General features: G+C 48.2%; 91 protein-coding genes and 4 pseudogenes (1 of these 95 running past the window's edge). 47 read left to right on the plus strand and 48 right to left on the minus strand.

Annotated elements, in window-relative coordinates; genetic code table 11:
• Positions 1–124: 124 nt before the first annotated feature.
• A pseudogene (locus tag P2G85_RS04005) lies at positions 125–985 on the plus strand (DUF4113 domain-containing protein); the annotation flags it as partial.
• A gap of 425 nt (positions 986–1,410) precedes the next feature.
• Here the strand turns inward: P2G85_RS04005 and cas6f are convergent.
• From cas6f to P2G85_RS04025, 4 genes are read right to left on the minus strand one after another with little or no spacing between them, the layout of a single operon-like run.
• Positions 1,411–2,013, minus strand: a complete 603-nt coding sequence (cas6f, locus tag P2G85_RS04010) for a type I-F CRISPR-associated endoribonuclease Cas6/Csy4 (protein WP_275862834.1) — start codon at positions 2,011–2,013, stop codon at positions 1,411–1,413.
• Positions 2,014–2,023: 10 nt separating this feature from the next.
• Positions 2,024–3,061, minus strand: coding sequence for a type I-F CRISPR-associated protein Csy3 (gene csy3, locus P2G85_RS04015; RefSeq protein WP_275862835.1), 1,038 nt, complete (start codon positions 3,059–3,061; stop codon positions 2,024–2,026).
• On the minus strand, positions 3,039–5,168 hold the full coding sequence (locus P2G85_RS04020) for a type I-F CRISPR-associated protein Csy2 (protein ID WP_275862836.1): 2,130 nt from the start codon (positions 5,166–5,168) through the stop codon (positions 3,039–3,041). Before P2G85_RS04020 ends, csy3 begins: the two co-directional genes overlap by 23 nt.
• Positions 5,169–5,183: 15 nt before the next feature.
• The gene (locus tag P2G85_RS04025) at positions 5,184–6,395 is read right to left on the minus strand and encodes a TniQ family protein (protein ID WP_275862837.1); all 1,212 of its coding nucleotides are present in this window, start codon (positions 6,393–6,395) and stop codon (positions 5,184–5,186) included.
• Positions 6,396–6,991: 596 nt separating this feature from the next.
• On the opposite strand from P2G85_RS04025, the gene P2G85_RS04030 reads away from it, so the two are divergent.
• Positions 6,992–8,101 carry a hypothetical protein gene (locus P2G85_RS04030; RefSeq protein WP_275862838.1) on the plus strand — a complete coding sequence of 370 codons (1,110 nt, stop codon included), beginning with the start codon at positions 6,992–6,994 and terminating at the stop codon, positions 8,099–8,101.
• A gap of 276 nt (positions 8,102–8,377) precedes the next feature.
• On the opposite strand, the gene P2G85_RS04035 is transcribed toward P2G85_RS04030, so the two are convergent.
• From P2G85_RS04035 to P2G85_RS04050, 4 genes and pseudogenes are all read right to left on the minus strand, one after another.
• A complete protein-coding gene (locus tag P2G85_RS04035) occupies positions 8,378–10,546 on the minus strand; it encodes an SEC-C metal-binding domain-containing protein (RefSeq protein WP_275862839.1) in 2,169 nt (722 codons plus the stop codon).
• A gap of 414 nt (positions 10,547–10,960) precedes the next feature.
• A complete protein-coding gene (locus tag P2G85_RS04040) occupies positions 10,961–11,416 on the minus strand; it encodes a hypothetical protein (RefSeq protein ID WP_275862840.1) in 456 nt (151 codons plus the stop codon).
• 452 nt (positions 11,417–11,868) lie between these two features.
• Positions 11,869–13,245 (minus strand): annotated as a pseudogene (locus P2G85_RS04045) (DEAD/DEAH box helicase family protein).
• Positions 13,239–13,778, minus strand: coding sequence for a hypothetical protein (locus P2G85_RS04050; protein ID WP_275862841.1), 540 nt, complete (start codon positions 13,776–13,778; stop codon positions 13,239–13,241). Before P2G85_RS04050 ends, P2G85_RS04045 begins: the two are co-directional and overlap by 7 nt.
• A 101-nt stretch (positions 13,779–13,879) precedes the next feature.
• Here P2G85_RS04050 and P2G85_RS04055 point away from each other — a divergent pair, with 101 nt between their 5' ends.
• Positions 13,880–14,188 carry a helix-turn-helix transcriptional regulator gene (locus P2G85_RS04055; protein ID WP_275862842.1) on the plus strand — a complete coding sequence of 103 codons (309 nt, stop codon included), beginning with the start codon at positions 13,880–13,882 and terminating at the stop codon, positions 14,186–14,188.
• A gap of 1 nt (position 14,189) precedes the next feature.
• On the opposite strand, the gene P2G85_RS04060 is transcribed toward P2G85_RS04055, so the two are convergent.
• The 4 genes from P2G85_RS04060 to P2G85_RS04075 form a co-directional block, all read right to left on the minus strand.
• The gene (locus tag P2G85_RS04060) at positions 14,190–15,167 is read right to left on the minus strand and encodes a TniB family NTP-binding protein (RefSeq protein ID WP_275863067.1); all 978 of its coding nucleotides are present in this window, start codon (positions 15,165–15,167) and stop codon (positions 14,190–14,192) included.
• On the minus strand, positions 15,167–17,092 hold the full coding sequence (locus P2G85_RS04065; protein ID WP_275862843.1) for a Mu transposase C-terminal domain-containing protein: 1,926 nt from the start codon (positions 17,090–17,092) through the stop codon (positions 15,167–15,169). Before P2G85_RS04065 ends, P2G85_RS04060 begins: the two co-directional genes overlap by 1 nt.
• 1 nt (position 17,093) lies before the next feature.
• Positions 17,094–17,720: a TnsA endonuclease N-terminal domain-containing protein gene (locus tag P2G85_RS04070; protein WP_275862844.1), complete on the minus strand. Its 627-nt coding sequence runs from the start codon at positions 17,718–17,720 to the stop codon at positions 17,094–17,096.
• A 122-nt stretch (positions 17,721–17,842) separates the two neighbouring features.
• The gene (locus P2G85_RS04075) at positions 17,843–18,631 is read right to left on the minus strand and encodes a helix-turn-helix transcriptional regulator (protein WP_275862845.1); all 789 of its coding nucleotides are present in this window, start codon (positions 18,629–18,631) and stop codon (positions 17,843–17,845) included.
• A 99-nt stretch (positions 18,632–18,730) separates the two neighbouring features.
• Here P2G85_RS04075 and P2G85_RS04080 point away from each other — a divergent pair, with 99 nt between their 5' ends.
• Entirely contained in the window at positions 18,731–19,639 is a 909-nt protein-coding gene (locus P2G85_RS04080) for a DMT family transporter (RefSeq protein WP_275862846.1), read from the plus strand.
• 50 nt (positions 19,640–19,689) lie between these two features.
• On the opposite strand, the gene P2G85_RS04085 is transcribed toward P2G85_RS04080, so the two are convergent.
• Genes P2G85_RS04085 through P2G85_RS04120 form a run of 8 tightly spaced genes read right to left on the minus strand, consistent with a single transcriptional unit; the run spans position 19,690 to position 27,876 of the window.
• Entirely contained in the window at positions 19,690–20,271 is a 582-nt protein-coding gene (locus P2G85_RS04085; protein WP_275862847.1) for a hypothetical protein, read from the minus strand.
• A 12-nt stretch (positions 20,272–20,283) separates the two neighbouring features.
• A complete protein-coding gene (locus P2G85_RS04090) occupies positions 20,284–21,594 on the minus strand; it encodes a transglycosylase SLT domain-containing protein (protein WP_275862848.1) in 1,311 nt (436 codons plus the stop codon).
• Positions 21,595–21,620: 26 nt separating this feature from the next.
• Positions 21,621–22,385: a hypothetical protein gene (locus P2G85_RS04095; RefSeq protein WP_275862849.1), complete on the minus strand. Its 765-nt coding sequence runs from the start codon at positions 22,383–22,385 to the stop codon at positions 21,621–21,623.
• Positions 22,375–23,676 carry a hypothetical protein gene (locus P2G85_RS04100; protein ID WP_275862850.1) on the minus strand — a complete coding sequence of 434 codons (1,302 nt, stop codon included), beginning with the start codon at positions 23,674–23,676 and terminating at the stop codon, positions 22,375–22,377. Before P2G85_RS04100 ends, P2G85_RS04095 begins: the two co-directional genes overlap by 11 nt.
• A gap of 18 nt (positions 23,677–23,694) precedes the next feature.
• A complete protein-coding gene (locus P2G85_RS04105) occupies positions 23,695–25,092 on the minus strand; it encodes a hypothetical protein (protein ID WP_275862851.1) in 1,398 nt (465 codons plus the stop codon).
• Positions 25,074–26,252 carry a hypothetical protein gene (locus P2G85_RS04110; RefSeq protein ID WP_275862852.1) on the minus strand — a complete coding sequence of 393 codons (1,179 nt, stop codon included), beginning with the start codon at positions 26,250–26,252 and terminating at the stop codon, positions 25,074–25,076. Before P2G85_RS04110 ends, P2G85_RS04105 begins: the two co-directional genes overlap by 19 nt.
• Positions 26,252–26,965 carry a hypothetical protein gene (locus tag P2G85_RS04115; RefSeq protein WP_275862853.1) on the minus strand — a complete coding sequence of 238 codons (714 nt, stop codon included), beginning with the start codon at positions 26,963–26,965 and terminating at the stop codon, positions 26,252–26,254. Before P2G85_RS04115 ends, P2G85_RS04110 begins: the two co-directional genes overlap by 1 nt.
• A gap of 11 nt (positions 26,966–26,976) precedes the next feature.
• Positions 26,977–27,876 carry a hypothetical protein gene (locus P2G85_RS04120; protein WP_275862854.1) on the minus strand — a complete coding sequence of 300 codons (900 nt, stop codon included), beginning with the start codon at positions 27,874–27,876 and terminating at the stop codon, positions 26,977–26,979.
• 464 nt (positions 27,877–28,340) lie between these two features.
• On the opposite strand from P2G85_RS04120, the gene P2G85_RS04125 reads away from it, so the two are divergent.
• Positions 28,341–28,826 (plus strand): acyl-CoA thioesterase, encoded by a 486-nt coding sequence (locus P2G85_RS04125; RefSeq protein ID WP_275862855.1) that lies wholly within the window; start codon positions 28,341–28,343, stop codon positions 28,824–28,826.
• A 157-nt stretch (positions 28,827–28,983) separates the two neighbouring features.
• Complete coding sequence (locus P2G85_RS04130; RefSeq protein WP_275862856.1) at positions 28,984–29,229, plus strand: hypothetical protein; 246 nt, start codon at positions 28,984–28,986, stop codon at positions 29,227–29,229.
• Between the two features lie 377 nt (positions 29,230–29,606).
• Here the strand turns inward: P2G85_RS04130 and malG are convergent, their stop codons facing one another.
• From malG to malE, 3 genes are all read right to left on the minus strand, one after another.
• A complete protein-coding gene (malG, locus tag P2G85_RS04135) occupies positions 29,607–30,497 on the minus strand; it encodes a maltose ABC transporter permease MalG (RefSeq protein ID WP_275862857.1) in 891 nt (296 codons plus the stop codon).
• Positions 30,498–30,509: 12 nt separating this feature from the next.
• On the minus strand, positions 30,510–32,084 hold the full coding sequence (gene malF / locus P2G85_RS04140) for a maltose ABC transporter permease MalF (RefSeq protein WP_275862858.1): 1,575 nt from the start codon (positions 32,082–32,084) through the stop codon (positions 30,510–30,512).
• A 77-nt stretch (positions 32,085–32,161) separates the two neighbouring features.
• Positions 32,162–33,340: a maltose/maltodextrin ABC transporter substrate-binding protein MalE gene (malE, locus tag P2G85_RS04145; RefSeq protein WP_275862859.1), complete on the minus strand. Its 1,179-nt coding sequence runs from the start codon at positions 33,338–33,340 to the stop codon at positions 32,162–32,164.
• A 669-nt stretch (positions 33,341–34,009) separates the two neighbouring features.
• Here malE and malK point away from each other — a divergent pair.
• The 4 genes from malK (at position 34,010) to P2G85_RS04165 (ending at position 37,706) form a co-directional block, all read left to right on the plus strand.
• Positions 34,010–35,128 (plus strand): maltose/maltodextrin ABC transporter ATP-binding protein MalK, encoded by a 1,119-nt coding sequence (gene malK, locus P2G85_RS04150; protein WP_275862860.1) that lies wholly within the window; start codon positions 34,010–34,012, stop codon positions 35,126–35,128.
• 161 nt (positions 35,129–35,289) lie between these two features.
• Complete coding sequence (locus P2G85_RS04155) at positions 35,290–35,898, plus strand: TetR/AcrR family transcriptional regulator (protein ID WP_275862861.1); 609 nt, start codon at positions 35,290–35,292, stop codon at positions 35,896–35,898.
• Between the two features lie 140 nt (positions 35,899–36,038).
• The gene (locus P2G85_RS04160; protein ID WP_275862862.1) at positions 36,039–37,073 is read left to right on the plus strand and encodes an NADP-dependent oxidoreductase; all 1,035 of its coding nucleotides are present in this window, start codon (positions 36,039–36,041) and stop codon (positions 37,071–37,073) included.
• Positions 37,074–37,088: 15 nt separating this feature from the next.
• The gene (locus P2G85_RS04165) at positions 37,089–37,706 is read left to right on the plus strand and encodes a glutathione S-transferase (RefSeq protein ID WP_275862863.1); all 618 of its coding nucleotides are present in this window, start codon (positions 37,089–37,091) and stop codon (positions 37,704–37,706) included.
• Between the two features lie 90 nt (positions 37,707–37,796).
• On the opposite strand, the gene P2G85_RS04170 is transcribed toward P2G85_RS04165, so the two are convergent.
• Positions 37,797–38,675, minus strand: a complete 879-nt coding sequence (locus P2G85_RS04170; protein WP_275862864.1) for an NAD(P)-dependent oxidoreductase — start codon at positions 38,673–38,675, stop codon at positions 37,797–37,799.
• A 300-nt stretch (positions 38,676–38,975) separates the two neighbouring features.
• Here P2G85_RS04170 and P2G85_RS04175 point away from each other — a divergent pair, with 300 nt between their 5' ends.
• Together P2G85_RS04175 and P2G85_RS04180 are read left to right on the plus strand one after the other, a co-directional pair.
• Positions 38,976–39,629, plus strand: a complete 654-nt coding sequence (locus P2G85_RS04175) for an HAD family phosphatase (protein WP_275863068.1) — start codon at positions 38,976–38,978, stop codon at positions 39,627–39,629.
• Positions 39,630–40,153: 524 nt separating this feature from the next.
• On the plus strand, positions 40,154–41,785 hold the full coding sequence (locus P2G85_RS04180) for a methyl-accepting chemotaxis protein (protein WP_275862865.1): 1,632 nt from the start codon (positions 40,154–40,156) through the stop codon (positions 41,783–41,785).
• A 419-nt stretch (positions 41,786–42,204) separates the two neighbouring features.
• Here the strand turns inward: P2G85_RS04180 and P2G85_RS04185 are convergent, their stop codons facing one another.
• Complete coding sequence (locus P2G85_RS04185; protein ID WP_275862866.1) at positions 42,205–43,137, minus strand: endonuclease/exonuclease/phosphatase family protein; 933 nt, start codon at positions 43,135–43,137, stop codon at positions 42,205–42,207.
• A 96-nt stretch (positions 43,138–43,233) separates the two neighbouring features.
• Positions 43,234–47,463 (minus strand): formate dehydrogenase subunit alpha, encoded by a 4,230-nt coding sequence (gene fdhF / locus P2G85_RS04190; RefSeq protein WP_275862867.1) that lies wholly within the window; start codon positions 47,461–47,463, stop codon positions 43,234–43,236.
• A 187-nt stretch (positions 47,464–47,650) separates the two neighbouring features.
• Between fdhF and P2G85_RS04195 the strand changes: the two genes are divergently transcribed.
• The 5 genes from P2G85_RS04195 (at position 47,651) to P2G85_RS04215 (ending at position 55,242) form a co-directional block, all read left to right on the plus strand.
• Complete coding sequence (locus P2G85_RS04195; RefSeq protein ID WP_275862868.1) at positions 47,651–48,070, plus strand: hypothetical protein; 420 nt, start codon at positions 47,651–47,653, stop codon at positions 48,068–48,070.
• A 223-nt stretch (positions 48,071–48,293) separates the two neighbouring features.
• Complete coding sequence (locus P2G85_RS04200; protein WP_275862869.1) at positions 48,294–49,667, plus strand: TolC family protein; 1,374 nt, start codon at positions 48,294–48,296, stop codon at positions 49,665–49,667.
• Between the two features lie 146 nt (positions 49,668–49,813).
• Positions 49,814–51,526 (plus strand): efflux RND transporter periplasmic adaptor subunit, encoded by a 1,713-nt coding sequence (locus P2G85_RS04205; RefSeq protein ID WP_275862870.1) that lies wholly within the window; start codon positions 49,814–49,816, stop codon positions 51,524–51,526.
• Positions 51,523–54,651: an efflux RND transporter permease subunit gene (locus P2G85_RS04210; RefSeq protein ID WP_275862871.1), complete on the plus strand. Its 3,129-nt coding sequence runs from the start codon at positions 51,523–51,525 to the stop codon at positions 54,649–54,651. The genes P2G85_RS04205 and P2G85_RS04210 overlap by 4 nt, the downstream gene beginning before the upstream one ends.
• A 75-nt stretch (positions 54,652–54,726) precedes the next feature.
• On the plus strand, positions 54,727–55,242 hold the full coding sequence (locus tag P2G85_RS04215) for a copper-binding protein (protein ID WP_275862872.1): 516 nt from the start codon (positions 54,727–54,729) through the stop codon (positions 55,240–55,242).
• A gap of 64 nt (positions 55,243–55,306) precedes the next feature.
• Here the strand turns inward: P2G85_RS04215 and P2G85_RS04220 are convergent, their stop codons facing one another.
• Entirely contained in the window at positions 55,307–56,638 is a 1,332-nt protein-coding gene (locus P2G85_RS04220; RefSeq protein ID WP_275862873.1) for a ferric reductase-like transmembrane domain-containing protein, read from the minus strand.
• A gap of 213 nt (positions 56,639–56,851) precedes the next feature.
• Between P2G85_RS04220 and bla the strand changes: the two genes are divergently transcribed.
• The 4 genes from bla (at position 56,852) to P2G85_RS04240 (ending at position 61,552) form a co-directional block, all read left to right on the plus strand.
• On the plus strand, positions 56,852–57,697 hold the full coding sequence (bla, locus tag P2G85_RS04225; RefSeq protein ID WP_275862874.1) for a class A beta-lactamase: 846 nt from the start codon (positions 56,852–56,854) through the stop codon (positions 57,695–57,697).
• A 159-nt stretch (positions 57,698–57,856) separates the two neighbouring features.
• Entirely contained in the window at positions 57,857–59,011 is a 1,155-nt protein-coding gene (locus tag P2G85_RS04230) for a sugar diacid recognition domain-containing protein (RefSeq protein WP_275862875.1), read from the plus strand.
• A 126-nt stretch (positions 59,012–59,137) separates the two neighbouring features.
• Positions 59,138–60,403 carry a GntP family permease gene (locus P2G85_RS04235; protein ID WP_275862876.1) on the plus strand — a complete coding sequence of 422 codons (1,266 nt, stop codon included), beginning with the start codon at positions 59,138–59,140 and terminating at the stop codon, positions 60,401–60,403.
• Between the two features lie 15 nt (positions 60,404–60,418).
• Positions 60,419–61,552, plus strand: a complete 1,134-nt coding sequence (locus P2G85_RS04240; protein WP_275862877.1) for a glycerate kinase — start codon at positions 60,419–60,421, stop codon at positions 61,550–61,552.
• A 156-nt stretch (positions 61,553–61,708) separates the two neighbouring features.
• Here the strand turns inward: P2G85_RS04240 and P2G85_RS04245 are convergent, their stop codons facing one another.
• Entirely contained in the window at positions 61,709–61,861 is a 153-nt protein-coding gene (locus tag P2G85_RS04245; RefSeq protein ID WP_275862878.1) for a hypothetical protein, read from the minus strand.
• Between the two features lie 288 nt (positions 61,862–62,149).
• Here P2G85_RS04245 and P2G85_RS04250 point away from each other — a divergent pair, with 288 nt between their 5' ends.
• The 5 genes and pseudogenes from P2G85_RS04250 (at position 62,150) to speG (ending at position 66,849) form a co-directional block, all read left to right on the plus strand.
• On the plus strand, positions 62,150–62,887 hold the full coding sequence (locus tag P2G85_RS04250; protein WP_275862879.1) for a glycosyltransferase family 2 protein: 738 nt from the start codon (positions 62,150–62,152) through the stop codon (positions 62,885–62,887).
• Positions 62,888–63,541 carry a VTT domain-containing protein gene (locus P2G85_RS04255; RefSeq protein ID WP_275862880.1) on the plus strand — a complete coding sequence of 218 codons (654 nt, stop codon included), beginning with the start codon at positions 62,888–62,890 and terminating at the stop codon, positions 63,539–63,541.
• A gap of 11 nt (positions 63,542–63,552) precedes the next feature.
• Positions 63,553–65,283 (plus strand): glycosyltransferase family 39 protein, encoded by a 1,731-nt coding sequence (locus tag P2G85_RS04260; RefSeq protein ID WP_275862881.1) that lies wholly within the window; start codon positions 63,553–63,555, stop codon positions 65,281–65,283.
• Positions 65,280–66,242: pseudogene (locus P2G85_RS04265) on the plus strand (NAD-dependent epimerase/dehydratase family protein); the annotation flags it as partial. The gene P2G85_RS04260 and the pseudogene P2G85_RS04265, both read left to right, overlap by 4 nt.
• Positions 66,243–66,336: 94 nt before the next feature.
• Complete coding sequence (gene speG, locus P2G85_RS04270) at positions 66,337–66,849, plus strand: spermidine N1-acetyltransferase (RefSeq protein WP_275862883.1); 513 nt, start codon at positions 66,337–66,339, stop codon at positions 66,847–66,849.
• A 69-nt stretch (positions 66,850–66,918) separates the two neighbouring features.
• On the opposite strand, the gene P2G85_RS04275 is transcribed toward speG, so the two are convergent.
• On the minus strand, positions 66,919–69,075 hold the full coding sequence (locus P2G85_RS04275) for a prolyl oligopeptidase family serine peptidase (protein ID WP_275862884.1): 2,157 nt from the start codon (positions 69,073–69,075) through the stop codon (positions 66,919–66,921).
• Positions 69,076–69,463: 388 nt separating this feature from the next.
• On the opposite strand from P2G85_RS04275, the gene P2G85_RS04280 reads away from it, so the two are divergent.
• Complete coding sequence (locus P2G85_RS04280) at positions 69,464–69,901, plus strand: universal stress protein (protein ID WP_275862885.1); 438 nt, start codon at positions 69,464–69,466, stop codon at positions 69,899–69,901.
• Positions 69,902–70,183: 282 nt separating this feature from the next.
• Here P2G85_RS04280 and P2G85_RS04285 read toward each other — a convergent pair whose 3' ends face one another.
• Positions 70,184–71,032, minus strand: a complete 849-nt coding sequence (locus P2G85_RS04285) for a pirin family protein (RefSeq protein WP_275863069.1) — start codon at positions 71,030–71,032, stop codon at positions 70,184–70,186.
• 241 nt (positions 71,033–71,273) lie between these two features.
• On the opposite strand from P2G85_RS04285, the gene P2G85_RS04290 reads away from it, so the two are divergent.
• Positions 71,274–71,747, plus strand: coding sequence for a peroxiredoxin (locus P2G85_RS04290; protein WP_275862886.1), 474 nt, complete (start codon positions 71,274–71,276; stop codon positions 71,745–71,747).
• A gap of 56 nt (positions 71,748–71,803) precedes the next feature.
• On the opposite strand, the gene P2G85_RS04295 is transcribed toward P2G85_RS04290, so the two are convergent.
• The 5 genes from P2G85_RS04295 to fabG all read right to left on the minus strand — a co-directional run bounded on the left by P2G85_RS04295 (position 71,804) and on the right by fabG (position 77,055).
• The gene (locus P2G85_RS04295; RefSeq protein WP_275862887.1) at positions 71,804–73,096 is read right to left on the minus strand and encodes a trypsin-like serine protease; all 1,293 of its coding nucleotides are present in this window, start codon (positions 73,094–73,096) and stop codon (positions 71,804–71,806) included.
• Positions 73,097–73,264: 168 nt separating this feature from the next.
• The gene (locus P2G85_RS04300) at positions 73,265–73,672 is read right to left on the minus strand and encodes an SPOR domain-containing protein (RefSeq protein WP_275862888.1); all 408 of its coding nucleotides are present in this window, start codon (positions 73,670–73,672) and stop codon (positions 73,265–73,267) included.
• 109 nt (positions 73,673–73,781) lie between these two features.
• A complete protein-coding gene (locus P2G85_RS04305; RefSeq protein ID WP_275863070.1) occupies positions 73,782–74,927 on the minus strand; it encodes a D-alanyl-D-alanine carboxypeptidase family protein in 1,146 nt (381 codons plus the stop codon).
• A gap of 224 nt (positions 74,928–75,151) precedes the next feature.
• Entirely contained in the window at positions 75,152–76,012 is an 861-nt protein-coding gene (gene yghU / locus P2G85_RS04310; RefSeq protein WP_275862889.1) for a glutathione-dependent disulfide-bond oxidoreductase, read from the minus strand.
• A 323-nt stretch (positions 76,013–76,335) separates the two neighbouring features.
• A complete protein-coding gene (gene fabG, locus P2G85_RS04315) occupies positions 76,336–77,055 on the minus strand; it encodes a 3-oxoacyl-ACP reductase FabG (RefSeq protein ID WP_275862890.1) in 720 nt (239 codons plus the stop codon).
• A gap of 328 nt (positions 77,056–77,383) precedes the next feature.
• Between fabG and P2G85_RS04320 the strand changes: the two genes are divergently transcribed.
• Positions 77,384–78,043 (plus strand): cupin domain-containing protein, encoded by a 660-nt coding sequence (locus tag P2G85_RS04320; RefSeq protein WP_275862891.1) that lies wholly within the window; start codon positions 77,384–77,386, stop codon positions 78,041–78,043.
• A gap of 97 nt (positions 78,044–78,140) precedes the next feature.
• On the opposite strand, the gene P2G85_RS04325 is transcribed toward P2G85_RS04320, so the two are convergent.
• Together P2G85_RS04325 and P2G85_RS04330 are read right to left on the minus strand one after the other, a co-directional pair.
• On the minus strand, positions 78,141–78,380 hold the full coding sequence (locus tag P2G85_RS04325; RefSeq protein WP_275862892.1) for a YdcH family protein: 240 nt from the start codon (positions 78,378–78,380) through the stop codon (positions 78,141–78,143).
• A 247-nt stretch (positions 78,381–78,627) separates the two neighbouring features.
• On the minus strand, positions 78,628–79,497 hold the full coding sequence (locus P2G85_RS04330) for a helix-turn-helix domain-containing protein (RefSeq protein WP_275862893.1): 870 nt from the start codon (positions 79,495–79,497) through the stop codon (positions 78,628–78,630).
• A 124-nt stretch (positions 79,498–79,621) separates the two neighbouring features.
• On the opposite strand from P2G85_RS04330, the gene P2G85_RS04335 reads away from it, so the two are divergent.
• From P2G85_RS04335 to P2G85_RS04350, 4 genes are all read left to right on the plus strand, one after another.
• Entirely contained in the window at positions 79,622–80,770 is a 1,149-nt protein-coding gene (locus P2G85_RS04335) for a PLP-dependent aminotransferase family protein (protein ID WP_275862894.1), read from the plus strand.
• 373 nt (positions 80,771–81,143) lie between these two features.
• Entirely contained in the window at positions 81,144–82,100 is a 957-nt protein-coding gene (locus tag P2G85_RS04340; RefSeq protein WP_275862895.1) for a hypothetical protein, read from the plus strand.
• A 122-nt stretch (positions 82,101–82,222) separates the two neighbouring features.
• Entirely contained in the window at positions 82,223–82,927 is a 705-nt protein-coding gene (locus P2G85_RS04345) for a lipoate--protein ligase (RefSeq protein ID WP_275862896.1), read from the plus strand.
• 331 nt (positions 82,928–83,258) lie between these two features.
• Positions 83,259–84,758, plus strand: coding sequence for a DEAD/DEAH box helicase (locus P2G85_RS04350; RefSeq protein WP_275862897.1), 1,500 nt, complete (start codon positions 83,259–83,261; stop codon positions 84,756–84,758).
• A gap of 376 nt (positions 84,759–85,134) precedes the next feature.
• Here P2G85_RS04350 and P2G85_RS04355 read toward each other — a convergent pair whose 3' ends face one another.
• Positions 85,135–85,338 (minus strand): hypothetical protein, encoded by a 204-nt coding sequence (locus P2G85_RS04355; protein WP_275862898.1) that lies wholly within the window; start codon positions 85,336–85,338, stop codon positions 85,135–85,137.
• Positions 85,339–86,273: 935 nt separating this feature from the next.
• On the opposite strand from P2G85_RS04355, the gene P2G85_RS04360 reads away from it, so the two are divergent.
• The 3 genes from P2G85_RS04360 to P2G85_RS04370 all read left to right on the plus strand — a co-directional run bounded on the left by P2G85_RS04360 (position 86,274) and on the right by P2G85_RS04370 (position 90,248).
• Positions 86,274–86,486 (plus strand): cold-shock protein, encoded by a 213-nt coding sequence (locus tag P2G85_RS04360; protein ID WP_275862899.1) that lies wholly within the window; start codon positions 86,274–86,276, stop codon positions 86,484–86,486.
• 281 nt (positions 86,487–86,767) lie between these two features.
• A complete protein-coding gene (gene rnr / locus P2G85_RS04365; RefSeq protein WP_275862900.1) occupies positions 86,768–89,005 on the plus strand; it encodes a ribonuclease R in 2,238 nt (745 codons plus the stop codon).
• A gap of 343 nt (positions 89,006–89,348) precedes the next feature.
• The gene (locus P2G85_RS04370) at positions 89,349–90,248 is read left to right on the plus strand and encodes a hypothetical protein (protein ID WP_275862901.1); all 900 of its coding nucleotides are present in this window, start codon (positions 89,349–89,351) and stop codon (positions 90,246–90,248) included.
• Between the two features lie 163 nt (positions 90,249–90,411).
• Here P2G85_RS04370 and P2G85_RS04375 read toward each other — a convergent pair whose 3' ends face one another.
• Positions 90,412–90,804, minus strand: a complete 393-nt coding sequence (locus P2G85_RS04375; RefSeq protein ID WP_275862902.1) for a ribosome recycling factor family protein — start codon at positions 90,802–90,804, stop codon at positions 90,412–90,414.
• Positions 90,805–90,808: 4 nt separating this feature from the next.
• Positions 90,809–91,678 (minus strand): LysR family transcriptional regulator, encoded by an 870-nt coding sequence (locus tag P2G85_RS04380; RefSeq protein ID WP_275862903.1) that lies wholly within the window; start codon positions 91,676–91,678, stop codon positions 90,809–90,811.
• 107 nt (positions 91,679–91,785) lie between these two features.
• On the opposite strand from P2G85_RS04380, the gene P2G85_RS04385 reads away from it, so the two are divergent.
• Positions 91,786–93,042 (plus strand): adenylosuccinate synthase, encoded by a 1,257-nt coding sequence (locus P2G85_RS04385; RefSeq protein WP_275862904.1) that lies wholly within the window; start codon positions 91,786–91,788, stop codon positions 93,040–93,042.
• Between the two features lie 96 nt (positions 93,043–93,138).
• Here P2G85_RS04385 and P2G85_RS04390 read toward each other — a convergent pair whose 3' ends face one another.
• Positions 93,139–93,972 (minus strand): pyruvate, water dikinase regulatory protein, encoded by an 834-nt coding sequence (locus tag P2G85_RS04390; RefSeq protein WP_275862905.1) that lies wholly within the window; start codon positions 93,970–93,972, stop codon positions 93,139–93,141.
• 175 nt (positions 93,973–94,147) lie between these two features.
• Between P2G85_RS04390 and ppsA the strand changes: the two genes are divergently transcribed.
• The 6 genes and pseudogenes from ppsA to P2G85_RS04420 all read left to right on the plus strand — a co-directional run.
• Positions 94,148–96,520 (plus strand): phosphoenolpyruvate synthase, encoded by a 2,373-nt coding sequence (gene ppsA / locus P2G85_RS04395; protein ID WP_275862906.1) that lies wholly within the window; start codon positions 94,148–94,150, stop codon positions 96,518–96,520.
• 150 nt (positions 96,521–96,670) lie between these two features.
• Positions 96,671–97,468 carry a hypothetical protein gene (locus P2G85_RS04400; protein WP_275862907.1) on the plus strand — a complete coding sequence of 266 codons (798 nt, stop codon included), beginning with the start codon at positions 96,671–96,673 and terminating at the stop codon, positions 97,466–97,468.
• Positions 97,469–97,553: 85 nt separating this feature from the next.
• A complete protein-coding gene (locus tag P2G85_RS04405; protein WP_275862908.1) occupies positions 97,554–98,360 on the plus strand; it encodes a helix-turn-helix transcriptional regulator in 807 nt (268 codons plus the stop codon).
• An 81-nt stretch (positions 98,361–98,441) separates the two neighbouring features.
• Positions 98,442–99,704 (plus strand): tyrosine--tRNA ligase, encoded by a 1,263-nt coding sequence (tyrS, locus tag P2G85_RS04410; protein ID WP_275862909.1) that lies wholly within the window; start codon positions 98,442–98,444, stop codon positions 99,702–99,704.
• 112 nt (positions 99,705–99,816) lie between these two features.
• On the plus strand, positions 99,817–100,113 hold the full coding sequence (locus tag P2G85_RS04415) for a Dabb family protein (protein WP_275862910.1): 297 nt from the start codon (positions 99,817–99,819) through the stop codon (positions 100,111–100,113).
• Positions 100,114–100,179: 66 nt separating this feature from the next.
• A pseudogene (locus P2G85_RS04420) lies at positions 100,180–100,389 on the plus strand (acetyl-CoA C-acyltransferase); the annotation flags it as partial.
• Between the two features lie 190 nt (positions 100,390–100,579).
• Here the strand turns inward: P2G85_RS04420 and P2G85_RS04425 are convergent.
• The 3 genes from P2G85_RS04425 to P2G85_RS04435 all read right to left on the minus strand — a co-directional run bounded on the left by P2G85_RS04425 (position 100,580) and on the right by P2G85_RS04435 (position 101,390).
• Positions 100,580–100,720 carry a hypothetical protein gene (locus P2G85_RS04425; protein WP_275862911.1) on the minus strand — a complete coding sequence of 47 codons (141 nt, stop codon included), beginning with the start codon at positions 100,718–100,720 and terminating at the stop codon, positions 100,580–100,582.
• A gap of 50 nt (positions 100,721–100,770) precedes the next feature.
• A complete protein-coding gene (locus P2G85_RS04430) occupies positions 100,771–100,980 on the minus strand; it encodes a hypothetical protein (protein ID WP_275862912.1) in 210 nt (69 codons plus the stop codon).
• A 197-nt stretch (positions 100,981–101,177) separates the two neighbouring features.
• Positions 101,178–101,390 (minus strand): cold-shock protein, encoded by a 213-nt coding sequence (locus P2G85_RS04435; RefSeq protein ID WP_275862913.1) that lies wholly within the window; start codon positions 101,388–101,390, stop codon positions 101,178–101,180.
• Positions 101,391–102,438: 1,048 nt separating this feature from the next.
• On the opposite strand from P2G85_RS04435, the gene P2G85_RS04440 reads away from it, so the two are divergent.
• A complete protein-coding gene (locus tag P2G85_RS04440; RefSeq protein ID WP_275862914.1) occupies positions 102,439–104,022 on the plus strand; it encodes a BCCT family transporter in 1,584 nt (527 codons plus the stop codon).
• Between the two features lie 201 nt (positions 104,023–104,223).
• Here P2G85_RS04440 and P2G85_RS04445 read toward each other — a convergent pair whose 3' ends face one another.
• On the minus strand, positions 104,224–105,912 hold the full coding sequence (locus P2G85_RS04445) for a DUF4105 domain-containing protein (RefSeq protein WP_275862915.1): 1,689 nt from the start codon (positions 105,910–105,912) through the stop codon (positions 104,224–104,226).
• Between the two features lie 260 nt (positions 105,913–106,172).
• Positions 106,173–106,655, minus strand: coding sequence for a DUF3015 family protein (locus tag P2G85_RS04450; RefSeq protein WP_275862916.1), 483 nt, complete (start codon positions 106,653–106,655; stop codon positions 106,173–106,175).
• A 446-nt stretch (positions 106,656–107,101) separates the two neighbouring features.
• On the opposite strand from P2G85_RS04450, the gene P2G85_RS04455 reads away from it, so the two are divergent.
• The 3 genes from P2G85_RS04455 to P2G85_RS04465 are packed head-to-tail and all read left to right on the plus strand — an operon-like array spanning position 107,102 to position 112,171.
• Positions 107,102–107,758: a TetR/AcrR family transcriptional regulator gene (locus tag P2G85_RS04455; RefSeq protein WP_275862917.1), complete on the plus strand. Its 657-nt coding sequence runs from the start codon at positions 107,102–107,104 to the stop codon at positions 107,756–107,758.
• On the plus strand, positions 107,745–109,073 hold the full coding sequence (locus tag P2G85_RS04460) for an HlyD family secretion protein (RefSeq protein ID WP_275862918.1): 1,329 nt from the start codon (positions 107,745–107,747) through the stop codon (positions 109,071–109,073). Before P2G85_RS04455 ends, P2G85_RS04460 begins: the two co-directional genes overlap by 14 nt.
• On the plus strand, positions 109,070–112,171 hold the full coding sequence (locus tag P2G85_RS04465; protein WP_275862919.1) for an efflux RND transporter permease subunit: 3,102 nt from the start codon (positions 109,070–109,072) through the stop codon (positions 112,169–112,171). Before P2G85_RS04460 ends, P2G85_RS04465 begins: the two co-directional genes overlap by 4 nt.
• 533 nt (positions 112,172–112,704) lie before the next feature.
• On the opposite strand, the gene P2G85_RS04470 is transcribed toward P2G85_RS04465, so the two are convergent.
• Together P2G85_RS04470 and P2G85_RS04475 are read right to left on the minus strand one after the other, a co-directional pair.
• Positions 112,705–112,971: a hypothetical protein gene (locus tag P2G85_RS04470; RefSeq protein WP_275862920.1), complete on the minus strand. Its 267-nt coding sequence runs from the start codon at positions 112,969–112,971 to the stop codon at positions 112,705–112,707.
• 449 nt (positions 112,972–113,420) lie between these two features.
• On the minus strand, positions 113,421–115,343 hold the 3' portion of the coding sequence (locus tag P2G85_RS04475; protein ID WP_275862921.1) for an efflux RND transporter permease subunit. It continues 1,230 nt past the right edge of the window; the window shows 1,923 of its 3,153 coding nt (coding positions 1,231–3,153); its start codon lies off the right edge, out of view; the stop codon is at positions 113,421–113,423.

Raw genomic sequence — 115,343 nt, forward strand, 5'->3', positions numbered from 1 at the left:
GAGAATCAATGAGAAAACTGGCGCAATCCGGACAGGTAGGGTAAAAATAGAGTTAGAGAAAAACCAGGGATAAGTGGTGTCCGGTTAAACCGGAGCCGGTGTCCGGAATCGCCGGAATACGCACCTACCCGTCTGTGTCGGATTTGGGCCGACTTTAACACTAGCAAAAGTGGCCAATCATGCAGCAAAGAAACTTGAAGGCTATCAAGGTGTCTGCGTGCTCAAGGCGGAATATGAGCGCAAATATGTTTTGTCTCAACTTAGCGCTGGAGACGTTTGGGGTATTGGTCGAAAGATCGAAAAACGTCTTAAATTTATGGGAGTAAATACTGCACTCGATCTAGCTAACTATTCACCCGCACTAATCCGCAAGGAGTTCAATGTTGAAGTTGAACGCACTGTTCGCGAGCTCAATGGACAAGTTTGTAAAACGTGGGATGAATCAAGAGCGGACAAAAAGCAAATCTATTCCACTCGAAGCGCTGGACAACGTATTACCGATCCTGAGTCATTACGCCAAGCACTGTGTAAGCATGCCAATATTGCTTCACAGAAAGCCCGCCAACAGAATTCTTTATGTAAGGTGATGATTTGCTTCGCCAATAACTCCCCTTTTGACGACAAGCCTGTAACACGCCGCGCAGTCCATCGGTTTGCATACCCAACTTCGGATGTAACACTGATTACTCAAGTGGCCTCTTCTCTTGCTGAGCAATTGTTCTGTGAAGATGTAAGGTTTTATAAGATCGGGGTTGGCCTAATAGATCTAGTGGACGGCAAACATGAGCAGTCTGATTTGTTCAACCCCACTCCAAACAACGCCAAGCTCATGAACGTATACGATGCCCTCAACCAAAAATATGGCACAGATACACTGTTTTTAGGTGCACAAGGCATTGAGTACAAATGGGGGATGCGTAGGGAGATGCTTACACCGCAGTACACGACTAAGTGGCGTGATTTGCCAGAGATAAAATGTAGCTAGTCTACTGAGTTGGTGGCTATTCAGATTGTCGGAAAGCCTTTCTAACCTTTAACGTTTACAGCACATCGCTAACTAGCAAAAATACAACACATGAGCTTATTAATGTAAACCAGCAACAAAAAAGGCAGTACCGCTGTATCTGCCTTTTAAAATGGTAAAAATTAAACTACCTATTCGGTAGGGTTTTTCCTGAGTGTTTCTTAAACATTTTCTTAACTGCCTATGCGGCAGGTCACTGAACCTAGTTGTCAAAAGGGACAACTCTCGTTTTCTTAGCTGCCTATGCGGCAGGTCACTGATAACTATAGACCATAAGTTAATAATTTCCATGCCATAACAGAAAAACTCTCTATATTACCCTTTTCCGACCTCCTGTTGTAACACTCTTTTTTATCGTTAAATAAATGAAGTTCTCAAAAAAAGGGTTAAATATGCAAACCAGGGACTGTCCCTTTTTTTTCTTGATTTGTCGCGAAGCCATAGCTGTTGAACCTAGGTTGTTCTCTTGATTCTGTGAACTCTTTTTGAATATGTAATATGAATTCCTGACCCGATGAACCGCTAGAAATTGGAATTCGGTGAAAATGATCCACAACACGCTCCTCTACCGCGACCGGAATGTGTTCAACATCTAATAATTCAGCTCTTGCCATACTGCGTTTCATCCTTCGCTGTTTAGAAGCAATAAAACTTTTCCCAATGGTTTGATTGCGCACAAACCTCACTTCAGATGAACATTCCGGAACCTCACACACTCTTGAGACTTCAAATACGCCCTCTTGTATCATCATAGAAAAGTAAGGTTGGAAAGATAGCCCTAACAGCGTCTCTTTATCTTCCATAACAAACGCAATCATGTCACCAACATCTGTCGCATTCCAACGAGGAAAGCAAACTCCCACGTGGTTCTTTGCCTGAGGATTATTAACCACAAACATATGCATCTGTTGTATACAGCGACCAGCCAAGAGTCCAAAGTCCGCATATGATGGAGTGTAACGAATCGAAAAGTAATATCTTTTGTTCATCAGTATCACCTCAACGAGATTTGGTTTTCGAGCTGTTGAACAAACCACCTTTGATGAGTACCGACAAAATAAAGTGCACATCATTAGGTATGGATTTAAATTCCTTCATCTCTTTTATCCACTTTTCGGTACCACGAATCAGCTGATAAAAGTCGTTACCCAATAGTGTGTGACGCCTTGCAATTACATATTGCCTGTCAGCCCCATATTCGTTCACTCTTAAAGGCTTATCTGCATTTTCATGCCACCAATCATCTATTGACTGCAGTGCTGCACCAATTTTTTGAGCATGAAACGCAGCCGTCTCTTGTTCATCATTTAAAGGCACCTTAGCTAATTGCTTCGTAGGAAAACCTTCTTGTTTGTCATCTATAAATTCCTGACTTGGATACACCTCATCTCCTCGTCCGACCGATAGGACCGCCTTCACATCCATATAGAAATACTGAGAACTGTCAGACAATGCTCGGGACAAATAACTTGTTAATTTTTCTAAGCTCTGTGTTGATAACTCATCCCAGTGGCCATACCAAGAAAGCTTTGTCGCATCGTTAATTTCGATGGTTTCACCATCACTCGTCATCACTTTGATCGCGACCCCACGACACTCTCTATTTCTCCACAACCAACTCCCTAGCAAAATGTTTTTCGCGTAGCGATAGGCAAGTTCTTGGTAACCATTCAGCTTTTTATAAGTTGTTGCAAGTAATGTTAATTGTTCCCGAACTCCGTCATCACTGCACACATCAGGATGCAACGAGTTAGCTTTAATGCGAAGTGAAAACTCACAGACGATTTCATTAGTCATTGGCGGGACATAGCATTCCTCAATGAATTGAGGGTTAGCATAAGCTAAATCCTGTGGTGCGACATTTCTTTTAGCAAACGAACTACCTTGATACGCTTCCGCATAACCGCCTTTGGGTGCCCGTAGGCGAGTTTTATCAATCGCCAAAGGGCACATATCTCCATTCGGTGCCAAATAGTAAAAATACGCTTTTCCTGGAGAAATAGACCGCACGTAATTAAGTTGACGACACAGCTCCATAATCTATTTGTTCCTTGCATTTTTTTACAAGAATAGTTGTTGAACTGCATTCTAGCGACCAGAAAGCCTCCCCAAAAAAATGGTTGCTTCCGGCAAAACGCATATCTATCGGTATAATCTGCTTGGCTACAGTCAGCGTATTTTCCGCGTAAGTATGTAGCGCAGTGAGGGCATTGCTTCGAGGTGTAGGATGCTCTAAAAAGTGGAATCCATTTAATACTGGAAGATAGCCCTCATCCTTAGCCAGCATCGATTCCATTTCATCAAAACTTTCTGGTTGTTGCTCACTGGGATATAACCAGCGTCCATATGCTGGTAGACCCTTTAAGGAGTAAAACAGGCTAGATCGACTGCTGAACGTTCTCAGCCAATCTATTTTAGATGAGAGTAAAGGCTGATATACAGAACCTCCGGCCAAAGAGAGCGGAAGTGCACATATAAGTTCTGAACAGTGATCCGACAATCTGCCATTGCTTTTTACGCGTATGACTAAATCCATTTCTAAGTCAGCCAATCTATCACTGCGAATCGTTGGGCGCTTCGCCTTTGAGATGGTTCGGGCTGTTGCTAATGAACTGGGCTCCGTCAACTTCGCACCTGCAGTAATACTTTGGCTTCGTATATATATCGAAAAACCACTGAACTCATACAACCCATCACGGTTTGTTATCCGGTTAAGCTCTCTTTGATAATGATGAACAAAACCCCAAATAGCCGTTAGTGATGGAGCGCCACACAAGTACGGACAACTCATTGCTAGGGAGTCTTGCACCCGCAGTGAAGAAAGATAAATATACTGTTCACCCTCACATCTATCTTGATTCTTCTGGGGTTTGCTCAATTTATTAAGCACCCATACGACTTGGGCTTTTACAACTTGGATCAGCTTAGGATGATAAGCAAATTTTCTCGTAAATTTATTCTCTTGAAATACCAAATGTAATCGTTGATTAAACAGACTCGCCAACGTAGGGAGCTCTGATTCAGGTAACGTTAGAAAGCCTTGAACCAAGCTTTCATGTTCCTCAATAGCTCGCTCTCGTTCATCGCTATCGATACGATCGCGTAATTCAATTAACGGAAGCATCCACAAAGCGACCTGTTTTCTCAAAATTTTACTTTGATCATTTCGCGCTTTGATTCTTTGTTTGTGTGTTCTAAGTGGCTCTGCGCCACTTAAACGACTTAGAACTTTGCAAATTCTTTCGTTCGTCATTTGGAAGTTATCAAGATACCTGCCAGTCTCTAGTCTGCTTTCGACCAGTGTCTTTCTTGATGGTCTATTTGTCGATGATGGCACATCTAAAGGGTAATTTAGTGCATGCATGTAACCACCTGAGCTACCGCATAAGTTTCCAATACTCGCTGAGTTAGGCTGTGAAAAGGTTACAAATTTTAGACCGCTCTCTACGTCTCGGTAGCGATGTTCCAATTCCGTTTGCATCGCATGGCTAGCGACGGGAGTAACCGATATATAGTCTCCATTCCAAGGAAATCGCAGCTGTTTGGAGTACGAATTAACGTAGCTAGGAAACGTAAGTGTGCAAAGCTGTAATTCAATTTCGGCTCTAAGACGTTCAAGCGACTTTTCGCTCAAACCAAACTCTCGCAGCAAACCTAACCAAACTGGGTCTTTCTGCTGAATCAAGAAAACAATATTGGTAGATTGAGACTGCCAAGTGAAAGAATTCAGCAACCATATGGTGTAGCGATAAGTAGCCGCATTATGCGCCCAACCTAAGCTTACCTCCAGCTTAGCACTTGAAATGAAATCATCTTCGGCAGGAAGAGGTCTACCAATAATCTTCTGCTCACATACTCGGCAATCTGGATATTTTAAGTTATGGGTATGAAACCACTGTATCTCTGCCAACGAGGTCGTTACGTTGTCTTGCTCTGTTAGATAAATTTTCGCTCGTTCATCATCCAGCCAGTTATTACACTTCGAGTCCTTTCGATGAAAACTCAAGTTAAGCAATACAGTTAGTGCTTCTATTTCGCAGCCATCAATGTCGATATCTTCTGAGTAAGGCATGAACACCTTTTTCAGTGTTGTCTGCTTGACGACATCATCTTCTATTTGCAATACATCGCTTAATTTTGTCATTATTGCTTCCCCAATTTACCACTGCGAAAGATAGACACTAAGACCATTACCCTCTGAACACATCCGAGCCAACTTGGTCTCTACCATCCCTCTCAAAGCAAATACTGGTTCATGACTAGCTATTTTAGTGTGCATTTTCTGTCGAACAGCGGCTTGAATCTCGCCAAAATCATACAACCGATATACTTCATCCGTACTACACGACAGCAACGTAGATGCTTCAAACGGACTTAATAGAACATCTGCGATATTCCCTTTCGCCAATGAGGGATTATTGGCAACTAACCGAGTGAAATAATGTAGAATCTCACCGAGCACAATGTTCTTATCCAACTGGCGACTTGGGGCCTGGCGGCACTCTTGCAACAATGACCCAAAAACTTCTCTGAAAAAGACCTTTCTCCATTGTTTAACTCGAACTAACTCGGCTTTCTCGACGATCTTGTCCAGTTCTTGATGTAACGGTTCTGGCCATACAGAACAATACTTTATAAAGGTATCAAAACTGATCTCTTCAAGATCACCATAGCGATTCACATACCAAAGCAAAAAGCCATAACGCTCTGAGGTTGTCATCTCTTTACTCATAACGCCATCTTCACGAGGTGACTCTCCTCCTAGCCAGCGAGCTACAATTAACTCACTTTCTGACGCAACCTCTGGCTCAGCTTCGGTAAGGTTATAACCGCACTCACAGTATTGAATTCGCTCTGAGTTTTGATACTCAAGCCGGCGGCCACATTCTGGGCAGTGATGGAGCAACTTACATCCGTGCTCCGCACATGCTCGAACAGGTATAAACTGCCAATGCTGTCGAATATATGGTGCATCCGTCAAACACATAGGACAAACTGGTGTAAAGCGCTTGCATAGAAAAGCAAAAGGATAATCCACACCAAAACGATGCACTGCCTTGAATTTTGGCGAGAACTGGGCTTTAGAGTGCGTTAAGGCAAGGCGTAATACACCAAAATTATTAAGTTTGAGTTGACGCTCTAGATGAATGAGGACACACACTCGCATTTGGCTTGTTGTATGGGCGTGATAAATGTTGATTTGATTGAGTTCTAGCGGGAAAGCACCTGACATCGACTCATGTTCATCAAGAGTTTGATACCAAATATCTTCTGCGAAATGAGAAAATCGCTCGTAGCCTTGGTCTTGCGATAGTCGCAATAAAAAGCTTTCGAGCGACTCGTCCAAGTATAATTGAATGTCCGTACTCACATGCCACCACAAAACTTAGATTATCTAAGTTTTAGTGTGGTAAAAAATTTCCTAATGTCAACGTTTGGAAGATGAGTTCAATAGTTTGAACATGGCATTCTCATGATTTTGAATATTCTCGTAACCTTGCCCGTCAGGTCCCCCAATCTTCATAACTCATCATGATGGCTTGCTTTAAGCTCTCTGCGCGGTTGGTCTCACGATAGAAGGACGTTTTATCCACCGGAAAATAGTTGCTTAATCGAGAGTTAGTGTTTGGAGAAATCAAGCAAAGGTTGCCGAAGCTTCTATTCATTTCCCGAATCAAACTTATCCGAACTTATTGGCTTGGAGTGGTAAAACTAGGCCACTACATCCAGAGATGTGCCTGCGTGCTCATTGCTAGCACGCCTATGCCCCAAAGTGAGTTGGCAACCGCTTAAACTTCACGTAGCCAAATCACAATTTGGTCTACTTGGTATCTATCAAGTCGGTGTCTATTCGTCCAGCCATTTGTTTTGCAACGCTATTTCGGAATATTTAATATAATGTGATAGTATCTGTAGATACGAAGACTTATAAATAAAAATTGAATTCAAAGGTAAGTTGAGAAAAATATGGGGATAAGTTACCGCATTAATGGTGATCAGGTTGAAGTCTTGATGGGTGCTGAAGTGATGTTTACTGACGAATCATGTATTGAGGAGTCATCTAACAGCATAGTTATTTATCACTTAGATTTTATTAGCAAACCGAATTTTGAACAGTTCACAAGTTCTAAATTGAAGGATATCGAAGTTCCAACGCCTTTAGAGATTACATATGAAGAACCTTCCATTGAGGATATTCCTTCCATAGATACTGTGCGACTGTGGTTAGATAATGATATCCCAAGAGCCTACTTTGAGACCACTTTCTCCTATTATACTTGGACTGAACCGTTCTCTCCCTCAGTATTTGTAGAAAGGTTCTGCGACACTATGGGTGAGTCGAGATACCCAACCACAGCCTGGTACGATGATGTAAACTATGATTTGGAAGGTTGGGTAGATGGCATACCTCAAATTACACTTCACACGAGTCTAAATCTTCAAGATGATCTTCCTATCAGTGAGCAACTATTAGAAATGAAAGCTTGTTATTTAAAGTGTTATGAATCTACTTTAAAAACACTTAGAAAAGAGCACCAAAATTCATTTTTATTAAAAACATTCAAATTCCCCAAAGAATACCAAAATACCTGCTCTCAATATCTAATTTGGTTTGGGGAGTTCCTAGAAAATTTTGGTATAAATGCTTTGATCTCAGTAAACCATGAAGGGGACGAAACACAAGTTGTCATTTCATCTGAACATACAGAGAAAATGTTCCATGAGATCGAAGCTCTTTTCTCTCAATATATTGCCCTACCATACGCAGAATTCTTGCCAGCACCTACACAATCACTATCCGTTGAGCAACGGGTCATGATTACCACATTGCAATCTCAAGTTAATCATTTCAAGAGCCAACTAGAGATGAAAAGCGCGTCTCTTGAGCTAAAGAATGCAACAATTCAATCACTACAGAACACGGTTGACGTACAAAAAAACCAACTATTGTTGATTGAAAGTATTCAAGGGGATGATGAGCTTGAGCTTTTCGGAGGTGCAATAAAAATTGGCGATGTTGAATGGGGGCCAATAAAGATTAGCCCTAAGGCCCTGCTCGATAAAGCTAAAAGGTAGCAAAACCACTGAAATACTTTCATCCTTACTCAATCCCGCCGATCAGTTCTGCCACATATGCCCCATTATTTGGTAGACCTCTTACTCATTCACATCCTGTTCAAGGGCTTTTCCCCTACTAAAATTTATCCATTCTTCTAGTGGTGTTCGTTTGTAAATCCCCGTGTTGTATCATGGGGGTATATTCCACGTAACCTCATGCCGTTAACGGGGCTCAGATAAAAGAAAACCGCCCTTTCGGGCGGTTAGTTTAATGCAAGTATATTTAGATGCCTTTTATCTACCGCAGCATCTCTTATACTTATTCCCACTACCACAGGGACACTTATCATTTCTCCCAATTTTAAATTTCATTTTCTTTTGAATATCTGACGGAGAGATTTTCTTTGTGTTATTTTTTATCTCTTTAGGTATTGCTTCTTCCATATCCTCATCATATGCCCATGGGAAATCTACTCCTCCCATGAATACTGGATATTTAGTAATAGCATCAAAAAGAACACCAAACCACTTATCAAATTTACATGAGTATTTCTTCATGTTCATGTGAGCCAACATTCGATTAGCTTCGTGCTCTAAGTCGATTTTATTCTTACATAAATCCACATGTACCGTTACACCGTATTCGTCCATAAGCAACGAAAAATCGTGTAGTTTGGAATCTTGAATACATTTGTACGAACAACCGTCTACTGCTTTATTGAAATCATTGATGGCCTTACTGGAAAATTTGAGCAATTCCAAACCAAAATTAATAACTCCCCTATCATCGCCTTTATCAATCACCGATATTAACCTTGAGAAAGGAGTGTTCACATGATAAGTGAGAATGCCCTCTGGTGTCTTTTTTCCTCCCCAGTAAGGTATTCTTCTAGACATTATTGCGTGATCTAAATCTCCACATATACTTTCATCTAAGCATGCGAATGTATAATCAGATGAAAGCCACAAATTATCCTTTAGATGATGAGATAAAATTGTCAATTCAGAGCTTGCAACAAAATCATTAAAATAACCAGCTCGTCTATCTATATAGCTAATGAAGTAAAGTGGAGTGTTTAAGAATTCACTCATCACATCCAAGAAAAATATATCCATTACAAAAGGTTTCTTGATAAGTTCAAGGTCACTATCAAGAGTTAACATGTTCAGCGACTGAAATGTTAACGATGGGTAATGTTCTGATGTAATGGCAATAGGATAGAAACAATCAATATCTAAGTTGAGTTCAACTTTTTGATTATTTTCGTCCTTTAATATGACGTTTTTGGAGTGCAAAGCTTTAGCACACTTCACAGCTTGGTCATATGCATTTTGTACTGCTGCTACAAAATCCCGCTTAGCCGCATCCCCATCACCTTGTCTAGCTGGAAGAGTTAAAGCCTTTGACTTTGCTTGAAATATTAATGCTTTGTTTCCAAATAAAACTAAGACATCTATTTCGCTTATTCTAGTTTTTGAGTCTCTATATATTTCAATGTTGCTAAATACATTTTTTTCACCGAATACCTTCTTAAGGTAATTTATGGTCATTTTTTCTACATATTCACCACGATGTTTTTCTGCCTGTTTCAAATATTTCTTATCAGTATCACGAATCCAGAACATTGGAGATTCATATAGATTTTCTAATAAACTATAGCTGTTAAATATATAGTAATTATCATTAAAATTAATTATAGGTCGTAATTTCACATCGTTCAAATCAGTAACGTTATTGAAGTTAGTGTTATTTGTTGAGCATGTAAAGCACTCTATAAATGAAGATAGTTCTGATTTTTCAAAATCAATTTTTTCACTTATAGCATCAATGTCTATTCTAAATATTTCAAGTAAGTCTTCATAGTTGGTTACTTTCTTGTAAAACCTACTTGCTTTTTCATTAATGTTTTCTTTTATTATGCTAACTATATTAACTGCATTTCTAACTGTGAACCCCTTGTTTTTAAGAATCCACTCTTCATCCTGTACATATTTTTCAATAGACAGATCGTTATATTGAAAATCATAAGCACTGTCAGCAGAATAAAATGTAGATTCACGGATGGAAGCTGGTGAACTCATAAATCTTTCACCAAAACCTTTAGATGAATCCATATCTGAAAATAATGCTTCAATAGCACTAGGGTTAAATGTCATGCTGTTATGAAGTTCTTCAAGAAGACTATCTGAATCATTTGCTAATTTATCTATTTCTTCTTGCGTTATGGCTAACTTCGTTAATGGTTTTTTAACCATTAAACCTAACAATGTATTGATTTCATTTTTGCACAACTTATTTTTAGAAAACCAATGGCTAAAATTCTCAGCAATACTCCTCCCAGGAGAAGTCACAAGAAAGTTGTCCCTAAAACAAAGGGATGCAACTGCGTATATATAGCCGTTTGATTTACAAATTTCTTCTAGTTGACTAAAGACATCTTGCTCTGCTCTATGCTTTATCATTATCACACCTTTTTCCTAGCCTATGAGTACGAGATTATAGTTTCTTGAACTTCACTATTTAGTGAAGGATCTCATGTTTAGTGGAGTGTCTTGTCTTGCAATTTTTAGTAGATAGGAAGTGGTCTTAAGCTCCAACTCGCTTTGAATCGCCAACAGAGCAACGCCTAACTGACAATATTTGACTTACAAAAAATTATTAATGAATTGCTAATATTCAATTTTTCGTAACGCATTTTTGTCCATTTTCGAGTTAGCGAGGAAAATACCAGCTTTGTGAAAATACCAGCTTCTTCATCTGGCACTTCTACGCCCTCATATCTGCATCACGGGTAAAATTCCCCTCGAGGCTTAAAACTCTGAAATGACATAGAGTAATTCCAAGTCTAAGGGCGGCAGTGTTTGAGCGTTAGCGAATTATAACAATCCGCATTCTTCCCAAAGCTGTTGATATGCTCGGTTACTACCTTTTAATGCAAAAATCAGTTTTTGATTTTCGAGGAACTTAACTTGTAAGGTATGGCCTTTTCTGATTTCTGTGAAAAGTTCTTCAGGTGGGTTGTGTTTCGAGTAATACATATCTTCATATTGTTTGGTTGCTCCATCAAGAATGTACTCTTTGCTGTCATCAACTGACAGGAGAATGTTGAACCGTCTATGACTTTGATAAAAGCTAGGATGCTTAACAACAATTATCGAGAATGGTTGCCCTACAGTGTTACTGCCACAGCCAATGTGAAACGCTGCTGTGTCGCTACTTGTAAACTGTGTTTTAAGGTAGCTGGTTTTGCTAAAACTTCTTTGATAATAACCATCAAAGTTAGCAAGGCATGGCATAGCTATGATTACTGTGAGTGCAAATATCTTCTTCATTCGTTAACCCTTGACTTGACGCTTGTTAAATGAAATTTTTGATTTAATTTTTACTATACTTTTAGCATATTTCATTAGTGTAGACAGTGACCTTGAGTTACTTGGTGCTTCAATGTTTCGCAGCTTCTTCTATGCCCAAACCGCATTCAAGTTCATGGAAAATGTAATTCTTGGTCATCTTTTGAAAGTTCGTCACACACACCCTTAAATTTTAAGGGTTGTATATATCTATAAGACAGTACGCTGTTCAACATAAGCCGACAAAGTGCGTACTGTAAAGACAACCAACGAGTCAGGTTTTGCCTTTTAAAAAATTATTCATTAATTTCGAATGTTCGACTTTCCGAAAATAATTCATGGCCAGAAACGGCTCTGGTGATGCTTAAGGTGCAGGTTGTGCGATTAGGTCAAGTAAACCACCACGAGCACGAGTCCGTACACCTAAAATATACCTAGGCAAATGCCGCAATCACTCTCTCACGAAAGGCTCCCAACTTGATGTGCTCAGATTCTTGGTAGTCGGCATAATTACTATTTGTTGTTTCACCAGAAGCATCAGCCCACCATTTCAATGACAAACTATCTAAACCTTGAGGCTTGGAGGTATTCTTTATTACATCAGGAGAAGAGTCTGCACTTAGTGAGCCTGTCGCGTTTTCTATTCCAACAAACATACAAGATTCTGGAATATCTTGCTCTACACGCTCGGCAAACTCTATCAGGCTCTCTTCTGCAAAAGTATAAAGCCACGCATCTTGCCACTCACTCTGCGTCACTCGTAAGATTCGCCCTAATACTGGCCTAAAGTAGAGCTCTGTTTTTACAGAACTTAAATGACAGCAAACCTGCAGCCTAGGTATATCAGTCCCTTCACTGATCATCCCAACACTCACAATCCATTGGGTATCAGAAGTTCTGAAACGTTCTATTTCTTCCGTCGGGGAGTGATGATGATAAGTAACGACCAATGCCGTTTGCCCAAATTCAGTTTGTAGTACTTGCTGTATCCACTTTGCATGAGATACAGATGCGGCAACGACAAGCCCTACGGCATTAGGTACATGCATCCGAATGGCCTGTAACTTTCGACAAGCTACATGCAATATATAGGAAATGGCGTCTTGGTTATGAATGATCTTTTGATAAGAAGTCTTGGTCTGCTTCAATAACTCGACAATAGAGGAGAACGACTTAGTTTCTCCCTCGTCTATTACAGATAATCCCTCGTTATCAACCAGTACAATTCTTGGACGGCGACAAACGTTATCTTTTACTGCCGCTTGCAATCCATATTGATAGTCACAAATCAGCATGCCCTCAGGATTAGAGTATTCTGCCATCGCGATGGGTAATCGATCTGATCTCCAAAGAGTACCCGATAGTGCCAATGTATACTTGGCTAGGCGCTGAACTTTACATACGACCTATTCTCCCCACGTATTGCATTTTCCATCTTCATCAAACGAGCAATGGTGTATTTCATCAAAAACGGCAAACACACGATACCTTTTGATTGTGGTCCAGAATGATTCATCTAAATACTTGATGCTCTGATAGGTGTAGGAAGCGCCAATAGCCCCTAGACCACCACTGAATGCACACGGCAAGGTCTCTGAGAATGTTACTTTGATTCCTCGAGCAACAGTAATCGAAGGAGAGAAACAAAGAACTAAGTCTATTCCTCCTCTCTCTAAGAGTTTTCGTGCGATGGTTGCCGCCATCACTGTTTTACCAGCCCCTGGTGTGGCTTGGCAAAAGAAGTGATGATGACCTCGAGTAAACTTATCAAACGCCTTTTCAACACATTCAGATTGCCAAACTCTTAACATGTTTGAACCTCACCTTTCGTTGCATGAATCCAATTTGACAGCGCATTGATCTTTCCCAGAAGTTTTGCAGAGCGATCTTTAGCTGAATCGAACAACGGTAGTATTGTCGCTTTGTCCTGGGGGAATCGAGCGGCTAATGATTGATACTCTTCAATTTCACCTAAAGTAATCGCTAACTCACCTTCATACTTCTTTTTCTCTTTCAGCACGATATCAAAAGTCTTGGATACCATGACAGAGGATTTAATAGCACTAGATACTTTTCTCTGTGCTCTAGCTTCAAAACTACAAGCTCGAAAATTGTCAGTTACCAAGTAACGTTTTCGTCTATGAACACCCGTTGTTGACAACCAACCTTTGTTTTTAAGTGAAAGTAGTTGTTTATAGACAAACTTCCGAGCTTCTTCTTTATCAGCAAAGACCACATCACACTCCATCAGTGCATTTCTGATCTCTATTACTGAAAAATTATTCATTTCTTTTTCAATCAATAATTTAAACATGTAGGGATTTAATTTGGCTGTTTTCTTCATGCGTCTATCTGATGCTCATAAAACTTAGGATTGCTAAGTATACAAAAATCAGTAAAACTTAGACAATCTAAGTTATCGATAGGTTTGTTAGAAATGAGCAAGTGCAAAACCACAACCCAATCCCAGAAAGGCTCAAAGCTGCGCGTAAAAAAGCCAAAATCACCCAAAAAGACTTAGGGGTGAAAATTGGTATGGAGCCGAGTTCTGCCAGTGGGCGAATGAACCACTACGAGAAAGGAAGACATGTACCAGATATCGGTACATTGCGTCGTATGGCTGAGGAGTTAGATGTACCGCTCAACTATTTCTTTTGCGAAGATGATTTGAGTGCAGAGCTTGCTTGTGCAATTGAAAAAATGAGTGATGAAGAAAAGGCCGAGTTGCTGGCATCTTTAAATAATCAGACTTAGCTCAGCCTAGTAACTGCTTGATTGTCAACTCACTGAATATTTGTCCGACAAATTTTAACTCGCCGGTAGTAGAGTCAGGCACATACTCCTCATAAGATTCAATTTGTTTGATTACTAACTGATTAATATCTTCGGAAAATGGATTCGTCTCATCAGAACCAAAAATCTGTTCATAGCTGAGAGCAAAATCTTCAAGGTGAATAACTGATTTACCTTGTATCAATGCGCTCTCTAGGGCCAATGCAATTAACTCTTTTAGCATTCCTAGCATTCCACTACTTGCTGCAAGCAATCTCATCGCAAGATCGAAATCGGTTAAAGAGGTCTCTAGATCTATTGGTACAGAGTCTTCCATTGCTTCTAGCAACCCTAGGTATTGATCAATTGAGTTTTCATCCGTGATTTTAACATACGGAAGTTCTCTCTTGATCATAATCCGTCTATGCCACTGTGAGTCCTCTAAAATTAGTTTTGCACTAGGGAGACCAACGAAAACAATTGGTAAGCGACAAATATCGCTTAGCATCTTTAGTCGGTCTCGGATATCTTGTCTTTGATTGTGATTAGTGCACTCAAAAAGCTCTTGGCATTCTTCTATTACTAGAAGTTTTAGTTTTGCTCTTTTAATGCAAGTAATTAAATGATCCGTTAACCCAATATCCGATGGTTTTGCTCTATTATTTTTGTATACCTTTAGCTCTCTTAAAATCCAAAGCAAAGTTTCATGTAGTGTTGGTCTAACTCTTATCGTCAAAACTTCATTAGCCGAAAGGGAATTTGAGATGTAGTTTAGTAGTAAAGCAGATTTACCCGCTCCAGTGCCTCCTGTCAGTAACATTGAAGGGACAAAAGGACCAAACTTACGACGTTTAATTAACCAATCAAGACCCGCAAATACTTTCTCTACATTTGGATAAACGGTAAAAGACTGATGATATGCTTCAAGAATCTGATCTGTATGTAGATTTGGGCTAGTCATTAACACTTCGACTTCCTTTCTTTCCTACGTCGATTCCAAGTCGAGCGAAAAACTTCGATAGGGCTATTAGATGAATCTGGCTGTAACTCACTCTTACTGACAGTATCTACACTAGTTTTTTCATCATTAACAGTTTGGTTAATATTGTCACTATTAACTCGAGTTAGTTCTGCTATTCTCTTTGTCCCTTTGGCCTTACGAGTTCGCTCTGGTAGGGACATTTTCCTCAAATGCTCTTGTTCGCTTTTAATACGCTCATGCAACGCGAGCCTTGCTTTAGCAAGAGACAGAGAATTAACCTCACCTTTAATATACTCGCGGTGAACTTTAACTAATTTTTCATGCTCACATAGACTCAATCTATCTGTGTAACCATCCACATTTTTACTAGGAACCTCGATATAACCTGACAACTCATCTAAATAGACGTAGATCGTTGATAAGTCATCAGGATCGATTTTTATTTTCTTCTTTCTTGATTCTTTCGTTTGAGGGTACTGCTTACGATACTGCTCCAATGCAACTGAGTCATATTCCAAGTGCTTAAACTTAATGCCTTTATTCGTTAACGCACCAATATGGAGTATCCCCATAATTACGCTGAAAGATTTTTCTTTTTCCGAAAGTAACTGCATTGGAGGCAGCACATCATAACTTCGCTTCCAGTACAGATTCGGGATCCGCTTATGCCTCGTATCTGGTTTAGCATTATGAACGTCTACAATCCAACGATGCAACTCTTCAACAAAGACACTGAAGCGCATAACCGCATCTTTTTCCGGTTTGTAATCTTCTTTTTCAAGGACATTTGAAAAAGTTTTCCCTGGAACCCAACCAACCATTCCTTGAATAATCTCACCAAATTTTCTTTCTACAAATGGCTTTAACCAAGGTTTGCGTACCTTATTGTAGGTTATATTGATACCAGCTTCGATACATGCATCATCCAAACTCTTAGACCAAAACTCGGCACCATTATCTACAACCAAATTTTCAATCTTCCCATGGCACAACCACTCATTTTGAAACTCTATCGGCAAACTAGCTATATAATCCTTTCGCTTGATCGAATGGAGAATTGCTTTCGATGCAGAGACATAACTCGGCGCTTTGAAACCAAGGTGAAACCCAACAATACATCCACTAAATACATCGACGAGCAGCGTGAGATAAGCACGTCCCAATGGGACTAGTAGCTCGTCATCAAGCAGAATCAAGTCAAGTGGCGTATGATCTATTTCGACACGCTCCAATATGCGGGTAGGCATTTTTACCGATTGATAATAGTTATATAACTTATCAGCGTAGTACTTCCCATGTCTGGCTAGAGCAACGCTATATGGCTGCTCCTTCTGAACTCGATTCTTGAAACTTTGGTATGAAACGGTCGGGATTTTTCCTGAAACAATATGCTCGTTGGCGACTTCAACCTGATCACAGTAAACTTGATATGCGGCACTGATTGAAGGCCTAACAGCATCGAGAAAGCGTTCTAGCGCATTGAAATAATATGCTTCATCTCCCGTTACCCTTGGATCTCGATTCCCTTTCAAATGGTTCTTATCGACTAAACTTGTGAAGCTACCATTACTCGAACAAAATGCTTGATGCCAACGAATAACAGTTTTGTAACTTGGCTTATCAAGTTTCACCTTATCTATATATCTATCGATCAGCGGGTTAAGGTTTTTAGGTGTCCAACCACCAGTGAGCTCCTTGTTTATCAAACAAAGAAGTTTGTATCGTTCTATTGCTTTTTCTTTTTGTTCAGTTGGAAAGGATGAAAGGTCCCTTTCTAGTACCTCTGTTTTTTCTAAAGAGTCATATTGCAGTTGTCTACGTCGTGTTTGAGACAAGTGATGAAAGGTCTGTTGTTCATCCTCTGAAGGGAATCGTTGGAATTCATCATCAAGTCGACCGACCATCTTAACTAGCCCTTACGATACTGCTTTCGCTTAGCGCACATAAATCTAAATCGGTACTAGCTACTCCACGAGAAATAAGACGTAACACCGATACAAACACATCGCAAATCGATACTTTCAAGCTTTCAGCTAACTCATATATCTTGGCTTCTTTTACGGTACATAAATACTCATAAACAACTGGTATTAGATTGTTGTCTTCAATGCAACCACTGTAGCGATGAACCAACTCACAATTCTTGAGAAAATATCCATTACGAATCTGCCTATCTGTTACCAAAATCAATTGGATACCTAGTTTTTCTGCTGCTCGTTTTCTCGCTTCAAACTTACGCTGAAAGTCTTTATCAAACGTTTTGTCATATGGCTTAATTTCGACAAATCGACAGTCGCCATCAATGTAAGTCACCAGAAAGTCAGGGGTATATGGGAATCGCTTACCGCAGTACTCATAAAAATACCCTTCGGGTTGTGACTCGTAATGAACTACCTCACGGTCGTATTCAAAGTGATAACAGCAATCTCTTTCCAAACTGCTTTCACACATGACTGATTCTTTATTCTTCACACTAGCGAACTTGAAGACGTTTTTGTTTGGAGATGCTTTGCGAAGATCACGGATATACATAAGCGTCCTAAAATGTCGTAAGAAAACAACCTATTTTAGTTTAGGACACTTTATGCATTTTAAAAGGACAGGTTATGATTTTATTTGGACACTTTATGATTTCAGCGACAGTCCTCACCCAGCTATAACAAGCGGTTTTTATATTGCTCCGGTGTCATACCGGAGTACTTCTTAAACATGGCGATAAATGGACTGGCCTGGTTATATCCCAGAGTTAAGGCCACCTCTTTGACCGTTTGTCCTTTTCTCAGCAACTCCATTGAATGGAGGTAACGAACACGCAGCCGCCACTCTGTAAAGCTCATACCCAACTCACTTTGGCAGTGGCGCGCTAAGGTGCGTTCGGTCGCATGCACCTTTTCCGCCCACTCACCCAAACTGATGTCATCCGTCGGCGACTCTTCAACGGCTTTGAGGATCGGCGCTAAATACTTGTTGTCGGTGGTCGGGAGGAAATGATGCTCCACTTCCTGCCGGGCTAACTGATCCAGCAGCACCTGTACCAGTCGTTTATCTTGCTCACTTTTCGCCACGTTGATATCACGCTGACGAAAATCTTCAATAATGGCGGAGATAATCGGCGTCACTTTGATCAGGCTGGTTTTCGTCGGGAAATGCTGGGTCAGTTCCGGGGCAATGTTCAGCGAGCAGTATTCCAGCGGCTTGCGATTATAGCTGGTATGACGAATACCGGCCGGCACCCAGATGGCCAAATGTGGTGGTGCCAGAAAACGGGTATCTTCCGCGTCCATTTCAAGAATCCCGCCACTGATCAGTTGCACCTGTCCCCAGGGATGGCTATGAATGCGTGTTTCTGTGTTTGACAAAAAAGCCTCAAAATTCATAAACACATCTGATGGTGCTCGATCTATAGATAACGAAGGGTGAAGGTTCCTGGCACTCTTTCTCAATTTTTGTCTTCCTATCGCTCGCGATGTCTTTTAGCAGATACATTCTGTTTTAAAGACCTGTCAGACTAGCACCATAAATTATTGTGTGACGGGGTTCAAATGATTTATCTACTGCCGCTTTTTACTGTAATCATTTGGGGAGGCAACTCCATCGTTAACAAAATGGCGGCGAGTGCTATCGAGCCCAGTGCCATGAGTTTCTATCGCTGGCTGGTTGCCGTTGCGATCCTCAGCCCGTTTTGCCTGCCCGCCGTACTCCGGCAACGCCACATCATTCGTCCCTACCTGGGAAAACTGGCAGGCTTAGCACTGCTGGGAATGGTACTTAACCAATCGCTGGGTTACTACGCCGGGCTGACCACCAGCGCCTCCAATATGGCGCTGATCACCTCACTGGTCCCCCTACTCGCCGTATTTCTCAGCGTGCCGTTACTGGGCAAACGCATCTCTGTGCTCAGTATTATTGGCGGGATCATCTCCCTTTCCGGGCTTGCTTTTATGCTCGGTGAAGGAGATGTGAGTTTTTTCCTCCACCAGGATATTACCCAGGGTGACGGACTCATGCTGCTCGCCGCGCTGGTCTATGCCGTGTATTGCGTGCTGCTCAAGCGCTGGAAGATGCCATTCGGCAGCCTGACTCTGGTGTATATGCAGGGGGTGTGCTCGGTCGTGATGCTGATCCCGCTGTGGTTAACCAGCGAAACCCTGGCTGCACCCTCAGCCTCAATACCACTGATTGCCTATGCCGCTCTTGCCGCATCGGTATTTGCACCGTTGATGTGGGTAAAATCAATTGATCGGATCGGCGCAGACTCAAGTGCCATGTTCATGAACCTGATGCCAGTGGTATCAATAGCTCTGGCTTCCACCTTGCTCGGTGAGGCAATCCAGCCCTACCACCTGATCGGCGGAATCATGGTGATCTCAGGGGTAATTTTGTCTCAGGTGAAACGGCAGCAGAAAATCCGCCCGCGACAAAACCGCGTGCCGCTCACGACTACCGCCTAAAATAACACAAAAGAGCCACACTTGGCTCTTTTGTATATCCGCGAAGCAAATTACAGCGCTGCAGCTTGCTCTTCGAGTTCTTTGGTTGTCTTCTGACTTACAAACTCTTTATACAATGCCGCCTTGTCGCTTGGGTCAATATTGGCATCTGCGGTAACTGCCGTGTTGAACATCTTTTCAGACTCGATCTTCGGCATTACTACCAGAGCGCAAACTTGATCCACTCCGCCAACATTGACGAGTGACACCTGTTCAACCTGACTCTTTTGAATCGATGTATTCGTGATTTGTTTCGCGATTTGCTCAAACGAGGTACCCGCTACCTGTGCATCGGCAGTGGTATCCATTTTCTGGTAGTTCTTCTCTAATACGCTCACTTTAACATCCAGGTTTTGCGCCAGTGTGTTACGAGCCAAAGAGACGGCATGGTTACGATCAATAGAGAAGTTACCTGATGCTGTCACACAGTTGGAAGCAGCAAAGCCATTGGCGGAAGTAGGGTTCAGCACCCAAGCCGGGACGTTGCTGCCTTTATTGGTTTCGATTTTTGCCGTATTTTCTGACGCGCTTTGACTCGCACAACCAGATAAAAATACCGCACCGATCACTGCTGAAAGAATGTGATGTTTCATTCTCATTTCCTTTTATATGATTGAATTTGACTGCGCATGATAGGTTTTCATTCTATCGTTGACCTTCTTGAGGTAATTGCGAGTCTCTTTGTAGGGTAAGTTTCTGATCAGATGTTGATAAACTTGTTCTGAGCTCATCGAATTTATTTTTTTCACTGCACTTGATACGCTCTTTTCACCAAATGCTTTGGCCACGTTACCAGAGCCGGTGTTGTAAGCCGCGATCACACTGTAAGTCGCACTTTGCGGATCTTTAATTCCCTTGAGGTAACGACTTTGCAGAATCTTAAGGTAAGCCGCTCCAGTTTCAATATTGACGGTTGGATCATACAGGTCATTCACTTTCATGGGCTTGTCTTTGCCTCGATAAAGCTTGTTGACGTCGTGACCAGCGGTAGTGGGAACAATCTGCATCAGGCCGTAAGCCGGAACGTGAGACTTAGCCCGCGGATTAAAGTGCGATTCGGTATGCATAATGGCCAAAACCAACGACGGTTGCAGCTGGCGTTTAAGGCTCTCTTTCTGAACGGTTGGCAGGTACTGGCTTGCTCGGTCAGAGAGTGCAGATTCCGGAATCTTTACCGTATAAGCCACCACTTGTTGTGGTTTGGTTTCGAAAGTCGCTTGTTGCAGCTTAAGCTGTTTCTCAACCTTCGCAACACGCTGAGCCTGACGCTTTTGCATGGCCACTTTCTGCTCGGCAATGATCTGCTCTTGCTTATAAGGACTGATGACTGCGGCCTGTTTTTCAGCAAACATATCCAGCTGGCTCATTTGACGTTCAGTCTGGGCTTCAATCTCTTGTTTTACCTGCTCAAAAGTTTTTGCTTCAACTTTGATCTCTTCAACATAAACCGCTTGCGGTGCCGCCTTCTGCGGTGTAACCAAGCCGACTTCTTGCCACAGTGGCGCATTACTCTCAATCACCGAGTTAACGATCTGCGCCTCTTGCTCCGGATTCGCGGACTTTACTTCGTCCGAAGGAAGATAACTTACGGTGATCTCACCCTTATCTAGATCAACCACCGTACGGGCGTCGTGTTGTTCGTCATACACCACAATGACATCAGGCGACGGGATTTTGGCGTCCCCCCATTTCTTGATCGAAGCCTGTTGCTTTTTGTCCCAATCCGCCAAGTAGGCCTGCTGCCACTGGTTAAACTCTTTGATCTGATTGGTATACCATTGCTCAAACTCAGCGCTGTCATCGACCGAGAGCTGTTCTATCTCTTTATCCAGCTCAGAGAATGGATCATTAGCCTGGCTTGGCAGGGCTACCAACAAGTTCAACGCCACTGCTAATGAGTAATATTTCAATTTCATAAACCTAGCCACCGTTATGTGTAAGATCAGAAGTAAGAGGACAAGTCCCCGGCACTTTCTGCTTGTTGCTCAAACAATTTGTCTTCAATATCTAACGCCAGTCGCTCACAGGCATGACTCGAACAAGCTTGAGTAATCGCCAGACTCTCTGCGAACTGCCCCGAGTCATATTGCCATTTTGCCAACCACATTTTGACTTCATCGCGTTTAAGGGCAGAAACATCGACGTACTGCTGGTAATAATGCGCGGCTTTCTCCTGGTCGCTTTGCGAAAGCAATAGCGTCACGAGCCCTGCGGCGTCCATCGCCACTTCCGGTGCCTGGATAAGCAGCGGTAATACCGGCTTAATTTGCCCGAAACGCTCGGTCGAGTAATAAGCAATCGCATAGTTCAAAGCAGTAATCTGCAGGTTGGTTTTATATCCCGTATCTTTAAGGGTTGCGGAACACGCCGCCTGGGTATTGTCTAATCGTGAGAACTGGATATCGCTCAACTCATAAGTCAGATTGGCAAAAGGCCAGGTGGCGAAGCGTTGCTTGATGATCGCGCGCTCGATCAACTGATCTTCGTAATACTTACGTAAACCTAAACCCAAACCTTTACGGCACAACGCTTTCATCTGCGTTTTTGTCAGTTCACTCTCACGTGTGACGCTCACTGAAGTCTGCGCGCCTTGTTCCGTTACCGTGTATTCGGTACCGTTGAAGGCCCAGGTTTGAGGTTCTGAAGCGAAAACTGGCAGGCCTATCAGGCCCGCCAGTAACAACGTGAATCTGTGGTTACAGATCATTGGCATTACTCACTTGGCCTGATGGCCCCTGAGTATTGTTGTTGCCATCGGTCAGACCGCCGGTTGTCGAGATCTTATGATTCGAGCTGGCATTTTGCCCTTCACGCACCCGCTTCTTATTTTCTGCTGCGGCCTGTTTTGCTGCAGCCTCCAATGATGGAGCATACACTGCCACGGCCAACATCCAGTCACCATCGCTGCTCTTAAACGTTTTCACCGAGACCCCAGCAGGCACTTTACCGGCCGCGAACGATTTGTAGGAATCCGCACTCTTGATGTTATTCATAAAGGTGTGCTTATCTTCCGCCAAAACCTCCGCATCTGCCGGATTGATGCTCTCTGGCGGGTACTCAAACTGTTCATTTTTCTCAAGTTGGTTCTCGGTAAAACCACCTTCCCAGTACACCTGCTCGCCCTGCATCACAGCGATAAGACCGTTACGGGCTTTGGCTTGCGCTTGTGATTTCGACATGCCAAGCAACTTGCGTTTTACGCTTTTGTTTTTGTTATCGCGGATGATCGAAGAACCAAAACCAAGCACGAACGATTCACCGGTATCTGGGTTGGTGATGACTTTCGCCCCAACCGGCGGCATCACACCTGCCTGTAGATCGGCAATGATTTGCTTGAAGATGGCATTAGGTTCTGTCGTTTGGGTTAATGCCCCCACTTTACGCTTGGTCTGCTCACGCGTTTTCGGTGTCGAGATCAGACTTACACGCACTAAGTTCTCGCTTGGATCATCAAACACGTCAAAAGTAACATAACCTGCCAGTGCGCCTTTAACCGACTCCGCACAGTTATCACTCATCATGCTGGTAGTGTTCGCAGCACTCTCTGTCGCCGTGTCAATGACATCCATGGTTTCATTTACCGCAGTCGCACACATGTTGCTCATGCCTTCCATGTTTTCTACCAGCTGCTTTTTAGCGATCTGGAACGCCTTCATGTAGGCACCACGCTTTGACAGCAATGTCGCGTTGCGGTTTTCATACGTTTCGTAGCTACCTGAACCCGTGGACAAAATACCGATCCCTGAGCCTACTGCGATCATTTTAACGCCATCACCTTCATCCTCGATCAGGCTTTGGTGTGCAACCAAAACAGCGGCTTTTGGATCCTCTGCAACCACAAGGTCACCTACTTCTTTTACATCAGCCGTGTCAATCGCTTGAGTTTCAGACGAGGCATCGGTGGCAGGCACCAAATCGTTAAGGTCAAAGTCTACATTGGCGTACGCAGTTGTGCATAAACTGGCCAGCGCCAATGAAAGAAGTGTTTTTTTAAACATAGTAATCCTATAAAGGTCTTAAAGTACGTTGATTTGATAGTCATTCAAAACACGTAATTTGGACTGATAGTTAGGCTGATGAATGCGTAAAGTGGGTTCAATGAACTGGGCCAGATCATTGGCATTATTAAGTGAACGCAATTTCACGACCACTTTGCCTGAACGGCTTTCAATTTTAATGTCAGACACCCCATTAATCGCACTTAAAAGCGTATACAGCTGGCCTTGCTTGCCTGCCGCTGAAGGGGTGAATATCACTTCCCGTACCGGGCCGCCACGCATCGCCATTTTCTGGACTGCATTGTGCAGAGCCTGGGTCAGCGCTCGCTTGTTACCCTCAGAAGCAAGGTGTACAGCAGCGAGTTCATTAAGCATTCCGTCTTTATTTGGCAACGTCATCAGCGTCGGATCATTCTGCCAATGAGCATACTGGTTGCCGGAGCGGTCAAGCATTTTCGCTGAAAGCGCAAGCTGCAGTCCTGAAGGAGTGACCTTCTCTCGCTCATCGACCTGTAGAATAACCGTTGCCTGCTCCGGAGTGAGAGACAAATCAAATCCCATTTGTGCCAGAGAACGGGTAAAGGTAGAGCGCACGACGGGTAAGTGTGCATCGACATAAACTGCCGGTTGCCCCAACGTTTTGATAAGCTGAGTGATTCTCTCTTCAACTTTCTGACGCTCAACCGATACGTCTAATGTCACCACCAGAACGCCGTTAGCTTTGGTTTGGCTGGAAATTTCGTTCCAACCGGTGATCATGCCCTGTGACTGCATCGAAAGTGACTGGACAGCCACTTCATGAAGATCAAAATCATCACTCATCGAGGTTGCAGACATACTGGAGTAGGACTGCTGCAAGTAACCCGACTTAACCATTACGCCGAGAACCTGGCTAATGGCACGACGGAATGCGTCTTGCTCCGCCGCCTGACGCGCACTCAAACCGCGTTTGTTGTCCGGTGTGCCTTCACCAATCACAACCACCGAGACCGTCGCTTCCGAATCCCACATAATGTCATCGTCGCTGCTCGATCCGTTATTCTGAGGTGGCATCAGGCGTACCGTCAGACAGGTGTCATCCCCCATCAGTTCCGGCTGGCCAAAATCCGCTGCAACCGTCCCTTTCTCTATGCCAGTCACCAGGACGTCACGAGCGGTTTGGTTAAACTGCTCATTGAACAGTTCCGAGTCATCACTGGACAGAGAAACAGAAACTTGTCCGTTGAGGAATAAACGTAAGTTATTGAGCGCATCCGCTTTGGCCGCCTCAATGGCCAAAGCACCGCGACCATAAGCGCATCCCTGCTCAGTAAGAGCCAGTGTCGACTGGCTCTTATCAAGTTCCAATGCTGAAACTGACGTGGCAATGAGGAGGCTACTCAGGACAAAACCAGAGTTTAACCCTTTTGTGCCCATGTGCTGCGTTCCTTCATGAATTCCATTGGTACGCCAACACTGACTGCAAAAATTCGACGCTGACGATCTGGTCGGTAGATGCCTTGCTCAGCTTCATCGCGTACCTGGTCTGCCAGTTTGCTGTCTTTCCAACGTACAATTTTACCCTGAGCACTTTGCTGGCTTGGATTGACGGTAGCGACACCAATCGGCTCGACAAAACCTGCGCTGTACTCAAATACCACCATGGTCTCGTTAGGCAATACCCCGGCATTCTGGCCGCGATCCAGAGAAATACGGTCACCTTTGATCCCCATTACCTGAGCGGTTGCCGGCATTTCTTTCAGCAAACGGGTCAACATGATGTCAAAGCCACGCGATGCCATTTCGTTCATCACAGAGTCTACGTCTTTACTGCTGGTGTAATTAAAGCCACGGTAATAATCGCCGTTGGCGATCACTGTTGTGTAGCTTTCTTTGTCACGTACATCAAAGTTAGACACGCGGATTTTGCCGATATTCGGGTAGCTCAGCTTTTCACGTGTGTATGGGTCGATCACCCCTGTTGTCATTTCCATCGAGGTTTGAAACAGTGATTGGGTCGAACCGAATAACATGTCACCGGTTTTCAACACATCCACCTTCATGATGTAATCAGTGGAAAGCTTCTGACGTCCATCCATCTTCTTCGCAACGTTAACGGCGCCCTCATCTGCCAGAATCTCTTCCATCGCAGCATTCACCGACTGAGTATCGCGGGTCAGGATGCGAAAACGATTAACGCCGGCAAACTGGTTTTCCAGGGTATTTTCCAGCGCTTTGGTCTCAAATTTACCAATGCTGCTGTGCATCGCATTGAAAACGTCGGCAGACTTACCTTGCAGATTTTCACTGACGTCGGTCTTCACATCACCAAAGTACAGGCGGATGGTCTTTTTAGCCAACGGGCAGCGGCTGTCTTTTTCATTGGCTTCATAAGAGCAGAACTGAAGCCCCTGAGTGTTGAAATAAGCCGGTACTTCAATATCACTATTGGTAAAATCAAACGCCGATTTACCAATGATCAGCGATGAGTTTCCGGCATTACTTTCTACTGCGTAGGTTTGTTGGCTGGGTGTGCTGTTACACCCAGCCAAAACAAGACCGGCAGTGACTAAAATGGCGATCTTTGAATATTTCATTATGACTTAACTTTCTCTTCTAAAACTTTGTCCAGGTTCTCTAGCTGCTCAATCGTGTTTTGGTCCAGAGAAATCATATCGTTAGCGTCATATGCCAGTACCGAACGCGCTTTCAGCTCGTGGTAGGCTTCAACTACCGGTACCTCTTCTGCTTCACCTTCTGCATCTGAGTCACTGGAAGCGAAAGAAAGTGCGTTGCTTAAGCCTTTCAGTACTGTTTCCTGACCGATTGCAGCAGCATTGTTAGAAGCGATCAGCGCAATTTCTCCAGCCTGAAGCGTTAGGTCTTTTGCCAGCTCAAGGTTTTGATCGAAGATTGAATCAGACGCCGCTTTGTAAGCCTCTACCTGAGGGCGAATCTTCTTGCTTTCCGGTTTATCTTTGTCGAACTCATTCATTGCGGCCAGCAATTCTTCATCCGTTTTGTCCGCATTCACCGCAAGGAAGCCAGCCACATCGGCGTGTTTATCCGCGAGCGTACGGTAGTCCAGGAACACGGCACACTGGCGCTCCTGAATTGACACCATCACTTGTGACACTTTATCGACAGCGTAGGAAACCGGCGTATATTCCGTGCCCAATTCGGCACAAGTTTGAGTTAATTGGTTGCTCATTTCGTTACGGTCCACGGTTGCAGATTCCATACCTGGAATAGAGGAACAACCTGCCAGAGCAGAAATGAATAGACTAGCCATGACGGTTTTTTTGAACATGCTTGTATCCTTTAATTCAATACTGAATAGATAGACTCATTAGTTAGATTTTTAATTATTTTTTGCTGAGCAATGCGCTTTGCTGCAGCAGAACTGGTGGATGACATACCAAGCTCTGTCATCACCTTTTGACTCACGACAACGCTAGGCGAAGCCGTATCAAAAACTTTGAAGTACACGTTTTGCTTTGTGATAAATTCCTGGCCTTTCTTGCCGGATTGGGAACTCGTTTTGATATAAACCGTGATAGCTCCCTGCGTACTCGCAAGCGACGTATCCGACAATAACCCCTGTAGCTGGCTAGCAAAAGCATCTCGTGATGAGGTAAAGGAAACGGAGAAGTCACGACCGGCCTGCTCCATCGCCAACTCCAGGTCACGTTGAGCCGTTTGATACTCGCCTATTCCGTCTGCGTCTAAAGCCGCAAGCACGATAAGACGCGACTGATTATTCCGCATAGCCTCATCGGCTTCCATGTAGCGCTTCAGATCCCGCCACTCGTTACGCAAGTGCTTTAATTTCCGCGTGGCGACCTGATTGGCGCTTTTGATGTCATGAGTTAACTTCTGTGCCCATGATGCTCTATCAACCCTGAAACGGTATTCACACTGATTTTGTTGGCAAGACGAATCAATCAGTTCTAGCGCCTGGACTTCTATCGGTAGCGATCGCAGCGACGCCTCTTGCTGGTACGACGAACGGGTTGCATTACCTTCTTTACTGATCAGCGTTTTTTCCCGAACCTCGACCTCGCTGTAGAGGTTCATCGCCAGTTGTTTTTTTGCATCGATAATCGCTTCATGTTCATTGTTTCCATAGCCCGAAACGTAGAGAAAAGACTCCTCCGCTCGAGCGGCTACATTACAACTTACTAGCGATAGGCAAAACGCGACTAAGGCAAAACGAATCAAATTTGCGTCCAGGGTAGTTGGTCAGTAATGTGCAAAACGTTACGTAAAATTCCCTTACCATTCAAACGGCCATTTATTAGACACAAATTCACTAAATATGCATAAAAATGCAATTTAAATTATATTGTGACATCACTTCCATTTATGCAATTCCTTACTCAAACCTTACAAATAGGGGAGGCTTTTCTTAGGGTATTCTCAAACTTGAGATTTTTATCACGCTCCATATTCAATCAATTGAATTAATGACATTTCTGATATTAGGCATTTTTTTGCATAAGTGTGATTTGTGTTTGATTATTAAATCAATAAAACATCATTCAATTAGAACTTTTACTCAACTTAGCTTTCCATTACAGTGTAAATAGTGCTCACCTCACCATAACAAGACTAATAATGATCTATTTTCGATGACCTTTTCGAGTGGTACATTGAATAAACATCAACCAACAAAGGAACAACCAATGAGCTGTGGACAAAGAGATATCACCCTTCGTTTTCTGGCTGAACCTGGTGACGTTAATTTTGGCGGCAAGGTGCACGGTGGGGCGGTAATGAAGTGGATTGATTTGGCCGCCTATGCCTGTTCTGCGGCCTGGAGCGGGAAATATTGCATCACCGCATACGCCGGTGGAATTCGTTTTGTGGCGCCAATCCATGTCGGCAACCTGGTTGAAGTCAGTGCCAAGGTGATCTATACCGGCCGGACCTCCATGCATATCGCTATCGATGTCCAGGCCTGCGATCCCAAACAGCTAAACAATCGTCTGACCACCCACTGCATCGTGATCATGGTGGCGGTCGATGAGCACGGCGAGCCAACAGAAGTACCAAAGTGGCAGCCTGAGAGTGATGAAGATAAAGTGCTGGAACAATCGGCAATCCGGCTGATGAACATGCGTAAGCAAATTGGCGACGAGATGGAAGCGCATGTTAAGTATCTGAAGTAACCATAAACCAACATTGACTACACCTTATGCACCTTACTTGTGAAGCGATGTCATATTTGGTATGCCTCACTTAACCCAAACAACAGGTTGTCATAAATCCTTCACGTAATTTTGCTTAAATTCCCGCAAGATCTACACGCGTAATTGAGCGGATAACTTGAAGTCAAACAGCACCACATTAAGTGAAAAAACCTTAACTAACCTCAAAGCCGTCGAATACCAGTGGGTGAGAACAATGTACGTCGAAGGTTACCCGAGTGAAGAGATTAACCGTTATATTCAAACTTGTTTTGGCGGTGATGCAACCTTTGCCGATCTGTTTCGCCGGGTCGCGCTCCAGCAAGAAAGCCTTTATACCCTGCTCCAACATGTTGGTTGCGCCCCATCAAGCCGGGAGCTGTAAGCCAGTCCCTCTTACTCACTGCACCGACGCTTTCCTCATGCGATGGCCTGCCGCCGCACAACTAAATGTGTGAAGTGATACGCACGGCCTTTTGATCCGGTTGTGTACTCCTGTCTAAAACCGCTAGTCTATTTGCCAAGGCAGTTTTCCTAAGTTACTGATAACAAAAAGCCTGAGTCAAGCTCAGGCTATGGTTACAAAAACTGTTAGTGATTTTAGTAAGGAACAAAGCTAACAGCCAGCTATGCGTAACGCCAATATTGCTGATATTACTGATCGGCGGCCAAACCAAAAACGTAATATCGAAGCAAATAGAAGGGCGACCAAACGGTCGCCCTTATTCTTTTTATTCTTAATCTCTTAGCGACCCACTAAGATTAACCTTTCACACCACCGGCTGTCAGTCCACCAACTAACCAGCGCTGTGCCAGCAAGAATACTACTGTGATTGGCACTGCAGAAAGTACTGCTGCTGCGGCAAAGTCACCCCACAGGTAGTTCTGAGGGTATAGATATTGCTGCATACCAACCGCTAGAGTGTATGAGTCTACATCAGAAAGCAGTAACGATGCTACCGGAACTTCACCGATCACCATAATGAATGACAAGATGAACACTACTGCTAGGATTGGCACAGATAGTGGTAGCAGTACCAGGCGGAACGCTTGCCATGGTGTTGCACCGTCCAGTGCCGCCGCCTCTTCCAGTGACGAATCAATGCTCTCGAAGTAACCTTTGATGGTCCACACGTGCAGTGCGATACCGCCAAGGTAGGCAAAGATCAAACCACCATGCGTGTTCAGGCCAAGGAACGGGATGTATTGTCCAAGCTTGTCAAACAGCGCGTACAATGCCACCAAAGCCAATACTGCCGGGAACATTTGGAAGATCATCATCGCTTGCAGGATGGTGTTCTTGCCTTTGAACTTCATACGCGCAAATGCATAAGCCGATGTAGTAGACAGCGCCACAATCATGATAGAAGAAATGCCGCCAACCTTAACCGAGTTCCACAACCAGGTCATAACCGGGAATGGAGGTGGTGTCACCGTGCCATCAGCATTGGTCACTGCAATACCTAACGCCAGCTTCCAGTGGTCCAGCGTTGGGTTGTCTGGGATCAGGCTACCCGTTGCAAAGTTACCTTCACGGAATGAGATAGCGATGACCATTAATAAAGGGAAAATAATCAGTGCTAAGAACGCCCACATTGCGGCGTGCGTAGCCCATACACGATACTTTAATGACTGACCTTGTACCATTGCCATTGTGATGTCTCCTTAATCTTGAGCTACTTTAGTTACACGCAGGTTGATAAGTGCTAATGCGCCAACCAACAGGAAGATAAGCGTTGCTACCGCACTTGCCAGACCAAAGTCCTGACCGCCCGCACCTTCAAACGCGATACGGTATGTGTAGCTAACCAATAAGTCGGTGTAACCCGCAGGTTCTGAAGTACCGATCATGTTCGGACCACCACCTGTCAACAATGCAATCAGTACAAAGTTGTTGAAGTTAAACGCGAAGCTGGCAATCAGCAGCGGTGTTAACGGCTTGATCATCATCGGCAGCGTGATACGGGTAAAGTTAGAGACAAAGTTCGCACCATCAATTGCCGAAGCTTCATACAAGTCGTCAGGAATCGCTTTTAGCAGACCCATACACAGGATCATCATGTAAGGGAAACCTAGCCAGGTGTTCACGATTAAGATCATGCTTTTTGCCATGAATGGGTCAGAGAACCACGCTGGGCTGATACCAAACAAGCCTTCAAGCAACATGTTGATCTCACCAAAGCTTTGGTTAAACAAACCTTTGAAGATCAGGATAGAGATAAACGCTGGTACGGCGTAAGGTAGGATAAGCAGCAAACGGTAGATAGAGCGACCTTTCAGCTCTTCCCACTGAACCACACTCGCTAGTACCAGACCGATAATCAGAGTAAACAATACTGACAGTGCAGAAAACACAACTGTCCAGATGAAGATGCTGATGAACGGCTCTTTGATACCATCATCTTTCCATACACGTTCAAAGTTGTGTGTACCAGTTGTTACAATGAAACCTGGTGAAACAGTATTACCGACAAACTGGCCGCTTTCATCAACTGGCTGGTAGTAACCCACTTCCATGTTAGGTAGCAGAGTTTCGCCTGTATGGTTATTGTACAGTGACTGACCATCTTCCTGTAGCGTGAATAGCGGTACCACGGCAGCAAACTTACGTAGGCCACTCATGCGGATATCATCACCACTAGGCAAATGCAGATCGACACTGCTCAGCGCGCTACGGTTTTTCACGATAGTCTTGATTGGCTCTTTCTCACCGCTGATCTCTGTCACTGGCGTCAAATCAAGATCCGAGACTGACAAACCTTCAAGCTGGAAACTTGGCGTAGCAAGCAGCTCACCACCTTTTTCAACCACGATCTGGTGACCTTGTTCGGTTTTATAAAGGGTGAATGGGTAGCTGTCGCCACTCTGATAGGTTCTGTCTAATAGGACGGTTTGGGCACGTTCCAGCGAGAGTTGGTTTTTCGCGCTGTAGTTGGTAAACGACAAACCAACGGTGTACGCCAATGGGAAAAGGATGAACAGAATCATTCCGGCAATACCCGGATAGATATAACGGTGGGCGTAGGTCTTTTTACTACCAAAGATATACAACGCCAATGCAGTAAGAATGAGCGTAAGCAGTGCAAACGCAATCTCACCACGAGAATACATTAGAATGGTAGCGTAACCGTTTAAAATACCGATTGAGCCTAATAGTGCCCACTTGATAAACACTTTTTTGCTGCTCGGAAGGTTTGCGTCTGGTGCTGTCATAGCATTTGTACCTTGAACTGACTGCATAGGGAACCTGCTAGCGATATAGAATAAATATAGAAAAGTAAGGAGGAGTTGCCTCCTCCTTAAAAGGTATTACTGAATTATTTTGTCATTTGTTTTTCTGCATCTGCCAGAGCAGCATCTACAGTTTGACGACCGTCAACAACGTTGATGATAGCGTTCTTAGCCGCACCCCAGAATGCGTTCATTTGAGGGATGTTTGGCATGATTTCGCCGTTCATCGCGTTATCCATTGTTGCTGCAATACGAGCATCGCTGTCTAGTTCACGCTGGAACGAGTTAAGAGCTACCGCACCTAGTGGCTTGTCGTTGTTAACCATACGTAGACCATCGTTAGTCAGTAGGTAGTTCTCAATGAACTCTACCGCTAGGTCACGGTTAGGTGATGCAGTGCTGATACCAGCAGTTAGGACACCAACGAATGGCTTAGAAGATTGACCCTGGAACTTAGGCAGAGTAGTCACACCGTAGTTGATGCCAGACTTCTCAACGTTACCCCAAGACCATGGACCGTTGATGGTCATCGCAGTAGTACCTTGGTTGAATGCAGACTCAGAAACAGAGTAGTCCATGTCTGGAGAGATGATTTTCTTGTCAACCAGGCCTTTGATGAAGTTCATTGCGTCTTTAACGCCTTCTTTCGCAATACCAGCGTCTTTAATATCGTAGCCTTCAGAAGTGTACTTGAACGCGTAACCGCCGTCAGCAGCCATTAGTGGCCATGTGAAGTACGGTTCTTTCAGGTTCCACATGATCGCAGACTTGCCTTCTTTTTTCAGTTTGGCATCAAGTGCTGCAACTTCTTCCCAAGTTTTTGGTGGGTTTGGAACCAAGTCTTTGTTGTAGATAAGAGACAGAGATTCAACCGCTACAGGGTAACCAATTAGCTTGCCATCGTAACGTACTGCATCCCATGCGAAATCAACGATGCCTTCTTGGATTTCTTTAGAAGGTTTGATCTCAGCAAGTAGGCCTGCTTCTGCGTAACCGCCAAAACGGTCGTGAGCCCAGAATACGATATCAGGACCGTCACCAGTAGCCGCTGTCTGAGGGAATCGATCTTGTAGGCCATCTGGGTGAGCTACTGTTACTTTAATGCCAGTGTCTTCTTCAAATTTTTTACCTACTTCAGCCAGACCGTTGTAACCTTTGTCCCCGTTGATCCAGATAGTAAGTTGACCTTCTTCGATGGCAGCATTAGCACCTAAAGAACCCAAAGCGACAAGAGTACCCAGTGCTAGAGCGCTTACTTTTTTCATGTTCGTATCCTTTTTATATTTTGATGTAGGGCTATTCCATGGAGGTTCAGCCGTATTTCGACATATATCATCTGAAATAATCATATATGCCTCATCCTCCTAACCACTACGCCCTCTCCATTATGAACCATTTTCGTGATCTCAATCGCTTAGTCTTAGAGACCCAAATCACAAAACAAACCGTTCCTGTGATCGATTTCAACTTTAGGTCGGGCAAATATGTGATTTCCGCCCAAGTTGTTATTTATTCCCCCTTTTCCACTCCTCCCTGACTACTCCCCCTGCAATTATTTTGGTTAGGAGGATGTCGTATTGAACACAATCTTAGAAACTGCATTCATCCAAGAGCGGATGGTAAGAACCCTTTCCCAGCAGTACCTGTTATTTCGGGAGCAATATGCTGGCTTACATTGCCATACGAGTGGAATGTCATTATTCGTGTTGTTAGTGGTAATTATTTCACGGGGGAGACACCACGAATAATGTGGGGGAGAGAAACTCGTACTTGGCTATGGCGGGTAGCGCTTCGTCTTCAGGATAACTTCAGAAGCGCTACCCTGTTTTTCTTACCAATCCCATAAACTTACCGGTTCCTACTGTTACTGCCCGCACCATAATTCATATAATGATGGGCGGTGAATGATAAAAATTTGATCGAGGACGAGCTACATGGCGAGTGTCACGTTAAAAAATGTTTGTAAAGCGTACGACGACGTAATGATTTCTAAAAACGTAGATCTGGAAATCAACGAAGGTGAATTTGTTGTCTTTGTTGGCCCATCAGGTTGCGGTAAATCTACACTATTACGTTGTATTGCAGGTCTTGAAGACATTACTTCGGGTGATTTGTATATTGGTGACCAGCGCATGAATGATATTGAGCCATCCAAACGTGGTGTTGGTATGGTATTCCAGTCATACGCTCTGTATCCGCACTTAAACCTATACGACAACATGTCTTTTGGCCTGAAACTGGCTAAAGCAGACAAAGCAGAAGTCGACAGACGCGTTGAACAAGCCGCAGAAATTCTACAGCTCGGTCACCTGTTAGAACGTCAGCCTAAAGCACTATCGGGCGGACAACGTCAGCGTGTTGCAATTGGTCGTACTCTTGTTTCTCAGCCAAACGTATTTCTGCTGGATGAGCCACTGTCTAACCTGGATGCGGCACTGCGTGTACAAATGCGCGCCCAGATTACCAAGCTGCAGCGCCAACTTGGTTGTACCATGATCTACGTAACCCACGATCAGGTAGAAGCGATGACCATGGCAGACAAAATTGTGGTTCTGGATGGTGGTCATGTATCACAGGTTGGTCGTCCACTTGAGTTGTACCACTACCCACAAAACCGTTTCGTAGCTGGTTTCATTGGTTCGCCAAAAATGAACTTTATGAGCGTATTCATTGATGAAGTTGAAGCGGAACGCGTGAAAGTTCAGCTTTCCAACGGTTTCAGCTTCTGGATCCCAGTGGACGGCACGACGGTTAACCGCGGTGATCGTATGTCAATGGGTATCCGTCCTGAGCACCTGGTTAAGCCATCTGAAGGTGATGCGGTTATTGACGGCGAAGTGATGATTGTTGAGAAGCTGGGTAACGAAACTCAAGCGTACCTCAACCTGGAAAGCGCTGATGCCGACGTAATCTACCGTCAGCCAGACACTCTGGATGTTAATGCTGGTGATAAACTGTCAATCGGTATTCCAGCCCACCGTTGTCACCTGTTCCACAGTGATGGCCGCGCATGCCGTCGTCTGTATGAAGAAACAGGCGTAGCTCATAGCTAATCTATTATTAACCTTTGCTTGCTGAAAATCCCTCTCGCCCGGAGAGGGATTTTTTATTGGCCCAAACCCACCCAAACCGTTCCCCCCGCTTATTAACCATCGCTTAAATTTTTTTCTCAGCAAACTAGACGACTGGTCTAATTGGCTTTATAGTGGCGGTCATGAATACAAAAACCAATGACACCCGCCAGCACATTCTAGACGTCGGCTACGAATTGATCGTATCCCGGGGTTTTACCAGTGTTGGGCTTTCAGAGCTGCTAAAGACCGCCGCGGTGCCGAAAGGCTCTTTTTACCACTACTTTAAGTCCAAAGAGCAATTTGGTGAGGCGCTAATTCAGGATTACTTCAGAAAGTATTTTCAGCGTCTGGATGCGCGCTTCCACAACGATGCGCTTAACGGTTACCAGCGCCTGATGAGCTACTTTGAAGACATAATTAAAGTGGAAGATGAAGTGTGTAACGCCAATAAGTGCCTGGTTGTCAAACTGAGTGCGGAAGTCTCCGATTTGTCCGAGTCGATGCGCAATGCCCTGCGCCATGGTGCCGATAAAACCATCCGGGCACTGGCCGAGTGCATCGATGTGGGTATTCAGGACGGTTCCATCGCTGACGGCAACAGCGCATTGCTGGCAAGGCAAATTTATTACCTGTGGAACGGGGCAAGTTTGCTCAACAAGCTGTATCAGGATCAGGCCGCTTTAACTCAGAGCCTGCTCTATACCCAGCATCTGCTGCAAAGCACACGCAACTGCGCAGAAAACGGGTAAACCAAAACCGGGGGACCAGCCCTGGGTATATTACGTCAGGCGTCTTCGCTCACAGGCGCTGACACAATCCCTCCCGCCTAGATGGCGGGATATTTTGCAACCAACACTAGACGACTGGTCTAATAATAAGTGAGGTACTCATGACAAATACCACCAATCGCAGAATCGTATTAGCTTCCCGCCCGCATGGCGCTCCTACCCCTGACAACTTTCGCTTGGAGGAAGTCACCAAGCCGGTGCCCGGAGATGGTGAAATGCTGCTAAGAACGGTTTATCTATCGCTGGATCCGTACATGCGCGGGCGGATGAGTGATGCAGAATCTTATGCAGAGCCGGTAGCGATTGACGACGTCATGGTTGGCGGCACGGTCTGTCAGGTCGAAGCCTCTCACCATCCTGATTATCAAGCTGGTGAATGGGTGCTTGCCTACACCGTCGGCTGGCAAGACTATGCCATCTCTAACGGAGAAATGGTGATCAAACTGGGTAAAGAGCCGCAACATCCATCCTACGCTCTCGGCGTTGCCGGTATGCCGGGCTTCACCGCTTACATGGGCCTGCTTGATATCGGTCAGCCTAAGCCGGGAGAAACGATTGTGGTTGCGGCCGCGACTGGCCCGGTTGGTGCCACGGTCGGACAAATCGGCAAGCTCAAAGGCTGCCGCGTGGTGGGTATTGCCGGAGGCGAAGAGAAGTGCCGTTACGCCACCGAAGTACTCGGCTTTGACGCCTGTATTGATCACAAAGCAGAGGACTTTGCCCAGCAACTCAAAAATGCCTGTAACAACGGTATCGACGTCTACTTTGAGAACGTCGGTGGTAAAGTCTTTGATGCCGTATTACCCCTGCTTAATACCGGTGCCCGTATTCCTCTGTGTGGGTTAATTTCACAATACAATGCAACCTCATTACCCGACGGCCCGGACCGCATGCCGCAGCTGATGGGGCAACTGCTGGTCAAGCGTATCAAGATGCAGGGTTTCATCATTTTTGATGACTACGGTCACCGCTATGATGAGTTTGCCCAGGACATTCACCAATGGCTGGCGGAAGGCAAAATTCAATATCGTGAACATTTAGTACAAGGGCTGGAAAACGCCCCGCAAGCCTTCATCGGCCTGCTGGAAGGCAAAAACTTCGGCAAACTAGTGATTCAGATTAACTCACCACTGTAAGGAAAAGGACACCCCATGATCAAACTTCATCACCTTAATCAATCTCGCTCTAAGCGCATCATCTGGTTGCTGGAAGAGCTGAATGTTCCCTACGAAATTGTACCTTATGTTCGCGATAAAATGACGTTTATGGCGCCACCTGAACTGAAGAGTGTCCATCCTCTGGGTAAATCGCCGCTGCTGGAGGACGATGGTGAGTTCATCATCGAATCAGGCGCAATGACGGAATACCTGATCGAAAAATATGCTGACGGAAAACTCGCTCCCCAGCGTGGAACCAAAGCCCATACCCAATATTTACAATGGATGCACTTTGCAGAAAGTTCAGCTATTTTGCCACTGCTGCTGAAAATATTCATCAGTAAAGAAGAGCAACCCACCCAGTTTCTGGCAGGTTATGCCGATAAAGAAGCGCTGAACGTGATCAGCTACTTTGAACACGCATTGCAAGGCAAAACCTACCTGGTCGAAGAGCGGTTAACTGGTGCCGATATCATGATGTCTTTCATCGCCGAGTTACTACACAAGTTCAATATGCTAGGCCAGTTCCCAAACATTGAACGTTATGGGCAGCAGTTGGCTTCGCACCCGGCACTGCAAAAAGCCGAGCAAATCGAAGCACAATACAGCTAAGCCGCTTCGTCGATGTCAAAAGAGGTGCTAGAGCACCTCTTCTATTGCAACTCCGATACACCTTTCACCTTCAACAGGCCTGAGGCGCGTTTACTGCTGTTTGGCGACCGCCTTAATCAGTACCGAGGTGTCCATCCGGCCAAGGCCATCTCGCTGCAAATCGGCGTACTGCTGGTCGACTTTTTGAGTCAGAGGCAGACTCAGGCCCACCCGCTCGGCTTCTCTCAGGCAAAAACCCAGATCTTTGCGCATCCAGTCAATAGCAAAACCAAAATCAAACTTATCCTCTGCCATTGTCTTGGCCCGGTTTTCCATCTGCCACGAACCGGCTGCACCGTGTTTCAGCGTCTCAACCACTTGCTCGATGTCCAGTCCGGATTTTTGTGCCAGCAGAATCGCTTCACTCAAACCCTGCAAGATACCAGTGATACAGATTTGATTGACCATCTTACAACGCTGACCCTGACCATTTTCACCCAACAAGGTAATTTGCTTGGCATAGGCTTCCATTACCGGTAACACCCGGGCATAAATGTCTGGTTCGCCACCACACATGATGGTCAACACGCCATTTTCTGCCCCTGCCTGGCCACCTGAAACAGGCGCATCAACAAAATGATTGCCCATTTTCTTACATGCCAGCGCCAGTTCCATCGCCAGCTCTGCCGACGTTGTAGTGTGATCCACCAGTACCGCATCGGCTTTTAGCCCAACCAAGATGCCCTCTTCGCCGTATACCACGCTGCGCACATCATCGTCATTGCCGACGCACATAAACACCATATCGCACCCCTCAGCTGCCTCACTCGGGGTTTCACATACGGTGCCCTGGTACTCTTGTGCCCACTTTTGCGCTTTCTCTTGAGTACGGTTGTACACCTTGGTTTCATAACCCGCGTTGCTCAAGTATCCAGCCATTGGATATCCCATGACGCCCAGTCCGACAAATGCCACTCGTGCCTTCACCATTGCCAATCTCCCTTTTTTCACTGTAATGGGGGGAGCTTACTAAAAAAACACCACTGGCGCAGCCAGCAGGCAAGCTCCCCTGGGTTATAGAGTCAATTGTTGCAGAAAGACCAACACCATCAGAGCTGACTTCAGCCTCTCACTAACTGAATAACCATTTTAATCAAGTATGCCCCGCGGATGCATGTAATTGCCTGAAAGAAGCATTATTTGACAACATTATTATTAAACACAAACTGAAGAAATATGCCTGAGCTTATGTCAGAATGGCTTTTTCCCAGTTGTATTCCCGTTAACATCATGAATTACCAAGCTGCTATTTTTGACATGGATGGTTTGCTTCTTGATACCGAACGCGTTTGTATGCGTATCTTCAAAGAAGCGTGCCAGGTTCAGGCACTGCCTTTCCATGAAGAGATTTACCTTTCCATCATTGGCCGTAACTCAGCCGGTATTGAAACTATTTTCCGTCAGGCCTATGGCGACGATCTCGACCGTCTTCAGGCAGAATGGCGCACTCGCTATGACGCGGTGGTCAAGCACCAGGCCATTCCGGTCAAACAAGGGGTGGTTGAACTGTTAGAATGGCTGAAATCACAGAACATCCCGATGGCAGTCGCCACCTCTACAGCAAGCGAGGTGGCACAAAAAAAACTCGAACTGGCCGGGCTGAAGCACTATTTTGATCATTTGACCACCGGGTGTGAAGTCACCCATGGTAAGCCGGACCCGGAAATCTATCTGCTGGCAGCCAGCCGGTTGAACATTGAACCCACCAAATGCCTGGCTTTTGAAGATTCAAACAATGGCGTACGCGCTGCTGTAGCTGCCGATATGATCACTTTTCAGATCCCTGATTTGGTCTCGCCGTGTGAAGAAATAAAGGGCTTTGGCCACGCGATCATGCACTCAATGCATGACGTGTTGGACAAGCTCAAACAAGCTCAGTGGTAACATCATTCAACTGTTTGCAAACGCTCCGATTCTTGGGGCGTTTTGCCGTAGAGGTTATGATTCGCAGCGCCCGTCAGCCATCTGCCGGTTTAATAAGATACGCATCCATTCTCGATAAAGGAAAGTGAATCGTTATTCCACATCATGTGAAGCATTAAATTAAAACCTCACCCCTCAGTAACTATTATTCAACCACTAAACAAATGTAATTATCTTCATAAATACAATTATTTTTGCACTCCATAAAAATAAGCATGCTAATGTACACACCATATATAATGTACATTAGCAATGTCTTATTATAAATGATTTACAACAAAACCAATCTCCCATCAAATATAATCAACCCCTTAATCTTAAAAAGACTTTTATTAATTAAATAGAGGCAAACTTAATTTTGCTCACGCAAAAATTATCCGTGACACCCATCACACAAAATTCTCTTTATAATAGATAGACTCCGCTGTTTTTGGCCAAAACATCCGATGAGTTAACGCCCTGACATTCAGCGAAGTTATGAATCTATGAATTTATCCAATTTAAGCATCAGAAATAAAATCAGATCGCTAATTATTGTTATTGCCGTATCTGTTATCGCGCTTTCAATATTCTCTACTTCCCAGATGAGGTTTATTGAAGAAAAACTGATTACTTTTTCAGAAACCACCGTACCAAGTGTCATACTGGTCTACAATACGCAAATTGAACTGGGTAATTTAAGAAAAAATGAGTTTTCGTTATTGACTAACCTCGATCACCCCGAGTTTCGAAGCTGGGTAGCAGACTTAGACAAATCAGAGCAGATCATCGATGGCTACCTGGATGAATATGAAAACGGCCTCTGGGATCAGAGAGACCGTAACGCTTTTAATAACGTAAAAAGTGCATGGCAGGAGTACCGGGCCTTCAATAATAACTACTCAGAATTACTTCTTAATGGCAATGTAAATGAAGCGAACGAAAAACTACTCGGTGGTTTTGCTACATTTACAAAACTCTCCGATGCTATACAAGCCTTGGTGAAGCTTAACCAAACCTATATTGCAGAAGATATGCAAAGCGCAGATATTGTGGTTGATAACGCACTTAAATACAGCGTTGTTGCAATCATTGCACTGCTCATTTTGATGCTGTTAGCTGGCATGTATCTGACTAAACAGATTTGTACCCCACTTAACCATGTGGTCGACATGGCGTCTAAGATTGCCTCCGGCGATCTGACTCACCAACTGCCAAGGGAGCAGATTGGTAATGATGAACTGGGTGTGCTTGCTGACGCGTGCATTGATATGCAGGCAAACCTGACCAGCATCGTCGACAACATTGCTTCGATGACCGCACAAGTCAGTACTGCTACCGAAGAACTCAGTGCCATATCTGAGCAGACCTCAACCGGCATGGATGAACAACAAACTCAGCTAACCCTTGTCGCCACTGCTATGGATGAAATGCAGGCAACGGTCAACGACGTCGCCAACAATACAGAAGTGGCTTCTTCCTCAGCAAACGGGGCATCACAAGATGCCAAACAAGGTCTCGATGTCGTACAGGCATGTATTGAACAGATCCAACAAGCCTCTTCGGCAATTCAGTCAGTCGGCACTATGGTGAGTGAGCTGGAGCAGGATGCATCGAACATCAGCATTGTCGTCGATGTCATTCAGGATATTGCTGAGCAAACCAACCTGCTGGCCCTGAATGCCGCCATTGAAGCCGCACGGGCCGGTGAGCAAGGCCGTGGCTTTGCTGTGGTCGCAGACGAAGTCCGCACCCTGGCCAGCCGCACACAATCTTCCACCGAAGAGATCATCACCATTATTAACAAACTGCAGAGCTGCTCTAAGAGTGCGGTCGCGGCAACCACCGACAGTAACGGCATCATTCAGGTCTGTGTTGAGCAGGCACAAAATGCCGGTACCACCATCCAGCATCTGGAACAACGGGCTGACAGCATTGCCGAAATGAGCATTCAAATTGCCAGTGCCTGTAGCGAACAAAGTTCTGTCACCGAAGAGCTGCACCGCAATGTTGAAAACATCAACCAGTTCTCAAGCGAGGTAGCAACGGGCTCCAGACAGACCGCCGTAGCGTGCCGCGATCTGAGTGAACTGGCAATCGGCCTGCAAGACATCGTCAACCAGTTCAAAACAGCCTAACGCGATATCGCAAGTGGTATGAAATACCGTACCACTTGCGTTTCATCAGGCTTTCCGCCTCCGCTGTACCCAGCAGGCAGGCACGAACATCCTCGCGTCATCCCCAAGCACGCACTTTCCTGCAATCGTCATCTCGCCAGCCATTCCTACTATAGTTAAATAAAATCAAAGATATATGAGCATAATGTTATTACTGCACACCACGACATGAGCTTTTTAACAGAACCGCCATGGTACTGGTTAGTGTTTACTCACTTCACCACACGCCGCCGGTCTGAGGCGAAGACAGGTTGTAAATTTCTTAGGAAAGATAACTGGTGAAGCAAATCATGGTTGGCACTTTCATGCTGATTCTCCTGACCACCGCTTAAGAGAAGATCGTCCGGCACACAACAAAGTGACAACGTCACCAAACCTAATCACCGTACGCCGATCACCGAGGTGACCATCCGATGGTCTGAGCCTGACGGGTGACGGGAGGAGTGGCGAGAGCATATGATCCGCTCTTGCCGCGCAGACTTCAGCCATAGATGGTCGATACCAATCATGAATGGTTGCGGAACCTTGATGCCAAACAGGCTGGTAGGCCAACTGGTAACCGGAGCGGTAGTGAATCCGGGAAACAAATTGGAAAACTTAACGCTGGCTGCAGATAGATTAAAGTCACCGACCAGCAACATCTCCGGCGTCGGGTACAGCTCGGTCAGCCTTTCAATAGTTTGGATGAGTGCGTTTCTCCGGTGCCAGAGCGCTTGGGTTCTCGGTGACGGGGGATGAGCACTCATCAGGGTAAGCGGCGCTTGCTTTGGGACATGCCAACTGGCACGAATTATCTCCTGGCTGTCCGGAGTGTGATAAACGGAGATATCTGCCAACGGGTACTGGCTGAGGATCATCTGGTTAGAGGGGTATCCCACACCATGCTGGCCACCGTAATAATACGGATAAACGTCATTCAGCAAATGTAGCCACCTGCCGACCTCAGGGGTGAGTTCCTGCATCACCACCAAGTCTACCGGTTTTCTCAGCAGAACATTGATGAACTGCCGGACGTCAGGGTTATCATAAAAAAGATTAAACTGAACAACAGTTAACGGTTGCCGGCAGTCTGCAATGTCTCGCTGAGCAGGGACAACCGTTGGCATGAACAGCATCACCACCAGAACACAAGAGACACCTTTTGCCCAACGTTGCCTTACCAGCAGGATGAGGCTCAGTAGCGCGTAACAAAGCAATACAGGGGCGGGAAACGACGTCAGGTTTTCCGCCCACCACAGGTGCTCTTGCTGTCTCAATCCCAGCCAAATGGCGGCTGGCAACAGCAAGATTATCCATTGAAACAAGATAAGCATACAAACTACCACCTTTCACCATTACCTCTCATCATCTTATCTATGATTGACCGGCTTGCCAGCCTGTATGCTCACTTGTTCAGCGTTTACCAGCGTTTATTTGTCTGTCCGCGTAACCTCACCACTTAACTCCACTTTGGCCGCTGCCACTTTGAACTCCGGGATTTTTGCGTGCGGATCCGTTGCCGTAGTGGTTAAACGGTTGACCGGTGATTCGACAAAATGGAACGGGATAAATATCACCCCTTTCTGAATGCGTTTGGTAACAAAGGCATCAATCTCAATACAACCCCGCCTTGTGGTGACTTTCAGACGTTGGCCGTTACTGATCCCTAACGCTTCCGCGTCCTCAACACTGATCATCACCCGAGGTCCGGCAAGATTATCCAGCCCTTTGGTTTTGCGTGTCATGGTACCGGTATGGAACTGTTCCAGTATCCTTCCGGTGGTCAGCACCAGCGGATACTCGTCATCCGGCAGCTCTGCTGCATAGCGGAACGGAATGCCCACCATTTGCCCCTTACCGCGGGTAAACTGGGTCTGGTGCATAATCCGCGTACCATTCGGGTTATTCTTGTTACTCGGCCATTGCACCCCGTCAGGCGTAATCGCGTCCCAACGCAAACCGGCATACTGTGGCGTCACCCGGGCAATTTCACAGGTGATGTCAGAGACATTACGGTAATGCCAGTCACTGCCCATCGCGTTAGCCAGCTGCTGGATGATCCACCAGTCCTCTTTGGCCTCACCCGGCGGGTTGACCACCTGGTTCACCCGCTGGACCCGGCGCTCGGTGTTAGTGAAGTGACCGGATTTCTCAGCAAACGAGCAAGACGGCAACACCATATCCGCATACTGCGCGGTTTCGGTTAAGAAAATGTCCTGCACCACCAGAAAATCCAGCGCTTCTAACCCTTCGATGACGTGACTCTGGTTCGGATCACTCAGTACCGGGTTCTCACCCATGATATACAGGCCACGTACTTCACGGTGGCACGCTGCATCGATGATCTCAGTTAAAGTCAGGCCCTGCTCAGCAGATAAATCCGGCGCATTCCACTCAATGGCAAACTTCTGGCGCACAATCGGGTTATAAACCTTCTGGTAGCCCGGGAAGCAGTTCGGCAGCGCCCCCATATCACAGGCACCCTGAACGTTAGACTGACCACGCAGCGGGTTGATGCCGCCACCTTCAATGCCGATGTTGCCACACAACAGTTGCAGGTTGGCAATCGAGCGGACGTTATCGTGGCCGGTAGTGTGCTGGGTGATCCCCATCGAGTAATACACTGCCGTGCGCTCTGCGGTACCAATCATGTGTGCCATGGCAAAAATATCTTCAGCCTTAACCCCGGTGACCAGTTCCACCTTATCCAGGTTGTAGGCCGGTGACATCACCTCTTGCAGCAGGATGTCAAAGCCGTCAACCCGTTCTGCCACGTACTCTTGATCGTACCAGCCGTTTTTGATGATCTGCTGCATCACACCGTTGAGCAGCATCACATCCGTTCCCGGTCGGTGGGCCAGATACAGCTCCGCATGGTCCACCATATCAACCCGTTTCGGATCGGCGACAATCAAACGCGCTCCGCGGTGACGAATGGCCTGCTTAATATGTGAAGCAATGATCGGGTGCGCCGAAGTGGTATCGGAGCCGATAATAAAGATCACATCCGAGTGCTTAATACTTGGAATGTCGTTGGTCATGGCACCACTGCCAAGCGACGCCTCAAGCCCGGTCACTGTTGAGGCATGGCACAAACGCGCACAGTGGTCAACGTTGTTGGTACCCAGTTCGCGGCGGATGAATTTCTGGAACGCGTAGTTATCTTCATTGGTGGTTTTAGCCGAAGAAAAACCCGCCAGAGCGTTGCTGCCAAAACCTTGCTTAATCGCGGTAAACTTCGCTGCGATCAGCTCAATCGCTTCCTGCCAGCTTGCCGGCTGCAGCCAGCCATCTTTGCGGATCAATGGTGTGGTTAAACGCTCTTCGCTGGCGATAAAATCAAATCCAAACCGCCCCTTCACGCACAGCATGCCTTCATTGACCGGCGAATCCGCCCCTTTCACATAGCGAACGGTATTGGCCTTTTCGTCGACATACATGGTCAGCTTACAGCCCACCCCACAGTAGGTACAGATGGTATCAACGGCCTTCAGCTCCTCACTGCGTCCCTGTGAGCGATCCCGGCTGTCGACCATCGCCCCGGTCGGACACACCTGAACACACGCGCCACACTGTACGCAGTTCGAATCGCCCATTAAGGTCACGCCCTCACGCCGAGCACCTTTTCCTGGTGAGCAAAAGTGCGGACGCTCATCGGGTCTGAGCGCCGGGCGGCCTTGTTTATCACACATAAAGCTCAGCACGCCGTGCACCGCCTGCTCGCGGCACGCCTGGATACACTGGCCGCAGCTGATGCAGCGGTTGGCGTCAAACTCAATGAACTCCGAGCTCCGGTCAACGCTGAATTTATGGCGAGGCTCCTGGCTTCGCAGTTCGAGCCAGTCCTGGTGTGACTGCACCTGCAGTGACATATCAAAGCGCTGTTCAGCCTGGTACTCGCTGGAGTAATCACGCAATGCACAATCGGTATTTGCCTGGCAGCCACATTCCAGACAACGCGCCGCCTCTTTCATCGCAGCCTGGTTATCAAAACCCAGCTCCACTTCAGCAAAACTCTGTTCACGCTGCTCAGGTGTCAGCTCCGGCATGATTTCACGCGCAACTTTTTGAATGTTCTCAAAATGCAGTGGATCAACTTGCGCCAGTCGCTGCTCTTTGCGCGAGTTAAACGCCGGTTTAGGCATATCGGCCATGTCACCATTGAGGAACAAATCGATGGCTTTGGCCGCCAGACGGCCATCACCTACGGCCTCGACCGCTGTGGCAGGTCCGCGACGGAAATCACCGATACTGAAGATATTGCCGGTGCCGGTATGCATGGTTTGTTCATCGGCCTGAGCAGTGTTCCAGCGGGTAAGAGGGATCGACAGGGATTCATTTTGCAAAAAGCTCAAATCCGGCTTTTGCGACACCGCCGCGATCACCGTGTCAAACTGTTCGGTAAAAAAATCGCCGGTCGCTTCGGGGCGACGGCGACCGGAGGAGTCTGGTTCCCCCAATGCCATACGCTCAAGACGAATCGCGTTCACCCGCCCGTTGTCATCAGCGAGGTTTTCCGCCGGATTGGTCAGGAAGTGGAACTTCACCCCTTCATGTTCGGCTTCGACAATTTCATAGTCTTCGGCTGGCATTTCATCGCGGGTACGACGGTAAATCAGCGTGGTATCGGCTCCGGCACGACGCGCGGTACGCGCGCAGTCAATCGCCGTATTACCGCCGCCGATGACCGCCACTTTTGCTCCGGTGGTATAGGTTTGTTCAGTGACATAATCTTTGAGGTAGTCCACCCCAAGGTAACAGCCGTCTAAGTCACTGCCCGGATACTGCATGTCTACCGCCTGGGACGCACCGACCGCCAGACACACCGCATCGTACTCGTCACTCAGTTGCGAGAGGGTGAAGTCTTCACCAAGTTTTTGTTCAGTGTGGATCTGCATGCCGTTACGGCACATCAGCTCAATTTCCTGATCCAGGATATCCTTGGGCAGACGATATTCCGGGATGCCGTAACGTAGCCAGCCACCCGCTTTCGGCATCGACTCAAATACAGTGACGTCATAGCCTTCATTCGACAGGTAGTAGCCCGCGGTCAGGCCACCCGGTCCACCACCGACAACCGCCACTTTCAGCCCCTTTGCCGGTTTCTTTTCTGCTACGTAGGCCTGATGGGCCGACAAATCCGCATCGGCAGCGTGACGTTTTAGCTGGCGAATGGCAATCGGCTCATCCACCAGAGCACGGCGGCATTCACTCTCACAAAATGCCGGGCACACCCGGCCAATCGACAGCGGCATAGGCAAGGTGCGTTTGATCACTTCAACGGCTTTGTGATGATCATTTTGCGCGATGTGGTAAAGGTAAGACTGAATATCGACGCCCGCCGGACACGCGGTTTTACATGGCGCTTCGCAATCGGCGTAATGGTCGGTCATGATACGGTTGAGCGCCTTTCTTCGATGCTCGGTCAGTTGCTCTGACTGCGTCACCGCATTCAAACCATGATACACCTGTAATTCACAAGCGCGTTTGGTGCCACCACTTTCGACTTCGACCACACACAGGTCACACGGCACTTTCTCGTTACTTTTATTCATGCCGCACAGCGATGGGATCTCTACCCCACACACTTTCGCTGCTTCCAGAAGGGTCAGGCCCTCTTCTACAATTCTATACTTTCCATCGATGATAATTTCTATCATACAAACCCCGAAGCAAGTGCCATCGTTTTGAAACCACACATTCTATAAGGATAACGCCTGGCAAGGAAAGTCCGTGTGACAAAAAACTCAATACCCGGATATTATTTATTACAGATGACCTTGACCTTACCCCTAGGGAAAGGTCTATGCTTATGAAAATTTTGAGTCTCATTCATCAGGATAGGGTATGCGTTTCTCAATGCAGCATACAACTTGGTTAACACTGTTTGCGGCGTTGGTACTGTTAGTATCCAGCGTCGCCAACAGCACCCCGATGATAATGAGCCAGCCAGCAGCAGCGCAAAACGTGATGCTGCATGACCACTCAACCATGCTCATGAGCGAAAGTGAGCATTGCGCCCTGTCAACCACAGCGTCCAGGAACACCCCAAGCGCTGACCATTGCAACCCCGATGTCAGTATGAGTTGTGATGAAGGTGGCAAGGCACACAGTTGCTGTACAGCTACCTGTTCTTTGGTATTTGTGCCATCACCGGATTCGGTCAGCAGAGCGGCACCGCTCGCTTTTCGATCCGTTATTCACCAAGACAGCATCTCTCCTGTGGTGCAAATCAGCCGTGATTTGTTCCGCCCTCCGATTGCCTGAATCCGTTCTTCCCCAATTACTGCTCAACATTAAGTTACTGCTCAACATTAAGCTGCTGCTTAACGTTTGGCAGATCATTTAACTGCGCCTGAACGATGGTAATACTAACCTGAGCAAGCCGTTAATCCGTTACCCAGAGCATTCAACCGCTCGAAGGCTTGCCCTGACTGGTATCGCTGTTCCCGCTTAACACCATCGTTCCGGCAAACACTGGATTTAGAATATGGAATTCAAACCACATCATCTGGTCGCACCCATGTGCTCTCTGGTTTTGGTTGCCCTTCCTGCATTTACCAGCGCAGCACCAATGCTGTCGGATAGCAGGGTAGCAGAAGCCACCAGCACGCTGGCACAACTGATCAATATAGCGCTGAGTAACGATGGCAATCGCCAGCAATACTCCGCCCAGTCAGCGGCATTGCGTGAAACCGGCATCGCCAGTTCAACCCTGATGGATCCCAAACTGAAAGTCGGTTTTGGCGGCCTGCCGGTTGACAGCTTTAAGTTTGATCAGGACCCAATGACCAATATTTCAGTGGGTCTGATGCAGCAATTTGAACGCGGCTCAACCCTCGATTTACAGCAAAAGAAAGCCAACCAACAAGCCGACGGCCTGGCGCTGCAAATTCACGCCCGCGAGCTGGAAGTGGCCAACAGTATGAGCCAGCTGTGGTTAGAACTGGGCTACCAACAAGTCGCTGAGCAAATCATGCTGGAAAACCGCCGTCTGATGCGCGAGATGGAAAGCTTCATCCAGACCAACTATTCAATTGGCAAGAGTGAGGCACAAGATCTGCTCAATGCCCAGCTTCAGGTCAGCAAACTGGATGAAAAACTACAAGCCAACGCACAAATGCAGCGCCGCCTGATTTCACAGCTGTCTGAATGGTTAGGTTCCGACTGGCTGGCGACTGCCGAAACGCTGTCTGCCACCAATCAGCTCAACTGGCCGACGCTAAACAACAAACTGGCCGCAAGCACCGACTCCACCAAGCATTACCAGCAGCTGAGCCAGCATCCGATGGTGAAGATGGCGGATGTCAGCATTTCGGCCAACCAGACCCAGGTCGAGATTGCCGAGCAAGCCTACACGCCGCAGTTTGGCGTCGAAGTGATGTACGCCTACCGTCAGGCCAACAACATGCAGGGCGAACCGGCCTCTGATCTGCTCAGTGCCTATCTCACCATGGATATCCCGCTGTTTACCGGTAACCGTCAGGACAGAAACCTGGCCGCCGCCCAATACCAGGTCGGCGCAGCGCAGTCACAAAAAGACGTCTTACTGATGCAAATGAATGCCAGGGTCAACAGTCTGCTGGTTGATCGCGACAACTTAACCCAGCGTTTAGCGCGCTATCAATCGAGTTTGTTACCCCAGGCCAGAGCCCGTATCCAGGCTGTTGAACGTGGGTATCAGAACAATACCGCACAGTTTAATGATGTGATTTCCGCCACCACGGATGTGCTGGCATTGCAACTGGAACAACAACGGATGATTACAGATTTAAACTTGGTAAACAGCAACTTAGCTGCGCTATTTGCTGGCTTTGACTATCAGGTGTCGACACCTGAAGCTCGTTCTGTTTTATCCGATTAATTTTGTCGTCCCCCAGCACTGTTGGGCTACAGCCAGGCAATGCCATTAAGGCCCGCTCTCTATCCAGAGCGCGTATAGATGACGTCACGGGGCAGCCGCCGCCAGAAATGCTGCAGTGCCAAATGTTGCGGGAATAAGGTAACACAATGAAAAAACTACAAATTACAACTATTGCTTTGATTGTCGGTGGGGTTTTTGGCTTTGGCGCCAATCAATTGATCTCTGACGCCGGCCACGATATGAATGCGCTGGCTGGTACAGCCACATCAAGCGCAAACGAACCGCTGTACTGGGTCGCACCGATGGATCCCAACTACAAACGAGACAAACCGGGTAAATCGCCGATGGGGATGGATCTGATCCCGGTGTATGCCGAAGATCTTGCCGGCAATAACGATAAACCGGGTACCGTTAGCATCGACCCAGCAGTCGAGAACAATCTCGGGGTGAAAACCACGCAGGTCACATCAGAGCCTCTGTCACCACGGATTGAAACCGTCGGCTATATCGCTTTTGATGAAAGCCTGTTATGGCAAACCAACGTCCGGGTTGCCGGCTGGGTAGAAAAGCTCTCTATCAATGCGGTCGGCGAAAAAGTCAAAAAAGGCGATGTGCTGTTCACCCTCTACTCTCCTGAACTGGTTAAAGCACAGGAAGAACTGCTGAATGCTTACCGCACCGGTCGCAACGGCTTAGTCAAAGGGGCAACCGAGCGACTGCTCACCCTGGGGGTTGACCGCGCACAAGTTCAAGCGATTGCCCGCCGCGGCAAAGCATCGCAAACCATCGAAATCAAGGCCCCTGCCGACGGGGTCATTGCCAGCCTGAACGTGCGAGAAGGCGGCTACCTTTCTCCGGCACAGGCGGTGATCAGTGCCGGTCCACTCGACCACGTGTGGGTAGATGCCGAAGTCTTTGAGCGTCAGGCACACTGGATGAAAGCCGGCAGCAACGCCACTATGACCCTGGATGCGATTCCGGGCAATGAATGGCAGGGCGTGGTGGATTATGTTTACCCAATCCTGGATCCCAAAACGCGAACTTTGCGTGTTCGGCTTAAGTTCCCGAATCCAAAAGGCGAGCTAAAACCCAATATGTTCGCCAACATCGCGTTGCAACCGATGACTGACGATGCAGTGCTGACCATCCCGAAATCTGCGGTGATCCGTTCCGGTGGCATGACCCGAATCGTACTGGCTGAAGGGCAAGGCAAATATCGTTCAGCCCGGATTGAAGTCGGCCGTGAGGCAGGCGACAGAATTGAGGTATTACAAGGGCTGAAAGCAAACGACCGGATTGTCACCTCGGCGCACTTTATGCTGGATTCAGAATCCAGTCAGTCGGCGGATCTGTCGCGGATCAATGGCGTGGAAGCGGTGGCAGAGACCGTATGGGCGAACGGTGAGATCACCGACGTGATGCAAGATCACCGCATACTGACCATCAACCATCAGCCGGTACCACAGTGGAACTGGCCCGGAATGGTGATGAACTTTAGCCTGGCAGACGGCGTAACCATCGACGAGTTACAAAAAGGTCAGGCTATCGAGTTTGCCATGCAGAAAACCGCGTCCGGTCAATATCAGATCGTTGACTATAAGGCGGACGACAGCGTGATAATGGCCGAAGTGTGGTTAACCGGTGACATCAGCATGCTGATGGCCGACTTTGGCATGATCACCTTAAACCATTTGCCGGTAGCGGAGTGGAGCTGGGATGCTGGCGAAATGAACTTCTCCGTTGGTGAAGAAGTCAGTCTATCCGACTTTGAAGAGGGGCAAAAGGTCCGGTTTCTGATCGAGAAACAAGGTGCTGATTACGTGCTGAAACAACTGGAAGCGATTGAGGGCCAATTATGATCAGTGCAATTATCCGTTGGTCACTCAACAACCGATTTCTGGTTTTGATCGCAACCTTAGCGCTTGTTTTATCTGGGCTTTACAGTGTAAAGAACACACCGGTAGACGCGATTCCGGATCTTTCCGATGTCCAGGTGATCATCAAAACCAGCTACCCGGGCCAGGCACCGCAGGTGGTGGAGGATCAAGTGACCTATCCGCTCACCACGGCGATGCTGGCAGTACCAGGTGCCGAAACGGTGCGGGGTTACTCTTTCTTTGGTGATTCTTATGTTTATATCATTTTTGACGATGATACCGACATGTACTGGGCACGTTCGCGCGTATTGGAGTATTTAAGCCAAGTTGCACCTAACCTGCCGGCCAGTGCCAAGCCGACCTTAGGACCGGATGCCACCGGTGTTGGCTGGGTATACAGCTACGTGCTGCAGGACAAAAGCGGTCAACATGATTTAGCTGAACTGCGCAGCCTGCAAGACTGGTTCTTAAAGTACGAACTGCAAACCGTTGACGGCGTTTCCGAGGTGGCGACGGTTGGCGGTATGGTCAAGCAGTACCAGGTGCAGATCGATCCGGCTAAGTTACGCGCTTATAACCTGACGCTGCAGCAAGTCAACATGGCAATCCAGAACGGCAACCAGGAAACCGGTGCCTCGGTGATTGAAGTGGCCGAAGCCGAACACATGGTTCGTACCACCGGTTACCTCACCGGGGTCGAAGACATTCAATCACTGCCACTTAAAGTCACCGAAAAAGGCACACCGTTGCTGCTTGGGGACATCGCCGATATCAACCTTGGCCCGCAAATGCGCCGCGGCATTTCAGAGTTCAACGGCGAAGGCGAAGCCGTGGGAGGCGTAATAGTGATGCGCTTCGGCGAAAACGCCAGTGAAGTGATCGCCAACGTCAAAGCCAAGCTGGCTGATTTGCAGCGCAGCCTGCCGGACGGCGTTGAAATTGTCACTACCTATGACCGCTCTACCCTGATTGATTCTGCGGTAGAGAACCTGTGGAAGAAACTCGCGGAAGAGTTCATCGTGGTTGCGATCGTGTGTGCGCTGTTTTTGTTCCACCTCCGCTCCTCAATGGTGATTGCCTTAAGCCTGCCGGTCGGTATTCTCGCCGCATTTGTGGTGATGCACTGGCAAGGGATTAACGCCAACATCATGTCTCTGGGGGGGATTGCGATCGCCATCGGCGCTATGGTGGACGGGGCGATCGTGATGATCGAGAACGTGCACAAGCATATTGAACGCACGCCTCTGACCGATAAAAACCGCTGGCAAGTGATTGGTAAAGCGGCTGAAGAGGTGGGCGCACCACTGTTCTTCTCACTGCTGATCATCACGTTAAGTTTTGTCCCGGTGTTCGCACTGGAAGGCCAGGAGGGTAAAATGTTCTCCCCGCTCGCCTTCACCAAAACCTACGCCATGGCCGCTGCCGCAGGTTTAGCCATCACGCTGGTACCGGTACTGATGGGCTATTTCATTCGCGGCAACGTTCTGCCCGAACACAAAAATCCAATCAACCGTGGCCTGGTGGCACTGTATCGCCCCCTGCTCAACCTCAGCCTTAAATACCCTAAGAGCATGATTGTACTTGCACTAGGATTGATGGCCTCGGCGTACTACCCGACCAGCAAGCTGGGCAGCGAGTTCATCCCGCCACTGGATGAAGGCGATTTGATGTACATGCCGACCACCTACCCGGGTATTTCCATCGGTAAAGCGCGGGAGCTGCTGCAACAAACCAACAAACTGATCAAAACCGTGCCGGAAGTGGAAACCGTATGGGGCAAGGTTGGTCGTGCAGAAACCGCCACCGACCCGGCACCACTGAACATGATTGAAACCGTTATCCAGCTCAAACCACGGGATGAATGGCGCGAGGGCGTGACCACGGAATCGCTGCGCAAAGAGTTCGACCAACTGGTGCAGTTCCCCGGTTTAACCAACGCGTGGGTCATGCCGATCAAAACCCGGATCGACATGCTGGCCACCGGGATCAAAACCCCTATCGGGATCAAGATAGCCGGACCGGACCTGAGCGTGATCGAGCAAATTGGGGCCGAACTGGAACCGATTTTAAATGGCATCGACGGGACCGCGTCGGTGTATGCCGAGCGTGTCGCGGGCGGCCGTTACGTGACGATTGACATCAAACGCCGCGCCGCCGCCCGTTACGGTTTGAGCATCAAAGATGTCCAGCAGGTGGTCTCGACCGCCGTGGGCGGGATGAACGTCGGTGAGACGATTGAAGGACTGGAGCGTTACCCGATCAACGTGCGTTACCCGCAGGAGTACCGTGATTCTGTGGTTAAGCTGCAAAACCTGCCATTGGTGACACCAAACGGCGCCCGGATCGCTCTGGCTGACGTCGCGGACATTCGTTACGAAGATGGCCCGCCAATGATCAAAACCGAAAACGCGCGCCCTAACGGCTGGGTGTTTGTCGACATCGATGGACGCGACCTTGGCTCTTATGTGGCGGAAGCGCAGCAAGTGGTGGCGCAGCAGCTTGAGTTACCGGCTGGTTACTCACTGGCGTGGTCTGGTCAATATGAATACATGGAGCGGGCCAAAGAGCGACTCAGCGTCGTTGTGCCTATCACCATCGCCATCATCATGCTGCTGCTTTACTTCAGCTTCCGCCGGGTCGGTGAGGTGATGATCATCATGCTGACGCTGCCACTTGCGATGGTCGGTGGCCTGTGGCTGATGCATTACCTCGGCTACAACTTCTCGATTGCGGTGGGCGTCGGCTTTATCGCCCTGGCCGGTGTGGCGGTAGAAATCGGTGTGATCATGCTGGTCTACCTTAACCAGGCATGGCTCTACAAAAAGCTCGATGCCTCAGAAAAACAACGATCTTTGCAGGCAGAAGATCTGACCGAGGCGATTCGCCAGGGCGCCGGCCTGCGCGTACGCCCGGTGATGATGACCGTTCTGACAGTGATCATCGGCTTAATTCCGATCATGTACGGCGAAGGCACCGGCTCAGAAGTGATGCAGCGTATCGCCGCGCCGATGATTGGCGGTATGGCATCAGCACTGCTGCTTACCCTGCTGGTGCTGCCGGCCATCTTCAAACTATGGAAACAACGCGAACTGACCAAACAGTCGTGATCATCGCCTCCCCCTCACAACTTATCTAGCGAGGGGGAGTCATCGACTTTACAGCAAATTCAAAGGATATTTATGATGAACAAAACACTACTCACCCTAGCGCTCGCACTAACGACAACCAGCGCCTTCGCTCAAATGGACCACGCGAATATGGACCATGACAACATGGATCACAGCAAAATGGATCATTCCACGATGATGGGCATGCCGGGCATGTCTGCGGTAGGGATGCCCGCCAATGGGGCAAAACCGGACAAAGTGGTCCACGTACTCCTCAGCGATGATATGACTATCCGCTTCAAAAAAGAGGTCAGGATTGAGCCGAATGATGTGGTGCAGTTTGTGGTAATGAACACCGGAAAAATCAACCATGAGTTCACGATTGGTTCAGCTGCAGAGCAACTGCAGCACCGTGAGATGATGAAAACCATGACCGGTGATCATATGCATGATTCCGGCAACGCCGTAACGGTGAAACCAGGTAAAGCGAAACAGCTACTGTGGCACTTCCATGGCGACAATAAAGTCGAATTTGCCTGCAACATTCCGGGGCATGCCGAAGCCGGTATGGTTAAAAAACTGGAACTATAACCACTTGTTCTAACAGGAGCCGGACTGCCGGCTCCTGTTTAGCCGTTAGTGAGGTTAATGGGTGTTATCTCATTACAAACAGTTCTTCATGATAATGCTGCTCAACGTTGACCCGATAGTGCTCTAACTCCGTTTTCAGTGTTTTCGAAAAGGCTTCAGGGCCGCAAAAATAAAACTCATAATTGCTGAGATCGCCACACTTAGCCACAATTTGCTGCGTATTAAGCCTTGGCGCAACCTGAGTATCAATCACACTGAGTGAGACCCGTGCTTTACGCGCCAGGCTCCATAGCTCATCGACCAACGCACTGTCGGTCCCACGGGTACAGTAAAACAGATGTACCGCCGGATGAGCCTTGTGCGTTTGTAACGCTTCCAGTACCGCAAAGAATGACGCTATTCCCACGCCCCCGGCCACCCAGACTTGTGGCTGATTAAGGTCAAACGCCAGCCGGCCATAAGGGCCTTCAATCGTCAGCGGATCCCCTTGCTTAACCTTCTGGTACAGACCGGTGGTGAAATCACCCAGTTCCTTGATCAGAAAGCGCAACTCACCGGCATGACTGGCCGACACAATCGTAAACGGATGCGGATCTTCCTCCGCGAAGCTCAGATAAGCAAACTGCCCAGGCCGATGCCCCGGCCAGGCATGATCCGGTCTGACAACCAGTTCCATCAGCCTGGTTTCAGGCAGAAACCGCGTTGACACTACGGTCGCTGCAACGCGGTTGCCCCGACCAACCAGCCCCAACAGGCTGTACAGCGCAGCTAATGAGCCCATCGCGGTAAAGACCAGGGTGACAAAATACACCGGCTCTCCCCAGTAGGCCCGCTTGATGAGCAACACCGAATGCACAGCAATCATTAAGTACGCCACTGCCATCAGACGATGAGAGAGTTTAAACGGTTTGTACTTGACCACCGACCAAAGTGACACCACCAGCAGGACCAACAGCAAATAGAAGCCCTTTTCACCCAGCTCAAGTCCAAAATGGCGCAGTTCGCTGATCCAGAGCTGCCAGCCGGCCAGATTGCCGGCAGGGCCCTCTCCGGTGTGTTTCACTGGCTTTTCCAGCACGCCAGATAACACCAGCCATTTGGGCACCTGATAGAAAAGCCAGTGCACCACTCCGAGCGAGACACCGCCGATCCCTAACCATTTGTGCAACCGGTAAGCTTTATCCATCCCCCGGACCCAGTCTTCAATCAGCGGCAAACGCAACGCCAATACCATCGCAACCGACATCAGCAGCAAAGACAGGATACCCGAGTACTGGATCAAAGCAGATCGCCACTGAAACAGTTCGTTCGACCCCAGTAAACCAGGCTCGGCGGCCAGCCACAACACCGTGAGGGCTAACACCATCGCCCCGAAAAGATTTAACCATTTTTTCATTGTATTTCACTCACAACCGTTACCCCTGCCAGCTTAATCCAGCCAGCGTAAAGCACCGTCAATGCAGGTAAAGTTGAGTAAATTCCTCTGGCCTGTCGATATTCCTACACAAAAAAGACAGGAATCTAACAGTCTGCCCCGGCTTCAATCGCTATAGTCTCACCACCCTATCGTCAATGGGCGACCATTCATCACAACCACAAGAAACAAAACATGAAAAAGTTGTTGCTACTGGCCGGGTTGCTCATCGGTTCAATGGGCAGTTACGCCAACCCGTTTGTTCAGGACATCGCCGCGCTTGAACAGCGAATATCGGGCCGGATCGGGGTAGCGGTTTATGACTCACAAACCGATCAGCTACGCCATTACCGAGGCGATGAACGCTTCCCGTTAATGAGTACCGCAACACCGCTGATCTGTGCCACCCTGCTGCATGAAATGGATCAGGGAAGCATCGCTCGCGACATGATGCTCTCCGTGAGTAAAAACCAGATCGTGATGGGCTCCCCCATCATGCTCCGACAAGTGGGCAATCTTGTCCGGGTTGAACACGCCTGTGAAGCCGCGATGCTCACCAGTGATAACACCGCCACGAACCTCGCCATGCAAAGCGTTGGCGGCCCAGTGGCCGTTAACCAGTTTCTGCAGGCTGTCGGCGATGATGTCACCAGAGTAGATCGACCCGAGCCGAAATTGAGTGACGCCCGTCCCAATGATGTGCACAACACTACCACGCCCAATACCATGCTCAGCACCCTGAAAACCCTGCTGACCGAAGATGCGTTGTCTTACGAGTCGCAAATCCAACTCAAGATCTGGATGCAGGACAGTCAGGCATCCGACCCCCTGCTCCGCTCAGCACTTCCCGACCGCTGGTCAGTGGCCGATCATTCCGGTGCCGGTGGATTTGGCTCAAGGGGGCTGGTCGCCATGCTTTGGGATGACAACCATTTGCCGGTTTTTGTCGCCATTTATCTCACCGAAACCGACCTCTCTCTGCAAGCCAGGGATCAGGTGATTGTCGAAATCAGCCACATGATCCTGCGTTCACTCAATTAAGCCAACACCGTGCGGCGCAATATGGCCAGCATTGCTTGGGTGGCGCAGTTATCCACTGCCAGTTTCTGGTCATTATCCGCGGCAGGCGTTGCCAGCTGCTAGGTATTCTCGAACACGGTTGTTATTATCTGATCATTCTCTCCACGACATATACTTGCCATGCAGCTAAACGAAACCATCGCACGCCAAATCGTCAGCCGGGCGATGAAAATCATTCCCCACTCCGTCAACGTGATGAACGAAGAAGGCCGTATCATCGGATCCGGTGATCCCTCACGGATTTTGCAAAAACACGAAGGGGCAGTTCTGGCGATTGCCGATAAGCGCATCGTGGAAATCGATCACGCCACAGCGGGTAACCTGAAAGGGGTAAAACCCGGTGTCAACTTACCCATTCTGTACCTTGATAAAGTGATAGGTGTGATCGGTATTTCAGGGCAGCCCGAATCGGTTCGCCCCTATGGTGAACTGGTTAAGATGACCGCTGAAATGATTGTCGAACATGCGGCTCTGATGTCGCAGGTTGAGTGGAACAAACGTCATCGTGAAGAACTGGTGTTACAGCTCATCCAGGGGGCTAACCTGAATGAAACCCAGCTGCAGTCCATCGCGGAGCGCCTCGATCTGGACCTATCGATTCCGAGGGTCGCAGCAATTGTCAAAGTGTTTCCGGATAATGATACCCCATTATCTCTGGAGCACTTACAGCAACTGGTTCATCTGCTGGAATACCCCGAGCGGGATAACCTGGTGGGTATTCTTTCCGTATCAAATAACGAGGTGGTGGTCCTCAAACCGGTCTCTTTGCATCAGGGCCAATGGTCAACAGCGGCCGAGATGAAACGTGTCACCCGGTTGATGAAACGCATCAAACGCGAAGCAAAATTTACCATTAAACTTGCGATAGGCGATTACTTTACCGGAGTTGAAGGATTAGCCCACTCATTTGAAACCGCCAAGCTGACGATGAAAATGTGTCAGGCACAAGAAAGCGAAGTGCTGTTTTTCCAGGATCGCCAGTTGCCAATTTTGCTCAGCAGTGTGGTTGAAGAGTCATGGAAAGCACAGAAACTGCGCACCCCTTACCAAAAACTTCGCCGATCAGACAATAAAGGCACCCTGATGCGCACATTAAAGGCCTTTTTTGCCCAGAATTGTGATTTACATCAAACCGCACAGTCACTGCATATCCACCGCAATACACTCAGATACAGGCTTGATAAGATAAACCAAGAAACATCATTAAATATCAACAATATAGACGACTTATTTCATCTGTATCTGGCCATGCAGCTGTTTGACGATGAAAACTAGATTTGTGCAAATGCACAACTTTGCCGTAAAAATTAATGATATTTTTGTCATTTCAACTAAAGACGCTGTTGGCCGGACTCCGTATATTCCGCAGTCATTACCTGATCCCATACTTGGAATATAACTATGATAGAAGTCTCTACCTTAGGCGCGCTGGCAGCACTGGTTGTCGCCATTGCGCTGATCATGAAAAAAGTGCCACCAGCCTACGGCATGCTCATTGGTGCATTAATCGGCGGTGTGGTTGGCGGGGTATCGTTAACCGATACCGTTGGGCTGATGATCGGCGGTGCGCAAGGCATTGTCACGGCGGTGTTACGTATTCTCGCCGCCGGTGTCCTGGCGGGAGTGCTGATTGAATCTGGTGCTGCCACCGCCATTGCGGAATCGATCGTCAAAAAGTTCGGCGAGACCCGAGCCCTGCTGGCACTTGCCGTGGCAACCATGATCCTGACTGCGGTAGGCGTTTTCGTCGATGTTGCCGTGATCACCGTATCCCCGATCGCACTGGCCATCGCCCGCCGTGCTGACCTTTCCAAGACCGCGATGTTGCTGGCGATGGTCGGCGGCGGTAAAGCCGGTAACGTAATGTCACCCAACCCCAACGCCATCGCAGCAGCCGACGCTTTTGACGTGCCCCTCACCTCAGTGATGGCGGCTGGCGTGATCCCTGGCTTGATTGGGATGTTCTTCGCCTACTTTCTGGCCAAACGTCTGGTCAACAAAGGTTCAAAAGTCCACGAGAGTGAAGTGGTCAGTGTGGATCATTCCACCCTGCCGAACTTTGCGGCGGCAATTGTTGCGCCGTTAGTCGCCATTGCCCTGCTCGCCCTGCGCCCGCTGGCCGGTGTTAACGTCGATCCGCTGCTCGCTCTGCCCCTCGGTGGTTTGATCGGTGCCGTAGCCATGGGCCGCTTTAGCCACACTAACCGGTTTGCGGTTTCCGGCCTGAGTAAAATGGCCCCGGTCGCCGTGATGTTGCTCGGTACCGGTACCCTGGCTGGCATCATCGCCAACTCCGGGCTGAAAAATGACCTGATCCATATACTGACCCTATCCGGCTTGCCTTCTTACCTGCTGGCACCATTCTCCGGCGCATTAATGTCACTGGCGACCGCCTCGACGACTGCGGGTACTGTGGTGGCATCAAATGTGTTCTCAGGTGTGATTCTTGAGCTGGGCGTACCGGCACTGGCGGGCGCAGCAATGATCCACTCCGGTGCAACCGTACTGGATCACATGCCGCACGGCAGTTTCTTCCATGCCACCGGAGGAGCAGTGCATATGGGCATCCATGAACGTTTAAAACTGATCCCATATGAGTCGGCGGTCGGCCTGGTTATCGCTTTGGTCTCGGTGATGATGTTTGGCGTGTTTGGTTTGTTTGTTTAATTGCTGAGGTTGATTATGAAAATTGTTATTGCTCCTGACTCTTACAAAGAAAGCCTCACGGCGATGGAAGTCGCCAGTGCGATTGAAAAAGGCTTTAAACAAGTCCTGCCGGAAGCTGAATACATTAAACTACCCATGGCCGATGGTGGTGAAGGCACCGTTCAGTCTCTGGTCGATGCCACCAGCGGCTCGATCGTCAACTGTGATGTTACCGGTCCTTTAGGCCAGACCGTACCGGGCTTTTATGGATTACTCGGCGATGGCAACACCGTGGTGATTGAAATGGCCGCCGCATCAGGGCTTCACCTGGTGCAACCAGCGCAACGCAATCCGCTGTTGACCACCACTTACGGCACCGGCGAGCTAATCAAAGCGGCATTAAATGCCGGCGCCAGGCACATTATTGTCGGCATTGGTGGCAGTGCCACCAACGACGGTGGTATCGGTATGGCGCAAGCGCTGGGTGCGAAATTACTCGATGGCGAGGGCAACGAGCTGGGCTTTGGCGGCGGTCAGCTCGGCAAACTGGCCAGGATCGATTTGTCCGGCCTTGATGCACGCTTAAAAGAAGTACGGCTGGAGGTTGCCTGTGACGTCGATAACACGCTGTGCGGACCGAAAGGTGCGTCACAGGTCTTCGGCCCGCAGAAAGGGGCAACCGCCGAGATGGTTGCCCGGTTAGATGCCAATCTGGCTCACTATGCTGAAATCATCAAGGCTGAAACCGGCAACGACATCAAAAATCGTCCAGGTGCCGGTGCGGCGGGGGGGCTCGGAGCCGCATTAATTGGCCTGCTGAATGCCGAACTGCGACCGGGAATTGAGATCGTCATGGATGCAGTCAACTTAGCGGCAGTGGTAAACGATGCCGATTTGGTCATCACTGGCGAAGGCCGGATTGATAGCCAGACCATTCACGGCAAAACGCCGATCGGTGTTGCCCGTACCGCCAAGCGGTTTGACCTGCCGGTGATTGGCATTGCCGGAAGTCTGACCCACGACTGCGGGGTGGTGCACCAGCACGGTATCGATATGGTGTTTTCGGTGGTCAATGGCGCGGTGGATTTACCGACCGCATTAACCCAGGCAGAGGAAAACCTGATCCTGACCGCACGTAACATTGCTGCGTTGTATGCGCTGACACCTTAACCGGTTCTTTTCACCACCTTTACGCGCCTTGTGTCCCACCGGCACAAGGCGCTTTAGTATGTTCTGCCGAATCCGCTCTCAATAAAAAGACAAACACACAGATATAAAAATGGCAGCCCGAAGGCCGCCATTGAAGAAGAAGCAGGCAATTGGTCACTATGCTTTTTCAAGATCTTTTGCCGGATAGGTCAGGGTCTTGTTTTCCGCTTTTACGTGGACATAAAACCCACCACTGCTCAGGCCGGTGACCACCATTTGCTCAACAACGCTACCCTTTGTTGCTACCACTACATCATCAATTTGAAACATATCAATACCTTATCACCAGGTCGACTTGACCATAAAAACACTGACTAAATTCAATGCCACTATTTAATCTGAAATTTACTGGCCGCGCGAATCAGATATTTAATCGTATTGATAATGTTTTTTGTGGTACCCGCTCACCAGTGATTAGATGACAGAAGCAAGGAAATAATTGACCGATATTGCACTGTGTTATGCAGTTAGCTGCTTTAATTACTCTGTAAGTAATAGTTATCTGCTTTACAACCCTGCACGTAGTGAAACAACGCGTATGCGTTGAGTAGGACGATTATGAGCCCGAATTTATCGATTGTGCTGCCGGCCAAAAATGAAGAGGGGAATATTGGCCCTCTTATCAGCGAGATCTTCCATGTACTCAATCCACAGATCGAATTTGAGATCGTACTCACAGACGACGGCAGTGATGACAACACCGCTCAGGAGGCGCTCGATACCGCAACACACCTAGGTTGCCCGCTGAAGATATTGCGCCACCAGCAAAGCTGCGGTCAGAGTGCCGCCCTGCATAGCGCAATACGTCATGCCAGCGCCAGGCTGATCGCAACCATGGATGCCGACGGGCAAAACGATCCATCGGATCTGCCGGCCATGGTGGCTCAGGCCAATCAGCTTGCTGCCGAGCATTTCTGTATTGCCGGTTACCGGCAGCAACGCAGGGATTCGCGATGGATCCGTTTTCAATCCATAATCGCCAACTCGGTGCGGCAGTTTTTTCTCCGCGACGGCGTACCAGACTCAGGTTGCGGCCTGAAGGTGTTTCCTAAACAAACCTTTCTGCTGCTTCCCTATTTTGATCATATGCACCGCTTTTTACCGGCTTTAATCCGGCGCATCGAAGGTGACATTATTGTTCACCCGGTAAAACACCGGCCGCGCTGCGCCGGGCGTTCCAACTACACGCTGCGGAAACGGTTATGGGCGGGTATGGTCGATTTATGCGGCGTGATGTGGCTGCGTCGCCGAACCTGCTGGCCAGTTGTGCAACAGAAATACCCGGAAGAGCCTTAGATGAAAATTGTAAAGCTGGTACTGCTGCTCGGACTGCTGCTCGTAGTGTATATCGAATACAACAGCGAGCTTTGGCAACACATTGCCGACAAAAACTGGATCGCCGCCTATGTCGCACAATCCGGCTTTCGTGGCAGCGTGGGGTTAGTGCTGTCCGGCGCCGTGTTTATCGGTTGCGGTGGTCCGAGGCAGTTAATCGCCTTTACTTTTGGCTTTGCGTTTGGCTGGGTATCCGGCTTGCTACTGTGCTTACTGAGCACCTTAACCGGCACCGTAATCGGCTACGGGCTGGCTCACTGGTTGTTAAAGCCATCTTTCAACCGCCACTTCGCAGAACGCTTCACCCGGTTTGAGAGCTTTGTTAAAGGTGACCCTTTTCTCAAGCTACTGGCTATCCGGCTGTTTCCCATCGGCAGTAACCTGTTGACTAATCTGTTTTCCGGCGCGGCCGGCGTCCCATTTATGGCGTTTATAACCGCCTCAATTGTCGGCTATTTACCCCAGACCGTGATTTTTTCGCTGGCCGGAAGCGGAATCGGTAACGCGAGTCGTTACCAAGTGATCGTCAGTATAGTACTTGGCGCAATTAGCCTGCTACTCACGCATTTTTTGTACAAAAAGTACAAAAAACGCCACGCCGTGATTTCTCAATAGAGGAGTGCAACATGATAAAGCGATTATTTGCAGAATTTTGCAGTGACCATTACTACCGGGTGCTGTTGATACTGCTGGTGTTCGCGGTGGTGATCATTTGTGCCGGAATGGGCCTGCGCTCTCCCTGGCCTGCCGATGAACCGCGTTTTGCCGAAATCGCCAGAGAAATGGTACTGTCCGGCGACTGGTTTTTGCCAATGCGCGCCGGCGAGCTTTACCCCGACAAACCTCCGTTGTTTATGTGGGCGATCGCCTTATGCTACAAGCTGAGCGGCAACATAAACCTCGCGTTCCTCCTGCCCAACGCGCTGATGTCGCTGATCATGTTGATCTGTGTTTACGATCTCGCGGCCAAGTTGTGGAACATCAAGGTCGCGCGGTGCGCATTTTTACTCCTGATGCTGGCACCGCAGTTCATCCTCCAGTCAAAAACCGGGCAGACCGATGCGCTGGCAACAGGCTGGGTTACACTCGCGATGTACGGGCTGATACGCCACTACTATATTAAAACCAGCTGGAGCTGGTATTACCTGAGCTGGGGCTTCATGGGGCTGGGCATTCTCACCAAAGGCATTGGTTTTTTGCCGATATTTTTCCTCATCCCGGTACTGGTCCAGCAATATTGGCTAGGCGAGAAGCCCGATAAAACACGGCTGCTCAAATCCGCCGCAGGCGTCTTATGCTTAACCGCTGTGATTGCACTCTGGTTATTACCCATGATTGTGTTAACCGAAATAAACCCCCACCCAGACTACGCTGCTTATCGCGATAGCATTCTGTTTAAACAGACCAGTGAACGCTATACCAATGCCTGGACCCACATAGAGCCGTGGTACTATTACCTGATCTTTGTGATCCCGGTACTGTGGTTTCCACTGCCGCTGTTTTTCTTCCATTCAACCTGGTGGCGCACAGTCTTTCAGCACAAACTACTGTTTGGCTTATTGCTATGGGTGCTGCTGGTCGTGGTCTTCTTCAGTATCAGCCCGGGGAAACGCGGGGTATATGTGCTGCCTGCCCTGCCGATGCTGGCATTAATCTGTGCTCCCTGGGTCGCCAGCAACGCCTTAAACCTGTGGGTTGAAAAAGGGATAAAGCTGATACTATTCGGACTGAATACAGTATTTTATGTGGTTGTGCTGCTACTGCTATTCAAGCATCCGGCACTGGTAAAACACCTAGGCGAGTCCCCTGCCACCCTCTCATTTGCGCTGTTTTTTTTCGCTGTCGGCGTGGTTTGGAGTGGAATCCTGTTTAAGGCCAGAAACCAGCCTGCTTTGCATGTTCTGGGTGGAGTACTGACCGTCAGCTGGTTACTCTACAGCACGTGGGGTTACCTGCTACTCGAGCCAATCCGCACCCCCGCCAAACAAATTATGCGCAACGTCACCGCCGCCGTCGGCAACAACGGGGAACTGGGACTGGTTAATTTCAAAGAGCAGTTTTTGCTGTTTTCGAGCCTGCCGGTCACCCATTTCAGCTACCTCAGCCCGGCGCAGCAGCAGTATCGCAATGCCTGGTTGTGGATTCAGGAAGCGCCTGACCGCTATGTTCTGATGCCGCACAGTAGCCATATTGAATGTTTTCAGCCAAGCAACGCACATGTGATGGGGTTTGGACACCGAAGAACCTGGCTATTGTTTGACCGCTCCGCCACTACAGAGCGCTGTCTGGCCCCGGAGCAGAATAAACGTTATCACGTGCCGTTCAGGCCGTTTGAACAGGAGGAAGCAAAGCAATGAAATTCCTCGTTACCGGCGCAGCGGGTTTTATTGGTAGTGCCGTGGTTAAACGCCTGTGTCAGGAGGGGCATCAGGTGGTTGGCATTGATAATCTCAATGATTATTACGATGTCGGCCTGAAACTGGCCCGGCTTACGGCTATTCGCCACCCCAACTTTATTTTTAAAAAAATGTCTGTCGCCGATATGCCTCAACTTAGCCAGTTGTTTGAAGCGCAGCAATTTGAACGGGTCATCCACCTGGCGGGTCAGGCAGGTGTGCGCTACTCAATGAAAAACCCCATGGCATTTGCTGACAGCAACCTTTACGGATTTGTAGCGATTCTTGAATGTTGCCGTCAACAGCGCATCCAGCATTTGGTCTACGCCTCCTCCAGCTCTGTCTATGGCCTCAACCAGAGGTCACCATTTCATACCCAGGCAAGGGTTGATCAGCCGATGTCTCTTTATGCCGCGACCAAAAAGTCGAATGAATTAATGGCGCACAGCTACTCGCACCTGTATCAGTTACCAACCACGGGGTTGCGATTTTTCACCGTCTACGGTCCGTGGGGCAGGCCGGATATGGCGGTGTTTAAGTTCACCGAATCGATCTTAGCACGACGGCCGATTGATATTTACAACCATGGTAATATGCTGCGCGATTTTACCTTTATCGATGATGTTGTGGAATCCGTGGCCCGCATTCAGGCACTCCCCCATTCCGACCCTTCTTGCCCGTACCAGATATTTAACGTTGGCCACGGCACACCGGTAAAGCTGATCGAGATGATCGAAGCGCTGGAACAAGCGTTAGGCATCAAAGCACTCAAAAACTTGTTGCCTTCCCAGCCCGGTGACATGTATATAACCTATGCAGATACGCAAGAATTATCGGCCACTATTCAATTTTCCCCCAAGGTATGCCTAAACGAAGGAATACGCCTGTTTATCGACTGGTATCAAAGCGAATACCGAATATGGCCGGATTCTGCCGACTGTGATGAGCAGATGCGGAACGGCAAAAAATCCACATCTGCCACTCAGAGAACCTGACTCTATCTGGAGATATTTTATGAGCGACCGCCTGAAGATCCGCGCGCTGGAACGTTCGGATCTGCGTTTTATCCATAATCTTAACAACAACCGCAGCATCATGAACTACTGGTTCGAAGAGCCCTATGAATCTTATGACGAGCTGGAAGAATTATATCAAAAACACATTCACGATGATGCTGAACGGCGATTTGTGGTGGAAAATAGCGCAGGCGACTTAATTGGCCTGGTGGAGCTGATTGAAATCAACTACATCCATCGCAGTGCTGAGTTTCAAATCATCATAGCTCCAGCCTATCAAGGGCAAGGCTATGCGATGGAAATGGTCCACCGGGCACTGGACTACTCCTTCTCCATCCTAAACTTACATAAGGTGTATCTGCTGGTATCACTGGACAATAGCAAAGCCATTCACTTATACAAAAAATGTGGTTTCATTGAAGAGGGCCATCTGGTTGCAGAATACTTTATCAATGGTACCTACCACGACGTAAAGCGGATGTACATTTTGCAACACCAGTACCTTAAATGACATTTGCTGCATGCAGCGACACAAAAACGCAGCCTGTTGGCTGCGTTTTTGATATTGACGTTACCTGTGCTAAAGCTGCTCTACTCCCATATTAAAAAGAGCAAAGCTGTACACATCAGCATATTCCTCGATAACTTTACTGATTGGCGTTCCCGCCCCATGTCCCGCTTTGGTTTCAATCCGGATCAAGGTCGGATTGGTCCCCACTTGCTTGGCTTGCAACTGCGCCGCAAACTTATACGAGTGGGCCGGAACCACCCGATCATCATGGTCGCCAGTGGTCACCATAGTCGCCGGATATTCTACCCCCGGTTTCACATTGTGCACCGGTGAATAGTTCTTCAGGTATTGGAACATCTCTTTACTCTGTTCGGCAGTACCGTAATCGTATGCCCATCCCGCACCTGCGGTAAAAGTGTGGTAACGCAGCATATCCAACACACCGACTGCCGGCAGCGCAACCTGAAAGAGTTCCGGGCGCTGGGTCATGACCGCGCCAACCAGAAGGCCCCCGTTAGAGCCACCACTAATAGCCAGCTTCTGCGCCGAGGTATATTTCTTATCGATCAGGAACTCTGCAGCAGCGATAAAATCATCAAACACATTTTGTTTTTGCAACTGCGTACCCGCTTTGTGCCACTCTTTACCATATTCGCCACCACCGCGGATGTTGGCAACGGCGTAAACACCACCCAGCTCTAACCATGCGGCCCGGCTTGCGCTGAAGTAAGGGGTTAAGCTGGCATTAAAGCCACCGTAGCCATACAAAATAGTTGGCGCACTGCCATTCATGGGAGTGCCCTTTTTGTAAGTAATGATCATCGGTACTTTAGTGCCGTCTTTGGATGTATAGAACACCTGGCGGGATTCAAACTGCTCTGACTCAAATGGGGCATTCGATTTGTGGTATACCGTACTGTCACCCGTGTTGATATTCAAACGAAACTTGGTGCTGGGCACTTTGTAGTTGGTGAACGAGTAGTACACCTCCGTGTCTTCTTTTTTCCCCCAGAAACCGTAAGCGCTGCCGATATCCGGCAGTTTGATGTCACGAATCAGTTTCCCGTCCATATCGTACTGTTTGACCATGGAGAGCGCATCAACAATATAGCGGGCAAACAGTGTGCTGCCTGCGGTCGAGACGTTGAGCACATTTTCCGTTTCTGGGATTAGATCTTGCCAGTACTTCGGCTGAGGCTGACTTGCCTCTACCGTTACCACACGTTTGTTTGGCGCATCCAGATCAGTCACCAAATAGAGCGTGCTACCCCGGTTGTCGATCACCCAGGTATCTGAATCGGTATTATCCAAAATCACCTGTAATGGGCTGTTTGGCTGCATCAGATCTTTAAAAAACAGCTTATTACCCGAAGTCGAAGTGCTCGCTGAAATAAACAGGTAACGCTCATCTTCCGAGGTGTACCCACCGACATAACGATGCTTCTCCGCTTCTGTACCACCAAAAATCAGCTGGTCATCACTCTGTTTTGTGCCTAAGGTATGGAAATAGAGTTTGTGCTGATCGGTTTTTGCCGACAGCTCACTGCCTTCAGGCTTGTCGTAACTTGAATAGTAAAAACCTCTGTTACCAAGCCAGCTGATACCACTGAACTTAACATCCACCAGCGTTTCACCGACCGGCTTTTGGGTTTCGGTATCCAGGACAATCACTTTGCGCCAGTCACTGCCGCCTTCAGAAATACTGTACGCAACCAAAGAACCATCTTTGCTGAAACGCACATTGGCCAGCGAAGTGGTGCCGTCATCACTGAAGGTGTTTGGATCAAGGAACACTTCCGCCTCCCCGTCGCCTAACTGACGGTAAAGTACATCCTGATCCTGCAGGCCGTCGTTCTTATAAAAATAGGTATACTTGCCTTCTTTAAACGGCCGACTCAGTTTTTCATAATCCATCAGCCTGGTTAAACGCTGCTCAATCTGCTTGCGGTATGGGATCTGCGCAAGGTAATCTGATGTAATCAGGTTTTGCGCTTTCACCCACTTGGCCGTTTCCTCACTGCGATCATCTTCCAGCCAGCGGTAAGGATCACTGACTTTGGTACCAAAGTAATCATCAACCACTTCAACCTTTTTGGTAGACGGATACTTGAGTGCCATGTGGCTCACGTGCTGCACCAGTTGCTGCGTAGCATCACCGGCGAAAGCTACTGGCAAAACTCCAGTCAGAACAAAAGCGCTTGCCAGTGCTAAGACATTCTTTTTCATAGACTTCCTTTTTCTATTTCAGTGTGCAATGCATTTTGCATACGCACTCTACTACATATCGGATTGCTGGATCTATTCCTTTAAAAGATCTGAACGCCATCAGGAAGTCATCCTGAAACTCACACCCTGGAGGTAAAACAGAGGACCGGGATCAAATAAGCACGTACTGATAACCGGCATGATTACCCTGTAAAACGAGCATGATTTACAGTGGATAACAGGTATCAACTTGATTACAAAGGTTCTTTTGTACAGTTCCATCACCGCTTTGGCGAGAGTCGAACGAAGGTCACTAGAAATTTGAACAAATTCGGGATCTTACCTACACAATTTTCGCTCAACCCGTACTATTCTAAATATACAGTGTTATTACAATAAGGGCGTGGTTATGCAATACAAACATATCCTTGTCGCACTAGAACTGTCTGATGAGAGTACCGTGTTGATCGACAGAGCAGTGTCAATGGCAAGTACCATGGATGCCGATATCTCATTTATTCACATCGACGGCACACATGGAGAAATTTATCCAGAGCTGGCAGATATTGAAGCTGAGCCAGATCAAAGGCCACTCAACGAACATTCCATGGAGTGCCTGCGGTCCTTCAAAGAGTACATCGACTACCCACTCAGGCACTTTTTTGTTGGTACCGGTGATCTGGCTGATAAGCTGGAAACCACCATCAAAGAAAATGAAGTCGATTTGCTGATCTGCGGTCACCATCAGGATTTCTGGAGTAAAATCATTTCCTACTCTCGTCACCTGATCAATAAATCTCCTGTCGATATTTTGATCGTACCGATTTCCAGCGACATGATTCAATAACCCGCTCCAGCCCGGCGTATGATGTTCCGGGCTGTAACTTCCTCTATATTCTCTCATGCCAAGGTCCGCTTCCCCTTGGCCTCAGGCACAATAAAAAAACCACACCCTAGAGTGTGGTGAAGGCAAAAGCGGATGGCAGTGGATTATCCGTTTTGCAGCTGGGTGGGCCCAAATCTGGCCCTAATTCGGAACTGATTTAACAAGGGATAGTTTGTGCTTATATGACCGTCACATGATCCGTTCATAATATTAACTCTGCCACACGAGCATAATTGGACCCGCTTAGTAATGTTCAAATTCGCCAGCGTTATAGTCTTGAATGGCTTGCTCTATCTCTTCCGGGCTGTTCATAACAAACGGCCCGTAATGCACTACCGGCTCTTCTATCGGTTGACCGAGAAAAACCAGCACACCACTCTCTTCGTTTGCCCGCAATCTGAGCAAATTACCGTGTGACAGCAATGCCAGTTCACCTTGCTGCACTGCACGCTCACCTACAGTGATAGCGCCTCGGTAAACGTAGAACATCATGTTGTATTGTTCCGGGGTTTGAAAACTAACGTTTGCGTCGGGACGGGCGTGCCAGTCGGCAACGGTAACCGGCACGCCGGTTTCATTTAACGGACCGTTAAACACCTCACCATCACTGGAGATCTGCCCGGCCAGTACCCGCAACAAGCCAGCCCGCTCATCATGTTGTTCTGTGATGGTTTCCGGCTGGAAGTCGTGATACCGCGCCGGCGCCATTTTGAGTTTAGCCGGTTGGTTAATCCAGATCTGAAAACCGTGTAACTCACCATCCTGCATGATCGGCATTTCACTGTGGATCACCCCTCGCCCTGCCGCCATCCATTGCGCGCCACCGCTGCGCAGTTCACCAACGTTACCCATGTGGTCACGGTGCTGAAAGTGGCCTTGCAACATATAAGTCAGGGTCTCAATACCACGGTGCGGGTGAGGTGGAAAACCACCAATATAGTCTGCAGCCTGATCCGATTTGAGCTCATCTATCATAAGAAATGGCGAGAAACCGGCATGGTTAAACCCCGCGATACGACGAATCTTAACCCCATCACCATCCGAGGTAGCCCGGGCTGGTATAATTTGGCGAATGTCTCTCATAATGTTCATCATTTGCTCTCCCACTGGACTGTGATTTCATTGTAGGCGGCAGTGGATAAATGATGAGTGGCATATTTTGAGCTAATTGTTCAAAAAAGTTGAAGTTCACTCTCCTGCTGCTGCGCTACCGTGGCTGGCGCGGCAACTTGTCCCGGCTTGGACATACCCCTACATTCCGTCCGTGGTTAATCACACTTTTACCAGCTAGACTGGATTAAATCATGCCAACCATTAATAAAAGGAAGAAATTATGATCCAGCAAGGCCAGACCTTACCCGACGGCACACTGAGCGAACTGACAGCGGATGGGATGGTTAACCACCAGATCAACGAACTGTTTGCAGGAAAAAAAGTGGTACTGTTCGCGGTTCCGGGTGCTTTTACCCCGACCTGCTCTGAAGCCCACCTGCCAGGTTACGTGGTACTGGCAGACCAGATAAAAGCGAAAGGGGTGGATCTTATCGCCTGCGTATCAGTCAATGACGCCTTTGTCATGCAGGCGTGGGGGGAAGCGCAGAATGCATCGGAAATCATGATGCTGGCGGATGGTGATGCGAGCTTCACCAAAGCACTCGGGTTAGAAATGGACACCGCAGGCTTTGGCGGCATCCGTTCTCAGCGTTACGCCATGATCATCGAGGACGGGGTGGTAACGCAGCTCAACGTCGAAGCGCCGCAGAGTTTTACAGTCAGCAACGTTGAAACCATTCTGGCAGTGCTGTGATCCAAACCGCCCCGAAGTACATGCCGGGGCGGCCTACTTATGTCTGATTTTTCTACTCAGTAAAACCGCTCACGAATGAAACCCAATAACAATAAGGAAAGCAGGGTGAGCCCCTCCAACGCCCCGCCACTGTCATTGGAGTTACAGCCAAAGCTCGACTCTGAACCACCGATATTTATCGAACTTGGATCATCACACTGCTCTTCTGTAACAGGTTCCTCCCCTTCATCTGTCCCCCCGCTGTCTCCTTCATTGGTTGCTTCATCATCATTATCTTGAGCTAAGAGGAAGCCCGGTTTGCTAACCACCTCTTCTGGTGCAGATGGAGCACTCGTATAAGAGACGATCCATTGCAGATATTCGGTCAAATTGCTATACCAGGTAGGAAGCGTCACTGAGCTACAGACCGAGTTAATGATCGGTCCGGCGCTGATGACTCCGACCTGTACCCATGCGTCACCAACCTTAAGTAGCAATGGACCACCGGTATCACCAACACAGGCACCGTTACCATAAATATTATCGCCTTGCGTGATGGTTTCTGTAGGCAGTGTGCACAGTTTACTTGGATCAACCGGCGACTCTATATAGATAGGCAGCTCTTCTGCCGATTCCAGACGATTGAAACACAAATCGATCGGATAAAAGGATACCTGGGTATGTCTCACCACCGTACTGCTGTCACCGATTTTCGGATCGCCATCCCCGCCACTTCCCCAGCCGACCACGGTAACATTGGGCTCAGGATTGGCCGAATCCCAGTCCGCTCCCAAATCCGTCAAACGTTGATAACTGTCATCATCAACTAAAGACACTGCATTTAAAGGAACATAGGCATCATCTACCAATAGTTCAAAGTCTCTTTCTACATATAACAGTGCCAGATCATGTTGGTAGGCCGTCGACTCAACAGACGTCAGGCCAGTTTCATCGGTAGTTGTGGTGTGAACTGGCATGTAATCAGGGTGGATCACCACATGAGTGACCTTATATATGTCTGCAAGGGTAGCATCCTTTAAGTCCGCCAGACCTGCTGTCACCGAAATCTCTTTGGGTTTAGCCACATCATACAACGAAAAATTTTCAGTATTTACAGAATCGTTCTCAAGGCTGGCGTCTGATGCCACCAGACAGTGGGCAGCGGTCAGTACCCAACGTTTGCCAACAACCGTTCCCCCGCATACATGGTCTTCTGCAAAAATGCTCGCACGGACAGAAACCACAAAAGGAAATTCATCTTTAAACTCTTCGGGGGTCAACTCCTTTCCATTACTCTCCCCTAACACAACCGCGTACGCAGTTACACTAACCAGCAACGAGCACAAAAACAGCATCCATCTTTGCCACATAACCTCCCCCTCCCTGTTTTGGAATCGAATTAAATGGCCAAAACGGCCTAAGGGGCCGTTTTGATATCAACAAATAGAACAGATTAATATTCAATGATGAGTATAGGTACTATTTTGCTTGTTGAGTAACATTTGATTAACAACTAATTTTTGGTCTGCACGATACAACTAGCGCATACGTACCACGCTGGTCTCTTGTTTTCGCTGCATTTCAGCAAAACTCATTACAAATGGCGCAGCCTGTTTGACATGGCTGGGCAATGAAGAGAGCGCATTCAGTGCTTCTTGCTTGGTTTTAAAGTCACCGACGGTCACGGTGTACCAGCGCGTTCCACGGCTGTTTTTCCAGTTCACCCACACCGGATGTTTGGCATCGATGTAGCGGATATAATCTTTGACATCTTTCTCCTGTTTCAGGGCCAGCACCTGCATGGTGTAATGGGCAGGATTCAGATAGCCATACGCGTCCTGAGAAGACATAACGCCGACACAACGTTCATTTTCCGCAAAACGTGGTTGCGGGGCGACGCAGCCAACCAGCGTAAAGGCCAGGGTCAAAGATAAAAGCTTCTGCACGTGATACTCCCGTGTTGTTCTGAACTGATATGCTCATAGTTGAGTTCTTCAAATAAGAAAGGCGGCCATTATGGCCGCCTTAATAAATCGAATCTGAAAAAATTCACACTCAGAACCAGCTGGCAATCAGTCGTTTTACCCAATCCAGTACACGTTTAAACAAACTGCCCTCTTCAACCGGCTCTAACGCGACCAGTTGTGAGGTTTTCACGACCTGACCATCGACCTTGTACAGTACGTTACCCACCACTTGATGTTGCGCAATTGGCGCGACCAAATCATCGTGGTATTCAATCTCAGCTTGCAGCTTCGCCGTATCCCCCTTAGCCAGCGTCAGGTAAACATCTTCAGCCACGCCGACCTTGAGTTGATCCTGCTGCCCCATCCAGACCCGTGCCATGGCCATCTCCGTGTTGGCTTTACTTGGCATCAGGGTGTCAAAAAAGCGGAAACCGTAACTCAGCAGTTGTTTACTCTCAGCTTCACGACTGTTGGCACTGTTTGATCCCATCACGACCGCCACCAAACGCATCTCGCCGTTGGTCGCGGAGGTCGCAAGGCTGTAACCCGCACCACTGGTATAGCCGGTTTTCATCCCGTCAACGTTCATACTCCGGTCACGCAGCAGCCCGTTGCGGTTGTACTGGGTAATACCGTTGTAGGTAAAGGACGTTTCACTGTACAGCGGATACACCGTTGGCAGATCGCGGATAATTGCCTGGCCTAATTTTGCAATATCTCGTGGGGTTGAATACAAACCGTCACTGTCTAACCCGTGCGGGTTGGTAAAGCCGCTGTTCTCCAAACCCAGACGGCTGGCCCAACTGTTCATCAAACTGACGAACGCACCTTCACTGCCGGCAACGTGTTCAGCAATGGCCACGCTGGCATCGTTACCTGACTGGACAATCAAGCCCCGGTATAAATCTGAAAGTGTCACCGATGTGCCTACTTCGATAAACATCTTCGACGAATCCGGAAAGTTTCTTGCCCAGGCATTGCGGCTGATGACGACCTCATCATCAAAACCTATATTACCGGCATTCAGCTCCTGACCAGCAACATAAGCGGTCATCAGCTTGGTCAAACTTGCCGGGTTAAGCCGTTGGTCGGCGTTCTTTTCTACCAACACGGTCCCGGAATGGTAGTCCATCAGAATATACCCGCGCGCCCCCAGAGTGGGCGCATCCGGTATGACGGTCGGAGCCGCGGAACTTAAAGCAGGCACAGCGACTAAAGCCGTCGCCAGGATCATGGAATGTACACTATTTTTTTTCATATCAGCGTTCTGTGGCTAACAAATTAGCTTGAGTATAAAGAAACACCGTACAGTTACAGCCCCTCTGTAACCAATGGTTACTTTTCATTGAACTTTGTCGATAAGAATAAGACTCCGATCAAGCATGCGGACAGGAAAAATGAGAGAGCCGTAAAAAAAGGGAATCCTTTCGGTATTCCCTCACAGTTGTTCTCGATTACTTACCGCGGCTGTCTGGCCAGCACTGCATCAATATCAGCCGCGCTATGGCGCTCTTGCAGTTGCTCCCACTCTTCTCCCCACGACCGGTTCACGATGCGGCCGCGTTGCACTGCGGGCCGGGCGTCAATCGCTTTTGCCCAGCGAACCACATTCGGATAACTGGCGACATCAAGAAACTCAGCCGCATCGTATAAACGGCCCAGAACCAGATTGCCATACCAGGGCCAGGTGGCGATATCGGCAATGCTGTATTCCTTACCGCCAAGAAACTCGTTCTCTGCCAGTTGCTTGTCCAACACATCCAACTGGCGTTTCGCTTCCATGGTGAAACGGTTGATGGGGTACTCAAACTTCTCAGGTGCATAGGCATAGAAGTGACCAAACCCGCCGCCAAGGTAAGGGGCAGAGCCTTGCAACCAGAACAGCCAATTCATCACCTGGGTGCGTGGCGCCGGATCCTGAGGCAAGAAGAGGCCAAATTTTTCTGCGAGATAAAGCAAGATATTGCCAGACTCAAACACATTAATCGGCTCATTTCCGGAGCGATCCACCAAAGCCGGGATCTTTGAATTCGGGTTCACCGCGACAAATCCTGAGCCGAATTGATCCCCATCACCAATCTTGATCAAGTATGCATCGTACTCAGCTTCTGCAATACCTGCAGCCAGCAGCTCCTCAAACATGATGGTGACTTTTTGTCCATTCGGCGTGCCCATCGAATAAAGCTGAAACGCATGCTCCCCAACCGGCAGTGCCTGCTCATGCCGCGCACCAGAATCAGGGCGGTTAATACTCGCCCATTGACCACCACTATCATTATCGTTAGTCCAGACTTTCGGTGGAGTATATTCGTTCGTCATGATGATTCCTTATTGTGATTAACGGCACTTCCCTACCGGCGATACGTTCTCGTTACCTCGGCATGCGCCTATCAGACCAGCGCGACCGTTGAAACATGCCAGCAAGCAGATTATCACTCTCGATCCTGCGTTGTGGGTCAGTACCAAACTGCTCTCATTAAAAATGATGAGGTTTGGATTAGGGAATAAAAGTCCTGGCAGCAAAAAATGTTAAGCTATTTAGTTATGAACCATAGCCAGACGCTATAAGCCACCAAGATAGACAAGCACTCTAGACCGCATGTGTGTGATCACCGACAACTTAGAATGCTTGCTCAAGGCCCCTACAGGACTAAGCCGCCATCGATTTTCAGCACCTGCCCGGTAATGTACGCACTGTCATCCGAAGCTAAGAACGCCACCCCGTTGGCGATGTCCCGGACACTGCCCATTCTGCCTAAGGGCGTTTTCCCCTCCATCATCGCGATGACTTTTTCTGGCAGGCTGCGGGTCATATCCGTGGCGATAAATCCCGGTGCCACACAGTTGACCCGGATTTGCGCGCCTTTTCTGGCCAGCTCTTTCGCCCAGCCTTTACTCATGGCGATCAATCCCCCTTTACTGGCGGCGTAATTGCTCTGACCAATATTGCCATCCGTGCCAACGATGGAAGAGATGCTTACAATGCTGCCACTGCCACGCTCCATCATTGCCGGTGCCACCTGCTGGGTCAGCAGAAATACCGCTTTAAGGTTTACTTCTAGTACGCTGTCCCAGTCCTGCTCCTGCATATCAGGCAATAATGCATCACGCGTAATGCCGGCATTATTGACCAGCACATCAATGTGTTGATGTGTTGCCAACACTTTCTGCACCACTGTACGAACTGCCTCAGCGTCACACAGGTTCACCTGCTCACTACTGAAGCGGTCTGACTGACACCAGGCGATGGGCGAAATATCTAAACCGACGACATCAAAACCGTCTTGTAACAGCTTCTCACAGATTGCCTGACCTATCCCACGCGCCGCACCGGTAACCAGCGCTACTTTTTTCTGATTCATCTTGGTCTTCCTTAAGTTTAAAAATAATCGTTCTTGCTCCCTGCCCGTGGTGACGTTTATTTATATTGTGACTGTCACTCAATCTCGTTTGATCAGGAATAAATTAATATATGAAACTATAGGACCGATTTCCGGATGTAGTATGAACGAATCAAGAAACTATGGTGATTGTTCGATGAACACCAACCATTGTTACCTGTTATTACATGATTTCCAGCCGTTCGACGGCAAATGAATACTCTACGGATAACAGGAGCAACGATAGATGCACGAACGCCGCTCAATCAGCCCTGACCGGCGCTATCCATCACTAAACATAAGGTGCAATATGCTAAATATGGATTTTTCCCGGCACGTCGTGATTGAAACGGCGCAGCAAGACTGGGTGGCCAGCCCGGCACAAGGAGTGTGGCGAAAACCCCTAGAGCTCGAAGCCAAAGAACACGGCCATACGACCAGTATCGTCAAATATGAGCCGGACTCCCGGTTTGCCCCCCATTCCCACCCGCTGGGTGAAGAAATTCTGGTACTGGACGGGGTGTTTTCCGACGAAGAGGGCGACTACCCGGCAGGCACTTACCTGCGTAACCCGCCCGGGAGTCTTCATGCGCCATTCAGCCAACCAGGCTGCGTCATTCTGGTCAAACTGAATCAATTTTCTGCTGAGGACGATGCCAAAATCAGAATAAATACTCGCCACGAAGTGTGGTCTGCCGGATCGGGGGGATCACAGGTGATGCCTTTGGACTCATTTAGGGGCGAACATGTCGCGCTGGTGAAGTGGTCAAAAGGAGAACGATTTCAGCCGGATTGGCATTCCAAAGGGGTGGAGATTTTTGTCCTGTCCGGCACCTTTAAGGATCTGTGGGGAAGTTATCCGGCGCATACCTGGCTACGCCGCCCGCATATGGGTGAGCATTTTCCATTCGTTGAGGAAGATACCGTGATTTGGCTTAAAACTGGCCACTTGCCTCATGAGGGGGACTGAAGCTTACAACCTGAACGGCTCGTGGCTGAGACCATTGCTTAAACGGCCCGCTGAGCCAGAGGACCGTTACTCTTAATCGCGGTGGTTTAACTGATGATCATGAGCTCATGATTTTTGAATGTAGCCAGTCTTTAAGTTCGGCCCGGTCATGCTTAAGGGAGTTCATTTCTTTATCGTCAATCGGAGCACCTCGCAGTTCCAGTTCGCGAATTTCCCGGTCAATCGCATGATAATTTCGGGCATTTTGCGCGAACGTTTCATCGTTTGCATTCAGTTGGTTGATGGTATCCAAATGGTCCGGGAACTCGTGGGTTAGTGAGTGATTTTCGCCTAACATAGCAACCTCTTTTCCTTGTTTACATAAACCGAACTGCTCACTTGTTGAGCAAGCCTGTGTTAAAGGTAGCAGCTCTGCCACGCGAAAATGGTCGTTTTGTCCACAAAATGGTTTATTGATGACTGCACCGCCAACTGGCGAAAAAACAGCAAGAAAAGGTTAATTGCCCCCCAGCAAGCGGGAACCGGTCACAGCTGTCAGGGGAGGCCGTCAGCGGGCAAGTCTCCAGATTGCTTACCGGCAGGACTCAAAAGAAACTGACTGGTAAGTAAAAATCCAGTTCAAATGCCTCTTGATCGTTCAAAAAGTGGTTTTTCAGATAATGGACATAGGCCGGGGTGGATCGCTGTTTAAACCCGGACGATGGCAACCACTGCTCGAGGATCATACTGAGCTGAGGTAGTAACTCACCATAGACGCCCTGCAAACGAAACACCGCATGCAATCCGCCGGGGATCACCATTTGATTTACCACTCCCCGATACTGCAGCGGCTTATCAATCGCCATGCAAGCCACATAACGACACTTATCCAGCTCAACCCATGCCGGATTGGAATGGTGTAAACCAAATTGGATCGAAAAATCACGCTGCTCGGAGTTAGCCCAGGCTTTAAGCGTCAGCCAGGCATAACGTATCGAACGGTTATAACCGACATGACGCACATACGCCGCCAAACGTGGCGGGATTTCACTGATCGTCGGTGCGGGTAAGCTCCGCTGTCTGACCCGCCGATACCCTGCGGCAATCTCTGCATCCTGTAAATACGGTTTCTGTGCCGTGTGTAAATCATGTCGGCGCCATTCTCCCGGCGACATCTCGAAGGTTGCTTTAAATGCCCGGCTAAAAGAAGAGACCGATTGAAAGCCACACTTATTGGCAATATCAACCACTGCCGACTGGGGGTCAAACATCAGCTGGTTCGCGGCATATTCCATGCGTGTACGCCGGATATACTGATGCACTGACTCGCCGACGACCCGTTTAAACGTACGATGAAAATGCTGTTCCGAATACGCGGCAATCTCAGCCAGTTCCCTGGCGGACATTTCCCTGCTGATGTCTTGATGGATGTAAAACAGCACATCATTAATTCTCGAGGTGTGATGCTGGCTCATAGTAATGCGACACGCTCAAATAGCATAAATGGACATGTTTGTAAGCATAAATGGACAACCATCAAATATCAACTAAGCGCTACTATCGGAGCAATAACCAACGATAATACGAGAAGCACAACCGATGGAAATCGCCCAGTCATTGCAACAGATCCAATCCTCATACATCCGGGAAATACTCGCCGCCGCCAGTGACGAAAAAGTCATCTCCCTTGCAGGCGGCCTGCCTGACGAAAAGACGTTTCCCATCGATTTGATGAAACCATCACTGGAAAATCTGGCTAACATGCCAGCGGTTTTCCAATACGGTGCCACCGCTGGCTATCAACCTTTACTCGACTTTCTCCACCACGAGTACCAGTTGCCACCATCCCATCAGGCAATGATCTGCACCGGCTCACAGCAGGGGCTCGATTTGATCGCGCGGGCCTACATCAACCCCGGAGACAAAATCGTGATGGAAGCCCCGAGCTACCTTGGAGCCATGCAGGTGTTCGGCCTGGTTCAGGCCGATATTGTCACGGTGGCGCAAACTGAAACCGGGCCAGATTTGGCCCAGCTCGAACACTGTTTTGCCAGTGAGCAACCCAAACTGTTTTATGCCGTACCGGATTTTCACAACCCGACCGGTGTATGCTGGAACCTAGACACGCGCCAAAAAGTCGCCCAGCTGTGCCAGCAATATAACGTAGCCTTTATTGAAGACGCCCCATACCGAGAACTGCGCTTTACCGGCGACGCCTTGCCAATGGTATCCGATTTCTGTCCGGACCATTCAATCGTACTACGCTCGTTTTCCAAAATTGCTTCACCCGGCCTGCGGATCGGTGTGGTCAGCGGTAAAACGTCATATCTGGCACCGCTGATAAAAATTAAACAGGGCGCAGATTTACACTCTAGTGTCCCGATGCAGGCACTATTGCTGGGCCTGTTGCAACATGACAATTTCGCCCGGCACATCGACAATATCCGCGCACTGTATAAATCGCGTTATCAGATCCTGTTTACCGAGCTGCAACAGCATCTGCCGCCAGAATGCCGGGTAAACCCAGTTGACGGCGGCATGTTTGTCTGGGTAGAGCTCCCACACTGCGACACGTTTGCACTGGCGAAACAGCTGCTCGCCAGTGGTGTAGCCGTAGTGCCCAGCCCGGTGTTCTATCCAGACAACTGCCAGGCAAAAGCTGCATTGCGACTCAACTTCACCAATGCCTCACCTGACGAACTGACCATCGCAGTCCGACGTTTGGTAAGCGTATTGGGCACGCTGTAACCTTTAATAAATACACCAGCGCCTGCCGTGCTTCCTACCAGCAACAGGCGCTTGAAAAGTTCCGCAAAAAATAATTTTTTTCTCTCTAAATCAGTTCTCTAGGTTAAGTCTCTGTTTTTTCTAAAAGTGCTCTATGACGGGCGATTCTTGACCGTGGCCACATATTTGATGATGCAAACAGTCGCGTCTATCTTGTCAACAAAGGCATCGACCGCGCCGCCTTCTCTCGTATATGTATGGCTTTCGTTTTCGCTCCTGTAACCAGACGCTGAAAATGAAACTCAGCTAAATTAACGGCGCTGGATTTACACAGCCATTTTGAATGTCACAACGCGTCAGTTAAGGGAAGCCATGTACAGAGGGGGTTACCTGAATGAACAACCTAACCAAGACAGGATTTGCCATAACGTGCGTATGCGCGCTTTTATTCGTTAGTTCCACTCACTTCGCTCACGCCGGAGAAGGTCTGTCCGCCAATTGCAATGATATTCTGGCCGGTAACCGGACCGCTACCGCACAAAAGATGACGCTATTAACCGGTGAAAATATCGCACAAAGCAATCTCTCCACCGCCGTCATTCCCACTAAGGAGCATCCATTTGTCACCGACGCGTTGACAGCAGTTGCACAGCAGGTATCACCGCAAGGTGACCTCGCAAGCCGGCCACTGGCTGAAATCGATAACGTTCGCGCTGATTTAGAGCAAGCCGCCAAAGAGGTGTATAAACTCCAAGCAACCTACGAGGTGGTATTTTTTAGCCTGATGGATGGCCACTGCCAGTTTCCTTCACAGCAAAACACTCAGGACGCGAAAGTCGAGTTTGATCATCTGGAAGGCCTGACCGCTCATGCCATTCCCGCTTTATTGACCTTAGTTGAACAATCTCATCTTGCCGCTCTCATGGCCGCCGCACGCTACCAAGACAGTCAGGTTTTAGTGCAGATCGACAGTTTTGATGGTCACGACATCCGGTTATCAGTCACGAACTTAACCGACCAAGTAACACTGCAGCCGCACTTTAACCTTTTTCGGGCGCGGCAAGGACAAGACGGAAAGATCGACTATGAATCAACCTCTTTGCTGACACTAACCGATCAAACTGGCCAAGAGCTGGATACGCAAAGTATTGCCGAGCTTAACGGTGACAAGCCGATTTCAGCCGACATTGCGCCTGGCGAAACTCGTCAGTTCATCACCACAGTGGTCACTCCCGTTGCCCCGCCGTCACTGCTGAATCTGAGTTTCCCAGCCAACGCACTCAATACTCCAGACGGGTTTACTTTGACTTTCTCTGACCCAAGAAGGATAACCACGGCTACGGTCAAATGATGCGCCAGCAGGCCCGCCTAATGCCTGCTCTCTTCACTCAAATTTGCGACAGGCATTAGTATTCGATGAACTTCTGAGGTAAAACAATCAGATAGTTTAAAGTGAGGGAGAGGGAGCTGGCATTGGCTACGAAAAACAAACTGGTCCGCTATACATCGATTGAAGCCCAACGCGTATTCGCCAAAGAGGAAGAGCTACTGCGGCTGGTGAAGGCCAACGACTTAGCCGAGGCACTGCTACTCTGGCAAGTAAAGAGCCCGACCTTAATCCTGCCGGCCGGGAAAAAATGGCCGGTCTCAGCCATGCTGACAGAAAAGCTGCGGGAAAGTGGCTGGCAGCTGTTCAGCCGCAAAACCGGCGGCGCGCCGGTGCCACAGGTTCCGGGGATCATCAACCTCTCTCACATCTACCATTGGCCTGCACACCAGCCTTACGACATCAAACAGGCCTACCTCAGGTTGTGCAAAACATTAGACACTTTTTTCGCCCGGCTGGGGGTGAACGTCGATGTACACGGCACACCGGGGTCATACTGCGACGGGGAATACAACCTCAATATTAACCAACAAAAAGTGGTCGGTACCGCGCAGCGGGTGTTACTTAAACCAGACGCTGGCCGGGTGGTACTGGCACAAGCCTGTATCCTGATTGATGCCGATGTCGATGAAATTGTCAAACCGGTCCAGCTGTGCAATCGTATCTGCCAGCGAGACGAGGAAATTAAACCCGGGGTTCACACTCCACTGTTTGCGCATATTGCCTCGCGGCCGGGTATCGACGCCCTATACCAGCAACTGACCCAGGCGTTTCTCGACGCCGAACGATAACCTACGCCGGTCTTCCCCGCCCGAGACATCGGCAGTGGATGCTTGTCAATTAACCTAAAGCCACCTTAAAAGCTCAACTTAAGTTGAGGTGGCATCCTGTTGAGCCCTTTTTTATCCAACCCAAATGCCGGCCGCTTCGCGGGCCAAACGTCAAAGTGACTAGTGACTGCCTCTGCACAAAATTTCCCGCTTAAGCAGGCATCGACCTCCCGCTGGCGGCTCAAAATGCAATTATCGGTTGATGCAAACCCATAAAAGCCTCAGAATGGCGCACTTTCGCTCGTCAACCACGTGCGAACCATTTATTTATCGACAATTGAGAATCATACATATGGGTTTTACCTCGTTAGGTCTTTCTGCTCCAATTCTTCAAGCCATTCAGGAGAAAGGTTACGACACCCCTTCCGCGATTCAGGCACAGGCCATTCCGGCCGTATTAGAAGGGAAAGACGTCATGGCAGCGGCTCAGACCGGAACAGGTAAAACCGCAGGCTTTACGCTGCCGATCCTTGAGCGCCTGTCGAACGGTCCGCGCGTGAAAGGCAATCACATTCGCGCTCTGATGCTAACCCCCACACGCGAACTCGCTGCGCAGGTCCAGGAAAACGTATTTGTTTACGGCCGCCACCTGCCGCTGACCAGCGCAGTGGTGTTTGGCGGGGTTAAGATCAACCCGCAAATGCAACGTCTGCGTAAAGGTGCCGACGTACTGGTAGCGACGCCGGGCCGCCTGATGGATCTGTACCAGCAAAATGCCGTCAAGTTTGATCAACTGGAAGTACTGGTGCTGGATGAAGCCGACCGGATGCTGGATATGGGCTTTATCCGTGACATCCGCAAAATTCTCGACTTACTGCCCAAGCAGCGCCAGAACCTGCTGTTCTCGGCAACCTTCTCTGACGAGATCCGCCAACTGGCCAAAGGCCTGGTCAACAATCCGGTGGAAATCTCGGTCAACCCGGCCAACTCCACTGCCCGAACCGTTGAGCAATCGATCTACCCCTCAGACGTGAAGAAAAAACCGTCTATGCTGGCTAAGCTGATCAAAGATGGTGACTGGCGCCAGGTACTGGTATTTACCCGTACCAAGCACGGTGCCAACCGCCTGGCGAAATTTTTGATTGACCAGGGCCTGCCGGCCGCGGCTATCCATGGTAACAAGAGCCAGGGGGCCCGGACTAAAGCGCTGGCTGATTTCAAATCCGGTGAGGTACGGGTGCTGGTTGCCACCGACATCGCGGCGCGCGGGATCGACATCCCTCAGTTGCCACAGGTGGTCAACTTTGAACTGCCTAAAGTCGCCGAAGACTACGTTCACCGCATCGGTCGTACCGGCCGCGCCGGGGAAACCGGTAAAGCGATTTCGCTGGTTTGTGCGTTGGAAGCACCAGAACTGTTTGCGATTGAGCGTTTGATCCAGCAGTTGCTGCCGCGTGTAGTGCTGGAAGGCTTTACTCCGACCAATGTGGTACCTGAATCTAAGCTGGATACGCGCCCAATCAAGCCGAAAAAACCGAAGAAGCCGAAAAAGCCGAAAGCAGAAGGGGGCAACACTCAACAAACAGAGAAGAAAGCTTCAAACGGCGCAGCCAAACCCAAACGTCGCCCAAACCGCGGCCAGGGTGGTGCAAATCAGGGCAACGCCGACAAAACCAAACAGCGTGGTGAAAGTAAGTCAGGCACCGGCCGTAAGCCTGATGCCAGTAAAGGCGGTAACGGGGGCAAACCAGCCGCCAAGCGCAAACCTGGCGGCAACAACCCGGCAGGCAAAAAGCCAGCAGGCAAGAAACCAGCCAGCCAGCGCCGTCAGCCGCGCCCGCAAGCGGCCTGATCCCTCATCAGTTCGCTCGACATATTAACAAAGCCGCTGCTCATCGCAGCGGCTTTGTTGCGTAATTCGACAGAACTAAATCCAAAACTTACGATCTGATCGGTTACATCGACTAACTATCGTCATCTGATGCCAGAAACTCGTTACTTTGTTTGAATTTCATGCATCGCAGGTGCTGATTTATCTTTTCTCTAAATTAGGCAAAAAAGCCCTTCTGATAATAGAAAGGTAGTGTGAGATGAAGACCTTCTTCTATTTGGTATAGTTTTATTGATAATAAATTTAAGTAAAGATGGGGAACATGATAGTGATGCGGAAGTCGGTGACACTTACACACCACAATCACTATAAGAATTAGATTTGATTCTTTATAAGATTACTGATTCTGCTTAAAGAAACGTTCAGCACTGGCAAAAAGAGATTTGCAGAGATTTTTCTGCTTATTATAATCCTCAGAACCTTCCTTCATTGAGTCTAGGGTCTCTTTGGCAGCATGGTATTCTTTAACCATCTGCTCAAACTTCACTTCATAGCCGCTTTTTTTGTATTTTTTTGGCGATTTATCTCGTTTTTTTCTCATTCTTGTTCCTGTTTGAACATATTTGTCAAAATTATATGAAACATGCAGGCTATATTTTTATGTAATTTTCATATAAACAGCAGCCTAAAAGTGGCTTAAATAAGCCTGATTCAACATACTACTTTAGCACTCACTAACGAGATAAATAATATTTTCAAACGATAATAACTTATCTAAATGGCCAGTAAATTGCGACTAAAAGACCTTTTGCGCCATGTTCAGTTCTAAATGCTACTTTGTGACCTTCAGATAGGTTATTAAAACTTTCTGAAGCTATTTTTTTGATAACTCGTTAATAGTTAAAAACAAAACTGAGACTATTAAATGGAAGATAAAGAATAAGCTGCTATGGGAGTTGTATAACGATATGACTCGAAAGAAAACTAAGAAGTGACTCGAACTGTATGTTTCATCAATAGCTCACGTTTCGGAGCTGAACTCACTATACACCCATTAAAATAAATAGATAGACATTTTCCATTTTTTTCCATTGGAGCAAAAGTTCGCTCTTTGTTTCATCCCGTTTTATAAAAAACAGAAAATAAATTAAGACTACAGGATCAATGAGTTACTTTTAATTACACGCAGAAATTTATAATTTACCACGTGGGATGGCTTTACAGGAACTAGAGCCATAAAGCATTCACCAACTAGAATTTGACCTCTTGCATAGCACTCTCTATCGCAAAGGACTAATGCTTAAGGCACGCACAAAAAAAATAAAAAAGAAAAAGCTAGCGTTTATCAATTTTATCGGTATACTGCACATCAGCTCTTAAGAAAAGAGCTATTTAATTTTTTAAGATCAAATTTCTCTCAGTTCATCATCGATTTCCTCGTTTACGTTCCTGCGACAAAATATATATCTCTAAATCATATAATAGCGCTTATTAGCTACACACTTAATATTAAAATTATCCAATATAGAGGTATCTATGTCTAATAAATCAACTGGTTCAGTAAAATGGTTCAACGAAACTAAAGGTTTTGGTTTTATTTCTCCAGAAAATGGCGGGGAAGACTTGTTTGTTCATTTTCAATCAATTGTCTCAACTGGCTTCAAAACGCTATCTGAAGGCCAAAAAGTAACGTATGTTGTCGAACAAGGCAAAAAAGGTCTCCAAGCAGCCCAAGTCACTGTAATGTAATGAATTATGTGGCATCAACATCCGTTGATGCCTCTTCCTATCATCGTAAGTCTTTCACCCAAACTTATATACCCAAGTTACTTGAACTTAAACCTTAAGCTTCAGCTTTTAACGCTAATAAACCTATCTAATAAGTCATTTCAGTATATACCTTTGGCAAAATGCCAATAAATAACCCCACATCAAAACTAATATGATTCATACGTGAATCATTTCGCCTAGTGCTTTATTTATATAAGTAAGTTTATACTAAAAGCGATTGGCGAATAAAAGAGAACAAAATGAAATTAAACATATCCGCCCAATCAATAAACCACACTACATATGAACATATTATTCCCAGCCGAGATTTTATTCTTAGCCTATTCGACAAAGTCAAAAACTACTTAAGCTATGAACAGATTTCTCATTCATCTGGTTTGAATGAAAAACCTCAAAAAGACGCATTAAAAAAACGCTTAAGAGCAATGGAACGTGATGGTCAACTTATTTTCACCCGCCGAAAAGGCTACAAAAAAGTTGATCAATCAGCTTTAGTTACTGGAAAGATCTGTATCCATACGGACGGTTTTGGCTTTCTAACCTACGACAATAATGAGAAAGACCTTTTCTTACCGAAACATCAACTGACTCATGCGTTCGATGGCGATATCGTACTGGTTTTGAAAGGCAGCTCTCAGCAACAAGGTCGCTCAAACCATCGCTTGATCAAGATCGTGGAACGCAAAACGACTCATATAGTGGGTTTATTAAAAAGAAAAGGGACCAACTTCTATCTATTACCAGAAAACTCGAAACTGACTCAGACCATTCAAGTCACACCAAATGAACTTATTGCCAAAAATGTCGGTAAACTCGTTCATTGTAAAATCACTGCATATCCTGATCATAGACAATCGACCACTGTCGAGGTCTCTGAAGTATTAGGGCATCCTGGAGAAGCGGGCATCGAAGTCAAACTGGCGTTGCGTCGCCATGGCATCAATGACAAATGGGATAATCAAGTCCTTCATGCTGCTTCTGTCTTTGGCTCTCATGTAGAAGAAAAAGACAAAACATCACGAGTGGATTATCGAGATTTACCTTTCGTCACCATCGATGGTGATGATGCAAAAGACTTTGATGATGCCGTTTATGGGTATCAAATGGACAATGGTCAGTGGAAGCTGTTCGTCGCAATTGCTGACGTATCTCACTATGTTCAACCAAACGATCACTTAGATCTTGAAGCACAGTCTCGTGCAACGTCCGTTTACTTCCCTGGATGCGTTGTACCAATGCTACCAGAGTCATTATCTAATGGTTTGTGTTCACTTAATCCTAATGAAGACCGATTGGTGATGGTATGTGAGATGACCTTTGACGACGAAGGCAACATGCTAGATTCTGAGTTTTCTGAAGGGATCATTCACTCACATGCACGATTAACTTATAACGAAGCTAACCGCATTGTTATGCAATCTACGGCGAAAACAAAATACCAAAGCAACAATCCCAACCACCATATCGCTCAGCATTTAGTGAATCTTCATCACTTATATTTGAACTTATCCGGTCAGCGTAAAGTCCGTGGAGCGATTGACTTTGACACACAAGAACTCGCTTTTACGTTAAACAACAAAAAGAAGATTGCGTCAATCGTTCCTGTTGTTCGAAATGACGCTCACCGAATGATCGAAGAGTTTATGCTGTGCGCCAACGTTGCTACAGCGCAATTCTTAGAGCAACATAAAATACCGAGCCTATACCGGGTGCACTCTGGCCCTCAAATGAAAAAGCTATCTACATTGAGACTGTTGCTTGCAGACAAAGGGCTGACGTTAGCGGGTGGTGATAAGCCGACTTCTCACGACTACAACTCGTTACTGGAACAAGTTCGAAATTTGGATGAGTGTGACATCATACGTACCTTACTGCTGCGCTCTCAGAGCCAAGCGGAATATTCGCCTAAAAACATGGGGCACTTTGGTTTAGCGTATGATGCTTACTCACACTTTACATCTCCGATTCGTCGTTATCCTGACTTACTCGTTCATCGCGCTATTCGCACCAAACTTCGTGAGCAAAACACAGGCAAGCTACGTAGTCTGCTAATGAAACTCAACCCTATGCGTCAACTAGCAGGCGGGGCCAATCACTACCCTTACGACACAAAAGAAATTGAACAACTCAGTGCGCACTGTTCGCACCAATCTCGCCAAGCCGATGAAGTAAGTCGCGAGGTAGAGTCAGCACTGAAGTGTCATTATATGAAGCCATTTATCGGGCAACATTTCATGGGGACGGTTTCTGGAGTTACGCACTTTGGTGTATTTGTAGAACTAAAGGAAAACCGAATTGAAGGTCTCATACCTTTATCAAGTTTTCAGAATGGCGAGTTTGAATTTGATGCAATTAAACAAAAAATCTTCAGCCAAACCACAACTTTTACCTTAGGTACCAAAGTAAAAGCTTTCGTGAAAGAAGTCGATTCTAAGCAAAGAAAAATTATATTTAACTTAACAGAGCACATTGAATAGTCACTAAACCAATAGACTCTTTTTCGCATAAGGAAAAGTCGGCCAAACCACTGTACTCAGAAGTAAGTACTAGCACTACTACAACTCGGAATGGGCAAATGTGAGCCAGTACGTTCTGGATTGACTCAGAAATGGACCGTCTCTTATATCGGGAAATCAATCTGGGCAGAAAAGAATCTGGCCCAGATCTAATCTGACAGGCACGAGTCTAAAAATGGGTAACTGGCAGATCAGGTCTAATTAGTCAATATTAGCCGGTGATACACCGCCTTAACCCAGTTACCAAGCTATCGGTTCTTATCAACTAGTCTATAGTTACCGTACACAGAGGCAGGAGGAACTTATGAAGAGTTCAAATGTTCTCCTCACTATTAGAGTCTTACTGACCCTGACAGGCTGGTTTTTTCTCTTAGCCATAGTGCATAGTCTAATTCACACGTTCTCAGCATTTTTTCCGTTCAGTCTGGATGAACCAATTCCTCTGTTTATCTCATGGACACTGGGATTAAGCCTGCTGATATACCTGTTTGTCTGGAGTTTACCAAATGTTAACAAGCCCTCCTGGAAGACAGCCTTAACCATATTCATCTGGGCTGTTATGGTCGCTTTCGGGCACGGGGTCACTCACTTAGGCGAAAGTAAAGTCGAACTGTTGTTCATCCAAATACAGGAAATAATGGGACTGGCCGGCTTTCTTGTCCTTGCGGGAGCCTATGCACTATTTCTGGCCATCCCTTTTGTGGCTGGGGTTGAGATTGGTTTCCTGATCATGGCTATCTTCGGAGTCAAGGGAGTGTTGGTCGCTTATATAGGTACGATACTTGGCCTCAATATTGCGTTTGCTATAGGGCGACTGTTACCTAAATCCATTTTAGGAAAATGCTTCAACAAGTTTGACCTCAAGATAGAAATGGATAATTTGCCTGCCTTACTTGATCAACTTACAAGGGAAAAACATTGGTTGTCTGTCGTAGGTGGGACGCTACTACGTAACCGCTATATATCGATTGGCTTATGTCTTAATTTCCCAGGCAACAGTATTGTGGGAGGAGGTGGTGGGCTTTCAATGCTCGCGGGCATGAGCCACCGCTTAGTTCGTTGGCCTTATTTTCTTATTGTGAGCTTATTGGCACCGCTTCCTGTTCCTGTTTTGGTTCTAGTTGGCCTGTTAAATATTGACGGCGTAATAATGCATAGTGGCTGGTTTCATGAACTGATGAACACCATTATTCCAGCAAGATGAACAAAGAAGTGTAAGAAGAAAATTCAGTATTACGTTAGCAATGATGAAGATGCTGAGATGAATTTACGTATTCATGCTCAGAGCAATGACCTTAGCCCGCTAAGGGCAACTCCAAGTTAGTAAACACAGCCAACCACCACCATCAATTCTGCTTGCGCAGTACTTAAAGCATCTCCGCTTCAAACCGGGCAACCCGTGCTTGTGCCAGGGTGCAGTTGGTTTCGGCCATCAGTTCTGCCAGAGTGATGTTCGGGTTTTGCTGCACTATACGGATCAGCTTTTCCTCCAGGGGTTCAAGCTTATCACTGTGCATTGCCAGCCCAGCTTCGATCTTATTGATCACAAAACGTACCCTTTCGGAATCTTCTGCTTTGATATGGTCGACAAATGCCTTCAGATCCAATGCCTCACCGGTTATTTGCCAGTGACGCGAGCGCCTGACTCTTTTTAGCTCGCACCCTCTTTCTGCGGCTATCGATTTGGTGCGTCTGGCGTGATCACCACCAATTCGGTGAATCAGCGAAGGAAGCGGGATGGTCACCTGAGTATCTTTCATCAAGTTACCCCTCAACTACCGCGACATTCTCTGCTACCCAGCTCAGCAGTTGTTTGGCCGCTTTCGACAACACCTGATTTTGCCGCACAATATAGCCAAAGTCGGTATTGGGAAAACTGGGTAACGGGGTGATCGTTCTTGACAGATTAAGCCGCGGATCAAGGGAGAAATCCGGCACAATCGCCGTACCGAAGCCGGCTTCGGCCCAGTCGATTTGCGCTTCCACGCTGCCCACTTCCATCACCCGGTACTGAGGTAAGTTCAGCTCTGGCAGCGAGGCATCGATCAACTCCCGGGTGCGGGTATCGTGGCCGAGCAGGATCAGGGTCTGGCTCTCCTGGCGGTTCGCCTGCCACTGGAAAATATCGTCACCAAACGCGCACCAGTGAATTTGGGTCAGCGGCGTAAAATGCACCGGCCGGCTCTCCTTTTGTGCGATCACAAAACCAATGTCAGCGCGTGCACTTTTGACCAGCTCGACCGCCTGTGACGAAGTGGTGTTAAACAGGGTTAAATCGATGCCCGGGTACTGGCTTTTAAACTGCTGGAACGGTTTGATCAGCAGCAGGCGCGAGACAATATCACTCGCCGCAATCGAGAGCGTACCCTGGCTCAGATCGTTGATCGCATTGAGATCCGACTGGCAGATTTGCAACTCATTGAGCATATGCTGCGCGGTCTCCAACAGCCGTTTGCCTGCCTGGGTCAGCTGTACCGGGTTACGCTCAATCAGTTTGGTCCGGGTCGCTTGCTCAAGCTGCTTAATATGCAGGCTGACGTTGGGCTGGGTCATGTGCAGCTCGGTCGCCGTTTTGCCGAAATGTTTCACCTCTGCCAGGGTGACGAAAGTCCGTAACCAGTTCAAATCTAACATAGTACATAGCCTGATATGAGTTTCTTATTAAGTTAATGAGTATAATTAATTTCTCTTATCCATGCGAACATCTTAAGATTTTCCGGTCTGTTATTGGAGAATGAATTATGTCGTCTATCGTTGTTGTGGGTGCAAACTGGGGTGATGAAGGCAAAGGCCGCATCGTTGACTTTTTGGCAGAGCAAGCTTCTGCGAGTATTCGTTTCCAGGGTGGTAACAACGCGGGTCACACCGTGGTGAACGATCTGGGTACGTTCAAACTCCACCAGCTCCCAAGTGGCGTATTCAATCCAGACTGCGTAGCCGTATTAGGCCCGGGGATGGTGATCAGCCCGGCATCTCTGTCTAAGGAAATGGCGGAAGTAGAACAAGCTGGCGTTAAAGTGAACCTGTGCATCTCTGATCGCGCTACGCTTTGCCTGCCTCTGCACGCACTGGAAGATTCGCTGGAAGAACAACGCTTAGGTGACAACGCATACGGTTCAACCCGTCAGGGGATTGCACCGGCCTATGGTGACCGGGTGATGAAAAAAGGCATCCTGGTCGGTTGGCTGAAACAGCCAGAAGTGCTGGTTGAGCGCATCAAGTTCTGGATGGACTGGAAACTGCCTCAGCTTCGGGCGCTTTACCCAACCTTTGAGTTCGAACAAACCGCGGAAGAAATGGCGAGCTGGCTACTCGAAGTCTCTGCCCCTTGGCGTGATGCGATCTGTAACGTCACCCTGCCGCTGAAAGCGCTGCAAGCACAAGACAAAACGCTATTGTTCGAAGCGCAGCTTGGTGCCGGCCGTGATCTGGTTTACGGTGAATACCCGTGGACCACCTCTTCTAACGTGGTATCAATGTACGCTGGCATCGGCAGTGGCCTGCCTGCCCTTCGCCCTGAACGCGTGATTGCGGTCGCGAAAGCCTTCAGCTCATCGGTGGGTACCGGTACGCTGATCACCGCAATGGAAGAGCAAGACGCATTCCGTGAACTGGCCGGTGAATTCGGTGCGACGACTGGCCGCCCGCGTGACATGGGTTACTTTGACGCGGTTGCGACCAAAAACGGCGTTGAGCTGCAGGCCGCGACTGAAATCGCGCTGACTAAAGTGGACTGCCTGACCGGCCTTAACGATCTGAAAATCTGTGTTGGCTACCAGGGCGAGCACAGCGAAAACCCAATCTGGCCGCAAACCGCCGCACTGGCTCCTATCTACGAGCAGATGGAAAGCTGGAGTGAAGACATCACCGGCTGCCGCAAGTTTGAAGAGCTGCCGCTGGCCGCCCAGAAATACGTGCTGCGCATCGAAGAGCTAATGGGCGTACCGGTCAAAATGGTATCCGTTGGCCCGGGCCGTGAACAAATGATTATGCGATAAGGCGTGAGTTAACACGTCAGTTGGCAAGCGGCTTATCTCTCCGGTTAAGCCGCTTTTTTTCTCTCTGCGGTTTTGTAATCAGCTTTGCGCTGAAGCTTAAAACAGTCGCCGTTTCATCCCGGCTTTTTCTAAGATCCGCGTCGAGATCTCTTCCACCGACAGTGAAGAGGTATTGATGTAAGGGATCGCCTCACGGCGGAACAACGCTTCAACCGTGTTCAGCTCCAGCTGGCACTGCTGAGTACTGGCGTAATCACTGCCGGACAAGCGGTTCTGACGGATTTCGGTCAGCCGCTCAGGGTCAATCGTCAGGCCAAACAGTTTGTGCCGGTGAATTTCAAACTCCGGCATCAGACGCATCGCTTGCACATCTTCGGCAATAAACGGATAGTTCACCACCCGCAGGCCAAACTGCATCGCCATATACAGACTGGTTGGCGTTTTACCGCTGCGCGAGACGCCGAGCAGGATGATGTCCGCCTCTTCCAGCCCTTTCAGGGTAATACCATCGTCGTGGGCAAGGGTGTACTCAATTGCCGCAATCCGATCAAAGTAGGTGTCGGAATCTTTACCGACACTGCGCGAGCGCTGCAACTTGGGCACCGGCTCCAGCTTGGTGTCATCTTTGACTTTCTGCACAATACTCTCCAGCACATCGTAACAGTGGGCCGGCGCGCTCAACAGCTGCTGGCGAACAGCAGGCAGCACAACCGAGAAAAACACCAGCGGCTTAACCCCACTACGCTGGTAGGACGTTTCAATTTCTTTGATCACGCCGGCGGCTTTGTCTTTACTTTCAACAAACGGAAAGGTCTTTTCGTTTGCAGCAAAGGAAAACTGGCCCAACACAACATGGCCTAATGTTTCACAGGTGATGGCGGTTCCGTCAGAAACATAGAACACATCACGACTTTGATTTTCTGTTTGCATTTATGTTTAAAGTTTCAAAATATTTTGAGTAGGATGACAGCCATGATACCGATAATAAAACCAGGCGTTCAATTACGTCCCCCACAGCTTTGAAAATTCCTCTGGAATTTTTTTCAGCTCAGACGTAATCGTTTGCCCTACCCCCTACAAAGCTGCAATGTTTCTGGAGAAAGACATGCAAAACAATACCCTCTGGTTCAATAGCCTATCCATGCAAGATGTCGACAAGGTCGGCGGTAAAAATGCGTCACTGGGCGAAATGGTTTCTAACCTCGCCAATGCCGGCGTGTCGGTACCCAACGGTTTTGCCACCACGTCGTATGCATTTAACCAATTCCTTGATCACGAAGGGCTGGACGAGCGTATCCACCAGTTGCTCGACGAACTCGACGTTGAGGATGTGGAAGCACTGCGTAAGACAGGCGCCACTATCCGTCAATGGGTTTTGGAGACGCCGTTTCCGGCGGATCTGGAGCAGGATATCCGTGAAAACTATCAAGAGCTGACCGAAGGCCATCCTGAACTTTCGGTAGCCGTGCGCTCTTCAGCCACCGCTGAGGATCTGCCCGATGCTTCTTTCGCCGGCCAACAAGAAACCTTCCTTAACGTGAAAGGCATCGACGCCGTGCTGGAAGCCACCAAGCACGTTTACGCATCGCTGTTTAATGACCGCGCCATCTCCTACCGGGTTCACCAGGGGTTTGACCACCGGGGTATCTCGTTATCGGCCGGTATCCAGCGTATGGTGCGCTCCGATAAAGCCTCGTCAGGGGTGATGTTCACCCTTGACACCGAATCTGGCTTTGATCAGGTGGTGTTTATCACCTCATCGTGGGGCTTGGGTGAAATGGTGGTGCAAGGCGCCGTCAACCCGGACGAATTTTACGTTCACAAACCGATGCTGGAAGCCGGTCAACACCCGATCGTGAAAAAGACCTTCGGCTCTAAACTGATCAAAATGATCTACTCAGACAATCAAGAGATTGGTAAGCAGGTTGACATCATCGACACCTCAGACGCCGAGCGTAATACCTTCTCTCTGAATGATGAGGAGATCAAAGAGCTGGCCAAGCAAGCGATGATCATTGAGAAGCACTACCAGCGCCCAATGGACATCGAATGGGCCAAAGATGGCATCGACGGTAAACTGTATATCGTTCAGGCCCGCCCGGAAACCGTTTGTTCGCAAAGCGAGCAGAACATCATTGAGCGCTATGAGCTCCACAACAAGGACGAAGTTCTGGTTGAAGGCCGAGCGATCGGCCAGCGCATCGGTAAGGGCCCGGTACGTCTGGTTGGTTCACTGGATCAAATGTCGCTGGTACAAGAAGGTGACGTGCTGGTCACCGACATGACCGACCCGGACTGGGAACCGGTGATGAAAAAAGCCGCGGCGATCATCACCAACCGTGGCGGCCGTACCTGTCACGCGGCTATCATCGCGCGCGAACTGGGCATCCCGGCGATCGTGGGCTGTGGTAACGCCACCAGCCAGTTAAGCGATGGGGCGACTGTGACCGTATCGTGTGCGGAAGGGGAAACCGGCTATGTCTACCAGGGCGAGCTGGAATTCGAGGTAAAACGGTCTTCCGTGGATGAACTGCCGCTGCTGCCGACCAAAGTGATGATGAACGTCGGCAACCCGGATCGCGCCTTCGACTTTGCGCAAGTTCCTAATGAAGGAGTTGGCCTGGCGCGGCTCGAATTTATCATCAACAAGATGATCGGTATTCACCCGAAAGCGCTGCTCAATTTCGATCAGCAAAGTGACGCGCTAAAAGCAGAAATCACTCAGCGTATCCGTGGCTACCAGGATCCGATCGACTTCTACGTCAGCAAACTGACGGAAGGCATTTCGACCATCGCGGCAGCCTTCTGGCCGAAACGTGTCATCGTGCGGATGTCTGATTTCAAGTCGAACGAGTACAGTAACCTGGTCGGCGGTCAGGATCATGAACCGCATGAAGAAAACCCGATGCTGGGCTTCCGTGGCGCATCACGTTATGTCTCCCCGGTGTTTGAGGATTGTTTCGAGCTGGAAACCCAGGCCATTAAGCGTGTTCGCAACCAAATGGGACTGAAAAATGTGGAAATCATGATCCCATTTGTCCGTACGCCAAGCGAAGCAGCCTCGGTCATCGACCTGCTGGCGAAGTTTGACTTACGTCGTGGCGATCAGGGCCTGAAAGTGATCATGATGTGCGAACTGCCATCCAACGCGGTACTGGCAGATGAATTCCTCAAGTACTTTGACGGTTTCTCGATTGGCTCCAACGACATGACCCAGCTGACCCTGGGCCTGGATCGTGACTCTGGCGACGTCGCCCATCTGTTTGATGAGCGGAATCCGGCGGTTAAGGTGATGCTCAAGATGGCGATCGATGCGGCGACCAAAGCAGGTAAGTATGTCGGTATCTGTGGCCAGGGCCCATCCGATCACGATGATCTGGCCGAGTGGCTGATGGAACAAGGCATCAGTTCGGTGTCCCTCAACCCGGATACAGTGATCGATACCTGGCTGAAGCTGGGTGAAGTCAGCGCCAGTTAATCACCTAACCTGATAACAGCAGCCCCCACAACCAATGGTGTGGGGGCTTTTTATTCTGCCTCACAAATTAACTTTGTCGACTGATGCTGCAGTGTTCAGCGTCTCGGTTTTCACCTATGCTAAACATAACCCCCTCAACCGGTGACGATGATGAAAAAACTGCTGATTGCACTTACCTCGCTAGCTCTGCTCCCCTACCCGGCTCACGCTGGCTGGGACGAGATATCCAAAGAGCTGTCCGAGCTTGGCGATGCGGTTTCTGAGAGCGCTAAAGAAGCCTGGGACAGCACCAAAGCCTTCTCGAAGAAAGCCTGGCAGGATTTTACCAACTGGTCAAAGGAAGCCATCAATACCCTTGGCGAATGGACCGATGCCAGCATAGAAAAAAGTAAAGAATGGATTGCGGCGGCGGATAAAAAAATTGAAGAACTGATGCAGGGCGATACTCCGGAGCAGGCACGCCAAGCAATTGACTTGATGGCCGACAGCACGCTGCTTAAAGTGTTCAACCAGCAACCGGAAACCAAAACCTTGTACGACCTGGCCTATGGCTATGCGGTCTTCGACTCGCGCAAGCTGTCGCTGCTGTTTCAGGCCGACTCAGGCTCTGGGGTGGCGGTCGACAAACACAGCGGTCAGCGCACCTACATGAACATGATCGGCGCCGGGGTTGACCTTGAAGTCAGCAACCAAACCTACCAGCAACTGGTACTGTTCGAAAGTCAGGAAGACTTCCTCACTTTTATTATCCAGGGTTCAGGCACCGGACGTGACGGGAGCCTGCCGAGCGATGAGAGAAGCGATCATGATAAGGCGACACAATTTCACCAGGGCTTAGCGGTGTATCAGATCAACGCCGAGGGGCAACTGATGCCGGCAACCTTATCCGGTTCGCTCTATTGGGTAAACCGAGAGCTGACTGACACTCAGTCGCCCGACTCAGCATAAGATATTGGGGGAGAGTTCTCCCCTCTTTCTCGTTGATATAACTTAAGTTATGCTTAGTGGCCATCGTATCTAACCGGGCCATCCGATGCCAGATTCTGCGTTCAACACTCATTTAGCCAAAGCCATTTCAGCCCTTAATACGCCTCATTTTACGCCAGCACTGATGCGCGTCATTGAATCGGTGCTGAATTATGACTGCGCAGTGATCCTGGGCTATCGGGAAGGTAAACACCCCATTTACCTGTACGATTCAATCACCAGTGAACGTGAACTGCTGTTCCAGCGCTATTTGACCACCTCGTTTCAAAATGATCCGTTCTACCAACGGCTGCGCGATTGTAAACAACAAGGGATTTTCACCCTCAAAGATGTGGCAGGCAAAGATCTCGATTATGATGCCTACTGCCAGCAGTTCTACCATCAGACCGGCTGGAAAGATGAACTCAGCATGCTGATCAAAATCGAACCGGGACGTTGGGTGATGCTCTGCTTTGGTGATCTGCAAGCAGGCAAACGCTTTTCTCAGCAACAAACCACCAAGTTACGACCCTACTTTCCGGTTATCCAGTCGTTGTGCCAACAGCATTGGCGGCCAAGTGAATTTGTTTTGTCTGAGCCGATTGTTGTCCCGGGCAAGATCCCAGGCAATATGCACACCGCCATCAAGGAGGGCCTGAACACCTTTGGCCGGGGCTTACTGACTAAACGTGAGCAAGAAGTAGCATCACTGCTTGCCCAAGGCTTTGACAGCAAAGAAATTGCAGCGCAACTTAACTTAGTCGAGGGTACGGTGAAAAACCACCGCAAACGCATATACGCCCAACTTAAGGTCGCATCACTGGGTGAGTTGTTCCAGCTGTTCCTCAATCACCTGATCAGCCAGGCAAAATAGCAAACCGTCCCTTTAGGGATATGTTGACCAAAGACGGTGCACTTTACCCTGATCCGCTCAATATTAAGTGCGGGTCAAACAATGACAACATCCTTACTCCAAGATTTACAAGCGCGCGGCCTGATTGCTCAGGCCAGCGACCTCAACCAGATCCAACAATTGCTTGCCGAGCCACAGACAGTTTACTGCGGCTTCGATCCCACAGCAGGCAGCCTGCATATTGGCCACCTGGTGCCTTTGATCATGTTGCAGCGTTTTCAGGATGCGGGCCACCAGGCGATCGCCCTGATTGGCGGGGCGACCGGCATGATTGGCGATCCCAGCTTTAAGGCCACCGAGCGTAACCTCAATTCAGCCGAGACAGTCTCCGGGTGGGTCAATGACTTATCCCGTCAAATCCACCAGTTGATGAACCACCAGCTTAGCAAGCCAATGCTGATGGTAAACAACGCTAACTGGGTTAAACAAATTAATGTGATCGACTTTTTCCGAGATGTCGGCAAGCACTTCTCGATCAACGCGATGATCAATCGCGAATCAGTCAAGCAACGCTTACAGCGGCCAGATCAGGGCATCTCATTCACTGAGTTTAGTTATGCACTGTTACAATCCTACGATTTTGCTGAGCTGAACCGCCAGTACGGCTGCCGCCTGCAAATCGGCGGCAATGATCAATGGGGCAATATTGTCAGCGGTATCGATCTCACCCGCCGGCAAAACGCTGAACAAGTATTTGGCCTGACACTGCCGCTGATCACCAAATCCGACGGTACCAAGTTTGGCAAAACAGAAGGCGGTGCGGTGTGGTTAGATGCAGCCAAGACCTCGCCTTACGCGTTTTACCAGTTCTGGTTATCCGCTGAAGATGCTGATGTTTATCACTTTCTGCGCTACTACACCTTCTTAGACTGTGAAGAGATCGCGGCAATTGAAGCACAGGACAAAGCCAGTAAAAGCAAACCGCAGGCCCAGCGTATTCTGGCTGAACAAATGACCCGCTTTGTCCATGGTGAAGCCGGGCTAACCAGTGCACAACGTATCACCCAGGCACTGTTTAGTGGTGATGTACAGCAACTGAGCTTAAATGAGTTGAAACAACTGGAACAGGATGGTTTACCCAGCGTTGAAAGTACCCAACAAGATCTGGTCGAACTATTACTTGAATCCGGGCTCGCCAGCTCGAAACGCATCGCGCGCGAACTGATCAGTAACAACGCGATCAGCGTCAATGGCGACAAAGTGGCCGCTGAACACCCGCTCCTCAGCTTCGCGCTGTTCGATCAATACTGGCTACTTCAACGCGGCAAAAAACACTTTTGTCTGGTGAAACGCATCGTTGGCTAAGCTCTGCTGTAGCAAGGCTCGCTCACGTTTTACCGACAGTGTGAAGTAAGCGACAAACGGTATGGTGGGCGATCCGTTATAGTTCGGGTTTGCATTCAAGTACACAACCAAAATGATAAGACATATCTTACTGATCAAGTTTAAAACCGACGCCAGTCACGAAAATATTGAACAGCTGCGAACTCTGTTCGAGCAGATGCCACACAAAGTAGAAGGCGTTACAGAGGTTGAATGGGGCCTCAATGACAGCCCGGAAGGTAAAAACAAACACTACACCCATGCGGTGGTGATGACGTTTGCCGACGAGGCCGGGCGTGAAAACTACTTACCTCACCCAGAGCATGATGCGCTCAAAGCCGTGTTCCGGCCGTTGCTGGAAGACATCATTGTGTTTGATTATACGATCTAAACGCAACTGAACGGGGGAGAGCGATCTCCCCTCCATTCGCCCACCCTGCCAGCCCATGATACCAATAACGAAACCTTTACAGTACAAGCGTTGGGGGTAATGCATGGCCTGAGTGAGAAGTACGCTTTACCATTGAGCGGGTTTGACGATAAAACCAATGTGAATGGTGGCGCGATCGCTCTGGGGCACCCGTTGGGAGCATCTGGTGACCGGTTCCTGACGAGTCGGAAAACTAGCATGGCTGAGGCTAGTCGCCGGAGTGCGATATTGCTGTGACGGCAGACAACGCTCAGTATAATAATCGTGGTATCGGTATTGATGGATCACATCGGAAGGCGACGTTTAATCGGAAAAACCGCTCGCTATTTGCCTGGCATGCACCGTAACTTAAACAATCATAAGGAGACAATGCAGGGTCAATATGTGAAAGCCAATAAAGGCTATATTGAAGCAAACTGAGTGTTAATTAAATCTCAAACAGACGATCAAATTTTCTTTTATCAAGAATATCTTCAATGCGCTTGCGGGTTTGATGGGCAGTGAGAGATTTTTTCTCTTCAGGGAGCTCTGTTTCTGCTTGGTTTTTTTTCTTTTTATTACTTTGCATAATATCCACTTTTGAATTGGCAGTTGAAATTCATTTTAGACGGTTTATTTTTACAGAACCGAAAATTTACCCAATCTGTGACCTGAGCTAGAAAGAATATTTCCTTCACTCATCAATTCACAATAATCAAAATGAACAATATGATGGTTAGTTTGGATTTTTGGTAGGATATGGCGCCTGAGAATGTCACTATTTAGCTGATGTATTTCTGCCGACCATGTTGTATTGTTATTATCTAGATGAAATTTTATTTTTATCATTCGTTAAGTTGTTTCCCAGATTTTTTTCACGCAAGAGTTGATACCAGTGTCGCTGGCGAGATGTTCTTCGAGACATAATGTTTCCTGAATGGTGTTTAAACTAAAGAGAAGAGATTACAGAAGGAGATGCAGACTATGCGTCTGAAAGAAATGTCAGTTTGGCGTGTAGAATCATGCTCTACACGCCAGAATACCAATTACAGCGCCGTTACGTTTGACGCTTGAGGGCCTTTTTTGCCCTGTTCAACATCAAAGCTTACGCGTTGACCTTCAGCAAGTGTTTTAAAGCCATCTGAAACGATAGAGTTGAAGTGAACAAACACGTCATTGCCACCGTTATCTTGAGTGATGAAACCGAAACCTTTAGTTTCGTTGAACCATTTTACTGAACCAGTCATTTTGTTAGACATAGATACCTCTACATTTTAAATATTTACAATAATTTTTAGACGCTGACTACAAAAGCTACTATCGGATTATGAAGAAAAGCTATCGCAGGGGCTAAACGAAAGGTATCGAAAGATGACTGAGAGAAGACTTGTACTTGATTTTCACTAATAGCCCATTTGTAAGAGCTGAGTGCAGTATACACGCAATTGGGATAAAGACTAGCGTTATCTCATTTTTTTAAATCATCCGTAAAATTACCGTTTTTAATCGTCAAACAATATTCGCGCTTTATGCTCGACCCTTTCAACGATTTCTTCACAATTTCAAAGCATTAAACATATCCTGCCGGGAAAAATCACAGCCCAGATTGTCTAACCAGGGCTTGTCAACTGGACAAAATATTTACCGATTTTGCCGGGTAACGGCGTTATAATGGCACTTTGAAATATTTCGTTACATCATTGATGTCACGTAACAATTGAGAACAATAATGAACAACAGTAGACGGACCGGAGTATTAATCGGTACTCTGGTTTTAATCGGCACATGCGCACTCTTTAGCTCACCAGCGAACACGGTTTGGTATCAAGTGCCCGTTTCGGCGGTCAACGGGCTCGCATTCACCCTGGCATTCGGTCTGGGACTGAGCCCTGATTCAGCGCTAGCCTTCTCATTGCTCACTCTGGCGGCATTATTCTATTTAGGCTATGTTTTTGGCTGCCGGTGCTATTACAAGTTCAGACCATAAAATAAAGGCCGAAATTATCGGTGAGAACAGCTCGGCGCAATATCATCCAGAGAATCCAGAGAATCCAGAGAAATCCTTACCAAAATAAAGTAGATATGGCTTACATACGAAATGCGGCGCACTTCACGTAAAATTGCCACAAAAATCTCTTCCTGAAAATCAGTAGCTTGGCTAAAGCACTAATAATTAATCCAAATCTGCGGTTATATTGATAGGCTCGACATGCTAGTATCAGCGGCTTTTTGATCATCCTCACACTTTTTAAGTGATTTAGTGTGGGGGAAATGCACGGCTTCCGAGCCCTAAAAAGCGAAGTACTTATGTCAAATATGACGAATGCCGCCTCTCATGCTCCTATCCAGGAAGCAGACTATTCTGCAATTCATCCCCCTTCCCTACTCAAGCGTCTTGAACTCACTAACCCGGTTTTCTGGTTAAGTGGCAGCTTTCTTACGGTATTTGTTCTGCTCGCACTGACCAATACCGAATCTCTGACCGCAATGGTCAACGCAGGCTTCGGGTTTGCGACTCAATATTTCGGTGCCTTCTGGCAAGTATTGCTCCTTCTGAATTTCCTTATTGGTTTGGCTATTGCGCTTGGTCGTACGGGTTGCGTACGCTTAGGTGGCTTGGCGAGGCCTGACATCGATACCTTTAAATGGTTGTCAATCGTACTCTGCACATTGCTTGCAGGTGGTGGTGTTTTCTGGGCTGCCGCTGAGCCTATCGCTCACTTTGTTTCTGCGCCGCCTTTATACGGTGAAGCATCACCTAAAGCGTCAGCGATTAATGCACTTTCTCAGTCTTTCATGCACTGGGGCTTTCTGGCCTGGGCCATTCTGGGTTGTCTTTCTTCTGTGGTATTGATGCACCTGCATTACGACAAAGGCTTACCACTCAAGCCGCGTACCCTGCTTTACCCAGTCTTTGGCGACAAGGCGATCAACGGCTGGATTGGTGAGCTTGCTGATGCCTGTAGCATCATCGCCGTTGCGGCCGGTACCATTGGCCCTATCGGCTTCCTGGGCCTGCAAATCAGCTACGCGCTGAACTCCCTGTTTGGTCTGCCAGATACCTTTATCACTCAAAGCATGGTGATAGTGGCAGCGATTCTGATGTACACCTTATCTGCGCTGAGTGGGGTAAGCAAAGGCATTCAGTTGGTCAGCCGTTACAACATCGTATTGTCGGTAGCATTGATTGGCTACCTGCTGTTTTTCGGCCCGACCAGCTTTATCGTCGACGGTTATGTACAGGGTGTAGGCCGGATGGTGGATAACTTCTTCCCCATGGCACTTTATCGCGATAACACCGAATGGCTCAGTTGGTGGACGGTATTTTTCTGGGGTTGGTTTATCGGTTATGGCCCGATGATGGCGATCTTTATTGCGCGGATCTCACGCGGCCGCACGATTCGCCAGTTAATTTTGTCTATCAGTATTGCCGCGCCGTTAATCACCTGTTTCTGGTTCAGTATCGTCGGAGGCAGTGGCCTGGCGTTTGAACTGGAGAATCCGGGATTGATCTCCAGCGCATTCGAAGGCTTTAACCTGCCAGCGGTGTTGCTTGCGATCACTTCGGAACTGCCATTCCCGATGGTGATCTCGGTATTGTTCCTGATCCTGACTACCACGTTCATTGTCACGACCGGTGACTCAATGACCTACACCATCAGCGTGGTCATGACAGGCTCAACAGAGCCAAGTGCCGTCATGCGTTCGTTCTGGGGGCTGATGATGGGGGTGGTCGCAATTGCACTGATTTCGATGGGTTCAGGCGGTATTTCTGCCTTGCAATCTTTCATTGTGATCACCGCGGTTCCCGTGTCTTTCATTCTGCTGCCAAGCATCTGGAAAGCGCCGGGCATCGCCAACCAAATGGCAAAGCAGCAAGGCCTGATTTAAGTGGCCAAAGCGCCTCATTGCTGGCCCGGCGTACTCGATGCAGCTATCGGTCGGGTTATGAATGCTTGTGCTAAATAGCCGCTTTTTAGCAACCATCTGCGCTATACACAAGCGCCCTCTCAATCGAGAGGGCGCTTTATTTTACCCAAACTCAGAAAAGCCGTAAATTACCGCGCTTTTCCTTACAGCTTAATCCGTTAGTTAAAAATAGCGCGCGTAACTTACACCGAACTCGCTGCTTTGGTGATATTTAGCATTGAACCTGATGTCCCAGTCCTGGCTATTACCGAACCGACTCTCCCAGTCAACAAGCACGCTTTGCTCCGCATTTGGGCCAAAACCGCTGGTCGGCGTCACTGTTAAGTGGGTTTTCCATATAGGGTTAGCCGTATACAGGGCGCCCAGGGTGACACCAACATCAGAGTCATGGTAATTCGAAATATCAAGATTCACTCTTGGCAGAGCATACAGCGAGACGCCACCGCTCAGCGGCATCGCTTTACCCAGACCACCATACCAACGTACCCGTTCACAATCGCGGCAACTGAGATTTTGCTGCTCGACGGTCAGGCGGGTGCTCCAGGCAAAACGGTTTTCATCGAACAGATCAACCTGGTGAATATTTAACGTGGTAACATTAAACACATCCAACTTCCCCAGCCAGATATCCTGGGCATCAAACTTGACTTCAGCATCAAAAAACGTGGCGTTAGAGTCTTTAAACCGTGATGTTTCTAATGAGAGGTAACCGTAGTACGCCGCACGAAAACTGAGTTGGCCAAAGCCACCATGCTTAACGCTATAACCCGACGAAAGCGCCAGTTTGAGCGGATTTTGTGCCTGATGCGGCGGCGCGGTGTTCGAGCGTTGCCAAGCAGTCTCCATCGCCGGTAACTGAAGCCGTGCCCGCATAAGTTGCAGTTTACGCTGTTTGGCTATCGAAGCTTTTTCAGCATCCCCCTCCACCATCAGCAGTTCATAATAATCAAACATCAGGTTAAGTACCCGGCTCTGACTCCCGGCGCTTAAATTCAGGTAACGGCTATCAGTAAAAAACGGCTGGTTTATGGTCAGGCTTTTTGCCGCCGCTTGCTCTTCAGGCGACAACGCAAGGTATTTGTCACGGATACGGGCATATTTCGACTCGCTCTTGTTAATACTTTTTACTAACGGCCGGCCATTATGTTCGCGTTTGGTTAACGCTTTAAAAATATCTAATGGCATATCCCAGGGCAGCAGGTTATCGACTAACGGTTCATCCAGCACGATACTGATAAAGTTAGCCATCTGGCTGGCACAGTTGCTGTCCAGGAAATAGTAACGGTATTGTTGCCCCTTACGCTCCCATAAATGCGCTTCCAAAAGGGTGAGTTCTTCCGCCGACAAGTTGAGTTCGTATTCCCACAACTCACGTTGTTCATTTTCCGCATAGCCATGCTCATAGCGGTAGTAATCTTCCTGGCTGAAACTGGCGCTGTAGCCTCCCAACAGACCATAGCTGACATACTTAATCGTATTATCTTGCTGACCGGTGTTTGCGCCAAAATTCACGCTGCTGTCGAGCAATGGGGTATCGGTTAAGTAGGTTTCATTCTGCTTGTTAAGTTTCATCAGCAGGTGGCCGAAAAAAGACGCCGGGTTACCCAGATATCCGGTCACAAAAATCAGGCTGATTGACTGCAGCTGATTCTGTTGGCGCCAGACCTCAAGGTCACGGCAGCTATAGCTGGGTAACTGAACTTGGTTACCCAAACGCTGCTTGAGCCAAACATAGCGCGCTGGGAAGCGACACTGAGCCGGTAACGGAACTTCGGCGGTCGGGCCTTGCTCAAAAGCGGCAATCGTCGCTAACAGTTCTTGAGTCGGCTCACGATGGCCTTGCGGGGACAAAAAAACGCAGCGGATTCAATCAGGCTGGTCTCACCCTGGTAGTGGAGCAGTTTTAGCCACTGCGGGTGCGCCGCAAGCTGTGCATCCAAAGCGAGCTGTTGGTTATTGGAAAGTGCGGCATTGGAAGCGAAAGGAGAACTACAAAGAAGTGCAAGAAATGCACAGCGCAACGGAAACTTCAGCATAAGAGTTTATATTCGGACAAAAATAAAGAGCGCAAGATATCTCTTGCGCTCAGTTTCAGGATCATACGAAAAGTATTATACAGCCTTGCACTGACCGGCAAACTGATTCACTTCTTCAACAACCAGGTTGTAATAACCCTGTGCCTTTTCACTTTGAGTCAACTCAGAGTAATCAGCAGCTTGAATCTGCTGGCCAAAGTCACGGCGAATACCGTTAACAATTTCTGGTCGTACTGCATTGTCACATTCAAAAATATCAAGCATCGCCATCATATGCTCACCACTACCTTGAACAGTGTCTTGTTCAATCATCGGGTAAGTGTCGTTAATGAACTTAGCCGCCGCCCAGAATGGTCCCTGACAAATGTCTGGCGTAGAAATATGTGACGTTGTTGCGGTAGTACCCAAATCCCAAACAATATTGGTAGTCAGAGCCGGGAAGCCTTTAAGGGTTGGTCCCGCAATCCAGTGGCCGATACCACAGTCTTTCCAAAGGTTATCCGCCAAAGAAGGGATTGAAAGCGCAGTTAGCATGACTACAAGAGCGATCTTTTTCATTTTATTCACTACTGTATGATTGTTATATAGTTGGCTGCAAAAGCATTTCAAGCAGGCGAATTTGGTACAATGAATATGACGCAGCCAAATGATAAACAAAGAAAATAATACTAATGTTTAAGTAAGGGCTTTTTTTGTCTAATTTGTTGACTTTAAGCAAAAATACTCAATTTAAATAGCGGCGTAAAACCCATGCACGATCGGCCTTCTCCGGTCTTATTATCGCCATAAGCCGATTACCTGTTGCTATACTCCGCCCCGGTCTAACAATCGCGGCAAGCATCTCCTGCGCTCCCCGCTACCTGTTCCCTCACTTTCGGCCCAATGCTGATCCAACCCACATCACAAATTAATCAATTAATGAAATAACGATTAATTTTTTGCGTGTCGGATAAAAAATCAACGTCTTATAATTAATCAAACGTTTAATATTATGAGACGAGACAGTGGTACAAGCACACCGACGGGCAGGCAGGCCTACCCAAAGCATCGACGCACGGGAAAAGCTCATTCACCACGCCAGAGAGCTGTTTACCATCATGGCTTACGACAAAGTCTCCACTCGACTTGTCGCGCAAAAATCCGGCGTAAACGTGGCGATGATCCGATATTATTTTGGCAACAAAGAAGGCCTGTTCGAAACCATGCTGCGCGAAACACTGGCACCAGTACAAAAACAAATGCAAGTCTTGGTCAGCGACAGCTCTGAGAAGAATTTCCTCGACATCATGCGCACCTATTACAGCGAAATGATCAAGGTGCCACAGTTTCCCCGCCTGGTTGCACAAGTGATGCACATGCCTCCATCTGAAACCCAGCGAAAACTGCTGGAAAAAGTTTTTCACGATATCAGCCAACCTATGCAGGGAGTGCTTTTTGACAAGCTGGTGGACAGCGGTGTGCTACGCAAAAACGCCGATCCAAAACTGTGCCGGATTTCTTACATCAGCCTGATGGTGTTCCCCTTTATCGCACCGCCGGCACTACTGGCCATTCATGGTATCGAACTATCGGAAACGTTTTTAAACCAATTACTTGAACACAACATACGACTGATGAAACATGGGTTTCTTGATTCGGGCAACCACTATGAAAATAAATAAAAAACTGCTTTTCTTTCCTGTAATTGCTGTCGGAATCTTCATTCTTGTGCTGGCGATTAACCTCAAGCCTGATCTGCCGGTCAAGCCCGCCGGAGACCGGGCAAGGCTGGTTGAAACCATACCACTCGAACTCAAAGCCATTGCACCAGTGGCGATTGGGTTTGGCAAAATCAGCCCGAAAATCGAATGGAAAGCCATTGCCGAAGTGACAGGTAAAGTGGTCTACCGCCATCCGCAGCTGGATAAAGGCCAGGTGTTACCGGCCGGCACAGAGATCCTGCGCATCGACCCGCTTGATTACGAACTGAAACTGGTTCAGGCCCAGGCCGATCTGAAATCAGCGCAAACCTCGTTAGCCAAACTGAATCAGGAAGAGGCCAACCTGCAAAGTACCCTGAAAATTGAGAAAAATCGCCTGGCTATCGTCAACAAAGAGCTGGCACGTAAAGTGAACCTTCGGAAGAAAGGCCTGACGTCCCAGTCAGACGTGGATCAGCAACAGCAAAACACCCTGTCACAACGCAAACTGGTGTTAGATATTGAAAACCAGATAGGTTTGATGCCGGATGAAAAACGGGTCGCCGAAGCATTGGTTAAAGTCAACACGTCTAAGGTAAAGGAGGCACAGCGTCAGTTGGCGAGAACCATTATCACCCTCCCCCAGGATTTGCGTATTGCAAAAGTCGACATCGAACAAAATCAGGTGGTCAACCTGCAGCAAACCATGGTGACCGCGCATGGTATCAACGTAATGGAAGTGGAGGCACAACTGTCGATTCATGATATGCATACTTTAGCGTCCAGCATCGGTGAGTTTGGCCGCGATGCCTCTGGTATCCCGCAGCCTGACATGGCCGATATTCAGGCTACCATTGAACTAAGCAGTGGTAACCTCTCCAGTCAATGGCCAGCCAAAGTAGCACGGATCAGTGAGACAGTTGATCCAAACCAAGCCACCGCTGGAGTCATTTTAGAAATCCAACAGGACTACCGTAACCTGAACCCGACATCTGCACCACCGCTGGTCAACGGGATGTTTGTCCGCGCTAAGATTGAAGGCCAGGCGAACCCGAGCTGGGTGATCCCGGAGCGAGCGCTGCACGGTGATAAAATTTACCTGATGGGTAAAGATCAACGCCTGAAAATAGTAACCGTAGAGGTGCTGTACCGCCGTGACAACCAAGTCGTGATCAATGGCGCTCTGGAGCAAGGGCAAAAATTGGTCATCAATGATTTGCTTCCGGCCATTGATGGCATGCTGCTAAAAGAGAGCGGTCAAGACCGTCCACGACCAAACGAGAAGTCTGGCTCATGATCCGATTCTTCGCTAAACACCCCACAGCCGCCAACCTGTTGATGCTAACACTGCTGATTTTGGGTATTTCCTCACTGTCGACCATCAAACGGGAGACTTTTCCCGAGTTTGATCCACCGTATATTTTAGCCGGCGTAGTTTATCCTGGGGCTTCACCACAGGAGGTGGAAGAGAGTATCTGTGTGCGGATGGAGGATGCCGTAGATGGACTGGCCAATATTGAAGAGACCCGCTGTGAAGCCATTGAGGGCTCTGCGCGGCTGATCCTCAAGCTCAATGAGCAAGCTGACATCGGACGCATGCTGGTTGATGTACAAACCCAAATCAATGCCATTAATGACTTTCCGCAGGAGATTGAATCTCCCGTAGTCCAGGAACTAGACTGGAACGAGCCCGTGGTTGATATTGCGGTGACTGCCAATACAACCTGGCCGGAACTAAAAGCCTACGCTGAACAGCTGAAAAGAACATTAAAGCTGAACTATGGTGTCTCTCTGGTGGAAGTCGCCGGTTTTTCCGATCATCAGTTCCGGGTAGAACTGGATATGCAGGCCATCCGCCAGTTAGGGTTAAGCGTGGGTGAGATTGCCGAACAGATAGGCCGCCAGAATGTCAAACTTCCCAGTGGTAACGTCGAAACCCCGGACAAGAACTTCCTGATCCGTTTTGATGAGCGGCGGATAACCCCCGAAGCGCTGGAGACCATCGTCGTTGGATCCGGGCCAAACGGCTCGGTCATTCGCCTGCGTGATATCGCCACCATCACCGATCGGTTTGAACTGGATGAGCAAAAAGTATTGTTCGACGGCCATCCTTCCGCCCTGCTCAAAGTCAGTAAAAACAAAGAAGATGACGCGCTACGCATCAAAGCGCGGGTCGCTGAGTTTGTCCAGGACCAACAAGCCATAGCACCAGACGGAGTGATACTGCAGATGACTAACGATCTCTCCTCGGTGTTGTGGGATCGCTTAACCATGATGGTCAAAAATGGCTGGCAAGGGATTGTATTGGTGTTTGCCACTATGTGGTTATTCTTCAGTTTCCGTTACTCTTTCTGGGTAGCGGCGGGCTTGCCTGTAGCATTCTTGGGCGGCTTGTTCCTGATGGCTCAACTCGGGCTATCGATTAACATCATGTCGCTGGTTGGGTTGCTCATGGCGATCGGGATTATGATGGATGATGCCATCGTTATCGCCGAATCCATCGCCGCCCACCTCGATCGGGGAGAAGAAATTGATGATGCCGTCACTAAAGGGGTGAAAAAGGTTCTGCCCGGGGTAATTTCATCTTTCCTAACCACAATTTGTATCTTTGGCAGCCTGCTGTTTTTGCAGGGTGAAATGGGGGCCGTACTCAAAGCCGTCCCACAAGTGTTGATTTTGGTTCTGACCCTGAGCCTGATCGAAGCATTTCTGATCCTGCCTAACCACCTGTCTCACTCACTGCGTAAACAAAAACAGAACCAGCCAGCCGCCGGGTTCAAACAGGCACTGCTAAACCGTTTTGAACACTTCCGCAATACCACCCTGGTCCGCGCCGTCGACAAAGTGGTGGAATACCGCTATGCCTTCATTGGCAGTGTCATCACCCTGTTATTAATCTCTGCTGCCACTCTGGCGGGCGGGCTGTTGAAGTTCCAACCATTTCCGGAACTGGACGGCGATATTGCCGAAGCGAGGATCATCCTGCCACCAGGCTCTTCTTTGTCTCAGACCGAAGCCGTCGTTGACAGAATCATTGCATCAGCCCAGAAACTCGATCAGCAATGGAACAAACGGGTTGAAAATGGCCATCAACTGGTATTACACATTACCAGCCAGTTCAATGTAAATGCCGACGCCAACGAGTCGGGACCGCATATTGCTACCGTACGCCTGGATCTATTGGGTGCAGAAAACCGTAACACCGTTATTGATGATTTCATCGCAGCCTGGCGTGAAGACGTCGGCGAAATGGCCGATCCAATTTCCCTGGTATTTAAGCAACCCATTATGGGGCCCGGCGGGCGGGCGATTGAAATCCGAGCCAAACACGATGACCTGGACGCCCTCAAATCAGCTTCGATCGATATCCAGCAATACCTCAATGACTTCGATGGTGTTCACGGCGTGTTAGATGACATGCGGATGGGCAAAGAAGAGGTGCTGGTTAAACTGCGTCCGGGCGCTGAAACCTATGGTATTGACGGACAGCTTATCGCCAGTCAGTTACGCGCCGCGTTCTTTGGCCAGACCGCAGATGAAATTCAGGTCGGGATTGAAAATATCTCCATTGAAGTGCGGCTGGATAAAATCCAGGCCGGAGACCTGCAGCAACTGGCAAACTTTCCGATCATCCTGGCCGATGGCAGCCAAATTCCCCTCGCTACCATTGCTTCACTGCATTTCCAGCGCAATTACGTCCGGATTCAACGGATAAATGGGGTACGTACGATCAGTGTGTTTGGCGACACCGACAACACTAAAGCCAACTCAACCGCGATCATTCGCCAGTTCCAGCAACAGGAGGCGCCTCAGTTGACAGAGAAGTACCCAGGGTTACGTTTTGACTTTGAAGGTGAAGCCAAAGATACCGCCGAGACCGGAGCTTCAATGGGTAAAGGCTTCTTATTGGGGCTGTTTGGCGTGTTTGTGATTCTCAGTTACCAGTTCCGCAGTTATCTGGAACCGTTTGTCGTGATGCTGGCGATCCCACTGGCGTTCATCGGCGTGGTGTGGGGACATATTTTATTAGGCCACTCGCTGAGCATGCCCAGCATGATGGGGTTTGTCTCGCTGGCCGGGATTGTCGTCAATGATTCAATCTTGCTGGTGCAATACATACGCCATCATGTGGACGAAGGCGACAGCGTGCACGATTCGGTAGTCAAAGCGAGCCGGGAACGTTTCAGGGCGGTATTCCTTACTTCGATGACCACCGCAGCCGGCCTGTTACCACTGTTGACCGAAACCAGTTTACAGGCACAGGTAATCCAGCCTCTGGTGATCTCGATTGTATTCGGGATCTTCGCCTCGACCCTGTTAGTCCTGTTTATGATCCCAGCGGCCTACGCCATTCTGGCAGACTACAACTTAGTGCATAAACACCAAAAGATTTAGCCGCCTCATCACGCCCAAACTAACCTGGGCGTGATGGCTTTTGGCCTGCTATTTTGCAGGGAATGACGAAAACCAGCGCCCCGGCGATAAAAATATAACATCACAAATAAAAAATCTTTATTTATCAGGTTAATATATGGCGGTTATATTCACGATCACGAACCGGGCCGATCTATCCCGCAGCAGAAATCAATACGCCACATCACAAAAAATTAACGACCCACACCCAAAGCAACGCAATCATTGATTTACAAATTAACATTTCAACATTCATTACAACAATGTTAGTTTCGTCTAGGTTGGTCGACTGGTGGTAAGCCTCTTCACCATGCCTATTATCAGTGTGATAAGGACATTCGGCCATCTCCAAAATGAATAGACACCAAATGGTGCCCTTTTTTCGCCCGCAGGCTCACCGCTTGCGGTTTTTTTTCTTTTAAACCCCGGCAAAAACTCAGCCAGACAACGCGGGCAAACCGGCCAATATAGCCGCTGCTTACCGCTTATTCACATCGCACTTCATTGCGCATTGTTCAGGATTTGCCTGACAGGATTTTATCACAGTTGGCATTTACCAACTGCTCTTGCTGCTGTTTAATACGCTGCACAACCCGTTCATCGCGCGTGTCAATTGCATCCATATTCATCTGTTGAATATCAGCCACCGCTTCCTGTTTCATCTCAGTAAAATCCTGATCAAGATCCGCACGCCACGCTTGTTTATCTAACGTGTCGGCAGCAGTGATTGGTGAGGCCATGACAGCAATAAGACCAAAAATAGAAAGAAGTACACGTTGCATAGTAAGCTCCTTGCGCTTAGTGATTCAGATTGATTGCAATGCTATATTGCACATAGGATGCCAACTTAAAATTCAATTATTTATCAGACACTTAATTGAAAGCACAAGCCTTAGCGATTAATAGTGTGGTAAATCAAACCCACTATGAGCAAAATTGACCACTCATACTGAATGAGTCGTTAATAGTGACACTGTTAACTATAGAAGCCTTATACCAATCTGGATAATTAGGTGTTCAGATAATTGCGCAGGAAAAATCGCTTAGAACAAGGCGTAGATTTCGGTTAACTAGTTATTCTAATTACCAAATCTACAACATAGTTATCAGCGATTTTAACCAGCAAGAATGATCAGATACTTATGTAGATTGGTATTACACCCGCAGTACTGAAGCATAAAATAAAAAGCAGCCGATTGGCTGCTTTTTATGCTCAGGTCTGAACGACAAATTAACTTTGCGGCTCCGGTTGTGGCGATCTTGGCTTATCATCCGCACGCCTAAACTTTCGTACGACTAAACGCTGTGATGCCTGCAAAATACGCTTAATATCCTCAAGCATCAGGTACAGGCATGGCACCAGTACCAGTGTCAGTATCGTGGCAAACATTACCGCAAACCCCAGCGCCACCGCCATTGGGATCACAAACTTGGCCTGCAGGCTGGTTTCAAACATGATCGGTAACACGCCGGCAAATGTCGTGATAGAAGTGAGGGTAATGGCACGAAAACGCGCACAGCCTGCTTCGACGACCGCCTGTTTGATCGCCATCCCTTTCTCCCGGACCTTGTTAACATAATCGGTCATCACCAATGAATCGTTGATCACTACCCCTGCGGCGGCAATCAAACCGAACGTCGACATCATACTGAGATCCAACCCGAACCAATAGTGGCCCCAGATTGCTCCGGTTAGACTGAAGGGGATCACCGACATCACTATTAATGGCTGGGTGTAGCTCTTCAGCGGCACCGCCAGCAGGATATAAACGATAATCATCCCGGCAATAAAGAACAACACCTGCTCATTACGCTGAGCGGCCTGCTCTTCAACGTCGCCACCCAACTGGGTTTTGACCCCAGGGAACCGGGTCTTCAGTTCCGGCAGGATACTTTCATCAATGATTTTCACCACCTCTTGTGGCTCGATCCGCTCTTCATCAATCGAACCATACACATACACCGTTTGGTACCCACCTTCACGGCGAATCGTACTAACGCCGGGCTGCTCTTTGATCTGCACCACATCACCCAGCATGACTTTCTTGCCTGACGGCGTGGTGATCACCGCATAACGCAAGGAAGAGAACGCTTCACGCGTCAGCTGTGGATAACGCACCATCACTTTGATCTCTTCGCCGTCACGGATGATCCGCTGGGCTTCACCGCCGTAAAAACTGCCACCTACCTGCTGGGCAATCATGGTCAGATCCAGGCCAAGATCATAAGCCACCGGCGCTAACGACAGCAGTACTTCTTTGCTGCCAGAATCAATCGACGACGAAATGTCGTACAGCCCTTCCTGTTGCTGTAAACGTTCGATCAAATACCGGCCGGCTTGGTTAAGTTGGTTGATGTCTGAACCAAACAGCAAATAGCCAAACTCATCACGGTCGCCCCCCCCTGCACTCTGGTCGCGGATTTTAACGCTCTTCATCCCGGGAATGGTCGGCATAGACTCCCGCCAGCGCCGTGCCAGCTCAAAAGTGTTATACGGCCTGAGCTCCTCATCCACCAGCGGCACTAACAACCGGCCTTCTGTGCGACTGCGGTTATACGACAGTACATCGCGGAGCATGCCCTGGCCATGCTCCTTAATGGTTTGTGACTCCACATCCTGGATAACCGCTTCAATGGTTTTCAGCGCATTGATGGTCTGTTCACTCGACACCGTGTCATTCATTTCAATACTGATCGCCGGATAGTCCGTCGGCACTTTCGGGTTTGGGATCACCCGTACGTAATTAGCACTCACCAATGCTGCACTAATGGCTAATAATCCACAAAACAGCGCAAACACAGACCAGCGCCAGTGGGTGCATAACTGGACAAAACGGCGATAAGGACCATAAACAAAGCCGAAGAAATGTTGGTTGAAACGATCACGTCGTCCACCAGGCGGGATCGGTTTAAAGTGGGTATGCGCTAAGTGCGCCGGTAAAATCAGTTTCGATTCAATTAAACTGAAAATCAGACACAAAATCACCACGCCGGAAATGCCGTAAAAGAACGCGCTGTCGACCCCACTGGACAACAGAAATGGTGCGAACACCGCAATGGTAGTCAAAACACCAAAAGTAGCAGGTGTCGCTACGCGCTTGACCCCGCGTACAACATTCTCAACACCGCCGCCATTTTCCTCAATTTCACTGTA

Origin of the sequence: Vibrio sp. CAU 1672 (assembly GCF_029223195.1) — a bacterium.
In the GTDB taxonomy this organism is placed as follows: Bacteria; Pseudomonadota; Gammaproteobacteria; order Enterobacterales; family Vibrionaceae; genus Vibrio.

Coding starts and splice junctions, on each gene's coding strand:
- cas6f (WP_275862834.1), bottom strand. CDS start 2,013: ATGAACAAAAGATATTACTTTTCGATTCGTTACACTCCATCATATGCG.
- csy3 (WP_275862835.1), bottom strand. CDS start 3,061: ATGGAGCTGTGTCGTCAACTTAATTACGTGCGGTCTATTTCTCCAGGA.
- P2G85_RS04020 (WP_275862836.1), bottom strand. CDS start 5,168: ATGACAAAATTAAGCGATGTATTGCAAATAGAAGATGATGTCGTCAAG.
- P2G85_RS04030 (WP_275862838.1), top strand. CDS start 6,992: ATGGGGATAAGTTACCGCATTAATGGTGATCAGGTTGAAGTCTTGATG.
- P2G85_RS04035 (WP_275862839.1), bottom strand. CDS start 10,546: ATGATAAAGCATAGAGCAGAGCAAGATGTCTTTAGTCAACTAGAAGAA.
- P2G85_RS04040 (WP_275862840.1), bottom strand. CDS start 11,416: ATGAAGAAGATATTTGCACTCACAGTAATCATAGCTATGCCATGCCTT.
- P2G85_RS04050 (WP_275862841.1), bottom strand. CDS start 13,778: ATGAAGAAAACAGCCAAATTAAATCCCTACATGTTTAAATTATTGATT.
- P2G85_RS04060 (WP_275863067.1), bottom strand. CDS start 15,167: ATGACTAGCCCAAATCTACATACAGATCAGATTCTTGAAGCATATCAT.
- P2G85_RS04065 (WP_275862843.1), bottom strand. CDS start 17,092: ATGGTCGGTCGACTTGATGATGAATTCCAACGATTCCCTTCAGAGGAT.
- P2G85_RS04070 (WP_275862844.1), bottom strand. CDS start 17,720: ATGTATATCCGTGATCTTCGCAAAGCATCTCCAAACAAAAACGTCTTC.
- P2G85_RS04080 (WP_275862846.1), top strand. CDS start 18,731: ATGATTTATCTACTGCCGCTTTTTACTGTAATCATTTGGGGAGGCAAC.
- P2G85_RS04085 (WP_275862847.1), bottom strand. CDS start 20,271: ATGAAACATCACATTCTTTCAGCAGTGATCGGTGCGGTATTTTTATCT.
- P2G85_RS04090 (WP_275862848.1), bottom strand. CDS start 21,594: ATGAAATTGAAATATTACTCATTAGCAGTGGCGTTGAACTTGTTGGTA.
- P2G85_RS04095 (WP_275862849.1), bottom strand. CDS start 22,385: ATGATCTGTAACCACAGATTCACGTTGTTACTGGCGGGCCTGATAGGC.
- P2G85_RS04100 (WP_275862850.1), bottom strand. CDS start 23,676: ATGTTTAAAAAAACACTTCTTTCATTGGCGCTGGCCAGTTTATGCACA.
- P2G85_RS04105 (WP_275862851.1), bottom strand. CDS start 25,092: ATGGGCACAAAAGGGTTAAACTCTGGTTTTGTCCTGAGTAGCCTCCTC.
- P2G85_RS04110 (WP_275862852.1), bottom strand. CDS start 26,252: ATGAAATATTCAAAGATCGCCATTTTAGTCACTGCCGGTCTTGTTTTG.
- P2G85_RS04115 (WP_275862853.1), bottom strand. CDS start 26,965: ATGTTCAAAAAAACCGTCATGGCTAGTCTATTCATTTCTGCTCTGGCA.
- P2G85_RS04125 (WP_275862855.1), top strand. CDS start 28,341: ATGAGCTGTGGACAAAGAGATATCACCCTTCGTTTTCTGGCTGAACCT.
- malG (WP_275862857.1), bottom strand. CDS start 30,497: ATGGCAATGGTACAAGGTCAGTCATTAAAGTATCGTGTATGGGCTACG.
- malF (WP_275862858.1), bottom strand. CDS start 32,084: ATGCAGTCAGTTCAAGGTACAAATGCTATGACAGCACCAGACGCAAAC.
- malE (WP_275862859.1), bottom strand. CDS start 33,340: ATGAAAAAAGTAAGCGCTCTAGCACTGGGTACTCTTGTCGCTTTGGGT.
- malK (WP_275862860.1), top strand. CDS start 34,010: ATGGCGAGTGTCACGTTAAAAAATGTTTGTAAAGCGTACGACGACGTA.
- P2G85_RS04155 (WP_275862861.1), top strand. CDS start 35,290: ATGAATACAAAAACCAATGACACCCGCCAGCACATTCTAGACGTCGGC.
- P2G85_RS04160 (WP_275862862.1), top strand. CDS start 36,039: ATGACAAATACCACCAATCGCAGAATCGTATTAGCTTCCCGCCCGCAT.
- P2G85_RS04165 (WP_275862863.1), top strand. CDS start 37,089: ATGATCAAACTTCATCACCTTAATCAATCTCGCTCTAAGCGCATCATC.
- P2G85_RS04170 (WP_275862864.1), bottom strand. CDS start 38,675: ATGGTGAAGGCACGAGTGGCATTTGTCGGACTGGGCGTCATGGGATAT.
- P2G85_RS04175 (WP_275863068.1), top strand. CDS start 38,976: ATGAATTACCAAGCTGCTATTTTTGACATGGATGGTTTGCTTCTTGAT.
- P2G85_RS04180 (WP_275862865.1), top strand. CDS start 40,154: ATGAATTTATCCAATTTAAGCATCAGAAATAAAATCAGATCGCTAATT.
- P2G85_RS04185 (WP_275862866.1), bottom strand. CDS start 43,137: ATGCTTATCTTGTTTCAATGGATAATCTTGCTGTTGCCAGCCGCCATT.
- fdhF (WP_275862867.1), bottom strand. CDS start 47,463: ATGATAGAAATTATCATCGATGGAAAGTATAGAATTGTAGAAGAGGGC.
- P2G85_RS04195 (WP_275862868.1), top strand. CDS start 47,651: ATGCGTTTCTCAATGCAGCATACAACTTGGTTAACACTGTTTGCGGCG.
- P2G85_RS04200 (WP_275862869.1), top strand. CDS start 48,294: ATGGAATTCAAACCACATCATCTGGTCGCACCCATGTGCTCTCTGGTT.
- P2G85_RS04205 (WP_275862870.1), top strand. CDS start 49,814: ATGAAAAAACTACAAATTACAACTATTGCTTTGATTGTCGGTGGGGTT.
- P2G85_RS04210 (WP_275862871.1), top strand. CDS start 51,523: ATGATCAGTGCAATTATCCGTTGGTCACTCAACAACCGATTTCTGGTT.
- P2G85_RS04215 (WP_275862872.1), top strand. CDS start 54,727: ATGAACAAAACACTACTCACCCTAGCGCTCGCACTAACGACAACCAGC.
- P2G85_RS04220 (WP_275862873.1), bottom strand. CDS start 56,638: ATGAAAAAATGGTTAAATCTTTTCGGGGCGATGGTGTTAGCCCTCACG.
- bla (WP_275862874.1), top strand. CDS start 56,852: ATGAAAAAGTTGTTGCTACTGGCCGGGTTGCTCATCGGTTCAATGGGC.
- P2G85_RS04230 (WP_275862875.1), top strand. CDS start 57,857: ATGCAGCTAAACGAAACCATCGCACGCCAAATCGTCAGCCGGGCGATG.
- P2G85_RS04235 (WP_275862876.1), top strand. CDS start 59,138: ATGATAGAAGTCTCTACCTTAGGCGCGCTGGCAGCACTGGTTGTCGCC.
- P2G85_RS04240 (WP_275862877.1), top strand. CDS start 60,419: ATGAAAATTGTTATTGCTCCTGACTCTTACAAAGAAAGCCTCACGGCG.
- P2G85_RS04245 (WP_275862878.1), bottom strand. CDS start 61,861: ATGTTTCAAATTGATGATGTAGTGGTAGCAACAAAGGGTAGCGTTGTT.
- P2G85_RS04250 (WP_275862879.1), top strand. CDS start 62,150: ATGAGCCCGAATTTATCGATTGTGCTGCCGGCCAAAAATGAAGAGGGG.
- P2G85_RS04255 (WP_275862880.1), top strand. CDS start 62,888: ATGAAAATTGTAAAGCTGGTACTGCTGCTCGGACTGCTGCTCGTAGTG.
- P2G85_RS04260 (WP_275862881.1), top strand. CDS start 63,553: ATGATAAAGCGATTATTTGCAGAATTTTGCAGTGACCATTACTACCGG.
- speG (WP_275862883.1), top strand. CDS start 66,337: ATGAGCGACCGCCTGAAGATCCGCGCGCTGGAACGTTCGGATCTGCGT.
- P2G85_RS04275 (WP_275862884.1), bottom strand. CDS start 69,075: ATGAAAAAGAATGTCTTAGCACTGGCAAGCGCTTTTGTTCTGACTGGA.
- P2G85_RS04280 (WP_275862885.1), top strand. CDS start 69,464: ATGCAATACAAACATATCCTTGTCGCACTAGAACTGTCTGATGAGAGT.
- P2G85_RS04285 (WP_275863069.1), bottom strand. CDS start 71,032: ATGAACATTATGAGAGACATTCGCCAAATTATACCAGCCCGGGCTACC.
- P2G85_RS04290 (WP_275862886.1), top strand. CDS start 71,274: ATGATCCAGCAAGGCCAGACCTTACCCGACGGCACACTGAGCGAACTG.
- P2G85_RS04295 (WP_275862887.1), bottom strand. CDS start 73,096: ATGTGGCAAAGATGGATGCTGTTTTTGTGCTCGTTGCTGGTTAGTGTA.
- P2G85_RS04305 (WP_275863070.1), bottom strand. CDS start 74,927: ATGATCCTGGCGACGGCTTTAGTCGCTGTGCCTGCTTTAAGTTCCGCG.
- yghU (WP_275862889.1), bottom strand. CDS start 76,012: ATGACGAACGAATATACTCCACCGAAAGTCTGGACTAACGATAATGAT.
- fabG (WP_275862890.1), bottom strand. CDS start 77,055: ATGAATCAGAAAAAAGTAGCGCTGGTTACCGGTGCGGCGCGTGGGATA.
- P2G85_RS04320 (WP_275862891.1), top strand. CDS start 77,384: ATGCTAAATATGGATTTTTCCCGGCACGTCGTGATTGAAACGGCGCAG.
- P2G85_RS04325 (WP_275862892.1), bottom strand. CDS start 78,380: ATGTTAGGCGAAAATCACTCACTAACCCACGAGTTCCCGGACCATTTG.
- P2G85_RS04330 (WP_275862893.1), bottom strand. CDS start 79,497: ATGAGCCAGCATCACACCTCGAGAATTAATGATGTGCTGTTTTACATC.
- P2G85_RS04335 (WP_275862894.1), top strand. CDS start 79,622: ATGGAAATCGCCCAGTCATTGCAACAGATCCAATCCTCATACATCCGG.
- P2G85_RS04340 (WP_275862895.1), top strand. CDS start 81,144: ATGAACAACCTAACCAAGACAGGATTTGCCATAACGTGCGTATGCGCG.
- P2G85_RS04350 (WP_275862897.1), top strand. CDS start 83,259: ATGGGTTTTACCTCGTTAGGTCTTTCTGCTCCAATTCTTCAAGCCATT.
- P2G85_RS04355 (WP_275862898.1), bottom strand. CDS start 85,338: ATGAGAAAAAAACGAGATAAATCGCCAAAAAAATACAAAAAAAGCGGC.
- P2G85_RS04360 (WP_275862899.1), top strand. CDS start 86,274: ATGTCTAATAAATCAACTGGTTCAGTAAAATGGTTCAACGAAACTAAA.
- rnr (WP_275862900.1), top strand. CDS start 86,768: ATGAAATTAAACATATCCGCCCAATCAATAAACCACACTACATATGAA.
- P2G85_RS04370 (WP_275862901.1), top strand. CDS start 89,349: ATGAAGAGTTCAAATGTTCTCCTCACTATTAGAGTCTTACTGACCCTG.
- P2G85_RS04375 (WP_275862902.1), bottom strand. CDS start 90,804: ATGAAAGATACTCAGGTGACCATCCCGCTTCCTTCGCTGATTCACCGA.
- P2G85_RS04380 (WP_275862903.1), bottom strand. CDS start 91,678: ATGTTAGATTTGAACTGGTTACGGACTTTCGTCACCCTGGCAGAGGTG.
- P2G85_RS04385 (WP_275862904.1), top strand. CDS start 91,786: ATGTCGTCTATCGTTGTTGTGGGTGCAAACTGGGGTGATGAAGGCAAA.
- P2G85_RS04390 (WP_275862905.1), bottom strand. CDS start 93,972: ATGCAAACAGAAAATCAAAGTCGTGATGTGTTCTATGTTTCTGACGGA.
- ppsA (WP_275862906.1), top strand. CDS start 94,148: ATGCAAAACAATACCCTCTGGTTCAATAGCCTATCCATGCAAGATGTC.
- P2G85_RS04400 (WP_275862907.1), top strand. CDS start 96,671: ATGAAAAAACTGCTGATTGCACTTACCTCGCTAGCTCTGCTCCCCTAC.
- P2G85_RS04405 (WP_275862908.1), top strand. CDS start 97,554: ATGCCAGATTCTGCGTTCAACACTCATTTAGCCAAAGCCATTTCAGCC.
- tyrS (WP_275862909.1), top strand. CDS start 98,442: ATGACAACATCCTTACTCCAAGATTTACAAGCGCGCGGCCTGATTGCT.
- P2G85_RS04415 (WP_275862910.1), top strand. CDS start 99,817: ATGATAAGACATATCTTACTGATCAAGTTTAAAACCGACGCCAGTCAC.
- P2G85_RS04425 (WP_275862911.1), bottom strand. CDS start 100,720: ATGCAAAGTAATAAAAAGAAAAAAAACCAAGCAGAAACAGAGCTCCCT.
- P2G85_RS04430 (WP_275862912.1), bottom strand. CDS start 100,980: ATGATAAAAATAAAATTTCATCTAGATAATAACAATACAACATGGTCG.
- P2G85_RS04435 (WP_275862913.1), bottom strand. CDS start 101,390: ATGTCTAACAAAATGACTGGTTCAGTAAAATGGTTCAACGAAACTAAA.
- P2G85_RS04440 (WP_275862914.1), top strand. CDS start 102,439: ATGTCAAATATGACGAATGCCGCCTCTCATGCTCCTATCCAGGAAGCA.
- P2G85_RS04450 (WP_275862916.1), bottom strand. CDS start 106,655: ATGAAAAAGATCGCTCTTGTAGTCATGCTAACTGCGCTTTCAATCCCT.
- P2G85_RS04460 (WP_275862918.1), top strand. CDS start 107,745: ATGAAAATAAATAAAAAACTGCTTTTCTTTCCTGTAATTGCTGTCGGA.
- P2G85_RS04465 (WP_275862919.1), top strand. CDS start 109,070: ATGATCCGATTCTTCGCTAAACACCCCACAGCCGCCAACCTGTTGATG.
- P2G85_RS04470 (WP_275862920.1), bottom strand. CDS start 112,971: ATGCAACGTGTACTTCTTTCTATTTTTGGTCTTATTGCTGTCATGGCC.